General features: G+C 43.6%; 119 protein-coding genes, 1 pseudogene and 2 riboswitches (2 of these 122 running past the window's edge). Of the genes and pseudogenes, 35 read left to right on the forward strand and 85 right to left on the reverse strand.

Annotation, left to right across the window (positions count from 1 at the left end; translation table 11 throughout):
* The 3 genes from ABWW58_RS08915 to ABWW58_RS08925 form a co-directional block, all read right to left on the reverse strand.
* Nucleotides 1-472, reverse strand: the beginning of a protein-coding gene (locus ABWW58_RS08915; RefSeq protein WP_353868798.1) for an NERD domain-containing protein. The gene continues 614 nt to the left of window position 1, outside the view; only the first 472 of its 1,086 coding nucleotides appear in the window; the start codon lies at nucleotides 470-472; the stop codon falls past the left edge of the window.
* Nucleotides 473-1,122: 650 nt separating this feature from the next.
* Nucleotides 1,123-2,127 (reverse strand): hypothetical protein, encoded by a 1,005-nt coding sequence (locus ABWW58_RS08920; protein ID WP_353868799.1) that lies wholly within the window; start codon nucleotides 2,125-2,127, stop codon nucleotides 1,123-1,125.
* Nucleotides 2,128-2,475 carry a PadR family transcriptional regulator gene (locus ABWW58_RS08925; RefSeq protein WP_353868800.1) on the reverse strand — a complete coding sequence of 116 codons (348 nt, stop codon included), beginning with the start codon at nucleotides 2,473-2,475 and terminating at the stop codon, nucleotides 2,128-2,130.
* 176 nt (nucleotides 2,476-2,651) lie between these two features.
* Here ABWW58_RS08925 and ABWW58_RS08930 point away from each other — a divergent pair, with 176 nt between their 5' ends.
* The gene (locus ABWW58_RS08930) at nucleotides 2,652-3,587 is read left to right on the forward strand and encodes an aldo/keto reductase (protein ID WP_445783423.1); all 936 of its coding nucleotides are present in this window, start codon (nucleotides 2,652-2,654) and stop codon (nucleotides 3,585-3,587) included.
* Between the two features lie 130 nt (nucleotides 3,588-3,717).
* On the opposite strand, the gene ABWW58_RS08935 is transcribed toward ABWW58_RS08930, so the two are convergent.
* The 7 genes from ABWW58_RS08935 to pplA all read right to left on the reverse strand — a co-directional run bounded on the left by ABWW58_RS08935 (nucleotide 3,718) and on the right by pplA (nucleotide 10,841).
* The gene (locus ABWW58_RS08935; RefSeq protein WP_353868801.1) at nucleotides 3,718-5,007 is read right to left on the reverse strand and encodes a DedA family protein; all 1,290 of its coding nucleotides are present in this window, start codon (nucleotides 5,005-5,007) and stop codon (nucleotides 3,718-3,720) included.
* Nucleotides 5,008-5,265: 258 nt separating this feature from the next.
* Nucleotides 5,266-6,066: an energy-coupling factor transporter transmembrane component T family protein gene (locus tag ABWW58_RS08940; RefSeq protein WP_353868802.1), complete on the reverse strand. Its 801-nt coding sequence runs from the start codon at nucleotides 6,064-6,066 to the stop codon at nucleotides 5,266-5,268.
* Nucleotides 6,063-6,920: an energy-coupling factor transporter ATPase gene (locus ABWW58_RS08945; RefSeq protein WP_353868803.1), complete on the reverse strand. Its 858-nt coding sequence runs from the start codon at nucleotides 6,918-6,920 to the stop codon at nucleotides 6,063-6,065. Before ABWW58_RS08945 ends, ABWW58_RS08940 begins: the two co-directional genes overlap by 4 nt.
* A complete protein-coding gene (locus ABWW58_RS08950) occupies nucleotides 6,911-7,723 on the reverse strand; it encodes an energy-coupling factor transporter ATPase (RefSeq protein ID WP_353868804.1) in 813 nt (270 codons plus the stop codon). The genes ABWW58_RS08945 and ABWW58_RS08950 overlap by 10 nt, the downstream gene beginning before the upstream one ends.
* Nucleotides 7,724-7,739: 16 nt before the next feature.
* Nucleotides 7,740-8,678: a 1,4-dihydroxy-2-naphthoate polyprenyltransferase gene (gene menA / locus ABWW58_RS08955; RefSeq protein ID WP_353868805.1), complete on the reverse strand. Its 939-nt coding sequence runs from the start codon at nucleotides 8,676-8,678 to the stop codon at nucleotides 7,740-7,742.
* 106 nt (nucleotides 8,679-8,784) lie between these two features.
* A complete protein-coding gene (locus ABWW58_RS08960) occupies nucleotides 8,785-9,804 on the reverse strand; it encodes an FAD:protein FMN transferase (RefSeq protein WP_445783424.1) in 1,020 nt (339 codons plus the stop codon).
* Between the two features lie 131 nt (nucleotides 9,805-9,935).
* Entirely contained in the window at nucleotides 9,936-10,841 is a 906-nt protein-coding gene (pplA, locus tag ABWW58_RS08965; RefSeq protein ID WP_353868807.1) for an extracellular electron transfer flavoprotein PplA, read from the reverse strand.
* 261 nt (nucleotides 10,842-11,102) lie between these two features.
* Here pplA and ABWW58_RS08970 point away from each other — a divergent pair, with 261 nt between their 5' ends.
* From ABWW58_RS08970 to ABWW58_RS08990, 5 genes are all read left to right on the forward strand, one after another.
* Nucleotides 11,103-13,043 carry an FAD-dependent oxidoreductase gene (locus ABWW58_RS08970; RefSeq protein ID WP_353868808.1) on the forward strand — a complete coding sequence of 647 codons (1,941 nt, stop codon included), beginning with the start codon at nucleotides 11,103-11,105 and terminating at the stop codon, nucleotides 13,041-13,043.
* A 26-nt stretch (nucleotides 13,044-13,069) separates the two neighbouring features.
* Nucleotides 13,070-13,489, forward strand: coding sequence for a NusG domain II-containing protein (locus ABWW58_RS08975; RefSeq protein ID WP_353868809.1), 420 nt, complete (start codon nucleotides 13,070-13,072; stop codon nucleotides 13,487-13,489).
* A 24-nt stretch (nucleotides 13,490-13,513) separates the two neighbouring features.
* On the forward strand, nucleotides 13,514-14,047 hold the full coding sequence (locus ABWW58_RS08980; protein ID WP_353868810.1) for a Gx transporter family protein: 534 nt from the start codon (nucleotides 13,514-13,516) through the stop codon (nucleotides 14,045-14,047).
* 20 nt (nucleotides 14,048-14,067) lie between these two features.
* Nucleotides 14,068-15,048 carry a polyprenyl synthetase family protein gene (locus ABWW58_RS08985; protein ID WP_353868811.1) on the forward strand — a complete coding sequence of 327 codons (981 nt, stop codon included), beginning with the start codon at nucleotides 14,068-14,070 and terminating at the stop codon, nucleotides 15,046-15,048.
* 84 nt (nucleotides 15,049-15,132) lie between these two features.
* Nucleotides 15,133-15,651 carry an O-acetyl-ADP-ribose deacetylase gene (locus tag ABWW58_RS08990; protein WP_353868812.1) on the forward strand — a complete coding sequence of 173 codons (519 nt, stop codon included), beginning with the start codon at nucleotides 15,133-15,135 and terminating at the stop codon, nucleotides 15,649-15,651.
* Between the two features lie 338 nt (nucleotides 15,652-15,989).
* Here the strand turns inward: ABWW58_RS08990 and ABWW58_RS08995 are convergent, their stop codons facing one another.
* Both ABWW58_RS08995 and ABWW58_RS09000 read right to left on the reverse strand, forming a co-directional pair.
* Complete coding sequence (locus ABWW58_RS08995) at nucleotides 15,990-16,214, reverse strand: hypothetical protein (protein ID WP_353868813.1); 225 nt, start codon at nucleotides 16,212-16,214, stop codon at nucleotides 15,990-15,992.
* A gap of 121 nt (nucleotides 16,215-16,335) precedes the next feature.
* Nucleotides 16,336-16,809, reverse strand: coding sequence for a GNAT family N-acetyltransferase (locus ABWW58_RS09000; RefSeq protein WP_093670382.1), 474 nt, complete (start codon nucleotides 16,807-16,809; stop codon nucleotides 16,336-16,338).
* A gap of 175 nt (nucleotides 16,810-16,984) precedes the next feature.
* Between ABWW58_RS09000 and ABWW58_RS09005 the strand changes: the two genes are divergently transcribed.
* Nucleotides 16,985-17,389, forward strand: a complete 405-nt coding sequence (locus ABWW58_RS09005; protein WP_353868814.1) for a hypothetical protein — start codon at nucleotides 16,985-16,987, stop codon at nucleotides 17,387-17,389.
* Nucleotides 17,390-17,478: 89 nt separating this feature from the next.
* Here the strand turns inward: ABWW58_RS09005 and ABWW58_RS09010 are convergent, their stop codons facing one another.
* Complete coding sequence (locus ABWW58_RS09010) at nucleotides 17,479-18,690, reverse strand: MFS transporter (protein ID WP_353868815.1); 1,212 nt, start codon at nucleotides 18,688-18,690, stop codon at nucleotides 17,479-17,481.
* Nucleotides 18,691-18,821: 131 nt separating this feature from the next.
* Here ABWW58_RS09010 and ABWW58_RS09015 point away from each other — a divergent pair, with 131 nt between their 5' ends.
* Nucleotides 18,822-19,703 (forward strand): AraC family transcriptional regulator, encoded by an 882-nt coding sequence (locus ABWW58_RS09015; protein WP_353868816.1) that lies wholly within the window; start codon nucleotides 18,822-18,824, stop codon nucleotides 19,701-19,703.
* 76 nt (nucleotides 19,704-19,779) lie between these two features.
* Here ABWW58_RS09015 and ABWW58_RS09020 read toward each other — a convergent pair whose 3' ends face one another.
* From ABWW58_RS09020 to ABWW58_RS09035, 4 genes are all read right to left on the reverse strand, one after another.
* Nucleotides 19,780-20,523 carry a metallophosphoesterase family protein gene (locus ABWW58_RS09020; protein WP_353868817.1) on the reverse strand — a complete coding sequence of 248 codons (744 nt, stop codon included), beginning with the start codon at nucleotides 20,521-20,523 and terminating at the stop codon, nucleotides 19,780-19,782.
* A 42-nt stretch (nucleotides 20,524-20,565) separates the two neighbouring features.
* A complete protein-coding gene (locus ABWW58_RS09025) occupies nucleotides 20,566-21,333 on the reverse strand; it encodes an HAD family hydrolase (protein WP_353868818.1) in 768 nt (255 codons plus the stop codon).
* Nucleotides 21,334-21,360: 27 nt separating this feature from the next.
* Nucleotides 21,361-21,801 carry a GNAT family N-acetyltransferase gene (locus tag ABWW58_RS09030; RefSeq protein ID WP_353868819.1) on the reverse strand — a complete coding sequence of 147 codons (441 nt, stop codon included), beginning with the start codon at nucleotides 21,799-21,801 and terminating at the stop codon, nucleotides 21,361-21,363.
* Nucleotides 21,802-21,886: 85 nt separating this feature from the next.
* Nucleotides 21,887-23,149, reverse strand: coding sequence for an APC family permease (locus ABWW58_RS09035; RefSeq protein WP_353868820.1), 1,263 nt, complete (start codon nucleotides 23,147-23,149; stop codon nucleotides 21,887-21,889).
* 144 nt (nucleotides 23,150-23,293) lie between these two features.
* On the opposite strand from ABWW58_RS09035, the gene ABWW58_RS09040 reads away from it, so the two are divergent.
* Nucleotides 23,294-23,734 (forward strand): Lrp/AsnC family transcriptional regulator, encoded by a 441-nt coding sequence (locus ABWW58_RS09040; protein WP_353868821.1) that lies wholly within the window; start codon nucleotides 23,294-23,296, stop codon nucleotides 23,732-23,734.
* A gap of 21 nt (nucleotides 23,735-23,755) precedes the next feature.
* Here ABWW58_RS09040 and ABWW58_RS09045 read toward each other — a convergent pair whose 3' ends face one another.
* The 18 genes from ABWW58_RS09045 to ABWW58_RS09130 form a co-directional block, all read right to left on the reverse strand.
* The gene (locus ABWW58_RS09045) at nucleotides 23,756-24,667 is read right to left on the reverse strand and encodes an aminoglycoside phosphotransferase family protein (protein WP_353868822.1); all 912 of its coding nucleotides are present in this window, start codon (nucleotides 24,665-24,667) and stop codon (nucleotides 23,756-23,758) included.
* A gap of 45 nt (nucleotides 24,668-24,712) precedes the next feature.
* On the reverse strand, nucleotides 24,713-25,234 hold the full coding sequence (locus tag ABWW58_RS09050) for a GNAT family N-acetyltransferase (protein WP_353868823.1): 522 nt from the start codon (nucleotides 25,232-25,234) through the stop codon (nucleotides 24,713-24,715).
* A 211-nt stretch (nucleotides 25,235-25,445) separates the two neighbouring features.
* Complete coding sequence (locus ABWW58_RS09055; protein WP_353868824.1) at nucleotides 25,446-26,480, reverse strand: threonine aldolase family protein; 1,035 nt, start codon at nucleotides 26,478-26,480, stop codon at nucleotides 25,446-25,448.
* A 93-nt stretch (nucleotides 26,481-26,573) separates the two neighbouring features.
* Entirely contained in the window at nucleotides 26,574-27,050 is a 477-nt protein-coding gene (locus ABWW58_RS09060; RefSeq protein ID WP_353868825.1) for a flavin reductase family protein, read from the reverse strand.
* Nucleotides 27,051-27,416: 366 nt separating this feature from the next.
* Nucleotides 27,417-27,926, reverse strand: coding sequence for a GNAT family N-acetyltransferase (locus ABWW58_RS09065; RefSeq protein ID WP_353868826.1), 510 nt, complete (start codon nucleotides 27,924-27,926; stop codon nucleotides 27,417-27,419).
* Between the two features lie 146 nt (nucleotides 27,927-28,072).
* The gene (locus ABWW58_RS09070) at nucleotides 28,073-28,642 is read right to left on the reverse strand and encodes an aminotriazole resistance protein (protein WP_093670416.1); all 570 of its coding nucleotides are present in this window, start codon (nucleotides 28,640-28,642) and stop codon (nucleotides 28,073-28,075) included.
* Nucleotides 28,643-28,656: 14 nt separating this feature from the next.
* Nucleotides 28,657-29,436 (reverse strand): creatininase family protein, encoded by a 780-nt coding sequence (locus ABWW58_RS09075; RefSeq protein WP_353868827.1) that lies wholly within the window; start codon nucleotides 29,434-29,436, stop codon nucleotides 28,657-28,659.
* 75 nt (nucleotides 29,437-29,511) lie between these two features.
* Complete coding sequence (locus ABWW58_RS09080) at nucleotides 29,512-30,327, reverse strand: energy-coupling factor transporter transmembrane component T family protein (protein ID WP_353868828.1); 816 nt, start codon at nucleotides 30,325-30,327, stop codon at nucleotides 29,512-29,514.
* A complete protein-coding gene (locus ABWW58_RS09085) occupies nucleotides 30,320-31,993 on the reverse strand; it encodes an ABC transporter ATP-binding protein (protein ID WP_353868829.1) in 1,674 nt (557 codons plus the stop codon). The genes ABWW58_RS09080 and ABWW58_RS09085 overlap by 8 nt, the downstream gene beginning before the upstream one ends.
* Nucleotides 31,994-32,011: 18 nt before the next feature.
* Nucleotides 32,012-32,575, reverse strand: a complete 564-nt coding sequence (locus ABWW58_RS09090; RefSeq protein WP_353868830.1) for a phosphoribosyltransferase family protein — start codon at nucleotides 32,573-32,575, stop codon at nucleotides 32,012-32,014.
* Nucleotides 32,576-32,732: 157 nt separating this feature from the next.
* Nucleotides 32,733-32,835: riboswitch (purine riboswitch) on the reverse strand.
* Nucleotides 32,836-32,871: 36 nt separating this feature from the next.
* The gene (locus ABWW58_RS09095; protein WP_353868831.1) at nucleotides 32,872-33,309 is read right to left on the reverse strand and encodes a hypothetical protein; all 438 of its coding nucleotides are present in this window, start codon (nucleotides 33,307-33,309) and stop codon (nucleotides 32,872-32,874) included.
* 684 nt (nucleotides 33,310-33,993) lie between these two features.
* Nucleotides 33,994-34,173: a MarR family transcriptional regulator gene (locus ABWW58_RS09100; RefSeq protein WP_353868832.1), complete on the reverse strand. Its 180-nt coding sequence runs from the start codon at nucleotides 34,171-34,173 to the stop codon at nucleotides 33,994-33,996.
* Between the two features lie 51 nt (nucleotides 34,174-34,224).
* Nucleotides 34,225-34,779: a DUF1697 domain-containing protein gene (locus ABWW58_RS09105; protein WP_353868833.1), complete on the reverse strand. Its 555-nt coding sequence runs from the start codon at nucleotides 34,777-34,779 to the stop codon at nucleotides 34,225-34,227.
* Nucleotides 34,780-35,138: 359 nt separating this feature from the next.
* Nucleotides 35,139-35,675 (reverse strand): CDP-alcohol phosphatidyltransferase family protein, encoded by a 537-nt coding sequence (locus tag ABWW58_RS09110; protein ID WP_353868834.1) that lies wholly within the window; start codon nucleotides 35,673-35,675, stop codon nucleotides 35,139-35,141.
* Nucleotides 35,676-35,713: 38 nt separating this feature from the next.
* Nucleotides 35,714-36,142 (reverse strand): GNAT family N-acetyltransferase, encoded by a 429-nt coding sequence (locus ABWW58_RS09115; protein WP_353868835.1) that lies wholly within the window; start codon nucleotides 36,140-36,142, stop codon nucleotides 35,714-35,716.
* Nucleotides 36,139-37,185, reverse strand: coding sequence for a S66 family peptidase (locus ABWW58_RS09120; RefSeq protein ID WP_353868836.1), 1,047 nt, complete (start codon nucleotides 37,183-37,185; stop codon nucleotides 36,139-36,141). Before ABWW58_RS09120 ends, ABWW58_RS09115 begins: the two co-directional genes overlap by 4 nt.
* 19 nt (nucleotides 37,186-37,204) lie before the next feature.
* On the reverse strand, nucleotides 37,205-37,405 hold the full coding sequence (locus tag ABWW58_RS09125) for a hypothetical protein (RefSeq protein WP_353868837.1): 201 nt from the start codon (nucleotides 37,403-37,405) through the stop codon (nucleotides 37,205-37,207).
* 74 nt (nucleotides 37,406-37,479) lie between these two features.
* On the reverse strand, nucleotides 37,480-37,788 hold the full coding sequence (locus ABWW58_RS09130) for a GNAT family N-acetyltransferase (RefSeq protein ID WP_353868838.1): 309 nt from the start codon (nucleotides 37,786-37,788) through the stop codon (nucleotides 37,480-37,482).
* A gap of 376 nt (nucleotides 37,789-38,164) precedes the next feature.
* Between ABWW58_RS09130 and ABWW58_RS09135 the strand changes: the two genes are divergently transcribed.
* On the forward strand, nucleotides 38,165-39,289 hold the full coding sequence (locus ABWW58_RS09135) for a GGDEF domain-containing protein (protein ID WP_353868839.1): 1,125 nt from the start codon (nucleotides 38,165-38,167) through the stop codon (nucleotides 39,287-39,289).
* Nucleotides 39,290-39,348: 59 nt separating this feature from the next.
* Here the strand turns inward: ABWW58_RS09135 and ABWW58_RS09140 are convergent, their stop codons facing one another.
* From ABWW58_RS09140 to ABWW58_RS09150, 3 genes are all read right to left on the reverse strand, one after another.
* Nucleotides 39,349-40,134, reverse strand: coding sequence for an MBL fold metallo-hydrolase (locus ABWW58_RS09140; protein ID WP_353868840.1), 786 nt, complete (start codon nucleotides 40,132-40,134; stop codon nucleotides 39,349-39,351).
* A gap of 111 nt (nucleotides 40,135-40,245) precedes the next feature.
* The gene (locus tag ABWW58_RS09145) at nucleotides 40,246-40,746 is read right to left on the reverse strand and encodes a GNAT family N-acetyltransferase (RefSeq protein WP_353868841.1); all 501 of its coding nucleotides are present in this window, start codon (nucleotides 40,744-40,746) and stop codon (nucleotides 40,246-40,248) included.
* A 15-nt stretch (nucleotides 40,747-40,761) separates the two neighbouring features.
* Entirely contained in the window at nucleotides 40,762-41,424 is a 663-nt protein-coding gene (locus ABWW58_RS09150) for a Type 1 glutamine amidotransferase-like domain-containing protein (protein WP_353868842.1), read from the reverse strand.
* 184 nt (nucleotides 41,425-41,608) lie between these two features.
* Here ABWW58_RS09150 and ABWW58_RS09155 point away from each other — a divergent pair, with 184 nt between their 5' ends.
* A complete protein-coding gene (locus tag ABWW58_RS09155) occupies nucleotides 41,609-42,250 on the forward strand; it encodes a copper homeostasis protein CutC (RefSeq protein ID WP_353868843.1) in 642 nt (213 codons plus the stop codon).
* A 3-nt stretch (nucleotides 42,251-42,253) separates the two neighbouring features.
* Here the strand turns inward: ABWW58_RS09155 and ABWW58_RS09160 are convergent, their stop codons facing one another.
* A complete protein-coding gene (locus ABWW58_RS09160) occupies nucleotides 42,254-42,928 on the reverse strand; it encodes a dipeptidase (RefSeq protein WP_353868844.1) in 675 nt (224 codons plus the stop codon).
* A gap of 402 nt (nucleotides 42,929-43,330) precedes the next feature.
* On the opposite strand from ABWW58_RS09160, the gene ABWW58_RS09165 reads away from it, so the two are divergent.
* Both ABWW58_RS09165 and ABWW58_RS09170 read left to right on the forward strand, forming a co-directional pair.
* On the forward strand, nucleotides 43,331-44,689 hold the full coding sequence (locus ABWW58_RS09165; protein ID WP_353868845.1) for a ferredoxin reductase family protein: 1,359 nt from the start codon (nucleotides 43,331-43,333) through the stop codon (nucleotides 44,687-44,689).
* A 14-nt stretch (nucleotides 44,690-44,703) separates the two neighbouring features.
* Nucleotides 44,704-45,672 (forward strand): cytochrome b5 domain-containing protein, encoded by a 969-nt coding sequence (locus tag ABWW58_RS09170; RefSeq protein ID WP_353868846.1) that lies wholly within the window; start codon nucleotides 44,704-44,706, stop codon nucleotides 45,670-45,672.
* Nucleotides 45,673-45,807: 135 nt separating this feature from the next.
* Here the strand turns inward: ABWW58_RS09170 and ABWW58_RS09175 are convergent, their stop codons facing one another.
* Entirely contained in the window at nucleotides 45,808-47,355 is a 1,548-nt protein-coding gene (locus tag ABWW58_RS09175) for a C39 family peptidase (protein WP_353869077.1), read from the reverse strand.
* Nucleotides 47,356-47,807: 452 nt separating this feature from the next.
* Here ABWW58_RS09175 and ABWW58_RS09180 point away from each other — a divergent pair, with 452 nt between their 5' ends.
* The 3 genes from ABWW58_RS09180 (at nucleotide 47,808) to ABWW58_RS09190 (ending at nucleotide 49,956) form a co-directional block, all read left to right on the forward strand.
* A complete protein-coding gene (locus tag ABWW58_RS09180) occupies nucleotides 47,808-48,416 on the forward strand; it encodes a cupin domain-containing protein (RefSeq protein ID WP_353868847.1) in 609 nt (202 codons plus the stop codon).
* A 110-nt stretch (nucleotides 48,417-48,526) separates the two neighbouring features.
* Nucleotides 48,527-49,183 (forward strand): ABC transporter ATP-binding protein, encoded by a 657-nt coding sequence (locus ABWW58_RS09185; protein WP_353868848.1) that lies wholly within the window; start codon nucleotides 48,527-48,529, stop codon nucleotides 49,181-49,183.
* On the forward strand, nucleotides 49,180-49,956 hold the full coding sequence (locus tag ABWW58_RS09190) for an ABC transporter permease (protein WP_353868849.1): 777 nt from the start codon (nucleotides 49,180-49,182) through the stop codon (nucleotides 49,954-49,956). The genes ABWW58_RS09185 and ABWW58_RS09190 overlap by 4 nt, the downstream gene beginning before the upstream one ends.
* Before the next feature lie 39 nt (nucleotides 49,957-49,995).
* Here the strand turns inward: ABWW58_RS09190 and ABWW58_RS09195 are convergent, their stop codons facing one another.
* The 3 genes and pseudogenes from ABWW58_RS09195 to ABWW58_RS09205 all read right to left on the reverse strand — a co-directional run bounded on the left by ABWW58_RS09195 (nucleotide 49,996) and on the right by ABWW58_RS09205 (nucleotide 51,288).
* Complete coding sequence (locus ABWW58_RS09195) at nucleotides 49,996-50,574, reverse strand: VOC family protein (RefSeq protein ID WP_353869078.1); 579 nt, start codon at nucleotides 50,572-50,574, stop codon at nucleotides 49,996-49,998.
* Nucleotides 50,560-50,882 (reverse strand): annotated as a pseudogene (locus ABWW58_RS09200) (VOC family protein); the annotation flags it as partial. The gene ABWW58_RS09195 and the pseudogene ABWW58_RS09200, both read right to left, overlap by 15 nt.
* 19 nt (nucleotides 50,883-50,901) lie before the next feature.
* A complete protein-coding gene (locus ABWW58_RS09205) occupies nucleotides 50,902-51,288 on the reverse strand; it encodes an iron chaperone (protein ID WP_353868850.1) in 387 nt (128 codons plus the stop codon).
* Nucleotides 51,289-51,498: 210 nt separating this feature from the next.
* Between ABWW58_RS09205 and ABWW58_RS09210 the strand changes: the two genes are divergently transcribed.
* On the forward strand, nucleotides 51,499-51,786 hold the full coding sequence (locus tag ABWW58_RS09210; protein WP_353868851.1) for a hypothetical protein: 288 nt from the start codon (nucleotides 51,499-51,501) through the stop codon (nucleotides 51,784-51,786).
* Nucleotides 51,787-51,806: 20 nt separating this feature from the next.
* Entirely contained in the window at nucleotides 51,807-52,517 is a 711-nt protein-coding gene (locus ABWW58_RS09215) for an HD-GYP domain-containing protein (protein ID WP_353868852.1), read from the forward strand.
* 203 nt (nucleotides 52,518-52,720) lie between these two features.
* Here ABWW58_RS09215 and ABWW58_RS09220 read toward each other — a convergent pair whose 3' ends face one another.
* From ABWW58_RS09220 to ilvB, 12 genes are all read right to left on the reverse strand, one after another.
* Nucleotides 52,721-52,957, reverse strand: a complete 237-nt coding sequence (locus tag ABWW58_RS09220; RefSeq protein ID WP_353868853.1) for a transposase zinc-binding domain-containing protein — start codon at nucleotides 52,955-52,957, stop codon at nucleotides 52,721-52,723.
* A gap of 184 nt (nucleotides 52,958-53,141) precedes the next feature.
* Entirely contained in the window at nucleotides 53,142-53,723 is a 582-nt protein-coding gene (locus ABWW58_RS09225; RefSeq protein WP_353868854.1) for a GNAT family N-acetyltransferase, read from the reverse strand.
* Between the two features lie 606 nt (nucleotides 53,724-54,329).
* Entirely contained in the window at nucleotides 54,330-55,013 is a 684-nt protein-coding gene (gene pgmB, locus ABWW58_RS09230; protein WP_353868855.1) for a beta-phosphoglucomutase, read from the reverse strand.
* Nucleotides 55,014-55,030: 17 nt separating this feature from the next.
* Nucleotides 55,031-56,062, reverse strand: a complete 1,032-nt coding sequence (locus tag ABWW58_RS09235; protein WP_353868856.1) for an aldose epimerase family protein — start codon at nucleotides 56,060-56,062, stop codon at nucleotides 55,031-55,033.
* Between the two features lie 46 nt (nucleotides 56,063-56,108).
* Complete coding sequence (locus ABWW58_RS09240; protein WP_353868857.1) at nucleotides 56,109-58,379, reverse strand: glycoside hydrolase family 65 protein; 2,271 nt, start codon at nucleotides 58,377-58,379, stop codon at nucleotides 56,109-56,111.
* 111 nt (nucleotides 58,380-58,490) lie between these two features.
* Nucleotides 58,491-59,783 (reverse strand): SLC45 family MFS transporter, encoded by a 1,293-nt coding sequence (locus ABWW58_RS09245; RefSeq protein WP_445783428.1) that lies wholly within the window; start codon nucleotides 59,781-59,783, stop codon nucleotides 58,491-58,493.
* A 273-nt stretch (nucleotides 59,784-60,056) separates the two neighbouring features.
* Nucleotides 60,057-61,046, reverse strand: coding sequence for a LacI family DNA-binding transcriptional regulator (locus ABWW58_RS09250; protein ID WP_353868859.1), 990 nt, complete (start codon nucleotides 61,044-61,046; stop codon nucleotides 60,057-60,059).
* 411 nt (nucleotides 61,047-61,457) lie between these two features.
* Nucleotides 61,458-62,258 carry an ABC transporter ATP-binding protein gene (locus ABWW58_RS09255; RefSeq protein ID WP_353868860.1) on the reverse strand — a complete coding sequence of 267 codons (801 nt, stop codon included), beginning with the start codon at nucleotides 62,256-62,258 and terminating at the stop codon, nucleotides 61,458-61,460.
* 14 nt (nucleotides 62,259-62,272) lie between these two features.
* Nucleotides 62,273-63,277, reverse strand: coding sequence for a threonine ammonia-lyase (locus tag ABWW58_RS09260; protein ID WP_353868861.1), 1,005 nt, complete (start codon nucleotides 63,275-63,277; stop codon nucleotides 62,273-62,275).
* Between the two features lie 35 nt (nucleotides 63,278-63,312).
* Nucleotides 63,313-64,347, reverse strand: a complete 1,035-nt coding sequence (gene ilvC, locus ABWW58_RS09265; protein ID WP_353868862.1) for a ketol-acid reductoisomerase — start codon at nucleotides 64,345-64,347, stop codon at nucleotides 63,313-63,315.
* 53 nt (nucleotides 64,348-64,400) lie between these two features.
* Nucleotides 64,401-64,658, reverse strand: coding sequence for an ACT domain-containing protein (locus tag ABWW58_RS09270; RefSeq protein WP_353868863.1), 258 nt, complete (start codon nucleotides 64,656-64,658; stop codon nucleotides 64,401-64,403).
* A 4-nt stretch (nucleotides 64,659-64,662) separates the two neighbouring features.
* Complete coding sequence (ilvB, locus tag ABWW58_RS09275) at nucleotides 64,663-66,369, reverse strand: biosynthetic-type acetolactate synthase large subunit (RefSeq protein WP_353868864.1); 1,707 nt, start codon at nucleotides 66,367-66,369, stop codon at nucleotides 64,663-64,665.
* Nucleotides 66,370-66,922: 553 nt separating this feature from the next.
* On the opposite strand from ilvB, the gene ABWW58_RS09280 reads away from it, so the two are divergent.
* Nucleotides 66,923-67,477, forward strand: a complete 555-nt coding sequence (locus tag ABWW58_RS09280) for a hypothetical protein (protein ID WP_353868865.1) — start codon at nucleotides 66,923-66,925, stop codon at nucleotides 67,475-67,477.
* 23 nt (nucleotides 67,478-67,500) lie between these two features.
* On the opposite strand, the gene ABWW58_RS09285 is transcribed toward ABWW58_RS09280, so the two are convergent.
* The 6 genes from ABWW58_RS09285 to ABWW58_RS09310 form a co-directional block, all read right to left on the reverse strand.
* Nucleotides 67,501-68,811: a hypothetical protein gene (locus ABWW58_RS09285; protein WP_353868866.1), complete on the reverse strand. Its 1,311-nt coding sequence runs from the start codon at nucleotides 68,809-68,811 to the stop codon at nucleotides 67,501-67,503.
* 140 nt (nucleotides 68,812-68,951) lie between these two features.
* Complete coding sequence (locus tag ABWW58_RS09290) at nucleotides 68,952-70,781, reverse strand: DUF262 domain-containing protein (RefSeq protein ID WP_353868867.1); 1,830 nt, start codon at nucleotides 70,779-70,781, stop codon at nucleotides 68,952-68,954.
* Between the two features lie 332 nt (nucleotides 70,782-71,113).
* On the reverse strand, nucleotides 71,114-71,299 hold the full coding sequence (locus ABWW58_RS09295) for an amino acid transporter (protein ID WP_353868868.1): 186 nt from the start codon (nucleotides 71,297-71,299) through the stop codon (nucleotides 71,114-71,116).
* A gap of 28 nt (nucleotides 71,300-71,327) precedes the next feature.
* Nucleotides 71,328-71,603, reverse strand: a complete 276-nt coding sequence (locus ABWW58_RS09300) for a hypothetical protein (protein WP_353868869.1) — start codon at nucleotides 71,601-71,603, stop codon at nucleotides 71,328-71,330.
* A gap of 61 nt (nucleotides 71,604-71,664) precedes the next feature.
* Nucleotides 71,665-72,285, reverse strand: coding sequence for a C39 family peptidase (locus ABWW58_RS09305; RefSeq protein ID WP_353868870.1), 621 nt, complete (start codon nucleotides 72,283-72,285; stop codon nucleotides 71,665-71,667).
* 254 nt (nucleotides 72,286-72,539) lie between these two features.
* Nucleotides 72,540-72,947 carry an alpha-amylase family glycosyl hydrolase gene (locus ABWW58_RS09310; protein ID WP_353868871.1) on the reverse strand — a complete coding sequence of 136 codons (408 nt, stop codon included), beginning with the start codon at nucleotides 72,945-72,947 and terminating at the stop codon, nucleotides 72,540-72,542.
* On the opposite strand from ABWW58_RS09310, the gene ABWW58_RS09315 reads away from it, so the two are divergent.
* Complete coding sequence (locus tag ABWW58_RS09315; protein WP_353868872.1) at nucleotides 72,942-73,445, forward strand: substrate-binding domain-containing protein; 504 nt, start codon at nucleotides 72,942-72,944, stop codon at nucleotides 73,443-73,445. The genes ABWW58_RS09310 and ABWW58_RS09315 overlap by 6 nt on opposite strands.
* Before the next feature lie 165 nt (nucleotides 73,446-73,610).
* Here ABWW58_RS09315 and ABWW58_RS09320 read toward each other — a convergent pair whose 3' ends face one another.
* The 4 genes from ABWW58_RS09320 to ABWW58_RS09335 all read right to left on the reverse strand — a co-directional run bounded on the left by ABWW58_RS09320 (nucleotide 73,611) and on the right by ABWW58_RS09335 (nucleotide 76,281).
* Complete coding sequence (locus tag ABWW58_RS09320; RefSeq protein ID WP_353868873.1) at nucleotides 73,611-73,925, reverse strand: type II toxin-antitoxin system RelE/ParE family toxin; 315 nt, start codon at nucleotides 73,923-73,925, stop codon at nucleotides 73,611-73,613.
* On the reverse strand, nucleotides 73,922-74,185 hold the full coding sequence (locus tag ABWW58_RS09325) for a type II toxin-antitoxin system Phd/YefM family antitoxin (protein ID WP_353868874.1): 264 nt from the start codon (nucleotides 74,183-74,185) through the stop codon (nucleotides 73,922-73,924). Before ABWW58_RS09325 ends, ABWW58_RS09320 begins: the two co-directional genes overlap by 4 nt.
* Before the next feature lie 97 nt (nucleotides 74,186-74,282).
* On the reverse strand, nucleotides 74,283-74,579 hold the full coding sequence (locus tag ABWW58_RS09330; RefSeq protein ID WP_353868875.1) for an acylphosphatase: 297 nt from the start codon (nucleotides 74,577-74,579) through the stop codon (nucleotides 74,283-74,285).
* A gap of 106 nt (nucleotides 74,580-74,685) precedes the next feature.
* Nucleotides 74,686-76,281: an alpha-glucoside-specific PTS transporter subunit IIBC gene (locus ABWW58_RS09335; RefSeq protein WP_353868876.1), complete on the reverse strand. Its 1,596-nt coding sequence runs from the start codon at nucleotides 76,279-76,281 to the stop codon at nucleotides 74,686-74,688.
* Between the two features lie 614 nt (nucleotides 76,282-76,895).
* Between ABWW58_RS09335 and ABWW58_RS09340 the strand changes: the two genes are divergently transcribed.
* The 5 genes from ABWW58_RS09340 (at nucleotide 76,896) to ABWW58_RS09360 (ending at nucleotide 81,155) form a co-directional block, all read left to right on the forward strand.
* Nucleotides 76,896-78,254 (forward strand): 6-phospho-alpha-glucosidase, encoded by a 1,359-nt coding sequence (locus ABWW58_RS09340; RefSeq protein WP_353868877.1) that lies wholly within the window; start codon nucleotides 76,896-76,898, stop codon nucleotides 78,252-78,254.
* 186 nt (nucleotides 78,255-78,440) lie between these two features.
* On the forward strand, nucleotides 78,441-79,226 hold the full coding sequence (locus ABWW58_RS09345) for a MurR/RpiR family transcriptional regulator (protein WP_353868878.1): 786 nt from the start codon (nucleotides 78,441-78,443) through the stop codon (nucleotides 79,224-79,226).
* Nucleotides 79,223-79,720, forward strand: a complete 498-nt coding sequence (locus ABWW58_RS09350) for a hypothetical protein (protein WP_353868879.1) — start codon at nucleotides 79,223-79,225, stop codon at nucleotides 79,718-79,720. The genes ABWW58_RS09345 and ABWW58_RS09350 overlap by 4 nt, the downstream gene beginning before the upstream one ends.
* A 36-nt stretch (nucleotides 79,721-79,756) precedes the next feature.
* A complete protein-coding gene (locus ABWW58_RS09355) occupies nucleotides 79,757-80,260 on the forward strand; it encodes a PTS sugar transporter subunit IIA (RefSeq protein ID WP_353868880.1) in 504 nt (167 codons plus the stop codon).
* 40 nt (nucleotides 80,261-80,300) lie between these two features.
* Nucleotides 80,301-81,155: a Cof-type HAD-IIB family hydrolase gene (locus ABWW58_RS09360; protein ID WP_353868881.1), complete on the forward strand. Its 855-nt coding sequence runs from the start codon at nucleotides 80,301-80,303 to the stop codon at nucleotides 81,153-81,155.
* Nucleotides 81,156-81,946: 791 nt separating this feature from the next.
* On the opposite strand, the gene ABWW58_RS09365 is transcribed toward ABWW58_RS09360, so the two are convergent.
* Both ABWW58_RS09365 and ABWW58_RS09370 read right to left on the reverse strand, forming a co-directional pair.
* A complete protein-coding gene (locus tag ABWW58_RS09365) occupies nucleotides 81,947-82,987 on the reverse strand; it encodes a lactonase family protein (protein ID WP_353868882.1) in 1,041 nt (346 codons plus the stop codon).
* A gap of 237 nt (nucleotides 82,988-83,224) precedes the next feature.
* Complete coding sequence (locus tag ABWW58_RS09370) at nucleotides 83,225-84,499, reverse strand: hypothetical protein (RefSeq protein ID WP_353868883.1); 1,275 nt, start codon at nucleotides 84,497-84,499, stop codon at nucleotides 83,225-83,227.
* A gap of 204 nt (nucleotides 84,500-84,703) precedes the next feature.
* Here ABWW58_RS09370 and ABWW58_RS09375 point away from each other — a divergent pair, with 204 nt between their 5' ends.
* Complete coding sequence (locus ABWW58_RS09375; protein WP_353869079.1) at nucleotides 84,704-86,218, forward strand: AMP-binding protein; 1,515 nt, start codon at nucleotides 84,704-84,706, stop codon at nucleotides 86,216-86,218.
* Nucleotides 86,219-86,634: 416 nt separating this feature from the next.
* Here ABWW58_RS09375 and ABWW58_RS09380 read toward each other — a convergent pair whose 3' ends face one another.
* The 10 genes from ABWW58_RS09380 to ABWW58_RS09425 all read right to left on the reverse strand — a co-directional run bounded on the left by ABWW58_RS09380 (nucleotide 86,635) and on the right by ABWW58_RS09425 (nucleotide 97,511).
* Nucleotides 86,635-87,438 carry a CPBP family intramembrane glutamic endopeptidase gene (locus ABWW58_RS09380; protein ID WP_353868884.1) on the reverse strand — a complete coding sequence of 268 codons (804 nt, stop codon included), beginning with the start codon at nucleotides 87,436-87,438 and terminating at the stop codon, nucleotides 86,635-86,637.
* Nucleotides 87,439-87,445: 7 nt separating this feature from the next.
* On the reverse strand, nucleotides 87,446-87,523 hold the full coding sequence (locus tag ABWW58_RS09385) for a hypothetical protein (protein WP_353869080.1): 78 nt from the start codon (nucleotides 87,521-87,523) through the stop codon (nucleotides 87,446-87,448).
* Between the two features lie 193 nt (nucleotides 87,524-87,716).
* Complete coding sequence (locus ABWW58_RS09390; RefSeq protein ID WP_353868885.1) at nucleotides 87,717-88,148, reverse strand: universal stress protein; 432 nt, start codon at nucleotides 88,146-88,148, stop codon at nucleotides 87,717-87,719.
* Nucleotides 88,149-88,170: 22 nt separating this feature from the next.
* Nucleotides 88,171-89,544, reverse strand: a complete 1,374-nt coding sequence (locus ABWW58_RS09395; RefSeq protein ID WP_353868886.1) for an Nramp family divalent metal transporter — start codon at nucleotides 89,542-89,544, stop codon at nucleotides 88,171-88,173.
* Between the two features lie 1,167 nt (nucleotides 89,545-90,711).
* Nucleotides 90,712-91,956, reverse strand: coding sequence for an MFS transporter (locus tag ABWW58_RS09400; RefSeq protein WP_353868887.1), 1,245 nt, complete (start codon nucleotides 91,954-91,956; stop codon nucleotides 90,712-90,714).
* Between the two features lie 338 nt (nucleotides 91,957-92,294).
* The gene (locus tag ABWW58_RS09405) at nucleotides 92,295-93,356 is read right to left on the reverse strand and encodes a bifunctional transcriptional activator/DNA repair enzyme AdaA (RefSeq protein WP_445783429.1); all 1,062 of its coding nucleotides are present in this window, start codon (nucleotides 93,354-93,356) and stop codon (nucleotides 92,295-92,297) included.
* A gap of 216 nt (nucleotides 93,357-93,572) precedes the next feature.
* The gene (locus tag ABWW58_RS09410; RefSeq protein WP_353868889.1) at nucleotides 93,573-94,574 is read right to left on the reverse strand and encodes an NAD(P)/FAD-dependent oxidoreductase; all 1,002 of its coding nucleotides are present in this window, start codon (nucleotides 94,572-94,574) and stop codon (nucleotides 93,573-93,575) included.
* Nucleotides 94,575-94,638: 64 nt separating this feature from the next.
* The gene (locus ABWW58_RS09415) at nucleotides 94,639-95,655 is read right to left on the reverse strand and encodes an ABC transporter substrate-binding protein (protein ID WP_353868890.1); all 1,017 of its coding nucleotides are present in this window, start codon (nucleotides 95,653-95,655) and stop codon (nucleotides 94,639-94,641) included.
* 11 nt (nucleotides 95,656-95,666) lie between these two features.
* Entirely contained in the window at nucleotides 95,667-96,428 is a 762-nt protein-coding gene (locus ABWW58_RS09420; RefSeq protein WP_353868891.1) for an ABC transporter ATP-binding protein, read from the reverse strand.
* Nucleotides 96,429-96,431: 3 nt separating this feature from the next.
* Complete coding sequence (locus ABWW58_RS09425) at nucleotides 96,432-97,511, reverse strand: FecCD family ABC transporter permease (protein ID WP_353868892.1); 1,080 nt, start codon at nucleotides 97,509-97,511, stop codon at nucleotides 96,432-96,434.
* A 233-nt stretch (nucleotides 97,512-97,744) separates the two neighbouring features.
* Here ABWW58_RS09425 and ABWW58_RS09430 point away from each other — a divergent pair, with 233 nt between their 5' ends.
* Nucleotides 97,745-97,963 (forward strand): hypothetical protein, encoded by a 219-nt coding sequence (locus ABWW58_RS09430; RefSeq protein ID WP_353868893.1) that lies wholly within the window; start codon nucleotides 97,745-97,747, stop codon nucleotides 97,961-97,963.
* Between the two features lie 37 nt (nucleotides 97,964-98,000).
* Here the strand turns inward: ABWW58_RS09430 and ABWW58_RS09435 are convergent, their stop codons facing one another.
* On the reverse strand, nucleotides 98,001-98,561 hold the full coding sequence (locus ABWW58_RS09435; RefSeq protein WP_353868894.1) for a sugar O-acetyltransferase: 561 nt from the start codon (nucleotides 98,559-98,561) through the stop codon (nucleotides 98,001-98,003).
* A gap of 112 nt (nucleotides 98,562-98,673) precedes the next feature.
* Nucleotides 98,674-99,609, reverse strand: a complete 936-nt coding sequence (locus ABWW58_RS09440) for an L-lactate dehydrogenase (protein WP_353868895.1) — start codon at nucleotides 99,607-99,609, stop codon at nucleotides 98,674-98,676.
* A gap of 395 nt (nucleotides 99,610-100,004) precedes the next feature.
* On the opposite strand from ABWW58_RS09440, the gene ABWW58_RS09445 reads away from it, so the two are divergent.
* The 4 genes from ABWW58_RS09445 to ABWW58_RS09460 all read left to right on the forward strand — a co-directional run bounded on the left by ABWW58_RS09445 (nucleotide 100,005) and on the right by ABWW58_RS09460 (nucleotide 105,416).
* The gene (locus ABWW58_RS09445) at nucleotides 100,005-102,554 is read left to right on the forward strand and encodes an EAL domain-containing protein (protein ID WP_353868896.1); all 2,550 of its coding nucleotides are present in this window, start codon (nucleotides 100,005-100,007) and stop codon (nucleotides 102,552-102,554) included.
* Between the two features lie 229 nt (nucleotides 102,555-102,783).
* Nucleotides 102,784-103,521: a helix-turn-helix domain-containing protein gene (locus ABWW58_RS09450; RefSeq protein ID WP_353868897.1), complete on the forward strand. Its 738-nt coding sequence runs from the start codon at nucleotides 102,784-102,786 to the stop codon at nucleotides 103,519-103,521.
* Between the two features lies 1 nt (nucleotide 103,522).
* Nucleotides 103,523-103,951 carry a toxin-antitoxin system TumE family protein gene (locus ABWW58_RS09455; protein WP_353868898.1) on the forward strand — a complete coding sequence of 143 codons (429 nt, stop codon included), beginning with the start codon at nucleotides 103,523-103,525 and terminating at the stop codon, nucleotides 103,949-103,951.
* Nucleotides 103,952-104,231: 280 nt separating this feature from the next.
* Nucleotides 104,232-105,416 carry an RNA-guided endonuclease InsQ/TnpB family protein gene (locus ABWW58_RS09460; protein WP_353868899.1) on the forward strand — a complete coding sequence of 395 codons (1,185 nt, stop codon included), beginning with the start codon at nucleotides 104,232-104,234 and terminating at the stop codon, nucleotides 105,414-105,416.
* A 37-nt stretch (nucleotides 105,417-105,453) separates the two neighbouring features.
* Here ABWW58_RS09460 and ABWW58_RS09465 read toward each other — a convergent pair whose 3' ends face one another.
* The gene (locus ABWW58_RS09465; RefSeq protein ID WP_353868900.1) at nucleotides 105,454-106,695 is read right to left on the reverse strand and encodes an MFS transporter; all 1,242 of its coding nucleotides are present in this window, start codon (nucleotides 106,693-106,695) and stop codon (nucleotides 105,454-105,456) included.
* Nucleotides 106,696-106,821: 126 nt separating this feature from the next.
* Between ABWW58_RS09465 and ABWW58_RS09470 the strand changes: the two genes are divergently transcribed.
* From ABWW58_RS09470 to ABWW58_RS09485, 4 genes are all read left to right on the forward strand, one after another.
* Nucleotides 106,822-107,775 (forward strand): helix-turn-helix transcriptional regulator, encoded by a 954-nt coding sequence (locus ABWW58_RS09470; protein WP_353868901.1) that lies wholly within the window; start codon nucleotides 106,822-106,824, stop codon nucleotides 107,773-107,775.
* Nucleotides 107,776-108,049: 274 nt separating this feature from the next.
* Nucleotides 108,050-108,565 carry a glycosyl-4,4'-diaponeurosporenoate acyltransferase CrtO family protein gene (locus ABWW58_RS09475; protein WP_353868902.1) on the forward strand — a complete coding sequence of 172 codons (516 nt, stop codon included), beginning with the start codon at nucleotides 108,050-108,052 and terminating at the stop codon, nucleotides 108,563-108,565.
* A 15-nt stretch (nucleotides 108,566-108,580) separates the two neighbouring features.
* A complete protein-coding gene (locus tag ABWW58_RS09480) occupies nucleotides 108,581-109,720 on the forward strand; it encodes an MGDG synthase family glycosyltransferase (protein WP_353868903.1) in 1,140 nt (379 codons plus the stop codon).
* 54 nt (nucleotides 109,721-109,774) lie between these two features.
* Nucleotides 109,775-110,683, forward strand: coding sequence for a lysylphosphatidylglycerol synthase domain-containing protein (locus ABWW58_RS09485; protein ID WP_353868904.1), 909 nt, complete (start codon nucleotides 109,775-109,777; stop codon nucleotides 110,681-110,683).
* A gap of 47 nt (nucleotides 110,684-110,730) precedes the next feature.
* On the opposite strand, the gene ABWW58_RS09490 is transcribed toward ABWW58_RS09485, so the two are convergent.
* The 5 genes from ABWW58_RS09490 to ABWW58_RS09510 all read right to left on the reverse strand — a co-directional run.
* Nucleotides 110,731-110,898, reverse strand: coding sequence for a Fur-regulated basic protein FbpA (locus ABWW58_RS09490; protein WP_353868905.1), 168 nt, complete (start codon nucleotides 110,896-110,898; stop codon nucleotides 110,731-110,733).
* Nucleotides 110,899-111,067: 169 nt separating this feature from the next.
* Nucleotides 111,068-111,169, reverse strand: a riboswitch (SAM riboswitch).
* Between the two features lie 45 nt (nucleotides 111,170-111,214).
* Nucleotides 111,215-112,369, reverse strand: coding sequence for an amidohydrolase (locus ABWW58_RS09495; protein WP_353868906.1), 1,155 nt, complete (start codon nucleotides 112,367-112,369; stop codon nucleotides 111,215-111,217).
* A complete protein-coding gene (locus ABWW58_RS09500; RefSeq protein ID WP_353868907.1) occupies nucleotides 112,366-113,493 on the reverse strand; it encodes an iron-containing alcohol dehydrogenase family protein in 1,128 nt (375 codons plus the stop codon). Before ABWW58_RS09500 ends, ABWW58_RS09495 begins: the two co-directional genes overlap by 4 nt.
* Before the next feature lie 28 nt (nucleotides 113,494-113,521).
* Nucleotides 113,522-114,832, reverse strand: coding sequence for an O-acetylhomoserine aminocarboxypropyltransferase/cysteine synthase family protein (locus ABWW58_RS09505; RefSeq protein WP_353868908.1), 1,311 nt, complete (start codon nucleotides 114,830-114,832; stop codon nucleotides 113,522-113,524).
* Nucleotides 114,833-114,864: 32 nt separating this feature from the next.
* Nucleotides 114,865-115,343, reverse strand: the final stretch of a protein-coding gene (locus ABWW58_RS09510) for an Ldh family oxidoreductase (RefSeq protein WP_353868909.1). It continues 598 nt past the right edge of the window; only the last 479 of its 1,077 coding nucleotides appear in the window; its start codon lies beyond the right edge, outside the window; the stop codon is at nucleotides 114,865-114,867.

Below are 115,343 nucleotides of genomic sequence, written 5' to 3' on the forward strand. Positions count from 1 at the left end.
AATCTGAGAGGCATTGCTTCAGGTATTTCATATGTGACGCATTTTGCATGATTGGATTGTAAAAGTGGTTTTTAATACTCCTTCGTCCTGCGCGTAAGGACTGAGTCCATGTCCGCTGACTTTCAGTGCCGAAAATCCAGCCGCTGTAATTTTTCGATTCGAACACGTAAATTCCACTTTTGTGAATCAGCAGCACATCGAGTTCGGTGGTTTTGCCATCATCCTTAGGCAGGTAAACATTGAAGAGGAAGCGCCCTTGCCTTTCGATTGGACGCAGCTGTTTATAGGTCAAATATTCTCCATGGCTGCCAACAGATCGGAGGGTTTTCAGATAAGGGCGGTGTGTCATTCGGTAGTATTGTGTATTCTTATACCTTATATTTTGATAGGTATAAATGATGAAGAATGATGCGGCAATCACCGTTACAATTGCTAAGGTAATCAGTGCATAATACAGATACAATTGAGTCATTAGGTCACCTCTTGATCATTTGGATTATTCTTATTATTATAACTTACATATCTAATTAAGGGTAAAAAGTTTTGTGATAAAGGTTTTACTTTTCTTCTCATGTCCATACATAAAATGTATAATACGAGTAATGTCATCAGTGCTGCTAACACTGATGGCGTGTATGGCAACATCCGCATTGAGCGGACAGTAGTGCGTAAGTGAATTTATTACACTGAAAAATGATCCACTTCAGCCACTGGGATGGCATATAAGGCGGATCATTTTCTTTAAATGACAGTATTGCTATAAAAATGGACCCACATCCTCGTTTATGATGAGACCTACCTCACTTATTCATCCATTGTTCACTCTATTTGATAAAGTACGACATATTTCCCGAGAAATAAATTGCGATTTACACCGTGTATAATGATCACTAGGTTCATCAGATTCTTTTGGGTCGCCATTCTGGCCGCGGTAGTCTACATGATGTTTATAAATCACTTCGCTCAGCAGAGACCGCGTAATTTGAAAGCCGCATTGGGTATCGCTTTGAACGCGCTACTTTGGTTTCCGTATTGGCTGCTGTTTGTTCTGATCGCCTATCTAACCTTGCACTGAATTTTTGATCCGCTGCGTTAGGCTATTCACGAATTGTTTTTTCTTGTCTATTTTCGAAATCCCTTGTAGAACAGCTCGCAGGTGTCGATCAGATAACCGAGAGCGATGAGCAAGATTATTCTGCCGGTCACGGTCTCCCAGATCGTTTTTATTATCTGATAGTCATCGCCATTTCCAGATACAATTCCTGCATGGACCATATCGCTCAAAAAGTCCGGATTCCACAGTACCGGATTTGTAAAGATAGCTGCGATTATAGCGAAGGACACGACATTGATCACGAAAAGATAAGCAGCCAGTTTCTTAGTCCAGCATCTGGTCACCAGCTTCAGACACTCCTTCAGGATACCTATACTGACCAACGCAAAAACGAGTGGAAGCATTGCCCGAATTGTTTCATCATTGAAAATTGGAACCTGCGTGATGCGGCCGTCTGCCAAATGATAAATCCCAATCAGATGGGACGAATAAACGAATAGAACCATCAACAGAATCGAAAAAACAATGCCGATGATTGACTCGCTACGTTTGATTTCTTTCTTTGAGTCGGGAATATCCGGCAAACGCTTCGGACTCCAGTTCTTCTTTTTCCCCCCAGCACGGCCACTGTTATCTCGTTGTGAAAACTCATAGAGTGCAAAGATGATCGTGACGATCGCAAATCCATTCATTCCTGAAGAAACGCCGGAAATCAAAGCATCGACAAACGCTTTTAATAGATTGGTCGGAGAGACAACAATTTGAATGGCGAACGTGACGCCAACCGCTATTTCTATGACTGCGAGAACGATTTTGAGTACTGTCCAATAGGTGTCAAATACATCAGGACTGATTAAAAAACGATTATATCCTCGGTATTGTTCAGCGAGCTTATTTGGATCGCCAAGTTCTGTTAAAATCGCCTCAATGTCTTCCGATGTTGCCTCTCTCCCATAGGCACGCCGGTCAAGCATATCCTCAATCAGACTGCGCACCTCTTTTTCAATATCCGCTCTTTGCTTCAAGGGAATTCTTCTGATCAGCGCATAAATATAGCGATCAATTAGTCCCATTTACTGTCCCTCCTGATCTGTAAGCAAATTGTTCATGCTCTTAACCATCTTCCTCCATTCCTCACCTAAACGTACGTACACGTTCTCACCCGTTTTGCTGATTTGGTAATATTTACGAGGTCGCGATTCGCGCGTATCCCAGTGGCTCTCTAGAAGTCCTTGCTTTTCCAGCCTACGCAATAATGGATAAAGCGTATTCGCATCGACAGAAACACCTTTTTCTTCAAGTACCTTCACAAGGGAGTAACCATATTGCGGCTCAAAAAGCTGGCTCAGCGCGCTGAGCACGATTATGCCGCGTCTCAATTCCTGCGTCAAGCTTTCTATGAGTTCATTTTCTTCAGCCATTTCATCAACTCCACAGCATTAATATACTGTGTAACACACACTATTGTCAATTTAATTTATCATTCTATACACTTTAACTACTTAATTAAGCCTTTTTGCTTTAATTTTGTATGTGTACATTCTAATATTAATTACGAAAAGGCTTTCAACTATTGATACAGTGGAGGGATTTAGTCTTGAAACAAATCGCAATTGGACCTGAAAAGAAATTAGGGTCGGCAGTTGTTCAAGGATGTATGCGCATTTCGGACATGTCTGAGGAAGCGGTGGATCGGCTAATCAAAACCGATTTGGAAAATGGCGTTACCTTTTTTGATCACGCGGATGTCTATAGTGACGGTGCATGTGAGGCCCTGTTTGGTAAAGTGCTTGCGAAACAGCCCGGCTTGCGTGATAAAATCACGTTACAGACAAAATGCGGCATTGTGCGCGGCAATGGCGAACATAATAAGGCATTTGATTTTTCGAAGGAACATTTGCTTGAAACAGTCAACGCAAGCTTGACACGTTTGCAGACGGATCATGTGGATTATCTGCTGCTGCACCGTCCGGACGCTTTGGTTGAACCTGAAGAAGTGGCCGCTGCATTTGATCAGCTGCATTCCGAGGGCAAGGTGCTTCACTTTGGTGTCAGCAATCAGAATCCGTTCCAGATCGAACTTCTGAAAAAGTCAGTGCAGCAGCCCTTGGAAATCAATCAGCTCCAGCTCAGCGTCAAGTTCACCGGAATGATTGACGCAGGAATCAATGTAAACATGACCGTTGACGGTGCGTCTGATCGTGACGGCGGCATTCTTGACTATTGCCGTCTGAACGATGTAACGATTCAGGCGTGGTCGCCATTCCAATATGGATTTTTTGAAGGGGTTTTCCTAGATAACTCAAAGTTTCCTGAACTAAACAAGAAAATCGATGAAATTGCGGCGAAATACGAGGTCAGCAATAACGCAATTGCTGTCGCGTGGATCCTTCGTCATCCGGCTGAGATGCAGGTCATTCTCGGTACAACAAACGTGAACCGAATTGCTCAATCTGCTAAAGGTGCGGACGTTACGCTCACCCGTGAGGAATGGTACGCTATTTATCAGGCGGCGGGCAACAAACTGCCGTAATAAAATTTTGATGGCCGCGCATTGTGCCCGGCCTTTTTTTATTGGAACTTTTTCTTAAACAGATCAATCCACCTTCGAACGCTCATCACCCGCTTCACCTGTCACACTACGACTCAAATGAATGAATTCCTTAATGGTTTAATCCTTTCTTTATAAGTGACAGAAATCGGAATAGTTCAAGTGAAAGCATCAGACCACTCACCCAAACCGCTCCGAAAACATAGCCCGCCAGCAGATCACTCGGAGTAATACGGAAAATGCTGACTGCGCTGACGGAATAAGCCAGCAAGATGAAAAGGAGCACAACTAATTCGATCATGCTGATCAGATAATTCTTTTGATGGCGCACCAGCATCATCAAAAAATAGCCAATTATTATTAGAACCATCATCGATCGCTCATTCGGAAAATCCGCACTTGTATAGCTGCCGGTCAGCATAAAACGAAAGAGCCAGCGAACGCCGTTTGAAAAAAGAAAACCGCCGGTCAGAGTCAGACCAAGAAACAACAGCTCAAGCCATTTGTCTCTGTTATTAACAAGGATCGTACCGATTGTTAAAATGAGAATACTACTTAATGCAGTCCATGAAGACAAGGCTGATATATGCTGCATCGTGGACCATAACCGAGAATCGGCGACAAAGGAGATAACCACCCTTGAGATCTTATCGAACGGCGTGAATTCATTGCTAATGAAATTTTGAATCATTCCCACCATCAAAGTAATAAAAGAAATAAATGCGGCCAGAATTAAAAAAATAAATAATTTGATTTTCAAAAAGCTTCGATACCGCATAAAAGTCGCCTGAAAAAGCAGTAAAAGCGACTCCTTGATATACCTTCGATTCGCTTTGATCACTAGGTAACACAGCAAAACAATACCGAAGAAAACGCTGGCCAGTACCAGCCATTTTTTGATATCTCCTTGATAGTTATCCCACTGCGGACCCAATACATAACCGAGTGATAGAAATGTGCCTGTCCAGAGAAAGACGCCAATATAGGCAAAGAGGCAGAATGATCGAACTGGAAGGCGAATCACTCCGGAAATAATGCTTGCAATATGCCTGATACCGGGTACGAAGAAGGAGAAAACTAAAAGCACCTTTCCATAGTTCTTATACCATTTTGAAATTCGATCCATTTTCTCCGGTCCCATATGAATATAGCGACCGAACTTGCGAAAAAAAGGGACACCAAGCGTATAGCCGATCCAATAGGAGAGTGTCGCGCCTAGAATTCCACCGGACCCTGCCGATAACAAAGAAAGAATCAGATTCATCTTCCCATGAAAGGACAATATGCCGACATAACTCAAGAGGGCTTCATTGGGAATCGGAATACAAATCAATTCAAGCATTAACGCGCAAAAGAGTGTGAAGTAACTATATTCATTGAGTAACTGAATGATCTCATTCACGAGAACTACCTCCGCATAACGACAGCTGTCCGAAAGTTCTGGCCATATTTTCCGTCCGGTAGAAAACACGGGCAGCGTTCTTACCTCACTAAGATAGCGCACCAATGGTTCGAACACAACATTGATGTCTTGGGCCATTAAACTTTTAATCTGATCTTTCGTTAACGATGATCTTCCCTGCAAGCGAGGCTTTCGTTTACGTAGAACGAGAAATAGACCCATCCCTTGATAGGAATGGATAAGCAGAACATCTCCCGTTTAGTACGTAAGATTCAGTATTAGAAAAGCCGTCGTGAGAAGACACATCGTGAACAGACAGACTGTGTCCCCTTTCTTCCAAATCAACCGACGAAAGGAAGACCGCGGCAACTCGGAGCGATACCCGCGCACATCCATTACATTGGCCAGCTCCTCGCCGCGATTAAGCGAACTTGAGAAGAGCGGCAGAAAAATGGGCACCAACGCTTTCATCTGGCGAAAAAGCGAACCCTCGCCAAAAACCGCGCCTCGCGCTTTTTGCGCATCCATAATGCGCTGCGTCTCATCGAGCAGATTTGGGATAAAACGCAGCGCAATCGACAGCATCATTGACAATTCGTCGACCGGAACCCGCAAAATACGCAGCGGACGCATCAAAAAGGTCAAGCCATCTGTAAGTTCCATTGGTTTTGTTGTTAAAGTCACAGCCGTTGTGACGACTATAATCGTCACGAAACGTGAGAAGATAAACAGTGCGTTAGCCAGGCCATATTCTGAAATTTTTATTGGACCCCAGTTGAAATAGATGGTTCCGCCGGAGGTAAATAAAATCTGAAGAAACACGGTGAACAAGATCAGCCAAATTAATGGACGAACACCGCGAAAAAAGGCTCGAAAACCAATTCTCGTTGTACTCATGACGAAAAAGGTGAAGAGCCACAGCAAAATTAGACCCTGACTATTCTTTGCCAAAAAAGATATGAAAATGAAAGCAATTCCGGCGATCAATTTGGCACGTGGATCCAATCTGTGGATGAGTGAATCGCCCGGGAAATAGCGTCCGAGAATTAACTTGTTCATACGCGTCCCACCTCAATCAGCGCATCCGCAAGTTCATCTTCAGTCAGACAGACGCGTGGCAAGCGCGTACCCGAACGCGCCTCGAATTCCAGTTGGAAGTGTCTGGCATCCGGAACATCAAGCTGCCATCTTTCCAGGCGTTCCGTATCCTCGAATAAATTGCGCGCAGAATCGTGAAAAACAGCCCTTCCTTTTTCCATCACCACCACATCATCCGCATAGCGTGCCACGCTTTCCATATCGTGGGTGACCATAACAATGGTTAATCCATTCTGCTTGTTCCATTGCTTGAGAAGTGAGAGCAGCTCCTCTTTTCCAGTCGGATCTAAGCCGGCAGTTGGTTCATCTAAGACAAGCACCTCAGGCTCCAGGGCTAAGACACCGGCAATAGCGACTCTCCTTTTTTGACCACCTGACAATGAGAAGGGTGATCGATAAAGTATGGATTCATCCAGGCCGACTTGAGCGATCACTTTTTCGGCCAATGCATGTACGTTATGAGGATGCGCGCCGAAATTCAAGGGACCGAAGCTGATGTCTTGTTCCACGGTTTCAGCGAACAGCTGGGACTCAGGAAATTGAAACACCATCCCGACACGTTTCCGAACCGCTTTCAGTATCCGTTTGCTCGATTTGCCATCGATGGTGATGTCTCCAATTTCCGCTTGTCCTGACTGGGGGAGCAAAAGCCCGTTCAACACTTTTAGCAGGCTGGATTTACCTGCGCCGGTCGGACCAACCACTGCCGTAAATGTTCCGGGTTGCAAGGACATACTCACTTCCCGCAGTACCCGAGGGCTGCGCACCGGACCAATCTGATAGTCTGCCGTCACGTGATCCAATCTTAGTCGCATAGCCATTGAACCCATTCGCTTTCCGTCCGGTAAGATTCCGGCGCCCTGCGGCCTTTATTCAGCAGGAGACGCCGCAAACGCTCGCTGAAAGGTGCTGCGAGTTCCGTCTCTTCGCTGAAAATATGAGCAGGAGTATCGCTTCTTGCGACATGTCCTTGTTTCAAAACAAGGATTCGATCACTCGCTGCCGCCTCGTTCATATCATGCGTGATCGAGAGAATAGTCACGTCTCGTTCTGCCTTCAACCGCTTCAATGTCGCGAGCAGCTCGCGTCTGCTTCGCGGATCAAGCATGACAAAGGCTTCATCCAAAATCAGCAGATCAGGCCGCAATGCGAGCACGCCGGCGATCGCAACGCGCTGCTTCTGCCCGCCGGACAATTGCGTCGGATCGGCGGTCCGATAATCAAGCAGACCGACTGTCTCCAAAGCTTCTGTCACGCGCACCTGCATTTCATCGACAGGCATATTCAGATTCTCCAATCCAAACGCGACATCGTCCTGAACCGTCGCACCAATGAACTGATTGTCCGGATTTTGAAAAACAATACCAGCGTTACGCCGAATGGTCCACTTGGACTCTTCATCAAGCGCCACGCCGTTAATGTGTATTGTCCCTTTACTCGGCTGAATCAACCCGATCAACAGCGCTGCTAAAGTAGACTTGCCGGCGCCGTTGTTGCCAATGACTGACAGCCATTCACCTTTTTCCACCTTGAACGATACTGATGAAAGTGCATCTGTTTGTTCACGACGATCATATCTGAATGTTACATTTTCAACGTCAATCATCAGATCCTTCATTGGACTCAACCTCCCTTTACAGGAAAACAGCGATCATAAGCAATAACGCGAACGTTCCATTCACTAGAACCAAGTTCTTCACTGCAACAACGAATGTTTTCGATTTAACCTGCACCTGGTTGAATTGTTTGACCTGTTTGTACACAGGAATGATTGCGAGCAATGCAAGCAGCATAATCAACGGAAGGATTCCAAGAATAACAGCGGCAAGGATTGCGGCAAAGGTTGCAGCATAGAGACCATTAAACAGCCAAATCGCATACTTTTTGCCAATATAGTACGGTAAGGTAAACCGATGATTCTTGATGTCATCGTCAAGATCACATATATTATTTGCAAGCATGATATTCGCGATCGTAAAAATACAAGGGAATGAAACCAATATAATTTCGAAGAGCAGGAGAATATCCGCGTGAAGTGTAATTGTTCGCCCTTCCCATATAATATTCGCGATTCCCTGATTATACGCGTTAACATAGACGGTCAGAAACAAAATGCCGAACCCCATCGTGACTCCTGAAAAGATTTCACCAATCGGCATTCTGGAGAACGGAATCGGACCAAAGGAATACAAGATGCCAATGGCAAAGCATAGCATTCCAACCAGCAAAACAATGAGATCGGTTCGTACTACAAGTACCAAACCTAATGCTGTCGCTAAAACCAGAAGACTGATGATCGTGAAAATAACACGTCTTTCCGGAATGTTTGCCTGTCCGACAATATTCTCTTTTCTGCGGTATTCGTCATTGCTTGCCTTTCTGTAGTCCATATAATTATTAATCGCCGTCGCCGTCATATCGAAAAGCAGCATGGAACTAAAGAATATCAATGTATTGATTGGATTCAATTGATGGAAGCGATACGAAACAAACAGGCAGCCGACGAGAAAAGGAAAGAGACTGGCCAGTTTGGTTTGAATCTCAACAAGCTTAAGAAATGCGCGCAGAGACATCTTTTTCACTCCTTTGTTCTTCATCTACTCATTGTTATGGACGGCATCGCTTTTGCACTCGGGCTCACATTCCAGGTATAAATCATTTATTCAAACCCAACGTTCGTCATTTGACCAGACTAAATGTTTTATCTGTCAGCACGAATTTATTTTTCAGATTCGGTGTTACATAGACTTTCTTATCCCGTGTGACAAACACTGCTTTGATCCCCCACTTCTTGGCATACGCCAGTCCGCCTTTAACCCCTTCGGCAAACAGAACGGTAGAAAGTGCATCGCCATCGGTTGATGCATCCGTAATCACAGAAACGCCGGCAATGTCATTAGTAAACGGATAGCCTCCAGCAGGATTGAGCAGGTGATGATAAATTTTTCCATGGACTTTGATAAAACGTTCATAGATTCCTGATGTAACAATCGATTGATTGGATTCTTTAATTTCCCCGACAATTTCTCCACGCGGTGAATAAGGATTCTGAATCCCCACCGTCCACTTTTCTCCGGAAGCATTGTTTCCCATTACAAAAATATTACCGCCTAGATCCACAATTGCTGACTGAACATGATAGTTCTTAAGTACTGTGACTGCTTCATCAGTGATAAAACCCTTGGCAATCGCTCCGAGATCAAGGCGCATGCCTTTGTCCTTGAGAAAAATAGTTTGTTTTTGATCGTTCAGAATCATTCGTTTATAGCCAATCAGTGGAAGTACGTGATCAATTTCGCTTTGCGCCGGTTTACGGGCATCAGAAAAACCGATATGCCATAGTTTCGTCAATGGCCCGATGGTCAGATCGAAGCTCCCATGGGAACGCCGACTGTACTTTTTGCCAATCTTAACCATGCGATAGATGTCTTTAGAAACCTTTACCGGCTTAATTCCCGCTTGGTCATTCACCTCATCAATCTCAGACCGGTCATTTTTGTCCTCTACAGTTGTGGCATGCGCCAGTTCTTCAATTCGTTTGAACACCGGCTTAAGTACATGAGCCTTTCCCTTATCGTAAATCTTCACAGTCACAACCGTTCCCATTAGGAATTCCGTCCTGCTGTAGGGATTGCTGAGAAGCTCTACTTTTTTTGTTTGCGCCTTATTGCTGCATCCCGTCGCAATCAGCAAGGACATGATTAAAAAAAAACAATGCCTGTTTTCTTCATCGGTCTCATTCCTTCCACGTCACTCATAGTTAATTAGTGTAAAAGACTTTAGAGCTATTCTGCGCTCTAAAGTCTTTTATGGCAATAATGTAACCGTTCTTATTTTTCTTGGAATACAAGATTGTCAACTTCAATCGGCGCTTTGTCGCCTTTCTGAGCTGCGTTAATCAGCTGCGCCGCATAGACGCGGAACGAGTGGCTGGAGTGTGTCGCACCGGATACGACATCTACTTCTTCAGCGTTTTGTTTGTCGATCAAAGCTTTACTGAGCGCTGGAATATATTCTTTCGGACCCGTGCCGGATTTTGCTTTCATCGCTTTTTCGTAGCCGGCGTCATTCGTTTTCAGTTTGCCGTCTTTATTCTTGAAGTTATAATCAACTTTTGTAATCTTCCCATCCTTAACTGTCATGTTGATAAATGCTTTCCAACCCGTTGTCGCCAAGTTCTTTTCTGCTAATTTGTACACGCCGTCTTTTAATTTCGCCTGTGCGTCCACTTCAATTGGAGTCGTATCGCCTTTTTGTGCGGCTTGGATTAATTGCTGCGCATAGTTAATGAAGTGATCAGATGATTCCGTTGCACCGGAAACAACTTCTACCTGCTGTGCATCTTGGCTGGCAACAAGCGCTTTATTTAGTTGTGGAATGTATTCTTTAGGACCAACTCCGGATTTTGCTTTCATTGCTTTTTCGTAGCCTGCGTCCTCCGACTTCAGCTTTCCATCCTTATTGACATAATTGTAATCAGATTTCGTAATTTTACCATCTTTAACTGTAATCGCCATGGTCGCTTTCCAGCCGTGACTATCAAGCTCCTTTTCTTTCAATGAATAAGTGCCATCCTTTAAAGGTGCTCCTGCAATCAATTTGGATGTGGCAGGTTCACTCGATCCGGAAGCCTTTTTGTTTGTGTTTGATTTGGTAGCGTTTTCATTTGAGCCGCACGCAGCTAACATCATGATGATTAAAAGACCTAACGGCAACAGTAGTTTTTTAATACTCATAATCAACATTTACCCCCTTAATATGACAAATTGTGAATTTCATCACATTCCTTACTCACTTATAATACCATCACATTGGATAAATGGCTATATCATTTTTGTGAACGCTTTCAAGTTTTTTAAATGTTCGTCAAGTCTCAGTTGTAGACACATAGATATCCAGAGAGTAAAATTAATTTAGGCAATTGTTCTTTTTTTCACAAATCATTTCTCATCTTTATGATAGCGCTTTAATAATGTTTTGCGGAAGGGGAAGATAGTATGAGCAATAAGAGCATTATTGTTATTGGTGCCGGATACGCAGGCGTTCACGCGGCAAAAAAATTAGCTAAAAAGTTTAAGAAAGATACGTCGGTCACCATTACATTGATTGATCAGCATTCATACCATACAATGATGACCGAGCTTCATGAAGTCGCCGCACACCGTGTCGAGCCTGAAGCGATCAAATTTGACCTACGTAAACTATTTAAGCATTCAAAAGTCAACCTTGTTACCGACCACGTCACACAAGTTGATCATGAAAAAAAGACAGTCACAACAGAGCACGGCACGTACGCCTATGACTATTTGATTTTGGGCATGGGCGGCGAACCGAACGATTTTGGAACACCGGGTGTTCGTGAACACGGCTTTACACTGATGTCTTGGGAAGACGCGGTAAAGCTGCGTGAGCATATCGAACAGATCGTTCGTAAAGCAGCAACGGAACATGATGCAGAAAAACGCCGGGCAATGCTGAACTTCGCCATCTGCGGCTCCGGTTTTACTGGAGTCGAAATGATTGGCGAGCTGATTGAATGGAAAACTCGATTGGCAAAGATTAATAAACTCGATGAAAAGGATATTTCTTTGTATTTAGTGGAAGCGGTACCAACAATTTTAAATATGCTTGATCGAAAAGATGCCGGCAAAGCAGAAAAATACATGCGTAAAAAAGGCGTCCAAATCTTAACCAGTTCCCCGATAGTTGACGTAAAAGCAGACCGCATTATTCTGAAATCAGGCGAGGAAGTTCCAACACACACCCTTATTTGGACTGCCGGAGTAAAAGCGAATACGCAAGCAAGCAGTTTTGGCATGAAATCGGCGCTCGCAGGCCGCCTGACGGTCAACAAGTATATGGAAGCTGAGGGCTTTGATCATGTATACGTTGTCGGCGACCTCGCCTATTTTGAAGATGGCGGAAAACCGACTCCTCAGATTGTTGAAGCGGCCGAACAAACCGCAGGAACTGCAGTGAAAAACATCATTGCACATAGTACCGGTGGAGAAAAAGCGGCATTCAAGGGCAATTATCACGGCGTGATGGTGTCTATTGGCGCTCGATACGGAGTCGCTCATTTAGGAAGTCTGCACTTAAGCGGCTTCTTCGCTAATTTCATGAAGCACATGGTGAACCTGTACTACTTCTTTGGCATTCGCAGTGCGCATTATATGTTCCACTACATCATGCATGAATTTTTTCAAACGAACGATAAACGGAACATTTTCCGCAACCTGTCTACTCGGTACGGTAATGTCCTTTGGAGCCTTCCATTGCGCGTGTTTGTCGGCGGATTCTGGCTCGTCGAAGCGTTCGCAAAGCTATGGGGCGAGAGCACTTGGAACAAAGCAACATCAAGCTGGTCGAATGTGCATCTCTTGTTTAACGGACTGGGCAAGGACTCCTGGCTGACCGGATCAGCTGTGAAGATGCCATTTGAATGGCTGCAAACCGCGACGACAGGTGCAAGTCAGGCAGCCGGAAGCGGCGCGGGTGACACGGCAACTCAATGGGCAACACCGATTTTCAGTAAAATGCCGTTCTGGTTTGAATGGATCATGAAGCTCATGCTCCCGAACGCCGACATGGCGATATTCATGCAGCGAACCATGGTGTTTGTTGAACTCGCAATCGGGCTCGCTATTCTTGCCGGCCTATTTACTTGGATCAGCAGCGGCGCGAGCGCAGGATTTCTCGTTGTATTTACCTTGAGCGCAATGCTCGGATGGGATAAATTATGGGCACTCCCCGCTTCGATCGCTTTGATGAACGGATCAGGACGAAGCGTCGGGTTAGATTACTGGGTCGTTCCATTTCTTCAAAAGACACTCAGCCGCTGGTGGTACGGCAAGGAGCAGGCGATCTATAACGATGCTGAGGAAAACAGCAGTCCTGCGCTGACACGTGCATCGGAAAACAAAAATCTAAATCAATAAATCTTTTCAAAGAGGGGAACTAAGTGATGAGCAGCTACTTTAAAATGATCAAGCGCTGGGATATTATTATCGTGGCATTGCTTATTCTTATTTCTTTTCTTCCCTTTGCGATTTTCAGCGCTGTACAGGCGAAAACCACAACTAGTGATGTAAAAAGTCGGGTGGCAACCATCACTCTGGACAACAAACAAATCAGAAAAATAAAACTTACAGGCAACACACGTACCTTCCAATTCACCGTTCACAGCGGCGACGGTGACGAAAATGTGATTGAAGTTCGAAAGAATCAGATTCGAATTAAAAGCGCAAATTGTCCCGATCAAAACTGCGTTCTGGTTGGCTATATCTCCAAACCCGGAGAAACAATTGTCTGCCTGCCGCACCGTTTAGTTATTGAGGTTACGAGTGATACAGAGCCGCCTCAGGATATTATTGTAAGTTCATAAGACGGCAGAAGGATTTGATAGCGAATGACCAAGAATCAGCTGAATGCTTATATCGCGCTGCTTGCCGCTCAAGCGGTGATCATCAGCCTATTTGAAAACGCGATTCCCTTTCCTTTTGCCGTGGCTCCGGGCGCAAAGCTTGGGCTCGCTAATATAATCACGTGCATGGCGCTTTACACACTTTCAACAAAGGATACAGTTAAAGTGGTCACGATCCGTTTAATCCTCGCAACCTTGCTCGGCGGCACAATCTCAACATTTATGTACAGCGCTGCCGGCATTGTACTGAGCTTTATAGGAATGTGGCTGGTCAAAAAATTAGGCCCTGAGCGTGTCAGCCTTATTGGCGTGAGCGCAACCGGAGCCATTTTGCATAACGTCGGACAACTTATTGTCGCGAGCTGGGTCGCGCAAACGTGGTCGGTGCTTTTGTATCTGCCGGTACTCTCTTTTGCCGGAATTCTGGCTGGAATTGCTATCGGCATCGTGGCTAATTACTTGCTGAATCATGTAGAGAAATTGCAACATTATCGCTATTTGCGTGAAACAAATGAGTAGGTGCATGGGTGGTGACTATGATGGGTGTACACAGAATGTGGGACGCGTATCCGGGGCTTAAAGAAGAGCTTTCGGATGTTCTCCAATTAATCGACTCCTATATTCACGTGCGGGATGCGGAAATAGAGAACAGAATTAAGGAACTGATTCGATCGGGAGGCAAAATGCTTCGTCCGGCATATTTACTCTTATGCGCGCATATCGGACCGGATCCGGATCGGGACCGTCCGAAAGCGGTGGCCGCCGCGCTCGAATGCCTGCACATGGCAACGCTCGTCCATGATGACGTCATTGATAAGGCGGACGCGCGCCATGGACAAACGACGTTGCATAAGGATTATGGCAACAGGCTCGCTATTTACACAGGAGACTATCTGCTCACCTTGGCTTTTTCCATTCTCTCCAAGTATGCCGATTCCGCTCCTCGCGTTAATTTTCACGGATTTGAAGCAGATAAGATTCTGGCAGGCGAACTGGAACAATTGCATGGACACTATCAGGAAAAAGTCTCAGTTAAACGGTACCTCTCTCAGATTTCCGGGAAAACCGCGCAACTGTTCGCAATCAGCTGCTACTCCGGAGCACTAGCGAGCCGCGCTGATCAAAAAATTGTCGAACATGCGTGGCGAATGGGTCACTATATCGGCATGGCGTTCCAGATCGTCGATGATCTATTAGACTATCAAGGCACACGTGAGACTTTGGGAAAGCCGGTGATGAACGACGTCCGGCAAGGCATCTACACGCTCCCACTGATTTACGCGATCAAAGCCGACCCTAGTGCGCTCCGTCCACTTTTGAAAAAGCGTGACAATCTTAGCGACGGAGACTTAACAGCTATTTTTGACTGTATTCAGAAACACAACGGCATCTCGCAATCAGTCAATCTCGCACGTATGTACACACACAAAGCGCTCAAAGAACTGAGCTTACTGCCAGATGGCACGTACAAAACAACCCTTGAGAAACTAACAAGGTCGCTGCTCGATCGGAAAATGTAAAAGAAGTTACAACCTCCAGCGTTGTGAACAATGACTCGCATTCGCGTTATAATAGAGACATTGATCCGCACTGGAGGTTTTTTTATGGAAAAAATAATAATCACCCTTGGCGATATTACACAGGTGAATGTCGATGCCATAGTCAATGCTGCAAACACCTCCCTGCTTGGCGGCGGAGGCGTGGACGGTGCGATTCACCGTGCCGCGGGTCCTCAGCTTTTGGCTGAGTGCAGAACGCTGAACGGCTGCCGCACCGGTGAAGCAAAGATAACCAAAGGCTACCGTTTACCAGCCAAGTACGTCATCCATACGCCCGGCCCAATCTGGCAAGACGGCAATCATCACGAGCGGGAATTATTGCGCAACAGTTATATGAACAGCCTTAAACTTGCGGAGACATATAGATGCCGAACCGTGGCGTTCCCATCGATCAGCACAGGCGTCTACCATTTTCCACTTGACCAAGCAGCGCCACTTGCAATTCGAGCGATTCAAGATTTCTTACGAAGCGCCAAAGTCGTGAAGCAGGTTCAAATGGTGTGCTTTGACGACGGAACGAAACGCGCTTATGACCACGCATTATCCGAACTGAATGAGGCATGAGTGACCCTGTGTTCCAGCGACCCCCGTGTGTCTAGCGTTGAATTTTGACGCACTGCTCGATTAAAGTCTATTTAATTGGATAAGGCCAACGGCACCAACATCAATCTGAGGACGGCACTGTTGTCCTTTCATATGCCTCATCTGTATCGTTTTTCAATAAAGCATTTCACTGAGAAAACTGTTGCGGAGTTAAGACGAAGCGCGCGGTATAAATGCATGAGTAAACAAGACCAATGTTGCATTGTTCGAGCAAAAATATCAGCGTTCAGACTAAAGAATCAGCGTTCGGAGAAAAAAATCAGCGCTCAGAGAAAAAAATCAGCGTTTAGGCTAAAGTATCAGCGTTCAACTTTTCCTCTCTTGGGTTCGATTTTGATCGCGTTCGGTTCGACTTTCCGATGGTTCGGTTCAACCTCGGGTCTTGGGTTGAACTTCTCCTCTCTTGGGTTCGACTTTGATCGCGTTCGGTTCGACTTTCTGATGGTTCGGTTCAACTTCGGGTCTTCGGTTCGACTTCTCCTCTCTTGGGTTCGACTTTGATTGCGTTCGGTTCGACTTTTCACTTATTAGGTTCTCCGCATCTTCCGTCAGGAGAACGTATTTAGTTTTGTGTAAAGAACCATATTTTTCTCCATGAATCTTGTAGTCCGTACGTGTTCGCAATAATCTATTCGTACCTTATCATCAAGCCTTTTCCTCTGTTAACACCATTGAATAAAAGGGGTATACGCCACCATTTGTCTTGACCATCACCGTTTCTTCTATTTCAAATCCCGCACGTTCATAGACTTTCAGTGCCCTTTTGTTAAAGGTCGCAACAGCTAATGAAAAATGCGGTTTTTTAAATTTTTCCTGAGCAAAAGATAAGCCTGCGTTCAAGAACGCTTCACCCGCTCCTTTTCCTGTCAAATCCGGCCGCATCCCTAAACCGATCTCAACTGTCTCGATCTGTTCGTCAAAGCAAAAAAATCCGATCAGCCTATTCTGCTCGTCAAAGACAGAGTAATAGGCATCTTTTCTTGCTTCCGAATCCAATAGTTCTTCCAAATCCTCAGGATCATTTTCCATATTATAAAAATCGTAAGGCGCTTCATACGCCCATTTCGCGATGATGCGCGCATCATGATCGTTCATCAGTTTTATTTTATATTGATCCATTATGATTACCTCTTCCTGTTCCACCGATTGTTCCATCGTGATCAATACATGCTGCTTTTATTTTCATAAGCTTTCCCCCAGAAAATATAAAAAATGCCCAAACCATTAAGCTTTTTTTAAGAAAACTCTCTTAAACTAATTCTATTACAACGAAACAGTAAACGGAGGAATTTCTATGGATCGTGTCCTTAAAATTAATTATTGGATCGGCATTGTCGTCGCAATCGCACTGCTGCTGCAATCCGCATATGGCATTTATCATTTTGTTCACACGAAACAGCAGGCACAATCGATTCAAAAAAATTTTTCACAAAGTATGCCGAATTCCAGTAATGGGAATGCTTTTGGAAACGCACCATCTGGAACGAACGGTGAACCTCATTTCGGCAGTGGGGGTTCACGGGGCGGCGCTCGGCCATCAGGTGGAATGAGAGCACAATCCAACCCGCTGAGCCTCGCCGTTCACATACTCACTTTAATTCTATCGGTTTCCGCACTTGTAATGACCGGAATTCTCAGCAGAAACAACGCGAAAAAGAAGAAAGAATTGATCAGCAAAGAAAAATCAACTGAAGAATAATAACCACGAAAGCCCCCTGAAAGCTTTACTTTTCAGGGGGCTTTCGTATAAAGATAAAGGGTTAAACGAATGTTCCTCCGTTAACCTTGTTACGTTTCATTACTAGAAGAAAGCAGGCTCCGCTCGCTGGGCAACAACAATGATAGCAAGGCGGCCGCCAGCGGCAGCAACGAAAGAAAACCAAAAATGGCAGTGACACCGTAGAGATCAGACAACCAGCCGATCATCGTCGCACCGATTCCGCCGGCACCAATTCCAAAACCAACCATCAGCCCCGAAACCAGTCCGATATTTTTCGGAAACATCATTTGACCATATACAACCGTAACGGCAAACGATGAGAGGACGAAGAAACCGAAAAGAAATAGAACAATGACCGATAATACGCCATGAACATGAGGCAGCAGCCATGCAAAGGGAACCGTTACGGCCATGGAACTAAACAGCAGCCATTTACGGCTGATCCGGTCGGAAACACGGCCACCGATGAAAGTTCCGAGTGCACCGGCGCCAAGAAACAGGAAGGTTAACAGATCACCATATTTGAGCGCAATTCCCTGGTGAAGATAAAGAAAGGGTAAAAATCCGGCAACGCCGATCTGTGTCCAAGAACGCAGGATCACAACAGCTGTCAGCAAACACAGTCCGGCAACATGATTACGGCCTATAATTTTTTTCTGTCGCACTTTATTTTCTGCAAGACTGCGCCGGTACCACGGCATGACGGAGAGCACAAGTGTTAAGCCGGCAATTGCAGCCAATGCAAACCAGCCAAGTCCGTGCAGTCCAGTGGCAATCAGGAATACCGGAAGAAGGAGCGGTCCCACTGCCTGGCCGACATTGCCGCCGACCTGAATGATTGCCTGTGCGGTTCCTCTCGCGGTACCTGCCGCCATGTAAGCACCACGCATTGCTTCCGGATGAAAAATTCCCGAACCGATTCCCGATAATCCGACTAAAAGAAGGAGTACCCAATAGGCAGGGGCATAGCCTGAAGCCGTGAGACCAAATCCCGTCAGACAGATACCCACCGGCATAAACCACGTTTTCGGATTTCTATCGGTGATAATGCCGAATATAGGCTGCGCCACCGATGATGTCAGCATCGATACGAACAAAATAATACCGGCCTGAAAGTAGTTCAGATTAAAAGCTTCTTTGTATAAAGGCAAAAGTGCAGGTACAAGTCCGGTTGTCATTAAATCATTGATAAAATGGACACCACTGAGACTGAACAGTTCCCGCCTCGCTGCAAGCTTTGGTTTGACAGCCTGTTTCTCATTTTTTAATGCAAGATTCATTGCGTTAATCCTCCTTGCTGCAAAATCATTTACATTTTTTTCGAACACTCTTAGACTAACAAGTAACCGGCAATAAAGCATGCAATATCTTGCTCACCTTTAGCACGATTTTGACTGAAAGGGATTTCTCTATGAAAAATGAAACGAACTATTCACCGAAGCGAAATTCTGACCGGCATGCCTACTTAGATATAATTTTAAGAAAAGGAATGGGGTATGGTTGGAGATATCAAGAAAATTGGCATGAGGAAATGCAATTTTACTATGTGGTAAGCGGCCAAGGACGGATCCGCTGTGAATCGGACGTATTTGATTTACATACAGGTGAAACGCTTCTCATCAACTGTAATGAACTGCACGTGATCGAGAGCCTGTGCGAGCAATTAACCTTCTATTCCATTCGCATTGATCTGGCAGCCATGTTTCAAGATATGCCCGATTTGCGCCAGGCAGCCTACGTTGAACCGCTTATGCAACAGCGTATCGTATTCAATCGTTTTATTAATGAAAACGAACCGATTACACCATTATTGCGCCGGTTAATCCACGAGCATAGGGCTCGTCTTTCGGGATTCGAATTATCCATGAAGTCGGATATGCTTCAAATTTTGCTCATTTTAATCCGCAGTCACATTCAAAAAGTGTACACGAAGAAACGTCTTGGCTTGAAGCTGAACAATCTGAACCAATTAAAATCAGCCTTCTCCTATTTGAATGACCATTATGAAGAAGCCATTACCGTTCATCATCTGGCAGCACGCGCGCACATGAGCGAAGCCCATTTTTGCCGCACTTTTAAAAGATTATATGGACGATCCGCAATCGCCCATATGAATGAACTGCGTGTCAACAAAGCAGAAGAATTACTGCGAACTACACCGTTAACCATCACGGAAATCGCATTCTCGGTTGGCTTCAATGACGCGAACTATTTTAGTCGTGTATTCAAGAAGCTTCGTGGTCGATCACCACAGCAGACGCGTAGTTTAAAAGAAAGTGATGTTAAACGATAATGTTTGTTTATTGGTCATTCGGCGCCGGACTTTTCACGAATGAATCATAAGGCAGATGAAGTTGCGACAAAATTGCTTATTCCTTGAGCTGATTCCCATGAAACACCTTCAAAATAAACTGTCGATCCGGCACGTTCAGCTTTTCGTAAGACGCTAGGAACTGAGTATTATCATACACGGCTTTTCGTAAATCAACTTCTATTTTTTCTCGAGTCAATGTGACAATTGCATAACGCGCGTAAGGCTCAGCCGCACAACCTAATGAACCGGGATTCAAATAAATTGTCTTGTTACCCTCAAAATAATGAACCGGATGGTGGTGCCCAAAACAGATCAACTCCTGACGGTCATCAAAAAACAGTCGTTCCATATTCTCAAGTGTGGGCTGAACAATCGGGCTGAATGGATCTTCATAAAAGGTTGCGGACAGCTTTTCTTGCTCGATATGATAGTGCGTAAAAAGAATAGAATGCCCCATGAGCGTCGTGTCGATCACCCGTGGCAGTGAATCCAGCCGTGCAACAAAGGTTGGATCCAGCCGATCCGCTATCCATTGATGATGGTTGCGTGTATCTTCATGGCTTTTCGGATAAGGCCGTCCCTTAATCAGCGCGAGCACGCCCTCGTCATGATTGCCGGTAATCATCGATAGATCCTTCCGATTAAAAAGAGTATCAAGTACCTCACTCGAATCCGGTCCGATCGCAATCATATCTCCGAGGCAATAAATACGCGAGACATGCGCTTGATCAATTTCAGCAAGCGCGGCGTGTAAAGCCGGAGCGTTCCCGTGACTATCCGTGATGACCGCTATTTTCATCGATTTTATCCCCCAAAGAAAAAATGCTGATCCTAATGGCTGTTAAAGTACATGGGCTTCAAGCCATCGTGCAACTCCGTCATGTTCATTTTTCTCACAGACAAAGTCAGCCGCCTTCTTAACCTTCTCAATCCCGTTGGATACGGCCACGCCTACCCCGCATTTCCCTAGCATTTCAAGATCGTTATGATCATCACCAAATGCAGCGATGTTCGCAGCATTTACGTTTAACCGCTCGGCAACGAACGAAATACCGTTCATTTTCGTTACATCCCTGCGCATGATCTGATACCATTTTTCTCCACTGTTCGCATAAAAATTGAGATTGGGGTACTTTTTCATCAGTGGTTTCATTGCCGCAGTGTCTGTACATTCTACGGAAAGCTTAGGCGTATCGACGGTCAATTTTTTCTTAAAGTCTGTGTACACCGCGTTCCACTCAATATCCCAAGGCTCTCCTCTGTAATTTGTGTACAGACAGTCACCCGCTTCAATGCTGATACAAGTAACCGTTTCTAAAGAAATCAACTCTGATATCACTTTGTTTTTTAGTTCATTGGGAATGAGGCAATTGTAAATGCTCTGACGGTTGTTCACAATCGTCGCTCCGTTATTTGCAATAATATAATCGGGTTGTATTTTTTTCTGAAATAATCGAGTTGCCCGCTCAGGACGAGCCGTGGCAAAAGCAACCCTAATTCCTTTTTGCTGGCATTGATTCAAAACATGTGCCGTATGATCAGAAATCATTTCTTGATTGTTTAATAAGGTATGATCAAGATCGCTGACAATCAGTTTAATCGGTTCCATCCTCCACGATCCTCCTCTTCGCCGGAATTACCTTTTTTCCATGCGGACATGCGGAATGCCGTCAAGCATGAAAATTTCGGATGCCGGTTCAAAGCCGAAAGGAATATACAACGACTGAACATATTCTTGTGCCTCAATGGCAATCGGCATCCCCGCAAAACGTTTCTTAATTACACGCAGTACTTTGGCGACGAGCAAGTTGGCCAGGCCCTTGCCGCGGCAGTCTTCGCGGACAAGCACCCGACCAAACGATATTCCGTCATCCATCTCAAAAATACGGGCATAGGCGATGATTGATCCGTCCACGTCCGTCGTATAGACATGCAGACTGAATAAGTCGTAAGGATCGACTTCATGGTAAGGGCATTCCTGCTCAACCACAAAGACATCGACGCGCGCCCTCATAATCTCATAAACTTCTTTTCCACTAAGCTGATCGAATCTTTTTACCTTCCATAATTCGCTCATGATTGTTCACTCCAAAACTTAAATCTTATGTACCTTTTTTCAATAGTGTAGCATACGAGCAGCTCCATAGTGCAGTTTTACTCATTCATTTGTTCATCTCGTCTTTTTTAAAATGAAGAAATACCGCACCAACTACGGCTAATGCTATGGGATACACGATTGCCCCTCCACTGAACAAGAGGATGATAACCGTGATCACTAGTGAGATAAGCGCCATGAACCAGCCAATGGTCAGCGGTTTTAGTATTTTTAGAGCCGCTAGCATTGTGAAAATGTAGGACGTGATAAAAACGACGCTTGGGCCTTTCAAAAGAGTTCCCAAATCCGGAGCAATCGTTCCATAGAGAACTAAAACAAGAGCGAAAGCCCCTCCAAGTACAGCCAACACGCGTGCCGGCGTTTGATATTTAGGATGCAGATGCGCTAATTGAGCTGGAAAACTGCCAGCTCTTGCCTGTGCATACACCATTCGTGAAAAACCTGCGATGTTCGCATGAACCGTACTAAACGTAATGAACAGAGCTAATACCGTTGTGACAATGATTCCCGAATGTCCCCACCCTTTTGAAATAAGAAGACTAAGTGAGCTAATGCCTTTATTCGCGCCATAAGCCTGAGTGCCGACAGTCACAAAGGAAATGGACAGGTATATGATGGAAACGACGATTGCGCCGATTACCAAACTGATCGTTATGTCCCGCTCAGGTCGTTTAAATTCTTCTGCCAGCGGGGTAATCATTTCCCATCCGACAAACGAAAAAAAGATTACCACGGAAGCTGAGCCTACCGAGAACCAACCGTGTGGAACAAACGGCATAAACGAAGATGATTGGACATGGGGAAAAGCGACAATAACAGCAGTTACTAGCAAGGTGAAGATGACACAGATAACCGCTACGCTTACCTTTGCTGATAGATCAATTCCCCTTACATGCAAAAGCAAAGACGTGACCAAGATGAGCACGGCGATACTCACGGTCCCCCATCGACTTGTCGGTACAAGATTGTTGAGATAATAGGCACCTGTCAATGCTATCGTCGGCACGCCAACCGGTATAGATCCCAGCATAATCCAACTTAACATCGTGCTCGTTCTCGTTCCAAAGGCATGGCCGACATAGGCCGTAATCCCTCCGGCACTCGGAATTATTTTCGCAAGATCGGCGATGGTTAAAACGATCGGAAAAGCGAGTAAAGACATAATCGCCCAGGATAATAGCGAAGCAGGTCCGGCATTATTCGCTGTGATTGATGGCAGGACAAGTATCCCGCAGCCCAATACTGCGCCGATGGTTAGCGCGGTTCCCTGTACCCAAGTGATGGATCGTTTTAATGATTGTTTACTCAAAATGCTCTGCCCCCATGTTCTTTTTCACAATTATATATAGTGATACAAAAGAAACACATGGTATACTTTATTTAAAAATGACCTTTGTCAACAAAAATAAAGGAATTAACCTGTATTTATTTTAATAATTAAGGAGGAGATATTATGGATGAAATCGACTGGAGTATTCTTACACAATTACAGGAGAATTCGCGTCAAACAATGATCGAAATCGGCAGAAAAGTGGGGTTGACCTCTCCTTCCGTGACGGAACGCGTCAGGAGATTGGAGGACCAAGGTGTTATAAAAAAATACGGCGCTCTCGTTGCACCGGAAAAACTAAATAAACAGGTTACCGCTTTTATTTTAATGGAACCGAAAGATTGTATGAAATACGTTGCGTTCATAGCAAAGCAAACCGATGTTGTGGAATGCCATCGAATTGCGGGTATGTACAGCTACTTAACAAAAGTTGTTACCGAATCTGTTCATACCTTAGAGGGTCATATTAACGCCTGTCTCGAGTACGGTAAGCCAACAACGCTAATTGTTCTGTCTTCACCTGTAGAGCAGAAAGCCATTGTTCCACCACCCATCGAGAAGTAGGTTCGGCTAAGGAATAATTCGTTACATCCCATTCATGTACCATTTAGGAATAACAGTTCGGTAGTGATCATAGGCATCTAAGTTTTTATCTAGTTCCTTGATCATCACATTAATTTCATGCTGCCCATAGGAAATTGACCATGGAATTGAAGAAATCATGTTTGTTGCACTATATAAAGCCATGAGTTCGAAAAAGTGCGCGGGCACCACCCTGTCTTCAAAGTAGCCGTTAATTCTGCCCGATGCGAAGGCGCAACTAACACCGGCACACCAGGTAATCCGGTTGAATTCTTCCCAGGGATCGCCGTAGTCCAGCCGATCAAAATCAATGATCCCGATCTTTTTCCCTCCCGAGATCACCATATTGCCGCAATGGTAGTCTCCATGCTGAAAAGTCATGGGACGATCTTTGATGAGATACCGATGCGTTTCAATAAAATGAATGATGAGATCTGCGTGATCCACAACAATCCCACATGCTCGATAGTCAGCAAGCTTACGGTCGATCTTTTCTTGATAAAATTGGCTCCATGACTGCTGCTCAGCCGGTGCAGATATGGAGTGAATCTGTTTCAACAGTCGTCCCGCTTGATAGCCAAGCGCGTACTGTTCTTTAAAACTTAGTGCGGGCAGAACCTTTGCGGCTTCTTCACCATCAACCCAAGTCATGATGGTGTACACTTTTTTGCCGCTGTCACAAATGCCGAAATCGACTGGTCGGGACATCTTAATGTCGAGATGGTCGAGTTGTTTCATGGCTTCATATTCTTTTTTTCTTCTGACATAGTGAGTACTGTCTGACACACGAAGCAAGTATCTGCTTAGATTGCTTGATTCAAAAGCATATTTTTGATCATGTGACCAGCCGGCATCAATTAATTTCACGTTCTTCCACTGGTCAGATCCAGGAATACCGAGAAAACGTGTGCGCATCATAACACCTCCTCGCTCTATTGAATTGATTATTTCAAGCCTTGATCAATCAATCAGCAGGCCCATTTGGATCGAGTCATAGAATACATCCTCGATTAAGAAATCTCGTGTGATTATGCCTTCTTCTGAAAATCCAAATGACTTATACAGGTGCATCGCCCGTTGGTTATCTGCACGCACACGCAGATTAATCTTGCGGATGATCCCGGTTGCTTTGCTCCATTCGATCATCCGAGCAATAAGTGCCCTGCCAATTCCCTTGTTCCAGTAATCCTGACGGACACTGATGCCGAATTCGCCGGTGTGTGCCGTCCTCTTTTTCGTTCCGCCGAAAAAGTCGAGGGTTCCGGCGATTTGTCCGTTGTATACGGCGACCAGATACAGTGCGTTTTCTCGTTTTGCATAATCTTTGAGTGTCACTTCTTCTTTTTCTACAGTCAGATGCAGTTCTTCAGCAAAGCCAAAGGTTAGAAAATCGGATTCGCCTGCAATTTGGTTGAGGTAATCAATCACCGCCTCCGCATCCGAGTTTTTCGCTTCTCGAATAACTAGTTTATGGTCGCCCATTTCAGCATCTCCCCTTTTCCTTTCTCACTAATATTACATCAAATGTACAGTAAAAGGAGTGGACAGAAAAATAGTGACGCGGAACTGTGTGAACTGGCTGCTGCGCACCTTTCTTCAACTGTCCAGGAAGGGAATAAAAATGACTTCCTCATTACAGCTTTGATATTAAAGAGCCGGAGATCACTCCCCGGCTCTACAAAATGCTCATCTTCTATCTAGTTACTTTTTCTTTTAAGCTCGCAATAAATGCATCAACGGCTTCTTCTTTGGTTGCCCATGAAGTCACAAGGCGTGCAGCTGAATGATTTTCGTCAACTTTTTCCCAGTCAAAGAAATTAAACTGTTGGTGAAGTTCTTCAAGCAAATCGTTCGGCAGGATCGGAAAAATCTGATTAGAGACCGGCGGCGTTAAGAACGTGTAGCCGGCGGCTTGTATAGCATCGCTGATTTTCATCGCCATCGTATTAGCGTGTGCCGCGAGATCAATGAACAGGTTGTCCCGGAATAATTCAAGAAACTGAATACCAGTCAGCCGGCCCTTAGCAAGCATCGCACCTTTTTGCTTCATCAGATAGCGGAAATCGTCCTTCAACACATCATTGCAGATCACGAGCGCTTCGCCGAGCAGCGCGCCGTTTTTCGTGCCTCCGACATAGAACGCATCAACAAGCTTCGGCAGATCGCTTAGTTCCAGATCGTTCGCCTTCGAGGTGAGCGCTGATCCCAGTCGCGCGCCGTCTAAATAGAGATAGAGATTTTTACTCTTACAAAAAGTACTAATTGCCTTCAATTCACTTTTCGTATAAACCGCACCGTTCTCGGTCGTGTCGGATATGTACACCAGCTTCGGCTTCACCATATGTTCATCCGGATGAGCATCCAGCATCGATTGAATACCCGCCGGCGTCAACTTACCGTCTTTGCCTGAAGGCACCGCCAGCACCTTGTGACCAGTCGCTTCGATCGCCCCGGTTTCGTGAACATTGATATGTCCGGTTGCCGCAGCAATGGCCGCCTCATGAGGACGCAGAAATGCGGCGATGGCCGTCATATTTGTTTGCGTACCTCCAGTCAAAAAATGAATAGCGGCATTGTGGTCATTTATCTTTTTCTTAATCAACTCGGCCGCCTGCAGCGAATACTGATCTTCGCCATAGCCTTCTTCCTGAACGAGATTGGTCTCCACCAACGCGTTTAGAATTTGCGGATGCGCGCCTTCACTATAATCATTCTTAAAGCTGTACATTGCGCCTTCTCACCTCAGCTGTCTGATTTTTCAAATCTATGTGCATCTAATTGGACTATAGCACAGTCCGAAAGTAAGCGGAACCCATTTCCATTAACCGCCATAATAGAAACCGGTTTCTTTCATGGTCAACGGATCGCCAGTTTTATGCACACCCGCATTGATCACTTCACCGACATAAATAAAGTGATCACCAATTTCAAGTCGGTCAACAACGCTGCATTCAAAGAAGCTAAGCGCATCCTTAAAAATCGGGCAGCCGGTTTCCTCTGCGTAAAATTCATAACCCGCGAGTTTATCAGCTTCAACTTCAAGCGGTCGGAAAAATGCCGTTACCATATCCTTTTGTCCGCTTTCCAATACATTCACACTGAACACGCTGCTTGACGCGATTTGCTGCTGCGAACGCGTACCCGCTTTAACGGCCAGCGTCACGAGCGGCGGTTCGAAAGAAGTCTGTGTTAAAAAGTTGCCGGCAAACGCATTCACACCGCTTTCATCCTTAGTGCCTACCAGATACAATCCGTACGTAATGCCGCGTAGTGCTGCTTTTCTAGCTTTTTGGTCCATTCGATAGACTTCCCTTCCCTGTTTGTGTTCACATATTTGCCATATTTTCATTATAAAGCAATTTTATAAAAAAGCAGTTATCTATTGAACACGAGTAACAATTTGAATTTTAATCCAAACTGGCCAGATTCTCGGGACGTTTAATTCAGCAGAATCCTCTGAACTACTTATTTGAAAATATCCCGATTTTCTCTTGCATACATCTTGGTATTTGAAGGTAACAGAGAAAAAATGACTTTGTTTCAGAAGAGATTATGAAGCAGCTCAAAAAAAAGGAGCGAACTCTAAATTAGGTGTCACTCGCTTTTTTCTACGTATTTATTAATCAGCATTACCGGAATGAATGAATTAACGGGAAACCTTTCATTAACGACCGGCAAGATTACTTCTTCGTTCAACGAGGATCGTATCATGCCACGTCCCATCAGGCATATGTGCGATTCTCTCACGATAGCCAATTTCGCGAAACCCGCATTTTTTATGCAATGCGCGGCTGGCTTTATTTTCTGCAATGATTCCTGACTGAAGTGTCCAAAATCCTTGTTTCTCAGATGCCATGATCACCGCGTTCATCAAAGCAGTTCCTATGCCGTGCCCTTTGCCCTCCGGAAGGATGTAAATGCTCAACTCGGCAACGCCTTTATAGCAGCAGCGGCTGGACACTGGACTCAAAGCGATCCATCCAAAAAGCCGTCCATCTGCCTTTGCTGCAAATCGGCATGTTCCTAAATGAGCCTCGTTCCACTCCTCCCAGCTTGGGGCATCAGCTTGAAAGGTTGCTATTCCTGTTTTGATTCCTGCAATATAAACTGAACATACTTCTGCCCAATCTGAAGGCAACAGGGGCACAATCTGCACATCAATTATTTCTGCCAACTTCTCTATCTCCTTCCGCGCGTCCGGCCTTTTTTTATGAAATGCATTTCTCTATTAATCTATAAATGATAGAACCACAAATAATTTAAATCCAGATAATTAAAAACAAACCGCAAGCACTCGCCTGCGGTTTGTTTGCTTTAGTATTATACGCGTGGAATAATTGTCTGAATCCGTTTGAGACGCGGTGCGAGCAGGACAACCACAAACGGTGTCAGCGCGATCGGCACAACGTCCGCAATACCAATCCAAATTACGCAGTACCAGTAGCCAAGGCCAGTGAAGTATGAAAGCGAAAGGCTGGTCGCAAGGATCATTAAGCAGCCGAACAGAATCGACCAAAACAACGATTTCCAAATAAACGAAGTTTTGTTTACAAGCAATTCGTCAAGCGACTTTCTCCGTGTCATAACATATGCCGGAAGCGCGGCGCTGAGCGCTACGGTGATTCCATCGGCGATCAATGTATGCGGCGCGATGAAATAGCCGCCGAGCAGTGACCAAACCAATGTGCCGATGTAGCCGGCGAAAAATCCGGATACCGGGCCAAAAAGAAATCCAATAGCAGGAATAATAAACGCAAAAGTTCTGAAATGAACAGCACCCGGGATCAGCGGAATCGGACTGCCGTAAGCCCAAAGCACGCCGGTAAACACACCGAAGATGACAAAGAAAATAATGTTGACAAAGGTAAACTTGACGGTGAAGTTTTTCACTACGTAACGCCTCCTCAATAATTTGTTTTTGCAAAAGTAGATATGATATCATTAAGCTCTTTGACCGCGTAGTCAAACAGCCTTTTGCCTTTTTCAGCAGTAGCATAGGTCGGCGCGCCAATCACGCCGCTTTTGGTGACGTCTGCAGTTTTCCAGCCCGCATTGTACGGACCGAACAGCGTTACAAAGTCATTATCGCGCAACGCCTCAACCGGATCTTCGTCGACCGCGAGTTCCATATGCACCGTCTCCGGCGCCGCGTGCAGCATCAGTGAAGTTTCCAACTCGCACGCATGGAAAACGCCGTATTTTCCTGACTGCTTCAAGCCTTTTAGTCCCTTGTCCCAGAATGAGGTGAACCACCAATCGAAGACAAAGACGTCCATGCCGAAATCAATTCTCAGGTCGCGGCTGATCATGTTGAGCATGTCTGTATTGCCGCCATGACTGTTAAAAAGCACAAGCTTCTTAAATCCACTCTTGGCGATAGCACCGGCGATATCGTGCAGCACGGAATAATAAGTCTGCGTGCCATAAGTGATCGTTCCGGCGAAGCCCATGTGCTCATTGCTCTTGCCAACATTCAGCAGCGGAGCAAAGATCAGTGATCCTTCATCGAATTGTTGTGTCGCGATAAAATGGTCGATAAGCGAAGATAAGATTATAGCGTCGGTACCGACCGGCAGATGCGGGCCATGCTGTTCAGTTGCCGCCGTTGGCAGGAATACAATTGCCGAATCCTTATCAATGGCCGCGATTTCATCTCGAGTCAAGTTTTCCCATTTTGAAATCATTGCATAATCCTCCCGACTTTCTTCATAATTTTCAAACATTAGCAACATCAACGGGGATTAACTCAAGTTCCCCATCTAAATTTGAATATAATAGTTAAGCTGCAATATGATCGTCACCACTGTGGCAACAACCGTCACCGATGCGAAAAGCGCATCAGAGTAGCTTGCCTTAATCATTGTGTAGGATGTACGTTTGACTTTAAAATTCAATTTATAATAATGCATGGCAAGCGAGATGGAATGCCCTTTGCTCAGCACTCGGAACAACAGCGGCAAAGAAACAATCACATAGTTTTTCATTTTCGCAAATGCGCTGCATTTATCCACTTCAAGCCCGCGTGATTTCTGCGCTTCCATAATCGTCGCGAATTCCTGTACGATCATCGGGATGATCTGGAAAACGAGTCCGACACCAAAGGCAACGGCATACGGAACGCGCCAGGACTGGAGACCAAGAATAATCTGGCTGAAATTCGTTGTCAGAATCACAGTATAAAAGGCCGAAATCATCAAGAAAATGCGCAGGGCGTACACGGCGCCTTTATAGAAATCAAACCAATCTAAACTGAATACATAGTGATTACCAATTACCGAAAATGCTGCCCGGTAAATCGTCGGCCCCTCATTGATCGTGAATGCGCCGAGCACAAGCCACAGTAGAAAAATGAAAAGCAGCAGCACCTTGACTTTGTTCAGAAGCACAAGCATGTATTTGCCGATATGGCCAATGAGCCAGATCGCCAAAAAGACGAGAAAAAGGAATAGGAGCGCGACGCCGCTTTTCACAAAGGATGTCAGAACAGACATGATAATGAAAAAGACAAATTTCGTGCGCGGGTCGAGGCGATGCAGAAACGAATTTAATTCGACGTATTGTAAGAAATCACCCACGATCTGCACCTCCAATCTTCACCTGTTCGGCAATCGCATCGGTGAAGTCCTCCACGTTGCATGCCAGCGGCTTGATTCCAAGTTTCTTGGACAATTGGACCACCGGCGGCAAGTCAATGTGAATCTTCTCGAACAACGCTTCGTCACCCGCAAGCTGCTGCGCGCTGCCTTCTTTCAGCATTGACGCATGGTCGAGAACCAAAAGCTCGTCGGATAATTTAAAGACAAGCGGAATCTCATGACTGATCAGGATGACCGTCTTTCCTTTTTCCTTCAGATGCCTGATAATGCCTTCCAAATGATTTCTCAAATGCAAATCCATGCCTAAGGTCGGTTCGTCGAGAATGATCACTTCAGCACTTGAAAAGAGGACGGATAAAATGGTCAATAAGTGCTTCTTGCCCATGGAAAGGTTAACCGGAAGCTCATCTTTATCTGCTAACAAATCATATTTTTCAAGGACTGCGAGTGCTTCTTCTTCACTGAACGGAACACCTTGAGCGCGCGCGCAGAATGTCAATTCCCGGTAGACATTTTCTTCAAACAGCATGTGCTCCGGATGCTGAAACACCAGAATAACATCACGACTGATTTCAGCTACCGATTTACCCGCTGTTCCCGCACCTTGATACGTCACCTCACCCTCGGTTGGCTGGTAAAGACCGTTCAGATGCTTAACCAAAGTCGTCTTGCCGGAACCATTTTGGCCGAGTATGGAAATGATCTTTCCTTTCGAGAATCCGGCGTTGATGTTTTTCAACGCCTGAAATCCATCTTGGAAGTTCTTGCTGAGATGGGTTACCTTTAGAACTGCCTCAGAATGATTTTCCATCTTTTCCAATGCTGCAGCCGTTTCCGTCTGCTTCACCCGATCATGGAGCACTTCATAAGCGCCATCGAGTGAGGAAAAAGAGCTTAATCCACTCACTTTTTTCGAAAGTTCGCGATAGATCTCGACTTCTTGAGGAATGATCACCCCAAGCCGCTGCTGAACTTCAAACTGAGCGAAGAATTCATCCCTGTTCCCATCGAACACAACTTCGCCGCCATCGAGGCCAACGACATGGTCGACAATGTCTGAAAACCAATCCAAATTATTGTCAACAATGACCGTTGTCTGTCCGGAGGCTCTCAGTTGATTCAACACGGATTGGATCAACTGTTTGCCCTGAGGATCAAGCGAACTGACCGGCTCGTCCATGATCACCATATCCGGACGCATTGCGAGGACGGAGGCGATGCAAACCGCCTGCCTTTGTCCACCGGAAAGTGTTGACACCGCACGCTTCCTCAGATGCTGAATATGGAGCAAATCAAGGACATACTCGACACGTTCATGAATCTCCTGATTGCTGAGTCCCATGTTTTCCACACCGAATGCGAGTGCGTCTTCTACGCCATAGCCGAACAGCTGATTCTCCGGTGTCTGGCTGACCACCGAGATCACTAGATCATCCCCGGTCTGAAAAGAGCCTGTCAGTTCGCCTTTATTCATTAAGACCGGAATGACACCGCTAAGAATGCTGACGAGCGTGGACTTGCCGCATCCACTCGGTCCGACAATTGCGGTCACTTCAGCTTCTTTTATTTCCATATTAATATTTTTTAAGATTTGCGGCGTGTCTGCGCTATATTTATAGCCTATATTCTCAATTTTAAAGCTCAACGTTATAGTCTCCCTGCTTTATTGGATGGCATCGGACGAATCGATCGGGAACAACGGTAACTTTTCAAGATAAATGATATCATCACGCTTGATCGCATCTTCACCCTCGGCAAGAATCGCCGCTTTACCAACGAGCACGCCGCCTGCTCTTGTGATCAATTTTTCAAGTGCATGTACCGATTCGCCGGTACTGATCACATCGTCTACAATCAGAATGCGTTTGCCCTTAATCATTTCGCTCTCATCTTTTTCAATGCAAAGCAGCTGCTTTCTCTGGGTCGTAATCGAATAAACTTCAGTGGCAAACGGTTCGCTCATGTACGGCTTAATGCTTTTACGTGCAACAATATAGCGTTTCTTCCCGCACAGTCTTGCCAGTTCATGAATCAGCGGAATGCCTTTTGCTTCCGCTGTAATAAAATAATCCGCTTCCGGAATGCGCTCCTTCAATTCTGCGGCTGCGGCGGATACTAACTCCGTATCCCCCAAAATAACAAAGCTTGCAATCTTAATATTATCCGCGATCCGGACAACGGGAAGCTTTCGTTCGACTCCCGCAACCTTGAGCACAAATTCATCCATTTTCGGTTCACCTGATTTCCTTCAATAGTTATGGTTAGTCAAACAGTAAAAAAGCAGGGAACCGGTGTCCTCTGCCTTACGACGAGTTCCCAATGACCATGGCAAATAAAAGCGGTTCTGCGCATGGAAAATTCCAATAGCAGATGCCATACCCGGGTCACCGGAAAAAGAACACCATAGCGCAGGCAATTTACGGTTGCCGCGTAGAAACTTCCACACCTTATTTGCAGACTTATATGGTTTCACTTTTTTATGTAATTCGACTTATTTCAACATCTTTCTTAATAAAAATTATATCACTGTAATAATTTTTTGGCAACCGAATCATTATTCAAACTATTAGTTGATCTCGCCTGGATTTTGCGTAGATTTTCCCGTTCATGTACTCGGTGAGAGACGCTGCGAAACACATCGAAGAACGTTTGCATTGTCGTTGTATCACTCAGAGGGATACGAACGCATCGCTTACCATAGCTGACATTCACGAGCAGCCTTTTCAAGAGGAGCATCTGCGTTTCATCATTGGTATGAAAGTAAAAACAATCCTTTGTTGCTGAAAAAGTTATGTATTTGTGACGCCAGTAATACGTGGGCATCCGGCAAAAGGTTGTTTCTTCCCATTCCGGAAAATTGCAACGAATAAAAGACACCATCGCCCGCAACCACAATTTTTGATTCTTATTAAAACGGTTAAGATACTCTAAGTGATTCAAAAATTCACTAACCGTCTCCATCTGAAAATCACCATCCATAGTTTAATACAATTAGGATGGCGATTTAGGAGGAAAGTTATACGTATAAGAGCCTGTTCAAAAAGGAGGAGGCCAGGCAGAACGCCACGTCGCTTGTCATGCCTGACACTGGCTCGTCCTGAGCGTCGAAGATCAAGGAAGCGCAGTTTTGAGCTACCCGCGCGTATTTCTACAGGATGTAGTGACTTTCGCGTTATGCGTAGGACGCGCATGTAGTTAGCGAAAGATCCTTTGCTCCAACCGCGGTTTTGAATCATCAAACTTCTCTTAAACAAACAGTTCTATTTCTTAAATCATTTTGGTCCTTAATGAAGTAACGCGGCCGGAATAAAATAAGCGGAGATTTTCCGGTTATATACATCATGGCGCTTGTTTCCCAGGTACATAAGGGTAATTTTTCCGCTTATACACCGAAAAACCAGCCATTTTCACGCTTTTCGATTCGATAAGCGGAAATTCTCCGTCTATTTAAGCTATTTTTTCGTTCATTTTCTAATTAAGCGGAATTTCTCCCTCTATTTCAGATTTGGGCGCTTACCTGATCGCCCAACCAAATCTTATGACCTTATCATCGTACCAGCAAGCCAAAACGCTAAACGTTCTTAACTTGTAAAAAAATCGGAGCGAGTTGCGAACCACTTCCCCGGCACAAACCTGCTGTGAAAATTATTTCTTAATCTCCCAATAGCATCTTTTTGGTGAGACAATTTTCTCTTCTTTTTTTAACTTGGTCATCACTTTATTGACTTCTTTCTTATCTAATCCGGTCGATTCGGCCACTTTTCCCGCATTTGCAGGTTCATCAGCCTTTTCAAAAAAGGCGAGTACGGCATCATAGCTTTCCATTGCTTGAATCCCTCCGATTGTTTTCTTTTTTGATCATCAACTCTATTATAATCACTCGGATTGGCTTGAGAGCGCAAGGAGTTTGTCAATTGTTTTCCAATTTCGCGTTGTGCAATAAGTGCCCAATTTCTCAACGCGCAAGGCCAGCTTCGAATTGCGGATACTGTGATGAAAGAGAAGATAGACATTTCGGCCAACGATTTGATAGCGATCCGTACCGAAGTCGGATTCTGATAGAAGCATGACTTTTTCTGGGTCAGGAGCTGAATCGAGCATGGACACATAGAGGCACTCGCCCACCGCCGTTTCCTTTGCGCGCGCGATTTCGGCTTCAGCGAATGGGCAATTCCGAGCAATCCTATCCCATTCAACTTTGGACCTCATCATAACATGGATCGCAAGGCCGAATTTATGCTCAATAACCTCCTCCATCCGCGCAATCAGTTCACTTTCAACATCGTCTGATTCAAAAAGTATGTTCCCACTCTGAATATACGTGCGTACCTTTTGAAAGCCGGCAGTTTCTAGCACGTTTCGCAGCTCTGCCATTTTTATCTTGTTTTTCCCGCCGACATTAATGCCGCGCAATAGAGCGATATAGATCATACCTTGTCCTCTTTTCAATGATTTGCAGTCAACCAAATACAATATGATTCAGTTGGTCTAAACGATTACGAAACAAAAAAGGTCACAAACTTAACAAAAAGTTTGTGTTCCCTCTATTATGATGAAGGTATGCTCATTTTTTTGACTGTTCTGTTTTTTTTTTGAACGATTGAACCAAAAAACACCTGCAAGTGACGAGAATAGGTTAGCTAAGAATTCGAACATCGTACATTCCTCCTTCATGGGTACACCCAATCCAAAACGAACGACTTGTAACCGTTTTATTACATAGTAAAAGTCTATGCAGGTCATCCGATACTGTCAACTGATTGAGAGCTGTATTACTTTCAGCATAATCATTATCGTTCAACAAAAATACTGCGCCGATTCTCATTCAGCGTCGAACTGGTTAAATGAATGAGTGTTTCCTCAACCGCAGAGCATAGCGCGATCAGACAGACAATCCAGAAAAAGCCACCATGCTTGAACGTGAAATAAACGATCGGGGTGAGGACCAAAAGCGCTCCGGTCAATTTGTTCGACCATGTGTGCAAGCCAGCAAACGCATGATACTTGTACGCGGTGATTAGAAAGTTTCCGATTCGAATCATTGCGATAAGCACAATCCATGGGATAAGTGGCACGAGCAGTTCACCCGCCCAATAAAAGATCAGCACCATTAGAGTGAGGTACATCAGCATATCCGCGAATGAATCCAGCCGCGCGCCGAATCTGCTCTGATTGTTTGTTCTGCGAGCGATAAAACCATCAAGAAGATCACTAACCACCGCCGCACTATAAAGTCCAGCAAACACCCAACCATCTTTGTAAAAAAGAAGCATCAGAATCGTGAAAATGACACGGCTTACCGTGAGTATATTCGGCACATGCTTCATAATGATCTCTCCTCTTTCAAAATGAATACCTGAAAGAATTACAGCTTTTTCTTGTACCCTTTGATGTCTCGTGAAAAGCCATAGGTCTCGTAGAAACGGCAAGCATCACTGCGATCCGTTTCTGTCACAAGAATCATTTGCGTACACATTCTTACCCGGGCTTGTTTCTCCAATTCACCAAGCAGCTGTGCGCCGACACCCCTTCGTCGCATTGCCTGGTCAACAACCATGTTCTCAACAACAAGAAACGGCCGGCAATCACCGTACAGCTCTTCACAGACCACGCCCATCACTGATCCAACTAACCGATGATCCGCTAACGCACTCAGTAAAATATGCGTATTTTGATGGTTTATTTTCTCGAATTGAGCGCGCATTTTCGCAACATCCGACGGTTCATTCCAGAACTGTCGGTACAGAGCGGCAAGCTGCGGCAGATCATCCATGTTCATTTTTCTAATAATCACGAGTCCCCCTCAACACCCGATTCTAAAATGGCGAATCCGGGTTTATCGCAGCTTAGTTCCGCCATCGCACCATAAGGCAGGAGACATTTCGGCTCATTGTGGCCGAAGCTGGCATTACACAGGACAGGCAAATTTTCCTTGCCGAATTCCGCTAAAATCAAACGGATGACCGATTTATACTCCTCATAGAACGTGCCTTTGTACGGTTTACCGAAAATCAATCCGTTAATTCGATCGAAAATTCCCATCACGCCATAGCTTCTCAAACTGTCCTCAAGCAGCCAAACCGGAGGCATTTCTTCAGATGTTTCAAGAAAAAGTATGGCATCATCGAAGTCGCTTAATTCCGGAAAAAGTGAAGTGCCTTTGATCATGTCAATGACCTCCAGGCAGCCGCCGATCAGCCGTCCGGTCACTGTTTCTCTGCCCTGCAAGAGCTCATAGTCCGTATTTGCTTCAAATTTTCTCGCCACATTTTTGTTCTCGATTTTCCATTCAAGGCGCTGCGCCGTATATTTCTTGGACACCGGAACATCGCCAATTGGAGCACTACTGAAAAGTACTCTTCTCGCCCATTGTTCTGTGTACTCCGACATTTGAATGTTCTCGGCCAAATCATTGAGCAAGGACAGACCATAGAAGCTGGAAACACCCGCTTTCAGGCAGAAAAAATGAGTCACCGTACTATCCGAATAACCGGTCACGACTTTCGGATTGTTCCGAATCACGTCAAAATCAATATAAGGAAGAAGCCGAATACTGTCGCTGCCGCCGATACAAGAGATGATTCCTTTTATCGACGGATCAGCGAACGCTTGCATTAAATCCTCAGCTCGCTTTTCCGGATGCTTGTAAACATACTCCGTGCCTTTCAAAGTGTTTGGCATTTCAACGACCTTTAAACCGAAAACCTTCTCCAATCGTTCTTTCCCTTGAAGGTAGCGCCAATTAATTTCTTCGTCGCCTGCGCCGCCCCAAGAAGAGCTGACCGTCGCCACCGTATCACCAGGCTTGAGCATTGGTGGCTTGATTAGATTCAGCATACTCGTGATCTCCCTTCTATTAATTGTTTTCAATCACACGCGCAACATCATGTCCACAAGTCGCACATTTTCCTTTTAAGATAATACCGAAACGGTCTTGATCAATCACATAACCAACAATTTTGACTGCTTTGCCGCAATTCGTGCACCAGACATTGCGCTTCAACTGTTCTCTTGCTTCCTTCGGGATGGACAGCCATTTTTCATTTGCAGTAGCCATCGTTGTACCTCCTCAATTTTTATGTACCTCTAATTGCATGGATTACAGTTCTTTTCCCATCATGACCATATCGTCTAGCGAATGAAAGCCTCTACGTTGATAGAAACCTTCTGTTCCATCATTTCTCGCTGTAAATAAGATGATGTCCTTATTCCCTTTTCCTTTAAACGCTTCTCGCACGCATTGAGCAGGCTTGTCCCAACTCCAGTGTGGCGCAACTCTCGATCGACACAGAACTCCTTAATCGTGAACATCCCGCCATCGTAAAATTGTTCTTCACCACCCAAAATAAGACCGGACAGCTTGCCATTTTGATAGGCGACCAATCCGAACGAACCCTCGCAATGGATCATTTGATGAAGCCTTTTTCGCGCTGTTTCCACCGTCCATTCATCATTTCACGGTGGTGCATTGAACGCATCAACATAAAGACGCGCCATATCATCCAGATGTTCTGCCGTTAATTCATCATAGTTCATTGGCATTATCCCCTTTCACTTGTGACCATTTGTTCAATCTAATTTGCAACTAAAAAAAGTGACAAAACAGTATAAAAGTCGTGATTCGATACGTATGTCACAGAAAAAGCCACTTATTTAACGATACTATAGTAAAGATAAGCAACAAGCACAGTGAACGACTCTAATTGGCAAATATCGGTCACGGACTTTGCCTATCTATCTAGTTTAACCTGATTTTCTCCTAGAGAATCAGTATGTAACCACAACACACATCCAAGATTAAGGAGGAGCGTCATTATTGAAGCAATTGAAATATGAACATGCAATCAATTTCTCAAGATGGAGTCGTATTTCATACAAATATTTGTGGATCTGCCTGACTGCCATTTTCCTAACCGAATTAAGCATCTTTTTCGTGAAATTATTCATTACCGGCTTTTCCCAACATGAACTGCCTATAATTAATTATCTGCAAATCTATGTGATCAGACCGACAATCATTAATATTCTCGTTCTATGCGCCGCCTCTGTGTTGATTGAGTATTTCATCAAGAAAGCAAATCCAACAATGCAATCGCTCGTCCTGCTTATCGCGACCTTGACCATTTGTATTAATCTTGTCTTTGTGCATTATGTTGTCTGCACCATCTATGCTGTTTTCTGTATTCCTATTTTAATTTCACTTCTGTATATTGACAAGAAGCCGCTTTTATTTGCTACCGTCTCAAGTCTGCTCAGCTATCTGCATTTTTGTTTCTTTATTCTTCCGCTAAAGCCGGAAGCAGCGCGGGCGGATCAGGGCTTTATGGAAATCATAAGTATGGTTGCATTAATGAGTGTACTCTTCATACTCGCCCGTATTGTTCTCGCCTGTCTCTCATACCTGGTCGATCATATTATCTCGAAAAGCATCCAAGTCAAGCAGGATTCACTGACAAAGCTGCTGAATCACGCATCCTTTTATGAGCAATTGACTCTCTTCATCCAAAACCATCATCAAAAAAACGAGGGCTTTTCACTGATCATCTGGGATATCGATAACTTTAAATACCTCAATGATCAATTTGGGCACGTCATCGGCGACTATGCGCTCCTCTGTTTTGTTCATGCCTTAATGAACTGTATTGATAAGGATGACCAAGCCTTTCGGTACGGCGGAGAAGAATTCACCATTCTCACACATCGTAATGCTGCTGAAACCGAGCATTTAGCCCGGCAGATCCGTGCTGAATTTGAGGAAAGAAGTCTCGACTTATCATTGCCGGTAACACTGACGGTCAGCGCCGGCATCTGTGAATTCGACTCCGACTCTTTTTTAGGAACACATGAATTCTTTGCTGCCGCCGATAAAGCTTTATATCAGGCAAAACAGTCTCCCGGAAAAAATACATACTTTGTCTGGCATGCAGGTGTAGACGTTTGAACGCTCGATGAAGAAGGATGGTTTTGATGCGCAGTAGAGGTGGAGTGCAGTAACTTAAATTAGAATTGGACACTCAACCTTTTAAAGTGATGCGTACCGGCACCAAATCGAACCAAGTCATGATTAATTAGGTATTCAGCATCTTCCCCGGCTTCATACAAAATGGAAGAATCCAGTCCAAGTTCATTATGTCCGCCGAAGACCTTCGAAACTTCTTTTTCCAGACGAGCTACTTTCTTAAAAGATTTAACCAGGTCAGCGGGATTGGTTGAAGGGTAAAAGGCATAAATCGGTGTTTCCGTGTAAATTAAATCACCAGAGAAGAGGTAACCGGTTGACTCATCATAAAAACAGACATGACCAGGCGAGTGCCCAGGTGTATCAATGATCTTAATTTTTCGTTCACCAAGTTCAAAAATATCATTATCTTGAAACAGTCCGCTCGGCTTTCCTTTAAAGGGATAATAGGTTTCGGGATGTACTGATGGAGGGATCGGTTTTGTTATATCCTTAAAAACGCCACTACGAATTTGCTGAATTGATAAGCCCGGAATACCATTTTCTAACCAGCTTTTTTCTTTCTTATGTACAAAATGTTTTTTGAACGATCCATGGCCTCCAATATGATCCCAGTGAACATGAGTGGTCAACACGATGACCGGTAATTCAGTCAGTTGTTCGACTACATGGTGCAGATCACCAATGCCAATTCCTGTATCAATCAGCGCTGCCTGCTCACGACCAATTAAAAGATAGGAGTGAACACGCTCCCAATGCACGTATTCGCTGATTGCATACGTATGCGCATCAATCTTTTCAACTGTAAACCAGTCGCTATTTGACATACTATCGCTCCCCATTCTCATTAATGAGATTCTTATTTCGAAGCAGTGTCCGTCAATGATTTGTCAGAGGTATTGTAACCACTTTTACTATAAACGAGCTTATACCTATAGCTAATAAACATAACGTATTTCAGTCAGTTGTTTCCCGCCAATAGCCAATTGCTCCTTCGTTCCATCAAACGTAAAACCACATTTTTCATAAAATTTTCTCGCTCTTTTATTTTCTTCGAACACCCAAAGAGTGACGGATCGAAAAGATTGATCTTTTAATCGCTTGATTGCGTGATTCATTAGCTTTCTTCCATAACCCTTTTCCCAAACAGCAGCAATACAATAAATCGTGCTGATTTCCGCAACATCGCCAGACACCTCTTTATCTCGCGACTTACCGATTGATATCATGCCAACAGGCTGATCACTTAAATAGGCACTATAGAATTCATGCTGGCTGATGGGAATTACTTTTTTGAAGAAAGCTGCCCGCGCCTCAGGAGTTAGCTGATCAAGAACCATTTGCGGAACAATCCCCTGATACGCTTGTTTCCATGATGTCGCATGCACATACCCCAGATCATCAGAATGATTCAATGTGGCTTTTATGATTTCAAACAAGTAATCGCTCGCCTTTCATTCAAAATAATGAACCTTTCCTATCGTGGCTACTTTTCCATCGACAACGATCAACGCACCCTCATCCTCCATCGCATAAACCGGACGCCCGGTTTCCCTTATAGAACGGTTGATACAATCGAGCTGCACTTGTGTCGACTTAAAATGCACTTCAAGATCAAAAGAATGAATCAAACCGAGTCCTTTAAAGTATCCGAAAGATTCATAGTCTTCGTCAGGCGTAATATGGTAATCACTCATTTGAATCATTGCTCCGGCACTGAATCCCATAACGACACCACGATGTTGTTGAATTATTTTCTTTAAATCAAATTCGATGATCCGCTCCATCATTTTATCGGGTAATCCACCAGGAAAGTAGAGGATATCCGCTTCTTCTATTTTTTGCTTCGCTTCTGTCTTTGTATCGCTGAAATAGTTAACCCAACTGATTGACTGTTCATCGATCCCATAAGATAAAAACGGTTCAACAATTTGAGAATAATAGTATCCTTGGTCTTTTCCATAGGCCGCCTGCCATGATCTCTCTGAATCAATGAATTGCTCTTGAAACGAAAAGGGAATTACGGTCACTTTGTCATCTGGATGAATGTATTTTCTGAACGTGTCAAAACACCATGGGTCATTAATTTGAGAGTGGTTGAATAAAATATTGATCATTTCACATCACCCTTCCTTATAGGCAGTTTCGCTACTAAGGACCGGAACTTCGACATTAATCTCTCAGTAGCGTTTCTCCGAGTTTGACACAAAATCGAACCAATCGCTATCCACAATATCATTATTTTATATGAAACATGACGCTCTCATTCATGGTACTCTATAAAAGAACGAGGTGCATCTGGTGCTCATAAAAGAGTTTTGTGCAGAAAATTTCACGCAAATTCCGAATGCCATCGATCATGGCGCAAATCGAGTTGAACTTTGCGATAATCTGGCTGTTGGCGGAACCACCGTTAGTTATGGCGTGATGGCGCATTCCATTCAGTACTGCCACTCCCGAAAAGTACGGGTCATGGTGATGATTCGCCCACGCGGTGGGAACTTCACTTATTACGACGATGAAATCCGGATGATGTGCTCGGACATCGATCAGGCGCAGCAGTTGGGTGCCGACGGCGTTGTCTTCGGCTGCCTGACTGGGCAAAATCACCTGGACGAACCCGCCACGCGTACGTTGATCGAAGCTGCCGGTAATCTGGACAGTACGTTCCACATGGCTTTCGACCAACTAGATCATGATGCGCAGCTCAGCGCTATTGATTGGCTGGCTGACCATCGTGTAAAACGTATTCTGACCCACGGAGGATTAATAGGCGAATCAATTGAAGGACATTTTGATCATTTGCGGCAACTCATTCAGTATGCGGACAACCGATTGATCCTTTTGCCCGGCGGAGGCATCTCCACAGAAAATGTTTCTGAAGTAGCAGAAAAGCTATCAATTCAAGAAGTGCATGGTACCAAAGTCGTGCCGCTCGCCTAGCAATTATTTAAGAATTTTCTTATACAGGTTCAAGAAATTACCGCCAATAATCAAACCGATTTCATCGTCGCTGTATCTGCGGCGAATCAATTCTTCCGTAAAAAAATGACTGACGTCAATAATCATATTCAGCTTCTCCGCTTCTTTAACCAGTTGGACGCCGAACTCCGTCAAACCGCCTTGCCGACCCTCGTCCACAGCATGAAAATGACTTCCGTCGGCAGCAAAATTCCGCCTGCTCCAGGTCAAACCGACAAATCGAACGCCTAATTTATAAAAAATCTGTAAGAGTCCGAGATCGTTCGTTAATGGATCCACACCTTCAAGAGAAAGCAAGATTGCGAGTTTTTGATTGGCGCGTGCATCCAAAATGTCATCGTAGGTCGTACACAATTGGATTTTATCCGGAGATTCCTCAATCTCCGAGTAAAGCGCGCTCACCTGATCTAGAGCCATTTTCAGCCCCATTTCCGGCAAGTACTTACTCGAAATAAAAAGCGAGCAGACCAGTGCACTGACACCGCCCGCACGAAGGATCGGCAAAAATTCTGACTCAATCACTTTTCGATAACCAAGCTTCCGCCGCAAATCTACTTCCATCAAGAGATCAAAATGAGCATCAAGCGCAATGTACTGCTCATGCAGTCGTTTTGCATGGTCCTTCACAGATTCCGTCACACTTAATTCCTCCCCGCAAATCGTTCGTATGTTAGAAAAAAATCACCCTCAAATCTTGAGGATGAATTCGATTTGGATCATTATACCACGTAAGAATGCTGACTCTGAGTGAAGAAGGCCAACTTGTGAACTTCATGGGTGCTAAAGTACCGTGCTTCCGAAAACACCGTTTACGATTACGTCTTCAATGGTTGCCCACTCCATGAGCTGATGCTGATCAATCCTTTCATTATTATATTCTGTGCAACTTCTCATCTATCTTTAAAGATTTTTTCATTTAATAATTATTATAATTATTATTGTAATCTATCAAACCTTCTTTCTAAAGGCTTTAATGTTTGTTAGAAACGAAACAATATAATTAAAGCTCATTGCATTCTTCTGCACTGGAGGACAAAGGACATGTTAAAACTAATGAGAGCGATGATTTTGCTTATCTATTTTTTGAGCCCTCTCCCGGCAATTTGGATCGTCTATGCAGCGAATCCGCCGGCCTATCAAACACTAAGAGATTTATTACCTATGGTCCTTGGATCCATCGCCTACACATGGCTGCTGGCTGAGCTTGTCATCAGCGCTCGTCCCAAATTTATTGAACGATTCTTTGGGTTGAATCATTTCTACCAATTTCATGGTGCCGCCGCAATTGTGGCGATCACGCTCTCGATGCTCCACAAACAGCTCGAGGAGGCCATATGGTCCGGTTATCTGCATACGGTACGTCAATTTGGCGACCTGGCGCTCACACTATTCCTTGTTCTCGCTGGTCTCTCACTGATTTTCATGACCGGTTTCATTACTCGGCGAATTAGGATTCTCGGGTTTATTCGACATTGGCTTGAAAAAAAGCGTATTCTTGATTTTAAATATAATGTATGGATTCACAATGCTAACGTCGTCGCAATTATTTTAGTTTTCCTTCACGTTTTCCTATTCAGTGCCTTTTACCGGCAAAACTTCTGGATATGCGGCGTTTATACCGTTTATTTTTTAATCGCCTTTGGCTGCTATCTATACCATAAAATAATTAAAATCAAGCTTGCAAAACGCCAGCCCTATACTCTTGTACAGATCGCAACTGAGTCGCCAAGTATCCATACTCTTGTTTTCAAACGCGAACGGGGTTATGTACCTCCATATAAAGCAGGTCAGTTTGTTTTTATCCGAATGCTTGATGGCGGTATTTCAGAAGAAGAACACCCTTTTTCTATTACTTCCAATCCAAATGATCGGCGTTATCTGTCTGTCACGGTCAAATCAATTGGAGACTACACATCTTCGATTCCAAAATTATCTCCGGGAACGCACGCGACAATTGAGGGACCTTACGGGATACTTGGGAACAGCGCATACCGCACCAAATCTGATCTCGTGCTCATCGCTGGAGGAATTGGCATTACACCTATGCTCAGCATATTAAAAGACTTAAGCTATAGAAACAGAAAGCGGCGCGTTATTCTTTTTTGGAACGTTCCGAATAAAAGAGATCTGATATCCCAAAATTTATTTGCTTCTTTAACCGAACAAATGCCTAACTTCACATTTGTTCCTATTTTATCAAGAGAAGCAAATGATTATGGTGAAACCGGGCACCTGAATCGAGAAAAAATCATTCGTTATTTATCCGCCCATCACTATCGAATGAAACGTACACATTATATCATTTGCGGCCCTTCGAAAATGATGGATTCAGCTATTGAAACGTTACGTAGGCTGAATGTGCAAAAAAAGAAAATTCATTATGAAAATTTTTCGATGTAAAAGGAGCATTCCTAATGATGCTATTTAATAAAAAATATACAGTTTATATACTACTCACAGCCATGCTTTTATTAGCTGGCTGCGGAAATCTTGCCGCACAGCCACAGAACAAATCGGTGAACAAACCGCAATCAGGAAAACTCAGCTTAAATAAAAAGCATAAATTCACACTCACAGAATTAAGTAAATATAACGGGAGAAACGGACGTTCCGCCTACATCGCAGTTAAGGGAATGGTTTATGACGTGACCCACGCACCTGACTGGCATAACGGCAGTCACCATGGTGTTCAAGCCGGGCAGGATCTAACTGCGGCGATTGAGAGTGCGCCGCATGGGGCATCCGTTCTCGCGTCCGTTCCAATAGTTGGCTATTTGACGAAAGATAAGAACGCGGTGACAAAAACAAATAACAGCACAACGAATAGCAGTCAATCAAATTCCAGCAAGAATAATAGACGAACATTCACATTAGTTGAGCTGAAGAAATACAACGGACAAAATGGGCAGCCTGCTTATGTAGCCGTTAAAGGAAAAGTTTACGATGTAACCCACGCATCAGGCTGGCATAATGGGCGCCACCACGGTGTTCAAGCCGGGCAGGATCTAACTGCGGCGATTGAGAGCGCACCGCATGGGGCATCCGTTTTGTCCGCTGTCCCGGTCATTGGCTATCTGGCGAAAAATAAGAATGCTGTGATAAAGACAAATAACAGTACAAAGCAAAGCAGTCAATCAAATTCCAACCAGAGTAATAAGCGAACATTCACACTAGCCGAATTGAAAAAATATAATGGACAAAATGGGCAGCCTGCTTATGTAGCCGTTAAAGGAAAAGTTTACGATGTAACCCACGCATCAGGCTGGCATAATGGGCGCCACCACGGTGTTCAAGCCGGACAGGATCTAACTGCGGCGATTGAAAGTGCGCCGCATGGAACAACTGTGCTCTCTTCACTTACCCTTGTCGGTTATTTGAAATAATAATCTGCCCTTCATCTGAATCGAGACTTCTATGTTAGATCAAGTTGGGCTTGGGAAAAATAAATTATTGAAGAAAAACAAAACCCTCCTTTCTGAAAATGGGAGGGTTACGTACATTCGTGATGTACACCTGTTTTAATGACTATTATGTTTTTTGTTCAGTTCAATTTTAGCGACATAATTATTTCCTTCCGTGCCGAGCACATAAAAAGTCAGCGTCGCATGCTTTCCGTTTAGATCTGCTTCCAGCTTTTTAACATCGAGCGCAATGTTGCCGTCCGCTGTTTCATGCGTATAATAAAATTTCTTTTGCGCGTCTGTGTCGTATTTTTTTTCATTGGAAATGGTGTACGCGAGTGTACCCGATTTCTCGGTCAGCGGGCTGACATCCGCCGTGAAGCTCGTTGGAATATCGATTTTTTTCTTGCCGACATAAAGTGCGTATTCGTTTTCCTGTTTGGTTGGCATCAAAGACGCACGCACACGATTCGCTGCGGCATATCCTGCACCTTTTTCCTTGTCATGAACAATGTAAGCAACGCCGTTCGCCCATGCCTTTTGGAACTGATCGATCTTATATTTTCGAACAGCCGTATCATCGGATGGCGCGAATGAGTCGTTGACAATGACATAGTCCTGACCGTCAATCGTCTCAAATCCTCTGACAAGAATCAAATGACCAGGCGTTGTCCCGGGCGCGCTTTCCACATAAGGATAGCGTGTGTTGGTCGGATCATTTGTATATTTAACGCTGACTGCCGCCGGATATCCTTTGGCAATTTCCTTTTTCAACCCATCGATGTCGGTAAACACGGAATAGGATTTATAGCCATAGCTTCCGGCAAGCGCTGAGCTGAATGCCCAGTTGCCAAAGCCTTCGTAGTTATAATCATAATCACGATAAGCCGTTTCTTCGAGCAGTAGATTTTCTCCCATGCGATTCATCGCCATCGTAATCGTTGTCGGACTGCAGATCGAGCTTGCTATCTTAGGATCACGAATCATTTGCGAATAGGCAGGCGTTTCAATGTCTTTATTTAACGTGATGGTGCTCGGATGCTTGCTGGTCGAGTTCCAGCCCAGTTCGGTCGAAGCACCAAGCAGTCGAATGCTCGGTGCGACACGTGGATTGTCGCTGTGCAGGACCGCCTTAATCTGGAACTTGTCCGCCGTCTCGCCACGACTGCCGCGTACGGTAAATGTGTCAACATCCACATAAGCCGATGGATCGGACTTGTCCGAGACACTTGCCCGTCCAATGTTTGTGCCCCACTTGCCCCATGTGCGCCAAGTCGACCAGTCCTTCACTAACTGATCTTCGGCATTATAATGGCTGATCAGTGCGCGGACCTGGATCTCAACATAGGTGCCGGCAGGTGTATCGCTGTTCCACGAAGCAATCAGATACTCGAATGGATCCGTTGAAATTTCAGGAGATACGAATGTACCATCAGTCGCATATCTCCCCCGCGATTTTTTCAATGTGATTGCGCCGTCGCCCGGCCGTTGATGAATGATGACGTTCTGTCTTGTCCCCGCCGTAAAATTTTTCGCTGAACTGATGATGTACGTATGATCACTCTCTTTCTCGTAACCGGGTGCTTTAGCGTGCGCCGTATAGGACTGTGCAGGCGCACTCGCCAGCATGAAGGCAGCCACGAAAACCAAAGCCCCTCTAAGCATTTTTTTCAAGATGCTTCCTCCCAACCATTATTTGATAGATTCAAAAATAAAGCAATAGACAACCAACAATCTCTACCATAGCCCGTAAAAAAGAACGAGACTAGTGTCTCGTTCCCTATTTTCAGTAGATTTATATAATTCTAAACTTTTTAATAGAATCGGCATTGCATCACCTTTGTCACTCGGTTTATGTCTTCCTGGAGAGAATTATTAGGAATTTATTACCATGAAGAACGAGTGAGTTAACTAGAGCGTCGATTCGTACATTCGGAATGCACGTAGAGAGTGCCTGTTACGATGCCCCATGGAAGAGAGGTGCCCGCACGAATTCCATCAAGGGTCACCTAATAATTGTGGATCTTGCCCAAATGATTGAGCATCCCTCTGATCCGCACAATCTTTACATGCAGCGCATAAATTATTGCTATCAGCCTATGAAAGGATTGACCTAGATGTATCCTTATCAAACATGCTTTAGTCCTAATTTAAGAAATGCACCAAGAAACATCCTGTACAATGCTTGTCCCTACCCTTACTACGTAAACGGGCTGGGACTAACTACGTACTTTTCAAATCAGTATGTTCCTTTTCCTTATGGAGCGGGATATCAATCACGATCTGATGTATCACCGACTGCACTTAATCTGAAGGATTACGGACAGGAACCGTTTGTCGTTAATATTGAGCAGGCAGCGAAACAGAACACTGCTTATCGAAGAGCTTTATGGACGGGATCCCATTTGCAGCTTACCTTGATGAGTATCAATGTCGGCGAAGACATCGGTCTTGAAGTTCATCCTCACCTTGATCAGTTCATACGGATCGAAGATGGTCAAGGGCTTGTCGCAATGGGCGATCAACAAGATCAACTTAATTTTCAAAGACAAGTATACAAGGACTTTGCGTTCATTATTCCCGCTGGAAAATGGCACAACTTAATTAATACTGGTGATCGGCCAATCAAATTATATTCGATTTATGCACCGCCTCAGCATCCATATGGTACCGTGCAAGAAACAAAAGCCATTGCAGAAGCCGCAGGAAGATACATCAGCGACTAATTAGAGCATACCAGTCGAACATTGCATAAGCGCGCCGCATGAAAAAAGTTTAAAATGATAAGAGTGTTGACAAGCATTTATCTATTCTATAGAAACGGCGGTGCATCTCTGTGTCACTACTTGAATTTTCTCATGTGTTCTTCACCAACGACAATCAATCCATTCTTAGAGACATGTCTGTTAGCATTGATACGGGAGATTTTCTTTCGATTGTCGGTCCTTCGGGAAGTGGTAAAAGCACATTTCTCAAGCTTTGCTGCCATTTAATTAGTCCGACTGATGGAGTTATTTCATTTATGGGAAAGAATCTGAACGATTATAATCCGATGGAGTTAAGAATGCAGATTGCTTATTGCTTTCAAATGCCCTATTTATTTGGGGACCGAGTAAAAGAGAATCTTGAATTTCCTTTTGTGGTCAGAAATGTGTCCTTCGATCAAGAGAGAGTCGACGAACTCTTTTCCATCTTCCATATAGCAGGTGATTATTTACATAAAGAAGTGAAAAACCTTTCCGGAGGCGAAAAACAGCGGATTGCATTGATTCGCAGCCTGCTATTCAAGCCGGAAATTCTGCTTCTTGATGAAGTGACTTCTGCCCTAGATGCAGCAAATACCGAAATCGTTGAGCAGGCTGTAAAATCGCTCAATCAAAAGGGGACAACCATCCTGTGGATCACACATAACACGGAGCAAAGCAGGAAACATGCCAATAAGCTGCTCACTATTGAAAGTGGCGAGATTCGCACTTTGGAGGCGATCCAATGAACGGTTCAACAACCATCCATGTCACATCGCTGATGATCGCTTCATCACTGGTCTTTGTCACCCTTTTCTTCTCTTATTGGCAAAAGCTGAAGCTTGAAAAAGAAACCATCATTAGTGTGGTTCGTGCAGTCATCCAGCTCGTCGCAGTCGGATATGTCTTGAATTTTGTGTTCGGCTATAAAAACCCGGCATTTACAACCTTTTTGCTGCTGTTCATGACCTTTAATGCCTCCTACAATGCCGCGAAACGAGGACGAGCCATCAAAAGAGGTTTGTTGATCTCCTTTCTGTCTATCGCCGTCGGCACACTCCTGACGTTATTGATCCTGATTCTGTCCGGAATCATCCGATATGAACCGTATCAAATGATTCCGATCGGCGGCATGATCATCAGCAACTCGATGGTTGCGCTCGGGTTATGTTACAAACAAATGGCGTCCGATTTCAAAAACAAGCGAGAGGAAATTGAAACGAAGCTTGCGCTCGGCGCGGATACTCTTCTTTCATCCAAAGAAATCATCCGCGACTCGATAAAAACCGGGATGCTCCCGACCATTGATTCAGCAAAGACACTCGGCATTGTTTCACTTCCCGGAATGATGACCGGACTCATCCTTGCCGGAACATCACCGATGGAAGCAATCAAATACCAGATCATGGTTACCTTCATGCTGCTCTCGACAACAGCGATTTCTTCATTTATTTCCTGTTATCTGTCCTACCGTGGATTTTTTAATAACAGAAAACAGCTCGTTAATCGGCGTGAAAATTAAAAGCACGACACTTTTCCCATCGAAAAGTGTCGCGCTTTTTTACTGTATGTATGCTTGTTTCAAAGCAGCGATGTCTATTTTCTTCATTTGGAGCATCGCCTGCATCACGTTTTGCGATTTGACCAGATCGGAATCCTGCAGCAGTTCGCATAAAATGGTCGGGATGATTTGCCAGGATACACCGTATTGATCTTTAAGCCAGCCGCATTTCTGGACTGCGCCGCCCTCGGACAGCTTGTCCCACAAGGTGTCGACTTCTTCCTGAGTCTCGCAGTTTACAAAGAGAGAGATCGCTTCGTTGAAGGTAAACGCGTGATCCAATCCGCTGTCCATTGCCTTGAATTCCTGACCGGCAAGGTGAAACTGTGCATGCTGGACAGTTCCCGACATCTCCTCTGCGTCATGTCCATAACGCTCGATGTGCTCAATCGCCGAATTGTCGAAAAGGGAGATATAGTCATTCATTGCCAGTTCGGCTTTGCCATGCTGTTTGCCCACAAACATCAGCGACGGCGTGATTTTTTGCTTGCGATGTCCGAGATTAACTTGCCAAGACACGCCAAACTGATCTTGAATCCAACCGAATTTCTCGCTGAACAGATACGTGCCTAGCTCCATCAAGGCCGTTCCGCCTTCCGAGAGTTTCGCCCAATAGCTGTCCACTTCTTCGAGTGAATCACAATTCACGAAGAAAGAGATCGCAGGTGTGAAAGTGAAATGCGGACCGCCGTTCAACCTTCAAGTTGGAACGTCACGCTCATGACCTGCACCTTTTCTAAGGAATCCGGAGCTGCCTCACCATAGCGAGAAGTGTCTATGATCGTTGACTGGTTAAAAAGTGACGTGTAAAACTTCGCCGCCTTTTCTGCTTGATGATCAAACCATAGATAAGGCACTATTTTCTGCATGAAAATCCCTCCCGACATTATAATCGAAGCACGCGCCTCATTTCTTACGTTTTGCTTTGTTTTCCGCCTTCGTCATATTTTCATTAACCCGATAGGTAACGATACGGCGAATCAAATCGTAGGGAAGCGGCTCATCAATCGGAAATTGAATGGTTCCTTTTGAAGTTTTATAGCTCGTAACCTCACCTTGAAAAGCGGCTACCCCGCTCGCTCCTGGATAAAAGCCAATATGACTCGTGTATGCAGCAAAATGCACCAAATTTCCATGCAGTACGAAGGTTGGCATTTGATAGCTGATTTTCTCAGTTGCCTCCGGAGCGGCCTCGTGAATCACTTTTCTTAACGTTTGAAGCGTCTCCTGCACCGTGGCAGGAAACTGCGCAATGTATGCGTCGATCGTTTGCCAAGTTGTTTTCGTATCCATAGTTTGTCCTCCCTGAACGGTTATGTATTCTGTTCTTGTCATACCCGCATGAACACATAAGTATGCACTGGTGTTTTTAGGTAATCCATTTAATCTGCGTCCTCGTTAAGTCAGAACAATTTATGCAGTTTCCTGCTGTTTTTTTATTTCCTATTACGGAAAATTTGCTATATTATGAATAAACACTTCTCTCATATCTAAGAAAGGATCGTGCATGCCATTCTAAAAATAATTCACATCAAAGATAAGTTTCGTCATCAATCGATTATGATTATCGGCTATCTTCTATCATTCATAATTGCCGGCATAGTTTATTATACAGGCGGAACAGAGCGTGTTTTCACAAATTTTATGTACCTGCCTATCGCTATTGTTACCGCAACAAACGGCAAGAAAGCAGGCATCATTCATGCCGTATTCAGCGCCCTGCTCATTGGACCGTTCATGCCTTTGAATGAATCTCTGCATCTGAACCAGTCTCCTAAAACCGGGGCATAAGGTTAGTCCTATACATTTTTATGGCGCTCATTATCGGCGCATTCGCTGACTACCACAAGGCAGAATACCATCGAAATCTAAAAAAAGAACGAGCGCTTTGTGAAGCGCAAATGGCGACCATTTATTCACTTGTTAAATTACTGGAATCCAGAGATGCTAAATCCGTTTTTCATGTTGAACGCGTCTCATTGTTGTGCAAACTACTGTCAGAAAAGATGCAGCAGATAACAAGATACCAAAATAAAGTTAATGACGCATTTAGTGACAACCTTTATAAAACCGCTCCGCTGCATGACATTGGCAAGGTGGGGATCCCTGATCGCATTCTCTTGAAACCAGGTAAGCTGACGAATGATGAATTTGAAGTGATGAAGACTCACGCCGCGATTGGCGCGAATACACTATCCGAGGTTCATAATAAATATCCGGGAAATGACTTTTTAGAGTTCGGCATTGCCATCACTCGTTCCCATCATGAAAAATGGGACGGCAGCGGCTATCCAGACGGGCTGATCGGAGAAAAGATCCCGCTTGCCGCACGCATCGTTGCTCTCATTGATGTCTATGATGCCTTGCGATCTGAGCGCGTGTATAAATTGGCGTATTCACATGAAAAAGCCATTGAAATTATTAAGGAAAACCGAGGCAAACATTTCGATCCGGATCTAGTCGATGTTTTTGTTGCTCATGAGGATGAATTTAAAGCTGCTTTTGATCAATTTGGCAATTGAGCACTTGAAATAAATAACCGGAAATTTTCCGGTTATTTACATCATGGAGCTTGTTTCGTGGGTAAATAAGGGTAATTTTTCCGGTTATGCACTGCAAAAAGCTCCATTTCCACGTTTTTTGATTCGATAAGCGGAATTTCTCCGTCTATTTAAGCTATTTTTTCCTTCATTTTCTATTTAAGCGGAATCTTTCCGTCTATTTTTCAGATTCGACACCAGCCTGATCGCTCAATCATCCGTATATTTTTTCCGCATTTATGACAAAAGCAACTTTTGCAGGTAAAGCAGCCGAAGACGAGCATAGGGTTTTCTTCGCAGCCGAAGCATTCATACTTGGCATAGCCTAAATCACGCGTCTCGCATTTAATGGTTTTTTGAACCGTTTCCTTGATGTCTTTTCGATAGCGGAAACAAGTCGGAATGGAATTCCCAAAATCCATCAAAATGTTCTTTAAGAATACGCTTGATGACCCTACTGCTTCGTTTCGCCATATCCTGCTCCTTCAAAAGGTCTATAAATAGTTTCACGGCGTTATCCACAAGTCGAATTTTTATAATTTCCTAGACAAAAATAAAACGCATCCTAAGTCATGCGATTCAAGGAATGTCTACCAATTTCGGCTTTTAATAACTCATATACACGAGCGCGTTGATCCCGCTTTGCTTGCTATGCTTCTGTGGCACGCGCATCAGTTCCCGAAAGCCAAGCTTCCTATAAAGGCGAACAGCGGGTGTGTTGGTATCGGCAACCTCAAGCACATAGGAGTGGTACGATTCGACGTCTAAAATATGCCGAATGATTGCCGAGGCAACTCCTTTGCCGCGATGCCCCTCCGCAGTAGCGACAAACTCCACCGAGCCGCGGCCGGACTCGATCGGGAACGGGTACGGATGATTTTCAAATTCTTTTTTAAGCACCATTCCAGCAATTGTCCCCCTGATTATCCCCATGTGGCGGATGAGCTCCCGCGTCTTCAGGCGCACGCAAGGCGATTTTCCATCCGTGCAGGCGGTAATTCCCGCAATCTCACCGTCAAAAACGGCTACATAGAATTTTTCGAGCAGAAACATATGGGCAAAGGCTTGCGACAGTTTCTTCGGATCCTTGGAAAAGTACTGCAGCCATTGCATGAAACCGCCGACAAAAACATCACTGATCTGATTTCGAACAGACTCACCAAGTTCGTTCGCTTTTTTGACTTCCATGCTCGTTCCTCCGCTTAGTTAAGTTTCATTCCGAATTATCCCTTCACTGCTTACAATTTGGCTGTGTAGCCCTCTTTTTCCGCATGACCAAGCAAATATAAAAAAGCCGGACTCGTACGATTGGTATTTTTGTATGATGAGCAGTCACACCGTAATCCTCTGCCCGTTTTGTAATCATCAGTGCACCTTGGCCTTGCGTCTTTTTGCTTTCGCCATTAGTAAGCTCAATAATTGCATCCGTTTCAAGTATGCGTGAATTTCACCTCGCATAAAATTCGGATAACATAGGAAAAATTTTGATCATTAGATCGGTTTGAGAGATCCGATATGCTGGGCTTGCCGATTCTGGAGGTTCAAAGCAGCCCTAGGCACTGATTCATCTCGGTAATGAATTGCCGAGTTTTCTCAGGCTGGTCTCCTATATAAAAAATGTAAATAACTCTTTTATCGTTTACGTAGAAAAAACGAAAAAGTCTATTTCTTTGCACAGTTAGAAAAAGAACTGAAGCTGGATTTTATTTCCCAACTTCAGGAGTTCCGTTCATAAGCCCTTAATTTTAGATTTCTTGTTCCTTTTGACCAAATCTCTCACAGATGGCTCTGATTCTATTTGACCTTGACATTCAATTCGGATTCGATGCGCTTAAGTGTCAGTTCTTTCGTACTTGCCAAGTTGATATCGGCTGCGTGTAGTTCATCAGCATCACCAATGCCGATGGACGTTTCTCCAGCATCATTAATTGCTTGAATGCCTGCAGCGGCATCCTCAATGCCAATACATTCTTCAGGACGCAGATTCAGTTGTTCGGCACCGCGAATGAAAATTTCAGGGTTCGGCTTGCCCTTTTTTAAAGTAGTCGGATCGACGACCTCCGCAAAAAATCTGACCAGATTCAATTTTTTAAGAATAATTGGTGCATTTTTTGAGGCAGATGCCAAACAAATCTTATAATGATGAGCATCCAAATCTTCTAAGAAAGGTGTGATTTCTGGCAAAACATCCTCTTCGGTCATTCCTTTAATAAGTGTCAAATAATAGTCGTTTTTCTTAGTTGTGAGTTGATTTTTTTCACTCTCATTAAATGCATGTTCCTTATTGCCCGCCTTCAAAATCATCATCAATGAATCCATGCGACCGATCCCTTTCAGTCCATTTTCAAGGGATTTTGTCCAAGTCACACCGAGTTCATCAGCGAGCTCATGCCATGCTTTGCTGTGATACTTCGACGTATCAGCAATCACGCCGTCCAAATCAAATATAAATCCTTTAATCTTGCTAAAGTCTGCCAATTGAAGGACTCCTCTCTTTATTTAATAGTCTCATATTGGTAATGCACGGTATAGCGCTTCATTTGATTCGCTTTTAAGATGATATTGCCAAAATTCTGATGATGAATAGCGTCCGGAAGCGTCTGTGCTTCAATTGCCAGTCCATTATAGGGCAGGCTTGCTTCCGGATTACTGATCGCGTTAGGATTAGCTGTAAACATAACCACACCATTTCGATCAGACGTGACGGTTACTTGTCGTTGTGAATAACGATCGCGAAACACGACAGCAGGATGCTCATGATCGTACAGTTTAAATGCATCATCAAATTGATTTGCACTTGATTCCTGCTCTAACTTAGCTAAGGAAGATTTCAACAGCATAGGTTTAGAAAAATCAAATGCGGTCCCTCGGTTTTCAAGCAGCCTGCCGGTCGGAATCTTCTGATCATCGACTTCCACATGCTGCCGACTATTAATCTGAAGTTCATGATCCATAATGGTTGTCTGTGCATCACTTAAATTGAAATACACATGCGTCATCGGATTAAAGAGGGTATCTGCGTCGCTTTTTCCGCAAAATTCAATGGTGACCTTGTTCTGATTGTCCAAAGTATAAGCAATTCTTGCATCCATTGTTCCTGGAAAACCGTCATCTTGAGAACTGATCCTTCGTGTAAAGATAACCTTTACTGCACCTTTGTCCTGCTCCAAAACGGCATCCCAAAGATAGTTGAAAAACCCATTGCTCCCTCCGTGAATTAGATTTGTCCCCTCATTTGCCGGAACTTGATAATTCACCCCGGCAATGGAGAACTTCCCATCCTTAATACGTCCTCCTACTCGGCCAATTGAATGGCCTACATGGAAGGGGTTTGTCACGTAGGTGTGTAGATCATCAAATGCCAAAATAAGATTATGCCGATGGCCATCACGACCTGGAACCATAAATCCTCGCCAAGTAGCTCCGTAAGACATGCAAACAACCTGAACATGACGGTCATTTTCCAATGTGTATTGCTTGACCGGCCTGTCATTGATTGAGCCAATGGTCTTTTGTAAAATGTTCATGAACTACCCCCTCCCAGTACATTGCAAGGATTTGATCTTCTCCTGATTATGCTGATACTATTTTGAATTCAAGTTGAGTTGGCTGCCCATATACATAAACAGTGAGCGTTTGCCCCGTTACTAATGTCAGTTTCGTTCCCTCAGAACTAACATGTACCTGAATAATCCGACCGCGAAAATTGATTCGGAATTGATAGGCGTTCCAACTCTTTGGCAGGAACGGTGCAAAGTGCAAGCGATCCTCACGAACACGCATTCCCGCGAAGCCTTGGACAATGGCAAGCCAGCTCCCCGTCATAGAGGTAATGTGCAGGCCGTCCCCGGTATCGTTGTTGTAATTATCAAGATCGAGTCGCGAGGTGCGCTCATACATTTCAAGAGCCTTATCTTCCTCATGCAGATCGGCAGCGAGTATTGAATGGATTGACGCCGATAAGCTGGATTCGTGAACCGTTAATGGTTCATAGAAATCAAAATTGGCTCTCTTCTGTTCCGGTGTAAAGTCATCAATAAAGTCCCAAATTCCTTGAAGCACGTCGCCTTGTTTGATGTAGCACGAACGTAATATTTTATCCCATGACCAATGCTGGTTAATCGGCAATTGATCAGCTGGAAGGTCACGGACCGGGATTAACGCTTTATCGAGGAAGCCATCATCTTGAACAAAAATGCCAAGCTGCTTATCTTCAGGCAGATACATTTTATCGATGATTTCCTGCCACTGATTTTTTTCCGTTTGCGACACATTTAATTGAGCCGCTTGTTCAGGCGAAACTTCCTTCAGAATTTCAAGTGTGTATTTCAACGTCCACTTCGCGAGATAGTTGGTATACCAGTTGTTGTTCACATTATTTTGATATTCATCGGGACCGGTCACGCCATGCAGCATGTATTTATCGTTACGTTTTGAATAGTGCACCCGGTCTGCCCAGAAACGTGAAATTTCAGTTAAAACCTTGCTACCTTCATGCAACACGTAAGTTTTGTCACCTGTGTAACGCGTGTAATTATAAATACCAAAAGCAATATCGCCGTTTCGATGAATTTCTTCAAAAGTGATTTCCCATTCGTTATGGCATTCAATTCCGTTGAAGGTTACCATTGGGAACAACGCACCATTTAAGCCTTGCTGCTCGGCATTGATAAACGCGCCATCCAGTTGTTTGTAGCGGTACATGAGCAGGTTGCGCGTGACTGAAGCATCGGCCACACCCAAGTACATTGGAACAGCGAACGCCTCTGTATCCCAATACGTCGCGCCGCCATACTTTTCACCGGTAAAACCTTTAGGTCCGATGTTCAGGCGATCATCCTCCCCATAGTATGTGGAGAACAATTGAAACAGGTTGAACCGAATTCCCTGCTGTGCCGCATCGTCACCATCAATCACAACATCGGATTTCTCCCAGCGGCGCGCCCATACATTCTCATGAGCCGTTTGCAAATCTGTCAATGATGTATCAGCGACTTGAGCAGTCAGTTCATGCATCGCTTTAACTAAATTTGATTGGTCTTCAAAATCCCGTGACGTAAGGACAACAACACGCTTCTCAAAATATGCTGTATCTTGAGGTATAAGTTTTTTGTTGAACTGATTTTGAACCGCCATGTCTAGAGCATCCATTTTTTCAGGATTCAGATCCGTCTTGTTAACCATTTCATGACCAACGGTGAAACGCGGCGTCCCAAACGCATTCTCTTTTGTCCTTGTAAGGACCGTACCGCTCGTTTCACCTTGTGATTGATCGACAATTTCCCAGAATCGCTCGTCATAGTTTGCATCCTCATTCTTCACATCGGCATCAATTTGTGTGTTTACGGTCAAGGTGACATCCGTTGATCCGACATTATTAAATTGATATGCATCCACAAATAATTCCTTCTGAGCAGCACTGACGAAGCGGCTGATCGTTACTTTTAATTGGGCGCTGCCTTTTTCGACTATAAATTGACGATTGAGAATGGCGTGCTTCATGTCCAGACTCAGACTGAACTCATGAATCGAATCAACAGCTAAATCGATGGGTTCACCGTTGATCAGTATATTTGTCTTTATAAAATTCACGGCATTGATCACTTTACCGAAATACTTCGGATAGCCGTTCTTCCACCAGCCGACACGTGTCTTATCAGGAAACCAAACGCCTCCGATATAAATTCCAGGCAATGTGTCTCCACTATAGTTTTCCTCAAAAAATCCTCGCATGCCCATGTATCCGTTTCCAATACTGGTCATACTTTCTTGTAGTCTTTTATTCTCTCGATCTAGTTGATGACTAGTGACTTCCCAAGGATGAATTTCAAATATACGTTGCATGGCTAATACCCCACCTTTATTCGCTAGTATGAATGCAAACTTCATTATCAGATTAAATGCAACCGGTTGCATTGTCAAGAAAAAAATCCATCTAAATCATATCGCTATAACTTAATCAGCATAGGTTTCCTTTATAATTGAAACAGAAAACGCACCAATGACGAGCATGATACCTGAAAATAAAATCATCGCAGGCATGGATGATCCTAAGATCGGGAAGACGACAAAACTGATACAAGAAGCAACGATTTGCGGCAGACAAATGCTCCCATTAAATAGTCCAAGATACGTCCCCATATTTTTACCGGACAAGGCGTTCGTGAGAATCGTGAATGGGAAGGTCATCATCGCTGCCCAGGAAATACCTATTAAGGTGAAGGACGCGACCAACATCCACTGATCGTGAATGAAAAATACCGAGCCAAATCCAAGACCGCCAAGAGCAATACTTAGTGCATAAAATAATTTACGTTGATTATTTGAAATACGTGACAAAACAAGCGACCATAACACAGCTGCAAATGAATAGATTGCCGATAAGATTCCAAACCAGTTTCCTGCACTCTGATAAGCAGCACTCGATGCATCAACGGTATGCCAAACATTTTTGGCTACAGCTCCTGCACCATATGTCCACAAATACTGGAAGCCCATCCAACAAAAGAATTGCACGAGTGTAACCGTCCAGAACGCCTTTGGTGCATGCACAAGCAATTGAAACATACTTGACTTTTCATTAGCTGTTTCTTTTGAAATGTTGTGATACGTATTATATTCATCCGGTGAATATTCCTTAACTTTGAAAAGTGTAACCAAGCTGCAAATAATCAAAATGATTGCGCCTACATAAAACGAGATCACAACTGATTGCGGTACTACCCCTTTCGGTGCGCTATTCGATACGCCTAGTGTTGTTAAGACAAATGGGAAAATGCAGGCCAATACAGCACCACTATTTGAGAGAAAACTTTGAATGGAGTAAGCAAAGCCTTTTTGTTCTTCATTCACCATATCGCCAACGATCATTTTAAACGGCTGCATCGCAACGTTTGATGATAAATCCATAAATAAAATCGTTACAGCACCGAATGTAAGCGCCGTCAAAGAACCGAAACCAAAACCAAAGCTTCCGGAATTCGGCAACAGGCACATAACAATTACTGCAACCAGCGCGCCAATCAACAAATAAGGAAGACGACGTCCAAGTCTAGGCATCCACGTACGGTCGGAAAAATAACCGACCAATGGCTGGACAACCATACCTGCGAGAGGGGGCAGGATAAAGAAGAATCCGAGTCTGGTAGGATCTGCACCAATGGTTTGAAAAATTCGTCCCATATTGGAACTTTGCAAAGAAAAAGCCATCTGTACACCTAAGAATCCAAAGCTGATCATCCAAATCATACTGATTGGAAGATTCGGTAGAAGATGTGTTGCACTGTTGCTATTTTTATTTTGATAATTTTGTTCAACGACATGTTTCGATAGCTCAAGCATGATAAGTCCTCCCCTATTCAAATGAATTTAAAGCGTTTTCTTCAATGTATTTATTATGCAATAGTTTGCTTATTTTCGCAACCGTTTGCATTGATTATTTTTTTATTTTTCAAACGGTTACACAAACAATACCAAAAAAAGAGCTATTCATTCGAATAACTCCCAAATCTGTTCACGTTTTCAATATCCGTTTCGTTTAATGATTTTGTAAGGAATGATCATTTTTTCATAGGACTCATTTGATTCTTGATCCAGTTGCCTCATTAGCAATTGAGCAGCCGCAATTCCGAGTCGTTTCGGATATATCTGCACCGAGCTGATCTTCGGCTCAGCAAATTCAGCAAATAAAGAATCATTAAATCCCATCAATTCAATAGAGCGTTGCGATGCCACGCGTTGTAGCGACTTTTGCACTTGAAAGGCTAAAATGTCATCACTCGCCAAAATAGCAGTCAATTCCGGACACCGTTGAAGAAATTCTGCCAGTATTTCATCAATACTTTTCATGTCCACTTTCAACTCATATCCATCAAGATTCCTGCGACGTAACGCTTCTTGAAAGCCAAGGAGCCGATCAGTCTGAACCAATTGGTACCTGCTCGTGTACATATAGGCGATGTGATGATGTCCTTTACTGATTAAATACTCAGCAGCATCTAATCCCGCGCTGACATTATCGTTGTCTACATAGGGAATACTGTTTGCGTCACTATACGGTTTTCCGATGATTACGTACTTTACTTTTTTCTGCTGCAAGTATTTTCGTATTGGATCATCTTTTACAGAATACAACAAAATGAATTGCTGAATCCTACTGTTCTCGATCATCACTTTGATATTTTGCATCAGTTCTTTGTCCGTACTCCCCGAGGCTATGGTCAAAAAGAAATGCCTCAGCGTCAGTTCCTGGTTGATTCCTTCAATCAGCTCTATGTAGATGGGATTTTGATATAAATGATTCTTATCGACAGGGAAAACAATTCCAACTGAATTATTTTCATTTGTTGCTAAATTATGTGCGGAAAAATTAGGTATGTAGTCCATCTCTTTTGCAATCCGTTGCAACTTTTCTCTCGTTGTCAAACTTATGAGCGGACTATTACGAAGTGCACGCGAAGCCGTCGATGCGGATACACCTGCGCGTTTCGCCACATCACGAATGGTTACCATCCGAGCAACTCCTCCACCTTTATTTTTTTTCATTATAACATGTATGAATCCACCCCATACGCATTCATCAACTGCTCAATAAGGTTTCTTCCGAAAGATATTCCTCTTTCAGCATTTCAAAAATCTTTGTATCAAAATGTTTGTTATTATAGCAGATCACTTCACGTCGAATCACTTCATCATAACACAGCAAAAACAGCGGCAAGATGCCTTATCGGGGCATGTTTAACTCGTTTTTATCTTGAGCTTACATTCATGTTAATTCTCAAAAAATACAATGCCCCAAAGCAAATAGATTTTGTTGCAAAAAAACAAAAAAAGCTCTCCCAACTTCTCTTATCTGTTAATTGACAGGAGAGAAGCAGAAAAGCAAAGATTTATTATTGGAGTTTAAAAGAATGAAAAACAGAATTAAAATCTTGATTCCATAGCCGCATTTTCATTCAGCGCAACGGAAAGCCGTCTGCCTCGCCGCTGCACTGAAACGCGGTGATCATAGAATGCTGTCATGATTTCAGGCGTCATGACCTCGCCTGTAAGTCCGGATTTAAAGACGGTACCGGCTTTGAGCAAGAGTGTGTGTTCAAAGCACGGCAGCAGTTCTTCGACATGGTGCGTCACAAAAATCATAGACGGCGTCTCCGACGAATTTGCCAGTTCGGCAATCATCGACAACATCTGTTCTCTTGCGAACAGATCGAGCCCATTACATGGTTCATCCAGAATCAGCAGCTCTGGATCCGCCATTAACGCGCGGGCGATCAGCACTCGCTGCTTTTCGCCTTGTGACAAAAGTCCGAACGCTCGATTTTCGAATGATCCACAACCAAGTTTATTTAATAAGGCGTGTGCCTTTTCACGCTCGGCGGGCGACGTTTGCTCGTATAAACCAATTGAGGCAAACTTGCCGCTGAGCACAATCGCTTCCGGACGTTCGCCCGGTCTGAATTTCTCAGAGAGGGCTGAGCTGACCCATCCGATTTTCTTGCGCAATTCGCGCAGATCGCAGGTCCCGAATGGCCGATTCAATACAGAAAGTTCACCGCTCGTCGGCCAGAAATAGCCGTTGATCATTTTCAGCAAGGTCGTTTTCCCTGAACCGTTTAGCCCGACAAGCGACCAGTGTTCACCTGTGCGGACTTGCCAGTCCACGTTCTTGAGAACCGTGTGATCCGAACGCACCCAACTGATCTTTTGAGCATCAATGATCATACAGGTTCCACCTTTCAGAGATTGCAGACATTATTACTCACGCCAGAAGCCATTTGTTTGAGCCGTGCCAGCTCTTCCGTATCCGCGTTGCCGCCACTGACAATCAAACCGACGTGCTTTCCTTGCACAGGTATCGTTCCAGAAAGCACTGCTCCAAGCGCGGCAGCACCGGCACCTTCGACAAGCATCTTGCTGCGTTCGAGCATCAGAAGCATTGCCTGGGCAATTTCCGAATCCGTAACGGTTACCAGATCATCAAGATAATGTCTCAAAACAGGAACGGTACGCTCGCCTGGTTTATCGACGAGAATCCCTTCGGCTATACCTGGCGATTCATGGTTTGCCTGTTTCTTATCATGATGAAAAAGATTATACGCCGCTGGTGCATGATCCGATTGAACGCCGATAACACGTATGCTAGGCTTGACACTTTTTAAATAGCAGACCGTTCCGGCAGCAAGTCCCCCACCGCCTATTGGTACAAATACCGTGTCAAGCTCCGGACATTGAGCGAACATCTCTGCCGCGACTGTTCCCTGCCCGGCAATCACCTGGTTGTCGTCGAAGGCATGGACAAAAACAGATTGATTGGTCCGGCATTCGGTAAGCGCTGCTTCATAGGCTTCCTGATAGGATGCGCCGGTAAGCACAACCTCAGCGCCATAGGTAGCAGTCGCTTGGATTTTCGCCTGCGGGGTGCGCTCCGGCATAAAGATTTTTGCCAATGCACCACGTTTTGATGCTGCATAAGCAATCCCTTGGGCATGGTTGCCCGCAGATGCGGTCACAATACCGCGATTCAGTTCTTTTACTGGTAAATGAGCAATTTTATTAAACGCCCCACGGAGCTTAAATGATCCGGTCCGCTGCATATTCTCCAATTTCAAATGCAGATGTGCTCCACTGATTCGGTTCAAAGTTGCCGACTCAAGCATCGGTGTCCGATGAACAACAGGCGTTAATGTTTCGCGCGCCTCCGCGATATCCGCTGCTGACACATAATCCCCAATGGTCTTCACCCCTTCATCTGTTGCAATCAGATTGTACGAACGGTTTATTGTGCAACATTAGCCGTGATATCTTCGCTGTCCTGCTTGCCTTCTTTAACAAACGGCATCAGTTTGCGTAGCTCACGTCCAACGCGTTCGAGCTCCGAGTTGTTTTCTTTCTGCTGAAGAGCGTTGAACATCGGTCGGCCGACTTTGTTTTCAAGCACCCAATCGCGAGCAAATTTGCCAGATTGGATATTTTCCAGGACTTTTTTCATACGGGCTTTTACACTATCATCGATGACATAGCGACCGACGGTGAAATCGCCGAATTTGGAGGTGTCGGAGCAGGAATAGCGCATGCCGGTCAGACCGTTTTCATAGATCAGATCAGTGAGCATTTTCATCTCGTGACAGGTTTCAAAATAGGCATTTTCCGGTTGATAGCCTGCTTCAACGAGTGTCTCGAATGCAGCCTCGATCAAGTGAGTCAGACCGCCCATCAGCACCGCTTGTTCACCAAAAAGATCCGTCTCTGTTTCTTCCTTGAATGTGGTCTTCAGGACACCGGCACGAGCCGCGCCGAGACCTTTTGCCCAGGCAAGTGCGAGTTCCTCTGCTTCGCCGGACGGGTTCTGTTCAACAGCGTAGAAAGCCGGAACGCCGCCTCCGTTCAGATATTCACGGCGGCAGAAGTGGCCAGGACCTTTTGGAGCGACCATGAATACATCGACGTCTTTCGGCGGAAGGATCTGCGTGAAATGGATATTGAAACCATGCGAAAAGGCTAGTGCATTCCCTGGTTCAAGCCCTTCCTGAACTTCACTGTAATAGACCTCCGGCTGACGTTCGTCGGGGAGAAGCATCATCACTACATCGGCCGCAGCAGCAGCCTCCTTGACACTTTTTACTGGAAAGCCGTCTCGCTGAGCCTTGTCCCAAGACTTGCCCGGCCTCACGCCGACCGTGACTGAAAAACCGCTGTCGCGCAGATTCTGAGCCTGCGAGTGTCCTTGGGAACCGTAACCGAGAACTGCTATTTTCTTTCCACGCAATACATTTTCATTGATATCTTTGTCATAGTAAACTTTCGCTGTCATTTTCGTATCCCCTATCTATTTTTAATTTATTGCCAATAATGAAATATTTTTAACTAAACGTGTTCAGCCGCGTATCCATTTTCGCCGGATAGGGCGACTGAATACACATCAACCAATTTTTCTGCTTGCCTGACAAAACGATTCAGCTGACGCTCGCAATCCGCAGCCAGTGTCATCGCCATCTGAAACCGATCCCCTTCTCGCTCTGCGTGCAAATCAGCAACCGATAAATTACCGCGTGCAAGCAGCATGGTCACCCGCGTAAGCACATCAGGACTCGCAGCGGTTTCAACCATTACCGTCCGTTTCATTGACTCACACCCCTGTCATTTCCATAAGGCCTTTGCCGGGAGGAACCATCGGCGCAACGTTTTCCATTTGCTTGACAGCGCAGTCAACAAGCACCGGTGTATCGGTCGCAAGTACTGATTTAATCGTCGCAGCTGCACCTGATGGATCAGTCAGCCGATGAGCCGAAATTCCATAGCTTTCCGCAAGTCGGACAAAATCGGGCTGCACTTCCGGAATTGATTCGGCATAGCGTTCTCCATAAAAAGCTTCCTGCCACTGCCGAACCATGCCCAGCGTATGATTGTTCAGGATAAAAATCTTAACCGGAAGCTTGCGTTCTGCAATAACCGCAAGTTCTTGAAGCGTCATTTGAAAGCCACCGTCGCCTATAATCGCCACAACCTTTTTCTGCGGACAAGCAATCTGAGCGCCAATGGCAGCCGGAAGGCCGAAGCCCATGGTTCCCAGTCCGCCCGAGCTGACAAAGCGGTTTGGCTGTTCGAAATGATAATACTGAGCCGTCCACATTTGGTGCTGCCCGACATCGGTGGCTACAACAGCGTCAGGACCGGCAAAGCGGCAAATCTGTTCAATGACGTATTGCGGCAGCAATTCCCGGCTTGCCAGCACATGATCATAGCGAAGCGGATGCGCATCGGCGTAGCCGTTTAGTTGATTCATCCAGTCGAGATGATCCGGCATTGGCTCGTTCAAAGCGTGCAGCAATTGATCAAGGACCGCCCCAGCATCACCAACCAAACCATAGTCGGTGTGCACCACTTTTCCAATTTCTGAAACATCAATATCGACGTGCGCCACTTCAGCATTCGGCGCAAACTTTTCAAGATTCCCGGTCAGTCGGTCATCAAAGCGTGAACCGATATTCAGCAGCAGATCGCATTCGGAAAGTGCCATATTAGCAGCAAACGTTCCGTGCATTCCACCCATTCCAAGAAATAGCGGGTGCGATGCGGGCATACTTCCGAGGCCTAGAAATGTCGTAACCACCGGCAAATGACATGTTTCAGCAAATACCCGCAATTTTCTCGCTGCATGAGCATGAAGCACACCTGCTCCGGAAAGCAGCACCGGCCGTTCAGCCTTCTTCAACGCTTGAACGAGTTGATTCACCACACGGGCATCTGCCTTGTTCGGCACACAATAGCCGGGAAGCTGGAAATCACGAACCAGATCCGGCGTATTTTCCAACTGTCCCGCGCAAATGTCCTTCGGCAAATCGACCAAAACCGGACCAGGACGTCCACTTGTCGCCAAGAAAAATGCTTTTGCAACCACCTCAGGAAGCTCGCTCGCATTGTGGACGCGGAAATTGTGCTTAGTTACCGATCCGGTAATTCCGATAACATCCGCCTCCTGAAACGCATCGGTATTAATCGCCTGAAGCGTCACCTGTCCGGTAAAAACAACAAGCGGCAGTGAATCGATCAGCGCATCCATCAATCCTGTGACAAGATTCGTCGCACCAGGACCGCTTGTTGCAAGGACCACACCCGGTTTTCCCGAAACCCGGGCATAGCCTTCGGCAGCGTGCACTGCCCCCTGCTCATGCCGGGCAAGCACATGGCGCATGTGGTGGCGATAAACCGCATCATAGAGCGGCAATACCGCGCCTCCCGGATAACCAAAAAGCACTTCTGTTCCCGATTGTCTGATCAATCGAATCAGTAAATCTGCACCAGTTTCTGTGCGTTGTTCTGTTCTTTCGGTCACTTAAGGTTCCTCCTCTCTTTTTCTGTATAAGCCTTTGTCTCTGAGGCACTTCATCCTTCTCTGTGTTTTTCTGCCTCAAACCCTCGAAACCCGTCTCAGATTTTTCATATCTGCAAGCGGAAATTTTTGGGTTGGCACAAATGTTAATCACTTTAAAAAATTCAGTCAACCCCTCTTTTTGTATTTTTCTCGCCGCTTTTTAAGCGCTCTTATGGAAGAAAATAACTTAAAAAAATTTTTTGAGCAGTAAGCAAACTTGTTGCAATTAGCGCAATCAGTAATTTGTGCAAATTTATTATTGACACCGATTTCCAGCAGTGCTATAGTTGCGTTACTAAAAAATTCGACAATTCAGGTAAGGAGCAATTTGCTATGAATCGCCCATTACAACGCATGGTTAAAGCCATTATTATTATTAGCTAGGGTCCTGGCATCCGTTGACAACTTAACGAATGCATGGACCCAGATTCGCGTTGAATGGGTTCAGGCAAAGCCGCCCATTCATAATCGAATGGGCGGCTTTTTATTGTGATTAAAACAAGGAGGATTTTCTATGAACAACCAATTCTGTACGAAACCAAACGTTCACATGTATCTCACATGGCTGTTGGTCAGTTTGTTTCATAGCGTTTTTTTCGGAAGTAGCTATGTTACATATGGTTCTTTGAAAAAGACAAGTGGGCCAAAAACACGGGCTTCGTTTCTATCTGTTCGGTCTGCGCTTCTTCGTTTTCTAATCGCAGCACGACTTAGACTTGTTCCCAGCAAGCAATCAAACTGTTCATGCTCTGTTTCTCATGACGGATTTTCAACTTTGAGATTTAGATCTATCCTCCCGGCAAGCACAAGCGCGCCGCATCAATTCAAAGCAGGGCGAAAAAACCAGACAGCATCGCACCCGGCCATTCATCCTCTGATTAAAATTTTTCACATATGCATTACAAACATCAAAAGCACTATTCATCAACAGTTAGTCATTAAAGAAATCGGTATTACTCGTCGATTAAAAATGATGGTTGGTTTTCACTTGATTGATCGTTCAGATTTTTGTTCGAGAAATATAAAATCAAAGAAAGCGGCGGCGGATCAAGAACCTATTGGGGCTTAAATCAAAGACCGGTGCTATATCGCTTAAAAGATGATTCCGCTTCCACCCTCAGCAATAACAGTATGTTTAACATCCAATGTGTAGTTTTCCTTATTGAACGTGTGAACATATCGATTCAGTGTCACTTGGCCAATATCATTGATCGTGTAAAAAATCACAACAGGGTTTCCTTTACTGTTGTAATAAAAATTAGGCTCAATGATGTCAGGAATAGGTTCATTCATATCCCAATCATAATCATTTTCCAATACCTCTGAATCCTCATTCAATGGCAAGATTTGATCTCTTCCCCAGGAAACACCATGCCATAAAGCACCGAATTCATGCAACTCATGATAAACTACTGACGCTTGGATATAAGATAATGGCGTCTGGTCACCTTCAATGGCACTCATAAAGTCCGACAAAGCAATATTAGGCCTAGGGGATGATATAAAGTCATCAACATGATCACAACTTTCCGGATCCGGCAATTCTTTATCTATTGGAATGGCCCACACAATTCCGTTCCCATTGCCACCTGCTAAAAACTGATAGGCTCTTAACTTATAACCATCCCTAATCCGCAAATTTGAAAAGCTTTTAACTAGTATCTCTGGATTGTCTAATGATTTCTGCCACCCATCATTTAACAACTCATGCAAATAATTGGTTCCTTTGGATTCTGTATTTACAAGCAAATTAGGTTTAGTCGCATAAACAGTGAACCGCTGCACACGAAATTCTTGATTATAGATGTTAACTAGATCCTCAAGCATTAATGGCCTTTTAGTTGGTATCAGTGGACAAGGATGATAATAGTCATCACGATATACATGCTTCTTTCCAAAGGATCGAATCCCAGATTCACGAATACGTTCTAACCACGCATCTTTTATTTGCTTACCCAAATGATTAAATTTATCTACGCCCCAACCAAGCAATATCCAAGGATGCTTTCTTAATTCACTCGACGCAACTAAAGATTCCGTTAGTTTGTATTCACCAGTTGCAACAGCATCCTTTAATTGTTTCATTGCATTCTGGGATTTGGTATTTTTCAATGTGAACAAATTATAGATGTACAGCCTACCGGAAATTGGCTGTTCGCTATTAATTTTTTCGAGGAATTTGATTAATTGTTCCATCGTAGGATCAATATTGATACTTCCGCTTGCAACTCCAGATCGCTCAAGTTTCCTCATTAACTTTACATCCAATGATGCTGATCCTGGATTCAATAGCAGACAGGCACCTAACGATTGATCAGAATCCCCCCATTGAATGAATGCGGAAGTTCGATAAATGTTGATTCCTCTCATTTCAAATGTGCCATGCGCTTTGAGTTGAAACATCATAATAACCCTTTCATTTAAAATTTGTAAATTGTTATCCTCATATTTCCCTTGCAGACAGAGATGATATCATCGGTTCCCAACTTGGATGTTATCTTCTTGTATTAACTTCACAGAATTTTCAGCCACATTGAATTAATTTAAATTTCTTTTATTTTCCACACTTCTTTTGATAATTGGATCAAAAGCGCTTGTCTTTCCTCAATAGTGTTTGCGTTCCAAGCATTAAATGCTTTTAGAAACAGATTGATTCGATTTATGGAACTATTATTGCCGACAACCACAAGTCCGGTAATGCTGCTTGTCAGATAATGCTTGCTTTTTTTATATTCAGCGCATTTTTTATTAAAGAAATCATTGCTAGCTACAATGTTGATTGGTTTCTCCAATAGGGTTAAATTTCCGAGCATGTTTTTGTATTCATCATAGTTCTTGTCAGGATTGTTCATGACGAATTCGTCTTTTAATTGAGTAGTTGGCGTGTTGGGCAGTATATGTTCAATTTCAAGAGATACGTAGTCATCAAGAGCCCCTGGTGTTTTTAATCCTTTATAAGCCATATCGACGAATTGTGTCAGCTTGGCAAGCAAGTAACGGGTACGATAGCGTTGCATGGAATACAATGTATACCTCTTTAGATCATCCGCAAGTTCAACCGATTTTGCGGCAACATTTTTGGTAAAGTGATCATTCAGAAACTGATTGTATTGCTTGGTCTGCTCACTCGGATCCGTTATGCTGCAAATCTCTCTGAGTTCATCCGCCCACAAAGAAAAATTGCGTTCCAATTCTTTTGTTGAGGTCTTTGTAAAAATGTAGTAGAAAAGGAAACTCTCAAGCTGCTCGACAAAATGATCAAATAATGATTTGGGAAGATTGCTCCCTGCAAGGAGCAAGACGTAGTGCAGACTAAATGCACCACCGCATAACTTTCTCAGATGATTCATCTGTAGATTGTATTGTCCGTCATTTCCACGTCCTTTTATATAGTCAATATATCGACTGACATTGAGAATCAAATGATTTACAAATTCAAAAGGCCTTTTTTGATAGTTACATAAAGCAGCATTAGACTTATTGGCAAACCAATCATAAATTTCATCTTCACGAACAACATAGTCGTTCCGGTTATTCTTAATCTTGTAATTTGCCATAAGAAAATAACGGAGAAAACGCAGTGGTTTCTCTCCATTCTTCTCCAACGGCCCAGTAACCTTTTTCCACATGTCCTTCAACTTGTTAAAGTCGCCTTTCTGAACTTGTGCGAACAACAAATTTTTCAATAAGTCCATTGGATTCAAGCCTATACCGCGCTCATTGATGGTCTCAAAAATTTTCAGTGCACTACTAATATCCGTCGAAATTTGGATGAAAATCACATTATTAGACAGATAACCCCAGTATTTTTTTAGCAAGCCTTTCTCTTTATAATTATCATTCAGATATCGGTAAACAATATCATAGGCGTTTAATAGATTTTCCAGAGAGCCGAAAGATTGAATTCCAGCTGCATAAACTTCATTTTTAGTCGTAACAGGATCAGAATTAATCTCCACCAATTTGCCCATCAGTTCACTTGCATTTTCATAACGTGGATCTAATTTTAAGGTTGAAATTGTGTCTCCTTCAATATTGGTATAACTTGTAGAAATTAATTCGCTGATCGTCTGGTACTGGGGAGCTCCCTGAAACAGATGTCTCAAAGCACATAAAATGATAAAGAATGTAGTTAAGCGTTGTTGCCCATCAATGACTTCATAATGATTCTTCACATCTGTTGGGGAAACGAGAATCGTTCCAATAAAATATTCTTTACCAGAACCACTGGTCATCTCATCGTCAATATCATCAAGGAGCTGCTGAACTTCCCGGTCGGTCCAGACATATTCACGTTGATAATCCGGCACAACATAAAAACATGCTCTAAAAGCTTCATCAATACTGTATTTATAATTTTCGAGCTTAGCCATCGAGTTTCTCCTTCTATGAATGTTAGTTGCTACGCAAAAATAATTTGTTGATCATTGCTTTGGAATACTTCTTTGTATGGATAGAAATTTAATATAGAAGGGATTATGTTGATCGTTATCATGATGCCTGATTATGCGAGGTATTTGATCATAAAAACACATGCCAATTATACCAAAAATTAACCGTTTTATTACTCTAAAATGGTAATTTGTAAGATTTTCCTTGAAAATGATGCCTTTTGTTCAACGTATGCCTAACAAACAAATCACTTCCATATCAGAAAGTGATTTGCTCATTACTAATAATATTGGTAAATTCTTATGAACAACTACTAATTAATTAATATGCTCAGAACGATGATCAGTAATGTACTCACGACAACACAGGTGATCAGCACATAGCCAATAATCCGAATCGGTTTCGGGAGTGTTTTCATTTCAATTTTTTCTGGTCTGCCGGTTGTCTTGTCAAAATGATCGATGACATCGTTGAAGGGCTTCTTCTCTTTTTCGAGCATTGTTCATCCGCACAGCATCAATAGTATCTCAGCTAAATAGCTGCTTTTGAAAAAAAGCTTTCCTAGTATGAATCGTATAAAGCAAAACCAGAATTGACCATATCATATTGCCAATGAAGGGCTGTTGATGGTGCGCTGACGTTAGTGCCAAACTTATTGTGCCAAAGAGAAACGAATAGCTGATCATTGCCCAGAAGCCCCATTTTCTAAGCTTCATATATCCATAGATCATGACCAGTGTGGCAAGAGCAAGCGCTACTCTGAATGGATATTCTTTCCCCTGAGGGCTTAATGCACACAGCATGATAAATTTTTCCTTCATTAATATTTAATAAAGCTTTCTAGGATGATCGCCGAATTTTTATTCAACTCACCACCAACGCTCTACGTCCCATCGCATCATAGATCTTGATGAACTTGTTCTTCTTCACCTTCACATTTTTTCCACTCAGTTCGGTGGATTCGCAGTCATTGAAGTAGACGTAGTCACTGTCTACGCCGGTGACAACGATGCAGTGCAGCGGTCTTGGGGCGAAGACCTCTTTGCCTGCCGGTGTATGCCAGTATCTAAGGATTGGCATTTCATGAGAAATGGTGAACCAGACAAGGACAGGCTTTCCGTTTGACACATAATCCTGGATGACGCTGAAGTCTTGGCCATATAGAGCGATCCCGCCGCTCCGGTATTGGTCGAGCACTCGTTTTAATGGATTGGGATTAATCGTAATGCCATCACCGCGAGGATCGCCGACAAAACCGTCTTCTGGATCGCCCCATGTTTTAATTGAGCCGTCTTCATTGCTTGTCATCGGTGTTGTGTCGAGGGGCATTTGGTCAACAATCGTTTGCTTGTCGATGTTTATGCCGTAGTAGTGGAGCGCCATCGTTAAGGCGACGCCTTCACATCCGGTAGGCAGCTCCGGCCTTTGTTTGATCAGGGGTACATCTAATCGTTTTGTTGTGTCTGACTGTTCATTTGCGGTCAAATCGCTCACATCCTCAAGTCGTTTTTTCGTTGCTGTATGTATTGGATTTTGATCTGTTTTTTTTATGATTTCCATAAATATTATAACAGACGCACCCTATTTGCGAGGAGCACGCTGAAATATCTAACGCCTTGCCTCATATAGTTTTTCCTTTTAAAAAAACTCCATTGCCAAAATCCAGAACGAAGGTAGAGAAAAAACGTTCCATCATTTCAGCATAGGAGCTTAGTTGATGTCTTTTTTTACGATTGCATTCAAGACAACAGATAGACGATTGCCTCATAAGGCTTTATCTGTAACTCATCATGCAGATCTGTTTTCCGATCATAGTTATTGATCAAAAGCTTCCCACTATAGTGTTTGAGATCCTCCGATAAACGATAGGTCTTTTCGTGATCCGAGAAGTTCGTCACAACAAGAAGTGTTTCTTTTTGACCAACTCTTCGAAATGCAAAAATCTGTTCATCTTCCTGGGCATCTAATTGATACTCGCCATTCGTAATAATGTCATATTTTTGACATAGTTCAATGAGCTTCTGATAATAGTAGAATACCGAGTCTTTTCTTTGAACCGTTTCCGCAACATTTATCTTTTGATAATTTGGATTAATCGTGAGCCATGGTTCCCCGTCACTGGTAAAATGGCGGCCAAGATTTTGCATGAGAAAGGCGCTAAATCTTTGCTCGTTGTTTCGCGGTTATCAGACCACGTGAAAGAGAGCTACGGACAACGAAAAATAGGTTTTATTGATTATTGTGAGGAACATAACCTTAATTACAAGGTCTTTGATGTTAACTGTTCAGATGTAAAATATACAAACTTGCTTCGAAACTATCTAAAAGAACAATTTGGTGAGCATACACGTACGGACATCGACGGTATTTTTGCTGTCTCTGAGCAGTATGCCGGGATTTGCTGCTTCGAATTACGCTCCCTTGGACGATTAATACCCGAACAAGTACAGATTATTGGTTTTGACGGCAGCAGACCTTATCCAACACAACCAATCATAATTTCTTCACTGAGACAACCTGTAGAAGAGCTCGCCCAATCCAGTATCAACATGTTAAATGCATTGAACAGCGGCATCAGCCCGGATAAGATTCAAAATATTATCCTACCCGTTAAATTTATCCAGGGAATAACAACTAAGCAGTGATTATTGGATGAACGATTTTGCACATTTTTTAGAGAATTAAGCCCAAAGCTTTAAGTTGATCTGCGTCTCGAAGTTGTGGCGAGAAAGGAAGGAAAAACAATTTTAATTGATGAATAGCTTTCTTATGATGCACTGCGCTGAGAGGATCAAAAAAGTCACAAAAACCTATATCAAATGCTCCCAGTTTCGCTTGCTGTAAAGGATTCGGATAATCGAAACTACGCGATCCTCTTCATGAATAAGATAAAAGACAAGGTAATGATCAACGACTATTCTTCGAATTCCCCGAGAAGCTAAATACTGATCAGTCACACAAGGATAACGAGTCGGCATTTCAGATAAACTCATCACGGTTCTTTTGATTTTGGCAACGAGCTTTTGAGCCGTTTCCGGTTCTTGTAATTCCTTTGCGATATATCTTGAAATTTCCTGCAGATCATTCACTGCCGATATACTCATTATTAAATTATAGGTACTCATTCAGTCAGGCCGTCCTCAATTCGCTTAAACGCTTCATCAGCAGGTATGGCTTCATCATTTTTTAGAGACTCTTCGCCTTTGGCTAATAAATTGTAAAGCTCAAACTTTCCAACCAGCTGTTCATAGGTATCAATACTCATAACCGCCAGATCTCCCTTGCCATTCTTCGTAAGATAAACAGGCTCAGAGTACTCATGACAAAACTGCGAAATTTCATTGTACTTATTTCGCAAATCAGAACTTGGTCGTATCTCAGGCATCATCCACACCTCCAGATTTTATTATATGCATATTTTATCGTTTTATCGATATCTAATCAAGTGAACCATTTATGATAACAATTCATTTAGCATGGCATTAGACAGTTGCTTTTTCATCAAACGCAGTGTAGTTCTGAGGCGCGCACATGTGAATTTCAATGTCTTCAACTCGAGCAAGAAAGGTCCCACGTCTGATCTTTCGAATGAATGAATCCACTTGCTGAGCTGTCCCTTCAGCTGCTATTTCCACTCGCCCATCGTCTCTGTTTCTGATCCATCCTTTTATGTAATGCTGAGCTGCGATTTGTTTGATAAAGTACCGAAAACCTACGCCTTGAACGCGACCGGAAACTATCAAATGTACACTTTTCATGGCATCATTTTCTTTAACCATTTTTGTTGTCCCCCTTTCATTTTTCAAATCAAAACACCTTACCCATGAATCACGGCAAGGTGTTTGACAAGAATAATGGATCTGTCTCGAATTGATTATTTTTTCCTTATTGAATACCCTTTTTTATGAGTTTCTCAAATTCTTCGCGAACCTGAGGAACCGACAAACCGACAATAACCTGGAATGCTTTGCCATGGCGGACAACACCGTGAGCACCGCCTGCTTTGAACGCTCCATCAGGCTGAACGATGCTATCATCCTTGACAGTGATCCGAAGTCGTGTTGCGCAGTTTGTGACATCTTGAATGTTGTCGTAGCCGCCAAGCGCATCGAGATAAACAGCGGCCGATTCCGTAAATTGATTGCCTGCTGCTCCATTTTTCCCGCCTGCTACTTTATTTTTGTAATCCGCTTTGGTATACAGTTGAGTCTCTTCCTCATCAGCTTCACGTCCAGGAGTCGCAAAGTTGAATTTCAGAATTAAGAAACGGAACAAGAAGAAATAGATGGCAATAAAAATTATTCCGATAATCCATTGAGCTACATAGGTCATCCAATGATTCGCAAACAGTGGAATCCAGTTCTTGGTCGCCATATCAATGATGCCGCTATCCATACTGCCGACAACACCGAAAAAGTACATCGTCGCGTCCATGAGACCGCAAAGCAGTGCGTGAACCACAAACAACACTGGAGCTGCAAACAGGAACGTGAATTCAAAAGGCTCCGTGATTCCTGCCGCAACGGCTGTCAGAACAGCTGGAATGAGCAGTGCGAGTAGCTTTTTTCTTTTCTCAGGTTTCGCTGTTACGTAGAATGCAGCGGCAATGCCAATAGGCGGCCAAATTTTATCGTTACCAAACAAAGCAAAGCCGCCTGCTGGGAACAGCTGTTTTAACGATTTCGTTGATTCAGAGAAACTCTGCATATTGGCAAGCCAGCTCTTAATAATTCCATCTGGAGTCACTGCCGGCCCATACATGAAAGGAAGATAGATAAAATGATGAAGTCCGGTCGGGATCAGTACACGTTCAAGAAAGCTGTAAATGAACACTCCGATAACTCCCGATGAAGCCATGAAAACCTGCAGTGATGAAATTCCTTGTTGCACCATCGGCCAAAGCCAGCAAGCTAAAAAGGCAACGGGAAGCATGGTGAAAAAGCCAAGAATAACAACAAATGCGGATCCTTGGAAGACCCCAAGCCATTCTGGTAGTTTCGTATTAAAGTACTTGTTGTGCAGCCAGACAACAATCGCCGAAAGCACGATTGCACCGAGAACGCTTGTATCCAGCGTCTTAATTCCGGCAATTAACTTTAAGCCTGTTCCCTGCACCTGGGTCGGATCAACATTGAAATTGACGCCGAATGTTTTGCCCCAGAATCCTAGGATCGTATTCACATAATAATTAAAAGTAAGATAAACGATAACGGACTCCATTGCCGCCCGTCCATTGGCTTCTTTTGCGAGACCAATAGGCAAACCAACAACAAACAGTAATTCCATTTGATTAAATACTGTCCACCCACCATTCTGAATAATCATCCAGAACTTATACCAAAAGGTGCTCGTATCCGCGATACCGCCGACAATCAATGGATTCGTCAACATGATTGATATTGCTAGCATTAATCCTGAAAAAGCAAACAATAATACAGGTGTAAACATTGCTCCGCCAAAACGTTGAATCTTTTGCATCATCTGAACCGCCTCCTGTTTAATATCTGATAGGACCCATTTGAACGACATGTAATTCAAATTCCAATTATGAAAACGCTTACGTGATAATTTTAAGTTAAATAAACACGTTTACAATACATTTGTGATAAAGCGGGAATAAGTCACCATTAAAGAGAAAGGTTTCAACTGTTGGGAATTGTCACAGGCTTTCACATGTAAATTATGGAAAAATAAAGTAAATCGTATGCATCAATACTAAGGCTGTTCGTTTTGTTGCGGAGCCTCTGCTTACATTATTACTACACTTTCTTCATTGTTTTCATTGAATCCTTTCAAGTGACGAGATTATCAAATCACTAATCCATTTTGTTTTCAAAAGCCCTGAAAACAGGGCTCCCGTTTTGACAGATTTTTAGAAATCATGTTCAGGCGCACAACTCTTTATCCATTGCAAGAATCTATCCAGATTAGCCTTTGAGAAAATTCCCAAGAAACGTGACTTTACCCAATGAAGAAAACGCTTTCCCTATTACTCTTGAAACTATTGTAACCGTTTAGAAAATGAGTAACATGAGGGATGTAGACGAAAATGAACCAAAAAAATCAATCAGAAACTTAAAATGGAGGGATTCATAATGAAGAAGTTTTCCATTGTAATTGCCGGCGGCGGAAGTACCTATACCCCAGGCATTGTCATGACACTACTCAAACACCTGGACCGTTTCCCGATCCGTCAATTAAAGCTTTACGATAATGACGGCGAACGTCAGAAAGTCATTGGCGACGCATGCGAAGTCATCCTTAGAGAAAAAGCACCGGAAATCAAGTTCGTTGCAACGACCGATCCAGAAGAGGGTTTCACTGATGTTGACTTTGTTATGGCTCAGATTCGTGTCGGAAAATATGCAATGCGTGATAAAGATGAAAAGATTCCATTGAAATACGGCGTTATTGGTCAAGAAACCTGTGGCCCCGGCGGTATCGCTTACGGCCTCCGTTCCATCGGCGGTGTGCTGGAAATCGCTGATTATATGGAGAAATATTCACCGAATGCCTGGATGCTCAACTATTCAAACCCAGCCTCAATCGTTGCCGAAGCAACTCGTCGTCTGAGACCGAATTCGAAAATTCTCAACATCTGCGATATGCCGGTCGGTATTCAAGAACGAATGGCTCAGGTTGTCGGCCTTAAATACTACAACGATCTGGAAGTTCGCTATTTCGGACTGAATCACTTCGGCTGGTGGACATCTGTTCGTGACAAACAAGGAAACGATTTGATGCCGAAGATTCGCGAGTACGTAGCGGAACACGGCTATCTGCTTCCTCATGAGCAAGGCACTGAGGCCAGCTGGGAAGCCACCTTTGGTATGGCGAAGAATACCTTTGCTCTTGATCCGGAGCGTTTCCCAAATACCTACTTACAATACTATCTGTACACGAAATACGAAGCGGAACACATGGATCCACATCATACACGTACAGATGAAGTTCGCGCTGGTCGTGAGAAATTCGTATTCAGTGAATGCCGAAGAATCGCGGCGTCACAATCAATTGAAGGCTTGAAATTCGAACCGGACGATCATTCGAACTACATCGTTGATCTCTCCCGCGCGATCGCGTACAACACACACGAACGCATGCTGGTTATCGTTGAGAATAATGGTGCTGTCTCCAATTTCGAACCGACAGCTATGGTCGAAGTCCCATGTGTTGTCGGAGCAAATGGTCCGGAACGATTGGCTATGGGCACAATCCCGCGTTTCCAAAAAGGTTTATTGGAACAGCAAGTGGCTGTTGAAAAACTAGCGGTTGATGCGTGGGTTGAACACTCTTACTTAAAACTATGGCAGGCACTGACCTTGTCGCATACGGTTCCGGATGCAGCGGTAGCTAAGAAAATCCTTGATGACTTAGTTGAAGCAAATAAAGAATTCTGGCCGGAATTGAAAAAAGACGAAAAAGTGAACGCATTGGAACTTAGTTTAAACTGATCACTCATTGCCAATTGCCTAATACCCTGCTATGCTTTTTAGTAGCAGGGTATTGGAGTATCAGGGCTTCTCACGTTTTCCCTTTCTGAAAACGTTCACAACTGAATGCCTGCTCCCACAAACCTTGCTCATTAATCGAAACTTAACTTGAAAAAGTTATGGTTTCAAGGAGACAGGATTATCCTAATGAAGCTTGAGATGCTGATTAATAAAAATTACGACCAACTGAATGAAACCGATTTATCCACTCTGCATTACATCATTGACCATAAAAAAGAATGTGCGGAGCAAAGCATTACAGAATTGGCTAAAAGCTGCAAAATTTCAAAGTCATCCATTCTGCGCACTGCTCAGAAACTCGGCTTTTCCGGGTTCAGTGAATTTAAATATTCACTGAAGAACGACCTGGAACCCGAACTGGAACAGAGCATGGACTATATCCAGCAGACCTTAACAGACATTCGCAAGACGATGGATTTATTTAATAAAACTGATCTTGCGCCGATTTATGATAAAATCAATTCGGCAAAGAATATATTCGCTTACGGAACAGGCTGGGCACAGCGTAATGCAATCAATGACTTGGAACGTAATTTTCTTAATAGCGGTAAGATGATTCATAATCTTGCGGCAAAACGGGAACTTGAGATGATTATTCCCTACCTCAGTGAAGAGGACCTCTTGATTGTCGTTTCGTTGAGTGGCGATATATCAGATATACTTGATAATATTCGTTTTCTCAGTATGAAAAATGTTCCCATTCTCTCAATAACCAACACTCGTTTTGAGCGTAACGAGTTAGCTAATCTTGTACCTTACAATCTCTATTTCCTTGCCAAAGAATATCCGATCCATAAGACAATGCATGTCTCGGAGGATCCGACAGCTTTGGCTGCGTTATCCGTTCTGTGCGAAGCATTCTTTTTTGGCTATGTTAAACAAATTTCAGAAAAGGAAGGCGGTAGACAATGAAACATAGAATCCGAAGCCTGCTTATGATTCAGATATCTTTTAAAAAACTATACGGATATCTGACTGCTTTCACGCTGATTCTCCCGTTCCTTTATGTGGCCTATCTTGTTTTGACCATGATACGGGAAAAAACCGATTTTCATACACTGCTGCTCTCTCATCCGCTTTATTCGGTAATGTTCATGGCAGTCATGCTGAACTTGTTTTGGGGCTATCTTCTGTTTCAATTATCTCGTGACCTTGACAGCACGGAAGGAAGAAATTTTAGTTACGTAATTTTAGTTCTACTGTCCATCTGTCAACTTTTAGCAGGCAACATTGTAACCGCTATCATGTCTGCTTTCGTTATAATGCATTCAGACGCACAGCTGAAAGACAGCTTTTCGATTCGCAATTTGCTGCACTATCGCTTGTTTACGGCAATGGCAGCAGGACTAGTTCTTCTCTCATTGCTGTGCAGCTTTGCATTGACAAGACTGACTTTCTTTAGTTGAAAACGAGTTAACAAAAAATTGAAAGAGGCGATTGATATGTTCGGCAAACTATTTCAAAAACAAACACTGAAAGAAGAAAAGGTTTATGCACCAATATCAGGTAAATCTCTAATGGTCACGGATGTTCCTGATCCGGTCTTCTCTGAAAAAATGATGGGTGAAGGAATGGCGATCACACCGGATATTCGGACACATACCATCGTTGCTCCCGTCGACGGTGAAGTGATTCAACTCGCGTCGACCAAGCACGCATTCGGCATCCGCTCGAAATTAGGCGAAGAGGTTCTTGTCCATATTGGGCTGGATACCGTAGAGCTCAAGGGCGAGGGCTTTGAAAATCTCGTTAAAGTCGGAGACAAGGTCAAAGCGGGTCAACCAGTGATGAAGGTGGATTTTGATTACATCAGTGAAAAAGGAAAAGGAATCGTTGTCCCGATCGTGATCACGAACACTGCGGAAGATAAATTTTCTTTTGCATGGTCAGAATTGACCCAAGTCAAAGCCGGGGAATCCGTACTCTTTACATCGACACTCAAGTGAAAGCAACCGGCCACAATTAAAGTAATGAGGAGTGTTGCTTGTGAAACTGGTCGCCATTGATCTGGACGGAACACTATTAAACAAAGATCATAGAATCAGTGCCGAAAACATGCATGCGCTATCGGCAGCTTCAGAACACCATATTGTAGCAATTGCAACAGGGCGCGCAATCATGGATGTTCGGGCACTACTTAGGAATAAAGTGCGGCTGCCCGTGATCGCTTCGAACGGGGCGACCATTTTTGATCGCAGTGGTCAGCTTCTGAGTGAGGAGCCGATCCCTCAATACGCCGCTGAAAAACTGATTGCCTATGCGGAACACCATCATCTCTACTATGAGGCAACAGTGGAAAATGATCTGCTCGCACCACCGGACGGCAAGCTGATTCTCCAGAAAGAACTTGAACAATCAGAAGCGTATCTGACAACAGAAACGGCGCAAAAAGCTTGGGCGCGAGCAGAAGTCCAGTTTAATCAGGCAGGTTGGAAACCGCAATCAAAGATAAGTATGCTTATTCACCGCGGTTGTCCTGTTTACAAACTACTCATTTTTTCCTTTGATAAACATGTTCTTGCTGATTTCAAAGAGCATTTCGCTGATCGAACGGATAGTTCTTGCACCAACTCGGTTGGGTATACAGTGGAGTTCAACTCAAATAAAGCCGACAAGGGCAAAGCAATCCGCCAGTTAGCGAAACATTACGGTGTCAACCCGAAAGATACCATTGTCATCGGCGACAGCACAAACGATCTTCCCATGTTTCGCACGGCCGCAACACGGGTTGCTATGGGAAATGCCATTCCTTCGATTAAAGAAATCAGCTCCTATGTCACGCTCGACTGCAATTACAATGGCGTCGCATACAGCCTGAAAAATCAGCTGGCATTGTTTTAATTCCATGAAAAAAACAAAATGGCCACTCGCTGATTCAGTGAGTGGCTTTTTCAATTGCGTTCTTTGTCCATTCACTTTGCCCCATACCTTCTAACGGCAATAACCGGGCAAAAAACGCCCGGTCCTTACTTCCACAGGATGTGATAACTTTCGCGTTGCTTGCAGGACGTATGCGTAGTTAGCGAAAGTTCCATTTCCAGTTCCATTACCTTAGCGAAAGCTCCCTTACACTTAGCGAAAGTTTCTTACAATACGAAAGTTCCTTTGCTCCAAATACCGTTTTTAATCATCATCAACCTTGTCTTGAACAGACATTTCTGTTTCACACTGGTAGGAAAGTATAAGAAAACATTTAAAGGAAACGAGTGTAAGCGGTCCGAAAAAACGCCGCGTCCTGCAGCTCACCGAACACTAGGCCGTCCATGGCCGTCGCAACTAAGTCTCCGCCTTCGCCAGGGGCTTGGCGAAGCCAAGTTTTCTAATAAATCATTTGGATCCTTAAGTAAGTAACATGGCCGGAATAAAATAAGCGGAGATTTTCCGGTTATATGCATCATGGTGCTTGTTTCACCGGGAAATAAGGGTAATTTTTCCGCTTATTCACAGAAAAAGGCTCCATTTTCATGTTTTTCGATTCGATAAGCGGAATTTCTCCGTCTATTTAAGCAATTTTTTCATGCAATTTCTAATTAAGCGGAATTTTTCCGCTTAATTATCAGATTGGGCGCTTACCTGATCGCCCAACCGAATTTTAGATCTCATTCCTACACACACTCAGCAATGATTTAATTCTATTTAAGAAATTTAACACAAACCGGATTCGGAACAGATAATGAACTCCTGAGATTCGTTAATAAACCCGTTTCCTTATTCCGCTTAAAGAGAACAAGATTGTTCGAGTTTTGATTGGCGACAATCACAAAATTTCCTGATGGATCCAATTCAAAATCTCTTGGCCATTCACCGCCTGATGGACAAAATCCTACCGGTTTCAATGTGCCTCCTTCTTCACGCACTTGATAACTACCAATGCTGTCATGACCGCGATTGGACACATAAATAAATCGACCATCCGCTGAAATTTTGATCGCGCCTCCTTGATTATGATCTTGATTGTTGTCCGGTAAGGAACTGACAGTTTGCACGCGAGTAAAGCTTCCTCTTTCAGGATCAAACTGAAGCACAATGATTTCTGAACTTAACTCAGACAATACGTAAGCGAACCGTGCATTCGGATGAAAAACAAGATGTCTCGGTCCGGTTCCGGGAGCAAATATACAAATACTGCGCTGCTGGAATTGTTCATTTTGCAAATCATAAGTGATCAGTTGATCTGTTCCAAGGTCTACAGTTACGACAGAACGCTGATCCGGGGTGAAGTCAGCAAAATGAACATGCGCGTGCTCTTGACGCTCCGGATTTGCACCGTGCCCTTCGTGATGAACGGTTGTAATCTCAGTCAACTCATTGTCTTTTTCTGTATTCCATCGATAAGCGGCAGCCGCGCCTTTATGATAATTTGCTGCCACTAGAATCGTATCGTCGTTGTTCGTATTGAGATAACATGGAGGAGCACCCTCTGTGAGATCCTGAGTTATTTTCTTCAGCGTCCCGTCCTGAGAAAGAGCAAAAGAACAGACACCGCCCTTATTTCCTTCTTTGACCACTGAATATAAACGTGTCTGATCTTTGTTGATCGCTAGATAAGTGGGATTGTCTAAATGTGCGGCAACCTCCAAACTGCTCAACTGCTCCTTGTTCTCATCAAGTGAAAAAGAGTAAATACCTATGCTTTCTCCATTCGTATAAGTACCTATATAACCAAGTCCCATGTGCCATCCTCCTGCTCTTTTTTAAAGATTATATGGTGAGCTATCTTTCCCCACATACTGTTTCACTTCTACCATCTGTGTAGAAAACCTAAAAGATTAGGCTTGTGTATACTTTTATGTTACACGGTATTTTATCAGGCACAATGCTACGTGATCATTCCGGGAAAACGTTTCCAATAATGAATTTGTTATCAGCTATTGGGAATTTTTCCAAAGAATTACCTTGTTCAGCAAAAATTAATCAAACAACTTATCTAAAGCTACCACTTCTCCACTGGATGCATTCACACCATAGTCACAGTCTAATTTTCCGCATAGTATATATTGATTTTGTTTAAAATCATAGACATAATAAGGCTTTAATTCGAGAAACGGTTTAATTTTCGCGTATGCTTCTTCCTTTGTCACCGTTATTTTCCCAGTTGTTTGAAACTGATCAATCGAATCCAAAAAAGGTTTGTTATCAACAAAATTGCATAGGTGAAGGGTGTTGCAATCAATCATAAGGGTGAGTTTTCTTTGTAATAAAAGTCGATTTTTATGAACAGGCCTTACTACGGCAAGGATGTACCCTTTATCACGGTACAACGCTTTTAATGTCCATTTTCCTGATTCGTCCGGATATTCTCGGCTTAAGAACGCTTTAACCGCATCAATGCACATCTTCTGTTCCGATTTTTTGATTGGTAACGAATCCGGATTCGGCTCACGTGAGAACGCCTGCTCAATTGTTGTTTCATCGGTCCAGTGAATCACTTTTCTTTTGCGGTGTTTGCCCAGAGGCTTGTCCCAATAAATCGTCTTATCTACCAGGTTAAATGGTCGTTCATTCATGTCACTTATAATGCCCTCATAGCCAATGGTCGTCATGCAGTTATTCGTGACATAAATCTCGTCAATAGCATAGACAGGAACGCGTTCTTCTTGATCAAATAGAGGAATTTCGGTAAAAATCAAGCGTTCTTCCGCCAAATGCTCAATCTTATCGAGTGTCAGCGAGTACGTATCTTTTTTAACTTGCTTTTCAGTCGGTGCATGTACATAAGCTGAAAACATCGTTAAATTCCCTTGCGGATCGCATTTAATCTCAACCCAGCCCGAGGGAAAAAGTGCAACTCCGTCCACACATTCGCTAAAGGACAACTCGTTCGTTTCATCTTTTTTCTGTTGAAATTGCTTTCTGTAGACGAGTCCTGTCTCCTTTTCCACCCATTTGATCATATCCTGTTTCTCGTCAAATTTGACCCCACTGGCAAAGGAACGATTGTTGACAAAAATGACGCTTTTCACTTTCTCCGTATTCACGTCAATCTCAATCACTGCTGTTCCATCCGGATTTTCATCCTCTGCATGTGCCGGACCTTGGTTTGGAAACCATTCCATAGATAGTGTGTATTCCGTATCATTAAAGATGTTAACCTTCCGAAATAGTTGATAACGATCCAAATAATAGTTCTGCAATCCGAATTTGGCGCACGTTAAGTCAATGATTTTCTTTAGTCTTGTATCCATTCCTACCAGTTCCTCCTAATTTTACATTCGCTTCTTCCATTCATTGTTCCTCCATGCGGAAATGAACAGATAGACAAGCACATTAGTTTTAAGATAGTAGTAGATATGTCCATAATAAGGGTAAGGGCAGCGTTTTGAAACATTCTGCCTTGCTTTTCGTAACGATTAATGTGATAAACTGAAACTGAATGCTTTTACATGGGAGTGAACGTTTTGACGTTACAAATACCTGAGGATGTGAACTTATTTGATGAGATGGTCAAACAGGCGAAGGCACATCCGAAGAAAGTAGTTATTGAGGATACAAGCAGTTCATACACCTACAAGAAGTTCTTAATTGCGGTTACTATCATGAGCAAGAAGCTGGAGCAAACAATCGGAAATGATCAGAGAGTCGGTCTCTATCTGCCTAATGTGGTCGGTCAGGTCATTGTGCTCTTCGGTCTGTTTAAAAACGAACAAACGCCTTGCCTTTTAAACTTTACGATGGGCGCGACGAACATCATCGACTGTATTGAAACTGCTTCACTCGGAACAGTGATTACATCACGAGAATTTGTTAAAAAGGCAGATCTCGGTTTCGTTGTTGAAGAAATGGAGAAGCAGGTTAAAGTAATCTATCTTGAGGATCTGGCGAGCGGGATTACTACCTTTAATAAAATTGCCGGTCTGATCGAAACAAGGACATCTGGATTAAAGAAAAAGGCGCCCGGCGAAGTGATCCTATTCACTTCCGGTACGGAGTCAAAACCAAAAGGTGTTGTGCTGACTCATCGCAACATTTTTGCGAATATTAAGCAGACCTTTGCACATATCGAAGTCAGAGAAACGGATCGTATTTTCAATCCGCTGCCGCTCTTCCATTCATTCGGCATGACGGTTGGTTCCATTTTACCGCTTGTCACGAATGTAAAAGCGTATCTTTACCCGTCTCCGCTCCGCTACAAGGAGATTCCAAAGGCAATTGAAAAAGATAAAAGTACGCTTTTTGTCGCCACAAACACCTTTTTTGAGAACTACGCCAAATTTGCGACGAAGGAACAGTTCCAGACGCTGCGCATTGTCGTTGCCGGTGCAGAGAAATTGCAAAATGACGTTAGGAAAACCTACCAGGATAAATTTGGGATCACCATCTTAGAAGGTTACGGAGCAACGGAAACCTCGCCAATTATCTCTCTGAATACGCATGAGCGTTATAAGGCGGGCACAGTTGGTCCGTTAATCCCCCTGATGGAAGCGAAAATCGCTAAGGTCGAAGGGGTTAACGAAGGCGGAAACCTGATGCTCAAAGGCCCGAATGTGATGAAAGGTTATCTCATTCATGGACAAGGGTTTGTTCCTTGCGGCGAATGGTACAATACCGGAGATATTGCCGAGATTGATAAGGATGGATTTATTCACATCATTGGCCGATTAAAACGGTTCGCAAAAATTGCCGGCGAGATGATCTCTCTGAATAAGGTTGAAGAATTAGCCTTGGAATGCTTTGGTGAGTCTAATTTCTATGCTGTATGTATTCCCGACAAGCGAAAAGGGGAACAAATCATCATGTTCACAACAAAGCCCAAGGTTTCGTCGCGAGATCTCAAGAAGTTTATCAAAGGTAAGAAAATGTCGATGCTCTACATGCCGGTCAGCATTGAAACGATCAATGAAATCCCACTCCTAGGAAGCGGAAAACCAAACTACTGGAAGTTGGAGAAACTGGCAAAAAAGTAACTATAATAAAGCGATTAATTAAACCGCCCTTCAAAATGATCGTTCGCTCTAGGGCTATAATCCTTGGGCTACCCGGCCAGCGTCTTAATGCGCTGGTCTTCATTTTGTTCAGGCTATATTGCCTTTGTCACTTTGCTATCGACAACCTCTAAAGAAAACTTGCCGATTGGCAAGCCTTGGCGCAGACAGAGGTTTAGTTGCACTTACACTAAATTCCTCTAAATTTTTATACTTTCTTATTTGTGTAAAAAGAGGGCAGGGCCACACCAAAAAGCTAACGACTACCCTTGATGTAGCGGAACCGGTTTTACCGTAAAATAAAGTAACCCGGGAATGGGACAAGATTTTATTCTTCCCCTTTGTCAGCGGAGCACTGGCTGGATAGGCATTGAACTAAGGCGTAATGAAGAAAGTGCTTATACTATTCGCCTGCTCTTTTTGTCGTATATCACAACGGTTACAATTGAACCAAGAACCATCACAGCATTTGCGACAATGGTTCCCGCCCAAGTCATCGTCATGGTGCCAAAGATGGGGGATGCCGCATTGAACATGGTGTGGAATAATACGCACATAAACACGCGGCCTTTTCCGGATATTTTGTAGACTGCCCCGTAGAAAAACCGAAATGCAATGACTTGAACGGCAAACATCCAAAAGTTAATGAGTCCCGCGCAGTGATTCGTCCCCGGAATGAAGAAGAGCGGGATATGCCATAAAACCCAAATGATTCCAACAGAAACAGCAGATAAAACAAAGCCATATTTTTTGTTAAGCTCAGGCTGCAATATGTACATCCAACCGGCTTCCTCCAAGCCACCGATAATAAGATTACCAGGTAGGGCAAGGAAGAACGTATAAAATGGAAGCACCATTTCCGTGCGACCTGAAACTGCAAGATGTATCAAAAAGTACAGCGCAAGCCCTGCAACAACGAACAAATAGAGAGATATGTTATTTTTGGCGTAGAAAACAGTTTTCAACCATTCCTTAAAACCTGCTATTTTGTTATTTTTCTTCAGAACGATACATGAAGCAATAGCGGGCGACAAAATATAGATTGCAAAAGGAATGCTCATTACAGGGTGCTGTAACGATTCTTGAATTGTAGCGTGAACCGAAAATCCGAATTGCCCAAGAGCAATCAAAGCACCTGACGCAATATAGGCTATGCAAAATGTCAGCATCGTAAATTGCACGATGATTTTTTTGTCTGTCACGATTTCTTCATCTCACATCTGTATTCCACATTCTGTCGTGGTATCCATTTTTCTTTAAATGTCCTGCCTTCTCGCCCAAGCCCATAAAAGAACCTGTTCAGATTCTTTTTCTACGCATTTTATCTTTAATAGTACGCCTTACACCATCTACAGTAAATATTTTATATAAGATTGAGAACAGAAAAAATCCAGGAATAAAATCTTCCTGAATCTTAATCATAATCTATAATAATCCTGCTCTATTACATAAACAGCTCGATACTCACTTTACCCGAACATCAGCGAACCACAAGGACTGAAATAGGGGAATATTTTGCCATATATGCTGCCTGGCTGCCAAAATGTTTGGCAATACCTTTTTTGTCTTCAGAACCGACAACTAATAAATCGGCGTCTGTGTGAGGAATGATATCTTTTACGATTAGTTCACCTGGCACGCCTTCGGCTACAATAGCATCAACCTTCTCTACGCCAAAATCCAATGCAACCTTTTTATAAACCTGAACATGCGCTTCCAGATCCTCACGCTTGCCGTGAATAAAATCCTTATTCAGCGCTTGATAGACATTCATATCCCCTTTTTCTAATATGGATACAATGGTCAGCTTCAGTTTATCTCTCTTTGCACGATTCAACGCATATCTGAATGCTAACTGTGCATCTGCCGAATCATCAACGCCCACTAATATATGAGAAAAATCTTCCTTCATCAATTATTCCTCCATTCAGTCATCACAAGGATGTAATGAATTGCCAAACAATTTGCAAGTTAAGATATGTGAGCACAATGGTACATAACCAAGCGACAATCGTTACCCACAGTTTATTTACAAAACGTTCGCCCATGATTTTCTTGGAACTGGTAAAAAGGGTCAGTGGAATCATGGATATCGGCAAGGCAATTGACAAGAATACCTGCGAATTCACGAGCAAGTTATCCATTGCGCTTTCTTCACCATGATAAATAATCGTGCATGCTAAAACAGGAATAACGGAGATCAGACGTGTGATCAAACGACGCGCCCACAAAGGCATTGTCATGTGAATAAATCCTTCCATGACAATCTGCCCGGTCAGTGTACCTGTAATCGTCGAGTTCTGCCCGGAAGCAAGAAGTGCGACGGCAAATAGTATGCTTAAAATAGGACTGGCTACCGCACCGGCCAGCTTATTGTCCTGCAATGCGTTAAAAAGAGAAGTAAACGTGCCAAGACCTTCACCATGTCCGAAGAACAGGGCGGCACCTAATATAAGCAGCAAACAATTGATAATAAACGCACCGGACAGTTGAATATTAGAATCCCAAGTTGCGAACTTGACCGCTGTGGCAACTTCTTTTTCATTGCTATGATCAATCTTGCGCGATTGTGCAATGGATGAATGCAGATAAAGATTGTGCGGCATGACCGTCGCGCCGACAATGCCGAGAGCCATCGTTAATTGTCCGGTATGCAAAATTTCAGGTTTCGGAACAAATCCGGAAAACATAGCCGCAATATTAGGGTTAGAAATAGCTACTTCATAGAGGAAAACGAGCAAAATGACTGCAATTAAAGTGATAACAATGGCTTCAATTTTTCTAAAGCCCAACTTAGTCAACAAGAGCAGCAGCAGAACATCAAGAACGGTCAACGAAACACCGACCACAAGCGGGATGTGGAACAATAATTGAAGCGCGATGGCACCACCGATTACTTCAGCAATATCGGTTGCACATATGGCCGCCTCAGTTGTAATCCAAAGTACGACTCCTAAGACTTTTCCTGAATGAGCACGTGTTGCCTGAGCTAAATCCATTTGCGCTACAATGCCCAGTTTTGCAGACATGTACTGAAGCAGCATCGCGATCAAACTTGAAATAAGGATGACGGAAATTAATAGATAGCCATATTGCGCACCGCCGCCAATCGAAGTCACCCAGTTTCCAGGATCCATATAACCGACTGCAACAAGCGCTCCCGGGCCTGAAAAAGCGGCTAAATTTCGCCAAAAGGTTCCGTCTTTTGGTACTTGAACCGTACTGTTAATTTCTTCGAGACTTGGTCCGTTTGCATACTCAAGTAATTTACGACGCTGGGGTTGTTTAACATCTTCCAAATCAGACATACTTCCACACCTCTCGATTCAACTATTTTTTCCAATCTGAAAACTTGATGGATCAATCCGATCTTCCCCGGCACCGACATTGAAATTCAGAATCAATTGATTCACTTCGTGCCGTCCTTGCAACAAGAAATCATGGTCACAGCAAAAACCAAGTGATATCGATTATTATCATGACCATAATTTCTTCTTCGATTGAGAAGTGATCCATAATGACGTTCTTCCAAATCTAACTGTCTGCTGTGAAAGATCAATTAATCGTCACATTCCCATTTTCTCATTACCAATCTCCTTTCATTGACGAATTATTGTTTCCTTTAGTTAACTTTAATTCCCTAACACAATATACCTCTGTTTTCGTTCGTTAACAACCCCATTAAATAATTTTTTTGATTTTTTTCATCTGCTGAAAAAAATTATTTTATTTGATCCAACTGATGAGGTTTCTCTGTAAGAAAAACCGGGCGGCTCGATCCTTACTTCCGCAGGATGCGGTGACTTTCGCGTTGCATACAAGTCATATGCGTACTTAGCGAAAGTTCCTTACATACGAAAGCCCCTTTGTTCCAAATACCGTTTTGAATCATCAACCTTGTGCGTGAACATACATTTCTAGTTCACACTGGTAGGAAAGTATAAGAAAACATTTAAAGGAAACGAGTGTAAGCGGTCCGAAAAAACGCCGCGTCCTGCGGCTCACCGGACACTAGGCCGTCCATGGCCGTCGCAACTAAGTCTTCGCCTTCGCCAGAGGCTTGGCCGAGCCAAGTTTTCTTAATTCAGTATCGCGGCCAGAATAAAATAAGCGGAGATTTTCCGGTTATTTGCATCATGACGCTTGTTTCACAGGTAAATAAGGGTAATTTTTTCGCTTATTCACAGAAAAATCCTCCATTTTCACGTTTTTCGATTCGATAAGCGGAATTTCTCCGTCTATTTAAGCTATTTTCTTGTTTATTTTCGAATTAGGCGGAATTTTTCCGTTTATTTCTCAGATCGGACGCTTACCTGATCGCCCAGCCCAACCGAACCTTATGACCTTATCGTCATACCGACAAGGCAAAACGATAAACTTTCTTAACCTGCAAAAGAAAAGCCCCCTGAAGTTGATTAATTCAACTTCAGGGGGTCCGTTCAAGCGCTTCATTCATTTTTGTTTAGAAATTATTTTTAATTTTGTGTAACCGGTTTGCCCGCTTCGAGCAATACTTTGTTTCTTCCCATGAACAGGGCCAGAACAAACATGACCGCACCAGTTCCAAGGAGCAGCCATTCGATTCGGATGAGATCCGCAATCGGCCCAAAGACCAGCATCCCCAATGGCATCATCGATGTTGAAATCATCCCCATCACCCCGAAAACACGGCCCAAATAATCCTCTTCGACTTTCTCCTGCAGCAGTACGGTCGTCGGTGTATTTAAGATTGGCATGGCCACACCGAACAGGGCCATAAAGGTGAGATAGATCCAGAAGTTGTAAACGAACGCTCCCAGTGCGAACGTACAGAATCCCATCAGCAGGGCTGAAAAGGTCATTGTCTTCATTCTATTTTGAAATCCGCCCCAGGATGCAATGATCCCGCCCCCGGCCATCATGCCGACGGAAAACGCGATCTCAACCGCTGTCAAGCGCCAAACATCACTGCCGAATGTACGTGTGACCTGCAGCGGAGTCAGGAAGGCTGCCGGTGCCATCAAGACAAAGAAGACAGCAAAGTACAGGAAGAAGACCTTCAGAAATCCGTGGTTATTAACATAGCGCAATCCTTCCCTAAAGTCGTTGAAGTAGCTCGTCGTCTGCTTCTTCAATGCTTTTTCATGTACAGATACTTTGACAAAGGTGAGCATTGTTGTGATTGCAAGGGCAGCAGTAACGACATCGATAAAAAAGATGATTTCGATAGACGCCATGGTCAGCAGAGCGGCACTGACAATTGGCGAGACGAACATGATCACCGCCTGGATGCTGCCGTTCGTACCGTTCACCTTCGTCAATTTATCCTTGGGCACAATTTGCGGCAGAATTGCGCCGACTGCCGGTGTCTGGATCCCCGTTCCAAAGGCGCGAATCGCCGCCATAAGAAAGAGCAGCCAAATCGAGTCAAATCCGGCTAAAAAGAAAATGGCTAGAATGAGTGTTGCCGTGGCGACTAACCCATCTGACAACATAATGATGTTCTTTCTGTTAAATCGATCTGCCCAAACCCCCGCGACGGGAGACAACAGAAAAGTCGGAATAAACCCGCAAATGATGTATACCGTCATCATCAACCCGGATCCCGTTCGCAGCGTGACATACCACATCATCGCGTATTGAACCAATGACGATCCAAAGAGCGATATCGTCTGACTGCTCAAAAAGAGGATAATATTCTTTAACCAATGCTCCTTTAGAGGAGAATTTATTGTATTCACGGTAAATCACTCATTTCTCTTCTAATTTTTACTACAGCCATGCACTGTTTACGCGCGAATCGCCTGATTCAGGCATCAAAAAAGAGGGGAGCACTCTCCCCTCTTTTTCATCACCTTTATGATAAGGTTCCCTGAAAACAGACAGACCAATCCCACTACTCTGAGCACAGTCAGAGCTCTCAAACGTATTTAATTAGCGAATGAAAGAAGTGATTCTTAATCTCATGTATGCTGTCAAAGGGAGAACCTCCAATTTTTTTACCAACAAATTAAGTTTAACAAAGGAAGTGAGATGCGACAATAAATAAGTATGATTACCTTTTGAATACGCGCCTGACCTATTTAAGCAAGCATTGTGCTGCGGTCTTTTCATGAGTCAGCAGCCACTTCTTCCTTTCAACTCCACCGCCGTATCCGCCAAGAGTACCATCCGACTGAATCACTCGATGACATGGAACAATGATGGCGAGTTGATTGGCACCATTCGCATTTCCAATTGCGCGAACTGCCTTCGGATTGCCGATTAATCCAGCTATATCTTTGTACGTTGCGGTCTCACCCGTCCTAATAGTCATTAATTGTTTCCAAACACTTTTCTGAAAATCGGAACCCAGAAGCATAATTGGTGTTTTAAATACGGTTAAACCTTTATCAAAATAGTGATTGAGCTCACTTTCAATTTGATTTGATCGATCAGTCATCCCTGGTATTATAGAGGCATTTAGTCGATTTCTTAAACGTTCAATTTCTCTCTCCAATCCCCGTCTATCGGCAAATTCGAGTAAATAGAGAAAATTTTCGTCAACAATACTCACCATGGGACCTAAAGGCGTATCAATCCAACTTGCATAGAGCGTTATTATCTTTTTAGACATATTCGGTGTTCTGCCCATAATTTTAGAAAAAGCATCATGAAATCCGCTTGAAGACGTATAGCCCAAATCAATTTGTGTATTAATGATTTTTTCTCCCGTGCGTATTGATTTCATCGCGATCCCCATTCTTCTTGCTCTGGCATATTGTACAAAGGTCATGTTGTAGTTCTTCTTGAACTGTCTTCGAGCTGTTGCAGCATGGATGCCCAGTTCGTTAAAATCAGAATCCTTCCATCTCTTTTCAGGATTTTCTTCAACGAGCGCAACCATTTTTTGAACGAGCGGTGATTGTCCCTGAGGAAATGATAAGGGATTGCATCGCTTACATGGGCGGAAACCTGCTAAAAGTGCTTCCTCTGCCGTCTCATAAAACAAGCAATTTTCATAGTTCGGCTTTCTTGCGGGGCAAGTTGCATGACAGAATACCCCGGTTGTTTTAATGGCGGCAAAAAAAATGCCATCAAAGGTTGAATCTCGATTAACCAGAGCTTGATAGTATTTTCTTTTCTTCGACTCATCGCTAATCACCGCCAAGCACCTCGTTTCGATTTAAAAAAGTTACTGGTGTTATCATTAGTTAAATTATAGCGGCAATCTCATTATGGGGCATACGAAAAATGAACATCTATTTGTTCAAAGACTATCTTAACTACTGCAAATGAGCACAAGCCTACGGGAATTCCATAGCGTAAAAAAAGAGCTGCCTCAAAGTCAAAATGACTGATCAGACAGCTCTTGCATTTAGTCTAGTTGCTTATGCCATCGTTCATGATGGGTGCTGACCATCGCCTGAGACGGTGCCTCGGGATCCAAGTCATGTTTGATACTGTTCACGGCAATCGGTCCTTCAACAAAGCCGGCGGCGATTAAGTAAACCTTTTGCGCGTATGATGCGGCATTACCGATCGCGAAAATGCCTTTAATTGTGGACTCCATTCGTGAATCAACGACAATACCGTTATTCTCCAGAGACAGTCCCCATCGCTCAATTCCTCCAAGTCCATATTGGAAGCCATGATTCACAATAAGCGCGTCAGCCCGGATCTTCTCTGCTTTATTCGCAGAGCGCACTATAACAGATTCCAGCTTCTCTGAACCTGACAGCGCGACAATCTCGGAATCAAGCAATACATCAACTGAATGGCTCTTCAGCCGTTCAACCTGATGCTCGAGCGCACGAGTAAATTGCTCACCCCTGTAGACAACGGTTACTTTCCTACAAATCGGCGCAAGTTCCGCCGCCCAGTCGAGTGCTCCGTCACCGCCGCCGGAGATGACCACATCCTTACCGGAAAACTGTTGCAAGTGGCGCACGGCATAAAAGAGGCCTCTACCTTCAAATCGCTCAGCCCCTTCAAGCTGCAGCTTATTGACCTCAAAGGTTCCGCACCCAACTGCTAGGATGATTTTGCGTGTATGATGCACATCACCATTCGTGCTGATCAGGTTAAACGAGCCGTCCTCTCGTTTCTCCATGCGGTCGATGACCTGATTGGTTACAATCTTCGGCTGGAATGTTTCCGCTTGACGAGTTAACTGCTCAACTAACGCCTCACCTGTAATGGTGACTACACCGCCAACATCGTAGATCGTTTTTTCCGGATAAAAATGAGTAATGACGCCGCCTAAATCATTTTTCGCTTCGATGATTTTCGTCTTCAAAGCACGCATACCACTGTAGAAAGCTGTGTAGAGGCCGGCAGGCCCTCCGCCGATGATGGTCACATCATATAAATCGCTCATTAGTACACTCCTTTACTGAAAAATCTCTTGAACGCCTGCCTCAATCACCCGTGCCCTGATTCACTTATTTATACAAATCAGGGTACATTTCTTTCGCGAGTGTATCCAAACCATCAAGCGTGTTGTAGCTGTAGCTGAACAGATAATTGTAGTCCATGCTATATATTTTTTTATTTTTGATCGCCTTCATACTGGACAACTTCGGGTTTGAGTAAAGAGCCTTTTTCATCTTGCTTCCGTCCGCTCCCCAATCCAGAACAATCAGCACATCCGGGTCGGTTTTCACCAGCGTTTCAACGCTGACATTGCCATTTACATTTTGGAAGACATTACTCAGTTTGACCATCTTGAATGCGTTATTGAAGAATGTCTCACCATAGGCAGAATAGACGTAAACCTCTTTTGGATCAGACATATGCAGATAGGCAAAAGTTTGCGGCTTTTTTATTTTGGATAATTGTGCATTAATCTTTTTCTGATGAGCCTTCAGTTTATTGGAAAATGCCTTGGCTTTATCTTGGACATTAAAAATTTTCCCGAGATTATCAATATCTTCGTAAATGTCATTATACGTACCCCCGCGGATCGAGGACTTAAGTGCATACGTACCGACGCCCATAGAGTTCAGCGAATCGACTGTTCCAACACCCCAGTCTGCATTGTCAAACAAATCGCCGCGGCTGACAATAATGTCCGGATTGGTTCCGATCGCCACTTCTTTACCAACATAGGAACTGCCAAGTTTCTTCAATGAATTATACTGTTTCTCAACCGATGTATCCGCAGCGCCAAAGTTGCCGCCAACCCCGACAATCCTGTCTTTCAAGCCAAGATGAAGAAGCAGTTCTGCCACGGTTCGTGTGGTCGCCATCACACGCTTCGGTTCCTTCTTCACTACTTGATCCTTCTTCTTCCAATCTTTTCCGCCTTCTGCCTTCGTATAGTTATGAATAGTCAGCGGATAGTGCGATTTGCTGCTCTTTGCAGCCTTGTCCGATCCGTCATTTGTTGCTGAATTCCCACAGCCGGCAAGCAGCAAGAGCGCTGTCAAGCCGCAGGCAAGTAATTTTTTCATTTTCATGATGATCCTCCTCAAATTCCGTAGGCAAAGCCTAATCGTTTAGTTACTGGATTTATATAAGTCTGGCATTTGATTTGATAGAGTGCTTCAACAGTTTCAGGCGTCAGTACTTCTTCCGGCTTCCCGTGCGCATATATTTTCCCGTCTTTAACCGCGTACAGGTAATCGCAGTACATCACCGCCAACTCTAAATCATGAAGCGCTGCTAGTACGCTGATTCCGAGCTGCTTCACGCAGGATAGAATTTCAAACTGATAGCGAATGTCCAGATGATTCGTTGGTTCATCAAGAATCATCAACTGCGGCTGCTGGACAATGGTGCGCGCAAGAATAACCCGTTGCTTCTCACCGCCGGACAGCGACAGGTAGCTGCGCGTTCGATAGTCTTGCAATCGCGTCCGTCTCAATGCTTCTTCGACAATCTCATAATCATCCGCTTGATCCGATTCCAGCAATTTCTTGTGCGGTGTACGCCCAAGTAGCACCATTTGTTCAACAGTTAAATCAAAGCTCATTTCATTAAACTGTCCGACAACACCCAGATGCTGCGACACCTTTTTCTCCGAGCTCTTTAAGACATTAAGATCGCCTAAAAAAACGCTTCCGCTTTGAGGTGTCAGACTTTTATAGATGCTTTTAAGCAGTGTCGATTTCCCACAGCCGTTCGGCCCGATCAGCCCGACAAACTGCTTGTTCTTCACAAAGACAGAAGCATTTTTGATGATTTCCTTTTTTCCCATTCGTACATGCAGTTCTTTTGCGGCAAGTTCCATTCCTCAGCCTCCAAAGTTATAGCCTTTTTTCACAATCATATAGATGAAGAGTGGTGAACCGATCACCGAGGTGATGATCCCGATCGGAAGGTCAACATTGGGAACCAGCGTCCGGGACAAGATGTCTGCCCAGATGAGAAAGAGACCGCCTAAGAGCAGCGTCGCCGGCATCAAACGTTTATGGTCCGCGCCGAAGAGCCCGCGGCAAATGTGCGGAACAATGAGTCCGACAAAGCCAATTGTTCCGGAATAAGCGACCATTGTTCCCGTGATCAACGCTGCGAGCACCATGTAAAGCTTACGAAATGCGCTTAGATTAATCCCAAGCGTCACCGCTGATTCATCACCGAGCAGCATCGTGTTCAGAACGCGATGTTGGAAGAGAAAAATGCCACACCCAAGCAGCACGACGATTGTTAAAATCGGCACCTTGTCCCAGCTTGACGGAGCAAGACTTCCCATTGACCAGAAGGCGACCTGCTGAACACCCTCCGCGTTGTTGGCAAAGTAGATGACCAGACTTGAGAGCGAGCTGCAAAAAGCGCCAACGACAACTCCCGAGAGTACAAGCTTCACCGAGGTCGCCTTTCCGCCAATGCTCGAGAGTAAAAGCACAGCGGCAGATGTGATAACCGCGCCAACAAATGCACCAAAAGCGACCCCGAAGTTAGCGAAAAACGCGCTGGATCCAAACCCAACCAGAATCGCGATGGTCGCTCCAAGTGAAGCTCCGGAAGAGATACCGATAATGTATGGATCCGCAAGCGGATTCTGCACAACAGCCTGCATTACGGTCCCGCATAGAGAAAGGCCCATACCGATCAGCAAAGCAAAAATCACGCGCGGCATTCGGATCTGATAGATGATGTTGAAATAGGATTCGTTTCCGACCGCATCCGGAGAACCCAAACTGCCATTTGTAAGCACGTGCAGTAAGATATTCATCGATTGCCCGAATGGAATATGTACTTGTCCGATTGATACGGAATATACTGCTGAAATGGCAATCAAAAAGAGTAGGAACAATATAATCGGATAGTAAAAATAGCCGATTCGATCACTCCTAACTCTGTGCTTGACCAAAGAAATCACCTCTCCACAATTCAAGTGATAATGATTATCATTATCTATTATGATTTTAAGCCATAATGTACCAAAAAACAAGACTTTTTTGTGATTATCGTCACACTAAAAAAGCTTTACTAAGGACTGGACGTGATTAAACGACGCCTTCCCCTCATTCAGCTTTCAAAAAAATAAAGCAAAAAAAAGAACTCGTTCAACTTTGACTTTGAGCGAGTTCTGGTGCACTAATTTTGATTTCATTAAAAAAAGGTATATCGTGTGACGATGTTTTCTGCAGATTTATCGAGCGTTTTGACACTTTTATCGAGCGTTTCCAATGGTTTATCGAGCGTTTTGACACTTTTATCGAGCGTTTCCAATGGTTTATCGAGCGCTTTGATACTTTTATCGAGCGTTTCCAATGGTTTATCGAGCGCCTTGGTACTTTTATCGAGCGTTTTACGCGTTGATCAATTTTGTCAAAACTCCATGAATGAAGCAGTCCTTTTACTCCTCTATTCTCTTCAAAACTCTTGCCGGATTTCCGGCGACACACACATTGTCCGGCACATCCTTGGTGACGACTGAACCTGATCCGATGACGACATTATTGCCGATCGTAACCCCAGGATTAATCACGGCCCGCCCGCCGATCCAAACATTGTCGCCAATTGTTACCGGCTTCCCAAATTCCACACCCGATGTACGCAGTTTCGCATTAAGCGGGTGCGCCGCAGTATAAATATGAACACCCGGAGCACACATGCAGTTATCTCCAATGCGAATCTCGCAAATATCTAAAAAGACACAATCAAAATTCGCATAAAAATGGTCGCCTACGTGGATGTTGTAGCCATAATCGCAATGAAACGTTGGCTCAATGTATAACTTATCTCCGGTTGACCCGAAGAGCTGTTTTAATAATCCCCTTCTCTTATCTCGCTCTGTTTCGAGCGTTTCATTATATAATCCTGTCAGCCTCCGCGCATTCAAGCGATCGCTTATTAATATCGAATCCGACGCGTCATACAGCTCTCCATTAATCATTTTTTCTTTTTCGGTTGTCATTAATTGGACTCCTTATTTTTGAATTTCATAGAAAATCGGTGGCCGAAGTCCAAGTAAATATCGGATTTCAACCACCGAGCCTATTACAAATAGCCTAGTTTTGCATCATTAATTAGTTAGGTTGTTTATCAAACGCTTGGAATTTTTCCTTAATTGTATCCGCAGAGTGTTTGAATTTTGCTTCCTCTTCAGCAGTTAACGGCAGAGTGATGACTTCTTCTACTCCGTCCCTACCGATGATTGCCGGCTGACCCACATAGGTGCCGTACTTTTCGTTATAGCAGGAGCAAATGTATGCCGCCTTGGCATCCGAAAGAACTGCCTGACTGAGCTTGACAGCACAAGTAGAAATCGCCCAACTTGTATAACCCTTGCCGGAATATACTTCCCAGCCGCCGCGGCGAGCTGCTTCTTCAAGATCATCCAGATTCAGGTTTCGCTCTTTCGCGAGCTCAGTGATGTCTAGCCCGTTCACGCGAACGGTTGACCATGCGCTGAATTGAGATTCTCCGTGTTCACCATAAACATAACCAGAAACATTTTTCGGATCACATTCAAATTGATCCGAAACCACTTTCTGCATCCGAGCCGTGTCAAGGAATGTGCCCGTAGCAAAAACTTGCTGCCGGCTGAGTCCGGTATTTTCCTGGAAATACTGCGTAATCGCATCACATGGGTTCATCGTATCGATAGCAACGCCGTGGAAACCGGACGCTTTAACCTTAGGCGCAATATCTTGCACAATATTTTTCGTGTATTTGAATTCAGCCCAACGGTTACCGGCTGCATCCTTTTCCGCATACGCAAGAATATTGCCGGCAGTAATGAACAAGATGTCCGTATCGGCAAGCTCGCTGTAATCATTGATTTTAATGATTGTTCGGGTTTCAATCCGTCCTTGCATGTCCTGTAAATCAAGCTGTTCTGCGCGTGCAAGTCCTTCGTTCGTGTCGATTAAAATCAGTTCATCGGCAATCCCCTTGGATACAAGCTGGAATGCAACCGCCGCACCAACGTGTCCAAGACCAATAATCGCATATTTTCTCATCTATCTATCTCCACCCTCATAATGAATTTGACTATGTACATCCAATTCTATCTTAGCACAATGAGCGTTTACTGAATCAACTGTATTTTAAATAGTTTGTGATTTTTCAGGAACACTTTTTGAAAATCATCAAACACAATAACGAAGTGATGCTAAGTTGCGCAGTGATCTCTTTGAATTTTGTTTCAATTTTTCTAATTGTTAAAGTTGATGAATCCGCACTGAAAATGCTAAATCTATACAGATGTTAAAACAGCAACTAGTGCACCAGTTAGGCACACATATGCTTAAAATCATATAGTCAAAGTCATACAAATGTACTATTATTTATATCACAAAGATACCTTTGAGCACCTGGATTGTTTGTCCCAGTTTGAACCACGGAGGCATAAATAATGTTTGATAACAGACGTAATAACAATGCAGATCTCTCAATAGACCACGCGATTGAATATCCTGATCTATTTTTCCGATCCTTATTTAATAGCAATCCGGACATAGGGTTTTATATGGATATTAATGGGGTGATTGCTTTACCAAACAAACGTTTTTCGGAATGTCTTGACTACACAAATGATGAGATCATTTTAAATAAATTTGATAAATTCATGCCGGACAAGGAAGTTATACATTATAAAGAAGCGTTTAAGAAGGTTCTGATTGGTGAAAACCAGTACATTAATACTGTCCTTATACACAAAAACGGGACTAAAATCGAATGTCAATTAACCCTCATGCCGGCACGATCACAAGAACAGATTATTGGCGCATTTGGGCTTGTCCAAGATCTAACAAATAAAAACCTATTAAAAAAATCCTTAGTCGAATCTGAACTGAAGTTCAAAAGCTTAGCCGATGAAGCATCGTTTGGCATTTTTATTTATCAAGGCAATAAGTTGATCTATGGAAACCCTAACTTTTATGCCTCTGTTGGACCCGATCTTATGAAACGTACATGTCTCCTAAATCACCTGCATCCTGATGATCAATCAGCCATACAATTGATCATAGAAAAATTAACGGTTGGCGAAGTTGGGGAAGATGTATCCTTTCGAACAATTAAAGAGGACGGCACGCATTATTATGAATGTCATGTAAAAAAAATCATGTATCAAAATCAAGCAACCATTGTGGGTTCCGTTCAAGATGTCACGAAATATAAAAAAGCACATTTACTATCAAAATTTCTTGCTGATCATGATGAATTAACCGGACTTCCAAACAGCAGATTTTTCCGTGAAAAATTAGACCAGCAGATTGTCGTCAGTAAAACTTTGAATCAAAAATTAGCCGTGATGTATGTGGATTTGGATCAATTTAAATACATTAATGATACATTGGGACATCCAACCGGCGATGAATTACTGAAACAGTTCGCTAATAAGCTAAAAAAAATTCTTGATCATCATCAGTTTGTTGCTCGAATCGGCGCAGACGAATTTCTTGTTCTCTGCCCAAATGTTTTTCATCACACGGTCACCAAACATGCTGAGAAAATCCTCAATGCGTTTAGGGCTCCCTTCATCGTTAAAAATTACCGATTGCCGATTTCGTTCAGTATCGGTATCAGTATCTTTCCGGACGATGGTGAAGATGCAACGACCTTGATAAAACATGCTGATTCTGCGCTTCATCGAACGAAAGAAAACAAACACAATAAATATCAGATTTACACACATACGATGGATATCATCGGTTACAAACGGTTTAATTTAGCATCGGATTTACAAAATTCGCTGGAATTGAATCAATTTGAATTATATTATCAACCTAAAGTAGACATCGCCACCCTGCATATTATAGGTGCTGAAGCATTGATTCGATGGAATCATCCGGAATGGGGATTAGTATCGCCAACAGAATTTATTCCTTTAGCGGAAAAGTTTGGTATGATGCGTAAAATCGATCGATGGATTGAAAAGACTGCTTGTCTCCAAAACAAGGCCTGGCAAGATGAAAAATTGCCTTTGATTCCGATCTCGATCAATCTGTCCGCAACCCGTTTTTTGGATCATGATCTGACTGCTAATCTCTTGGACGTACTTGGACAGACTCATTTGGACCCGAAATACTTAGAGGTCGAAATCGTTGAAACAGCTCTCCTTGAGAATGAGAAAACTGTTTTTACGATTCTCGATAGTCTCAGGCAGAATGGGATTGGAATCAATCTGGATGACTTCGGAACCGGCTATTCATCACTTTCCTACCTCAAGCGGTTCAAAGGCCGAATCAATACGTTAAAAATTGATAAGTCATTTATTGACGCGTTAGGTGACATCGACGATGAAAGTTCTAAGTACATTATCAAATCAATCATTGAACTCGCGCATCATTTAAAAATGAAGGTGGTAGCTGAAGGAGTGGAAACTCAAGAACAGCTGCAGCTGTTACAGGATTTTCACTGCAATGTCATACAAGGCTACCTTTTCTCCAAACCTGTTCCAGCTGATACGTTCACGGAGCTATTACGAAAGGAAGAAGTGGAAGCTCCTGTTGTACCAGTCTCGAGAAATAGTAAGGCCAACGAAAACCGAAGAAAATATATCAGAGTGGATCTTGATTATTCTCTAAGTGCCACGATAACCCTTGATCAATTTCATGGGCAACGCGTTAAATTGGGCAACACGCGCATCCTTATTGAAAATATTGGTTTAGGCGGCTTGTGCTTTCTCTCTGACTTACGTTTTAGCATTGATTCAGCTCTGATCTTAAAGATTGAAACAACCATTTCAGGAAAAAGTTTGACACTTTTGGGGTCAGTCGTTTGGACCAAAGAGCTAAAATCTGAGGTATTTCAGTATGGTTTTAAGTTTAACCTTGATGAGAATGAACGCATGATTCTTTCTCAATTGCTGAATAAGTTTGCATTGCTTCTTAACGAGAATCCGTTGCCGCCGGATTGTGATTTTGTGACAACGGATAAATACAGCGTATTCGCAAAGTGAACTGTATCCGATCCATCTGCATACTGAAAAGCGGATACGCCTTCCTCCAGCACCAGCAAGTCTGTATCCAATGTACACTTGATGAGCAGCCTCACCCGTTCTGTATTTAACGATCAGCTAATGCATCATTATATAAATAGTGAATAGTCTATTTACAAAATGGTTAAAGTGTAAATAGACTTTATTGAATTATTTTCAAATACGGATCATAATGGAGGTAAAGGGAGGCATGAATATGTCAACTGCTGTCTACGAAAAATCGAAGGAGTCCATCAGCATCGCATTTGATCGCAGTGATGCAGAATTAATTGAAAAAGAAATCGTTTCGATCATCAATTTATTTGCAACAACTATTCCTAATATTTTTCCGGATTCCGTTCGCTTTGTTGGAGTGAGAGAGCCCGTATACAAAGCCATGAGTAGCATTCAAATTAAAAAAGAACTGATTACAGCACTAGATATACTTAATAGTTGCAGAAATTTTTCAGAGGTGAAATTAGCTTTTCAGAAACTATTTCTCCAAACAACGGTTGAAGGCTATATTGACTTCGACTATCAAGATTCCGAGTTATTGTCTGTCGAAGATGCGGCTTCTGAACTGAATTGCAGCAGACAGTCTATTTATAACTACATTAAAAAAGGAATGGAATATAAAAAAAGCAATAATGTAAGAAAAGTTGCCAAATCAACGATCGACTTGTGGAAAGATCCGGGAACCGCGTTTGAATTGCAATGGATGGTTCAGGAGGATAAGAAAAGAAGACAGGGTACCCGTGAGAAATATAAAGCTGTTCAAGATGAGATCAATATTTTTGAATTGGACTATGGAGATACGTTTGAGAACCTTTATGGTGATCTTTCTAACGATGAAATTGACAGTCTTAACGAAGCCGTCGATGTGTACGATTGGCATGAACTAATCGAAGAAAAGAAAGAACTGTTGAAACATATAAAAAGGTCAAAGTAAGATGCCTGATTCTAGTAAATACAGTATTCTCTTTAAGAACTATTCCAATCTATTTCGTCAGCCTCCACTATTGCAAGATATCGATAACACCGATCCGGATTCTGTCCGAGTAAAAATCACTTTGTATTTCAATCCTTGTTTTTACGGAAATACGCAATTAAGGGTAAGAGAATGGTATGATTCCCATGATGAATTGCGCCAATACAGGTATTGTTGGGAAGTCAGTACCAGACCCGCTGGAAATATAAGTTCATGGGAAAATGAACATGATCATGGTGGACTGAAAACAAATCCGCATCACCATCATTATGTTCCTGGGAACAGACATCCCGTCCAAAACAATTACAGTATTCATGATTTGGATCATGCACTTTCTGTAATAAAGGATTTTATTGTCAGTGGAAATCCGTATGACGGTAAAGAGATCTAAGAACATTTATCTCATGATGAATGATCAAAACCGAATCCTCTTTATTCATTTTTTAAGAATTTCTCCAATCCAATAAAAAGTGGAGCAAGAGCCATTAGAATAAAAATAAATATGAGAAACAAACAGTTGACTAAATCATCGGCAAATATTAACTAATGTGGTACATTGCATACACCTTATAAAGGAAGTGCCTATACCCTTTTATCGGATATATGGACGACGCAAGTACAAGAAGAAAATAGAAAATGATAAAAATCTTCACTAATGGAGCTGAAGGAAGGTGATCAAAACACATAAAATCAAAATATACCCTAACACAACAATGAAGCGTCACATTGACAAGTTGTTCAACTACCATAGATATTGTTGGAACTTGGCTCTTGAAACATGGAACACTCTGTATGAATTACATTTATTTGACAAAGAAAATAATAAAAAGCCTAATGAGTACGCTGTGCGAAATGAATTAGTCGCACACAAAGAAGATTGGCAGTTTGGATTATCCGCCAGAGTCTTGCAACAATCCGTAGCATCATTAAGCAAGGCTTGGAAGAACTTTTTTAATCCACAAATGCCTCACCATGATCGGCCGAAATTCAAGTCAAAGAAGTTAAGCAAGAAATCATTTACTACGGATCGAGCGAAGATTAAGAACGGCAAATTAATACTTGATAAGCCTAGAGACAGGAATGTCACCTGGTATGGTATTAAGATGGCAGAATCACCACGATTCGAAGGACAAATAAAGAAGGCTACAGTTGTCAAAGAACCAGATGGGTTATACGCATGTCTCAGTATCGACACGAACGACAATGAGTTAAGTGAAGGTAAAGATGTTGCAGGCGTTGACGTAAATATAGGACACTTTAACTATAACGATGGCAAAACGATCAGTACTTTACCTGATCATTTAATTAAATTATATGAACGTATAACGCATTATCAAAGACTTCTCGCTCGAAAAAGAGTTTCGAATCCGAATCAGTTCAGAAGTACTAACTATCGTAAAGTGAGAACCAAACTTAAACGATCGTACCAAAGAATTGCTCAGATTCAAGAAGATCTTTTAAAGAAGTTTGTCCATCAATTAAGCGCGGATTTCCACACGATCTGTATTGAAGACTTGGATGTCAATCGGATGAAGATGAATAAGCGTCTAGCGAAGAACATTCACCGTTCCATGTTTCGTAAATTTAGAGATATGATTCACTACAAAAGTGAATGGAAAGGTAATCGCTTCATTGTGGCAGATCGTTATTACCCAAGCACACAAAGATGTTCGCATTGCGGTCATGTTAAAACAGGATCAGATAAAATGACATTGCAAGGCGACACCATCTATCACGAGCATCATACGTATCGTTGTTATGAATGCGGAACTGTGATGAATCGTGATGAAAACGCAGTAAACAATTTGATTCACTATGCAGTAGGGCTTACTACTGAGGGTGCACAATCCACCTAAGAGGGTTCGAGAGTTGGTCCATGTGATAAGGTGTCCCTCACCCATTCAGAATACCAATGATGACAGGACTGACTAAAATGGAAGATACACAAATAGATGATGTGTATCTGATTGAATACATTATAGAAAGCAGAAGCAATCTTTCATCCTGATGCATGCCAAGTCCAATCCCAGTGACCATCGGACCAATGATCGCGTCCATTTGCCATGCTGTATTGATTACGCTGTTATATCTTCCCTTCGCCTGCATGGGTGCAAGCTCATTCGCTAACGCAGGAACCGTTGAAAAAAGCAGCGTTTCGCCAACTGCCGTTACGGATAGCGCGCTAATCAAAGCCAGTGACGCTGCTTTCGAATGGGCAAATCCGGAAATAAAAATCATCGAGTATCCAGCGGCAAAAATGAAAACGGACGCGGCAAGGACTCTGGTCCTTCGTTTATTCTTCATTATTTTCAAAACAATAACTTGTCCCAACACGATGACGATACTGTTGGCCAGAAATGCCTGACCAACAATGTTCGTCGATGCTCGCGCCTGAACAGTGACCCATTGCGGAAACAACGTACTGGTTATTCCGGTCATTACTGTGCCAATGACAAAGTATCCAAATGAAAGCAACAGTAACGCTTGATCATGTCCAGTCATCGTACGAAGAGAAAAATATCGCATATCAAATTTGTATCGTGTGCGCAATTGTTTATGATTTTCCTCTATTTGCCCATAAGCGAATAAAGTAAAAAGGACATAAGTCGCAGCATCACAAAAAAACATCATTTGAAAAATGATTAGATGATGTGTTTGAAATAAAAGACCACTAAACGCAGAGCCCAAACCAAGCCCCATATTTTGCAAGGCAAAAGCGACCCCAAAAATACTGGCTCTCTGTGTTTTCTTAACTAAATTGGCAAGAACAACCGATAGCGCATTCCAAGCCGCCGCTGCCCCAGCGCCTGATAGTACTGCTGCAAGAAACGCCCATTCTAAGCGAGACGCGCCAGCATAAGCTATCCGCCCCAATGCGCTCATGATTAAAGCAGAAAGAAAAGCGCGTTTTTCACCAAACCGATCAATCAGGAGTCCTGAAATCGGTATGGCGACCGCACCGGCAAAACCGCTCGTCCCAATGACCAATCCTGACAGAGAAAGTGAAAATGCTCTCAGCTGATGCAGATAAAGAATGAGAAAAGGATCGGTCAGCCCGGTTCCAAACAAAGATATCGTATACCCGAATAAAATCCACCATGTCCTTTTTTTTAATGAGGAAAAGATACGATCCATTTTTACGAGACACCTGACTTTCAATGCATTCTTATTTAAACCACTCCTTTAGATTAATGATTAAGCTTGACATCCTTTGTCATATATCGATGATATACTGAAAAAAAAGGGAGGGGCAAGGTCATCGTGCGTGCGGATCGATTATTATCTATTCTTTTCACGTTACAAAGCAAAAAAGTGATATCGGCAAAATGTCTCGCGGAAAAGCTTGAAGTCTCTGAGCGAACCATTTACCGAGATATTGACGCATTAAACTTTGCCGGTGTCCCTATCTATGCGATTCGTGGTTCTCATGGGGGCTTTGCTTTGGATGAACATTTTCGTATCGATATTTCAGGTATGAGTTTGCCTGAATTAAAGAGTTTGCTAATTAATCGTTCGGCGGAGCTTCTCAAAGATTTGGGCATCTCGACACAACCTGTGACTGTGAAAAAAATAATACAGAATCTGCCTGAATCCTATAAAAGTGAAACCAATCAATTTCTACGGCGCATCTATTTGGATTCCGGAGTCTGGTTTGGCAATCATAAATCCATTGCCGCATTGCCAACCATTGAACAAGCGTTGGAGCGCAATTTGCAGATTCAAATCAACTATCAAAAGGAAAACGGAGAACTAATTTTTCGAGAAGTTGCCCCTTATGGTCTTGTCGCTAAAACGAGCGTTTGGTATTTAATTGCAGAGCATGACAATACGCTGAGAGTTTATCGTACATCTCGGATCACAGAGCTTAACGTGACCCATACGCCATTCACTTTTCCAGAGCAATTCTCTATTTCTTCATTCTGGTCAACCTGGTGCCGTGAATTTGAAAACTCACGTCCCCGTTATCCAGTGCTGCTTCGCACTCATCCAGATGGTTTCCATGAACTCTCAAAGAATGGATATACCTTAGAAATACAAGATCATGAACCAAATGAAGAATGGCTGATCATTAACATCCAGTTTGAAACCTTTGACCAAGCACTGCGAGAGGTACTCGCTCTCGGCTCAAAAGCAGAGGTGGTTCAACCTGAAAGACTGAAAATAAAAGTCATTGAATCAGCGCAAAAAATAGTTAACCTATATGGCAAACAATGAGGTAAGCCGTTATTGAAAAAGGTAATTCATTGGTGTGAGCTGAGGGAAAATCGAGATTGTCACGAAATCTGAAAAGCCGTATTTTTTAATTATTTCTTTCGTTTTTTTTTCACACTCTGCTTTTCTCTAGGATTTAGCGTTATTATTAATTTAGATTTTGTATTTTCTCTCGACCAAGATAACATTCACATCATTTCTATGCTGGGGTTGGTCAGACGTCCTACTTCAGACCACATATAAAGGTAACCTGATTTACAAAAGAGAGATGATCCTTATGAAATTACTTGCATTGATCAATAATATACTTGTTTTCGTGATCATCTCAATAATTAATACGGTTATTTCGATTAAACTCCCAATTGCTATCTTTCACCATGACAGCTGGTTATTTAAGGTGAGAGCTTGGGAAAAAGACGGATATTTCTATCAGCATTGGTTTAGCGTGAAAAGATGGAAGAATAGTTTGCCGGAACTCAGTGATTTTCTGTCCTTCCTTTTTTCAAAGAAACAAATGAAACAATACAGCACCGAGTATTTATGCAGATTCGCTTTGGAGACATGCCGTGCCGAATTGGTCCATTGGTGCATCATCATCAGTTCGCTTCTTTTTACAAAATGGAATCATACCGGCATTTCACTTTTCATTTTTGGTTTTGCTGTACTCTGCAATCTTCCATATATTATTATCCAACGGTATAATCGTCCAAGAATTTTAAGTATTCTCGCCAATAAAAAGATGACGATTAGAGGGAATAGGTTGAATTTGGATGTGCTCCATAAAGATATCTAGAGGAGAGTTTTTTCTGTGAATAGGATTCTGTTTCTTTCATCCGAGTACACGGGGAACGGTCATAAAAGTATTACTGAAGCATTGAGCAAGCAGTTACTGCTCTTATATCCTGATAGTCAATTTACTGTAATTGATGGATTCGGTCTCGGCAGCTGGGTTCTGCGCTCTTCCAGTCACAATTATGACTCGTTTGCAGTGAAGTTCCCTGCGCTTTGGGGGCTTTTCTATCAATTAAGTAATCCGTTTAAACCAGTTGTCAATCGGTTTGTTGCTCGAAGCATCAAAAAGTCTCTATTAAAGCAGATCGATTCCTTTCATCCGGATATAATCGTATCCGTTCATAATCTTTTCGTTGGTTCGGTTTTAGACATCTTGGATCAGTCACATTTGGATATCCCGTTTATCTCACTGATTGCGGATCTGGACAACGTTACAAGCCTTTGGGCAGATAAACGCGCAACGTATATTATATGCCCATCAAATGAGGCACAGCAAAAGATGCTCAGGGTAGGTATGGCGCATGAGCAATTATTTTTAACCGGATTCCCCGTACGCGACACATTCTGTGACCGCAGTCTTCCCGAACCGCACTGCCACGCGTCAAAAGAAGTTGTTTCAATCCTTCTGATTAGCGGGAGTCAGGGATCGACTCAGGTTCTGAAAATCGCAAAAACATTGCTTAACAATGATAAAATTCACCTATCAATTATTGCCGGACATAACAAAGCATTAATTCAATTGATGGAGAATGCTTTTTCTCCTTACATTGGGAAGCGCGTTACAATCTATGGATTTATTACGGAAATAAAGGCGCGTATGATGGAAGCTGATCTTCTGATCACTCGGGCAAGCCCAAATGTATTAATGGAGGCGGTCAACCTATGTAAACCGGTCATCATCACCGGCGCTCTGGGAGGCCAAGAAGCGAAGAATCCTCAGTTTGTCGTAAAACACAAGTTAGGTCTTTATTGCACGAACCTAAACCGTCTGAACGACATGGTTTCTGAATTACTGGTCAATAACGGCGAGAAGCTCCTGCAAATCGCACAAAGCCAGTATCGATTCAGAAAACCTGAATCTGCGCGCGAGATTGCTGAGCTGATCATACAAACAGCTGGGGAAACTAATGCATCTAAAGATCTGCCAACCGCTTGAAAATTCTTTTTTTAACGACTGAAGTCCAAAAAAACGTGCAGCAGGAGCATCTGAATGGCCACAAAAATGAAGTTCAAGCTACTATTGGGAATAATCATTACTCTTTTAGTCGTCTACTATTCATTCAAAACACTGGGTGGCCTGGATCTAAACACTGTATTCAATTCGAAAATTAATTGGTTCTTAGTCTTTGGTTCGGTTGTCCTTAATATCTATTCAAACTATATTCGAAGCCTTGGGTACACATTAGGCATTGACCCGAATATCAACCGTCTGAGAGCTCTGCAAATCGTTGGTATCGGGCATGCGGCAAATATGATTTTGCCTCTTCATATCGGTGACGGATTACGCTTCGCTTTTTTTCCGGACGACTACACTGCGCTGCGTCGGACGAAGTTAATTATGGCACCAGCGATCGCTGACTCGATTGCGATTATCGTCATCTCACTTCTCGCCGTACCTTTTTCTGGATTTAAAGATACCAAGATCTTAACTATCCTGTGGATTCTTTTCTTTTCATGTATTGTCCTCATCGTGTTGCTGTTGATTGTTATTTATTTTGTGCCGCGATTGCGCAGCTATTATTTAACGATTGGTATGCTGAAGATGATGCTTTGGGTTCTTCTTTCATATATCCTCCTTCTTTTTTCCATGTGGATGGGACTGATCGCGTTCGGCTTCAACTGGGTGACATCTCTTCGTATGTCGCTCGCCGTTTTTGCCACAACAAACCTCGTTGGCTTTATACCTGCCTCGCCCGGTTCTGTTGGTCTCTTTGAATACGGAGTCATTATCGGCCTTGCCGGACTAGGCATTCAGCAGAGCGCGGCGCTTCCGGCAGGGTTACTGCTTCATTTCACACAGTATGCTGCATTGCTTCCATTGGGCGTCGTTCTTTCTATTCTGGCCTTTTATGGAAAATATGGAAAAGTGATCAAAAGAAAGTTGCACCAGAAAATGTAAATGGCTGTTGGATTGATGGGTCATTTCTGTGTTATCGTTGAATCCTCCTACATAGTGGAATGCAGGTTCCGTACGTGCTTATATTCATGTTCCAACTCGGATAGCGGTAATTGAAAAAGATGCTTTCCATTTATTTTATATACTTCATGAGCAATCAGCTGTTCGATTAACCGTTCCTGTCTGTTTTCAATGGATTTTTTTTGAACGCTGCCCATGGTGCGACATCTCCTTAATAGATTTTATTGCTTAACCTTTATTGGTGTTTAAGCTTCTCAGCAAATTCCTGATACCTTCCCTGAGTCACTTTGTCCTTGCCGCAAAAAATAAAAACCTGCTTTCTCATCAATAAGAAGAGGAAACAGGTTTTTCATGGTTACTGACCTCAACTCATCTTCAAGCATTACTACTTTTGGAATTAGCACCGTGTCGTAACGACCGGTTGCTGAGGCTTCGCAGGGCCAATCCCTCCACCTCTCTAGATAAGCATGACTAGGACTATTCTTTTATTAGTATGTCACTGATTTCTGCAGATCAATGAACGTTCGAATCCTTTAATGCCCTCAGTACGGCAACGGCAGAACGACAATAGAGCTCCGCGGCAATGCGGATTCCTTCAGGATCAACATGGAACGCAGGGTGATGCCAATCTTCCGGTCCGTTCGATCCTACGAATGCAAACACGCCGGGTACCTCACGTTGGAAACAAGAAAAATCATCTCCGGCCACCGATACTTCCGGTGTCACCACCTGCACTTCGTTTTCATTTGCTGCGCGAACAATCCGCGTTATTTTTTCATCATTAAATACGGATGGCGTTCCTTGGCCCCATTCAACAGCAATCTGCACGTTGCAGGCCTTCTGGAGCCCATCGGCGATTGCGGCAAAACGATCAATGATCAAATCTCGGTCCTGATCATAAAAGGTGCGTACCGTGCCGAGCAGTTCAACCTCTCCAGGCAACACATTCCACACGTCGCCACCGTGAATACTGGTAATACTCACAACCGCTTCATGCTTGGGCGAAATGTTTCGACTGACGATCGTTTGCGCTGTCTGAACGAATGACGCGGCAGCCACAATCGGATCGCGGGTCCGTTCGGGAATTGCCGCATGTCCGCCGACTCCATGAAGCGTGATTTTAAATTTGTCGCAAGCCGCCATAAGTGGTCCGGGCTTGATACCGATCGTTCCAACCGGCAAATCGGGTTTGTTGTGAATGCCGATCACTGTGTCCAGTCCTTTGAGTTGACCGTCTTTGACCACTTTGAGTCCCCCATGGCCGGTTTCTTCGGCAGGTTGAAAGATCAGACGGACAGTGCCTGGAAGATTTTCCTGATTTTGTTTTAACAAAGCGGCGGCCCAGAGTAAAGCGGTCGTATGAAAATCGTGACCGCAAGCATGCATCACGCCTTCATTTCGTGATTTATAGGGCAAGTCGGTTTGTTCATGAATCGGCAATGCGTCGATATCCGCGCGAAGTCCTACAGCAGGTCCGTTCGGGTCACCTGAGATCTCGGCAAAAACGCCGGTTGGCAAGCTGGTCTCTCGCAACGTAATCGATTGTTCCTGCAGCCAGCCTCTGATTTTTGCCGTTGTCTCATATTCATGCAGCGACAGTTCCGGGTGTTGGTGCAGTTCTTTGAAAATGGATTGGTAAGCTGTTTCATCAGTGACAAATCTGCTCATACTTGCTGTTCATCTGCCTTGTAGCCATATTTTCCGATTGCCTGCCCTTCACTGTCGCTTTCTGTTACCAACGTTTCCACTTGATTCAATGCATTCAGAATAAACGCCTCATCAAAGGTTTTAAAGACAAAACGAAAGCCGAGCTCCGTTTGACACTCTCTGGCGAGAATTTCTTTAGCCTTCTCTGCATCCTGAAGTCTGAATTGGCTCAGCGAATAACTCAGGCCGACTCGCTTGTAAAAGGGCAGCAGCCTCCGTACTTCAGCATCCTGACCCAAAGTGACAAGCAGTACAAGTAAACCATACGCAACCTTTATTCCATGTTGATAACGGCTCGTCTCCGGAATCTTGCTCATCGCATTATGAACAGCGTGGGCGCCGGAAGCGCGTCCGTAATCGCGTGCAAAGCTGCCTACTGTTCCGGAAAGACCGACAATCACATCAGATACAATACGGAAGGCGGGACTGAGCTGATGGCGTTCCAGACTTGCCACCGCTTCCTCTGAATACTGAAGCAGCAGCTTTTTCGTTTGCAGCGCCGCGCTGAGTCCAAGTGTTACAAAGGGATCGATTTGCTGAGACGCATCCTTCGGTATTGCTTCCGCCTCATACCATTTCGCTAATGTATCTCCAATGCCGGCAACATAATAGTCTTTCGGCGAATCAATTAATAAAGATAGATCAACGAGCACCGCGTAGGCGGATTCTTGAAAATGATCGCGTCCAATATGTTCATGCTGCTGATTATAGATGATAGCAAGCGGCGTATACGCGGAACAGGTGCCAAGAACCGTTGGAATGCAGATATACTGTGCGCGCAGCCGGTGATTGACGCCTTTGGCGGTATCTAATACACGTCCGCCACCGATCCCGATAACTAAATCCGCCTGACCGATCTCACGCGTCAGACGATCCATATCCTCATGACTCGACGTTCCATCATAACGGTAAACCGGCCACTTGACTTCTTTTTTATAGACCTTTTGAAAAGCCGCAAATGATTTTTCACCCGTGACAATATGAACAGATGAAAAGGGCGAAACAAGTTCATCGAGTTTGCTGATGGCATCCTCTGTACACAAATACTGACTCGGCCCGCCCCTGACAATTTTGCCTAAATCCATAATCTTTTCCCCCAAATTCTATAGTTGCCTACTCAAATGCCTTGTTCAACGCCTGATCCAGATCACCGATCAGGTCATCCGCATCTTCCAAACCGATCGAAAGGCGGATCAATGTATTGGTGAGTCCGCTTTTTTGACGATTGGCGGAAGGAATCTCGCGATGCGTCGTGCGACCCGGATTAACGATCAACGAACGCGCATCGCCGACATTCGGCAAGTAACTGAAGATTTTCACTGAATCTAAGATTTTCTTTGTCTGAGCTTCGGTTCCGTCGATGTCAAAAGCAAAGATCGCACCAACGCCACGTGGAAAATAGCGGTTCACCAGTTCATGCTGCGGATGATCCGGCAGTCCAGAATAGTGCACCGATGTGACGTGCGGATGACCTTCCAGAAATCGGGCAATCTTCACCGCACTGGCTACTTGCTTTGCCAAGCGTTCGGACAGTGTTTCAATACCTAACAGAACAAAATAAGCTTCAAAAGGACTCAGAACAGCACCGAACAAACGAAGGTATTTGACTCGGATTCGCGCAGCAAAGGCCTTTGTTCCAAAGGCCTCGACAAAACTTCGCTCAACTCCTTCTCCTTCGTTTCCCAGGACGAATTCTTTTTCCTCAAATTGCTTGAACTTGCCGTTTCCATAATCAAATTTACCCGCATCGACAATTAATCCTGAAACCACTTCTCCATGTCCGCTGATTCCTTTTGTCGATGAGTAGACAACGATATCTGCGCCATAGCGGATCGGGTTAAAGAGATATGGTGTCGGAAACGTGTTGTCGATGACTAGAGGAATACCGTTTTCGTGGGCCAGTTTGGCTAACGCTTCAACATCGGTCACCTCTGTGTCCGGATTCGTGACACTTTCCACAAAAATGGCTTTGGTATCGTCTTTTATTGCTGCCGCCACTTGAGCGTGATCGTTAATGTCGTCGATAAAGTCAAAATGAACCCCAAATTTGGGAAACAGCGTTCGAAATTCATCAAAGCTTGATCCGTATATATTAGAGGCGGAAATTATTCTGCCGCCGCCTTCAGCCAAATTAAGCAATGTATAAGAAACAGCTGCCATACCGGATCCGACTGCGACCGCCTCTGAAGCGCCATCCAAATCTGCGATTCTTTGTTCAAGCACAGCAGTTGTCGGATTACCGACTCTCGTATAGCTGAAGCCTTTTTCTTTGAAATTGACCAATCGCTCTGCTCGCTCCGAGTCGCCGAAACCAAAAGCAACCGTTTGATAGATTGGAACTTGCGACGCATAATTATGTTGTTTGGGATCATAGCCCGCATGAATTTTTAATGTGTCAAATCTTTTTTCTGACTCCTCTGCCATCAAAATTCCCCATTTCTGATCCAAAAAATAAATTATAGATACGACTGATAAGGAACATGCAATCGCTCTGATAGTGCTGCCATTTCATTCAGCGTTTCAGGATCAATTGGAATCCCATTTTTTAGGCGGTCATCAAACGCAGCTGCCTCTTTGTCGCCATGTGTGTAGATTTTCTTCCCGAGTTCATGAGGAAGTGATCGAATCCGTTCGAGCATAGTGGATAATGCCTCTGCAATCGCATTCGGATCACCAAACAAACCAAGATCGACGGCCATAAAAAAATGACTGATCCCTTTCACTTTGCCGCTGCCGAGATCGGCGGAAAGATGCCCTTGTGAGAGGATCGCAGTTAAAATTTCAACAATCAATCCATTTCCGAAGCCTTTATAGCCGCCATTTTCTTCCCCTTGGCCTCCTACAGGGAGTATGCCTCCGACTTTTGGGGAATTCGACAAATATTTTCTCAAAATGTTCGCGTCTCTGCTGATCTCGTTACATTCATCAACCGCCC

This window comes from Sporolactobacillus caesalpiniae, assembly GCF_040513385.1.
Lineage (GTDB): Bacteria > Bacillota > Bacilli > Bacillales > Sporolactobacillaceae > Sporolactobacillus.

Bases quoted from the DNA above. Each gene is read 5' to 3' on its own strand.
- ABWW58_RS09450 (WP_353868897.1), top strand. From the start codon at position 102,784: ATGAATATGTCAACTGCTGTCTACGAAAAATCGAAGGAGTCCATCAGC.
- ABWW58_RS09465 (WP_353868900.1), bottom strand. From the start codon at position 106,695: ATGGATCGTATCTTTTCCTCATTAAAAAAAAGGACATGGTGGATTTTA.
- ABWW58_RS09025 (WP_353868818.1), bottom strand. From the start codon at position 21,333: ATGGAACCGATTAAACTGATTGTCAGCGATCTTGATCATACCTTATTA.
- ABWW58_RS09205 (WP_353868850.1), bottom strand. From the start codon at position 51,288: ATGGATACGAAAACAACTTGGCAAACGATCGACGCATACATTGCGCAG.
- ABWW58_RS08990 (WP_353868812.1), top strand. From the start codon at position 15,133: ATGGAAAAAATAATAATCACCCTTGGCGATATTACACAGGTGAATGTC.
- ABWW58_RS09295 (WP_353868868.1), bottom strand. From the start codon at position 71,299: ATGCTCGAAAAAGAGAAGAAGCCCTTCAACGATGTCATCGATCATTTT.
- ABWW58_RS09225 (WP_353868854.1), bottom strand. From the start codon at position 53,723: ATGGAAGTCAAAAAAGCGAACGAACTTGGTGAGTCTGTTCGAAATCAG.
- ABWW58_RS09270 (WP_353868863.1), bottom strand. From the start codon at position 64,658: ATGAAACGGACGGTAATGGTTGAAACCGCTGCGAGTCCTGATGTGCTT.
- ABWW58_RS09445 (WP_353868896.1), top strand. From the start codon at position 100,005: ATGTTTGATAACAGACGTAATAACAATGCAGATCTCTCAATAGACCAC.
- ABWW58_RS09500 (WP_353868907.1), bottom strand. From the start codon at position 113,493: ATGGATTTAGGCAAAATTGTCAGGGGCGGGCCGAGTCAGTATTTGTGT.
- ABWW58_RS09060 (WP_353868825.1), bottom strand. From the start codon at position 27,050: ATGGACCAAAAAGCTAGAAAAGCAGCACTACGCGGCATTACGTACGGA.
- ABWW58_RS09330 (WP_353868875.1), bottom strand. From the start codon at position 74,579: ATGGTTAAAGAAAATGATGCCATGAAAAGTGTACATTTGATAGTTTCC.
- ABWW58_RS09195 (WP_353869078.1), bottom strand. From the start codon at position 50,574: ATGGAGCTAGGCACGTATCTGTTCAGCGAGAAATTCGGTTGGATTCAA.
- ABWW58_RS09215 (WP_353868852.1), top strand. From the start codon at position 51,807: ATGGCGCTCATTATCGGCGCATTCGCTGACTACCACAAGGCAGAATAC.
- ABWW58_RS09355 (WP_353868880.1), top strand. From the start codon at position 79,757: ATGTTCGGCAAACTATTTCAAAAACAAACACTGAAAGAAGAAAAGGTT.
- ABWW58_RS09285 (WP_353868866.1), bottom strand. From the start codon at position 68,811: ATGTTTCAACTCAAAGCGCATGGCACATTTGAAATGAGAGGAATCAAC.
- ABWW58_RS09120 (WP_353868836.1), bottom strand. From the start codon at position 37,185: ATGCTGAATCTAATCAAGCCACCAATGCTCAAGCCTGGTGATACGGTG.
- ABWW58_RS09420 (WP_353868891.1), bottom strand. From the start codon at position 96,428: ATGGAACTTGCCGCAAAAGAACTGCATGTACGAATGGGAAAAAAGGAA.
- ABWW58_RS09345 (WP_353868878.1), top strand. From the start codon at position 78,441: ATGAAGCTTGAGATGCTGATTAATAAAAATTACGACCAACTGAATGAA.
- ABWW58_RS09350 (WP_353868879.1), top strand. From the start codon at position 79,223: ATGAAACATAGAATCCGAAGCCTGCTTATGATTCAGATATCTTTTAAA.
- menA (WP_353868805.1), bottom strand. From the start codon at position 8,678: ATGTCTCTGCGCGCATTTCTTAAGCTTGTTGAGATTCAAACCAAACTG.
- ilvC (WP_353868862.1), bottom strand. From the start codon at position 64,347: ATGACAGCGAAAGTTTACTATGACAAAGATATCAATGAAAATGTATTG.
- ABWW58_RS09320 (WP_353868873.1), bottom strand. From the start codon at position 73,925: ATGAGTACCTATAATTTAATAATGAGTATATCGGCAGTGAATGATCTG.
- ABWW58_RS09180 (WP_353868847.1), top strand. From the start codon at position 47,808: ATGTATCCTTATCAAACATGCTTTAGTCCTAATTTAAGAAATGCACCA.
- ABWW58_RS09340 (WP_353868877.1), top strand. From the start codon at position 76,896: ATGAAGAAGTTTTCCATTGTAATTGCCGGCGGCGGAAGTACCTATACC.
- ABWW58_RS09175 (WP_353869077.1), bottom strand. From the start codon at position 47,355: ATGCTTAGAGGGGCTTTGGTTTTCGTGGCTGCCTTCATGCTGGCGAGT.
- ABWW58_RS08985 (WP_353868811.1), top strand. From the start codon at position 14,068: ATGGGTGTACACAGAATGTGGGACGCGTATCCGGGGCTTAAAGAAGAG.
- ABWW58_RS09030 (WP_353868819.1), bottom strand. From the start codon at position 21,801: ATGAGCGAATTATGGAAGGTAAAAAGATTCGATCAGCTTAGTGGAAAA.
- ABWW58_RS09000 (WP_093670382.1), bottom strand. From the start codon at position 16,809: ATGGATCAATATAAAATAAAACTGATGAACGATCATGATGCGCGCATC.
- ABWW58_RS09055 (WP_353868824.1), bottom strand. From the start codon at position 26,480: ATGTACAGCTTTAAGAATGATTATAGTGAAGGCGCGCATCCGCAAATT.
- ABWW58_RS09245 (WP_445783428.1), bottom strand. From the start codon at position 59,783: ATGATTTGGATGATCAGCTTTGGATTCTTAGGTGTACAGATGGCTTTT.
- ABWW58_RS08980 (WP_353868810.1), top strand. From the start codon at position 13,514: ATGACCAAGAATCAGCTGAATGCTTATATCGCGCTGCTTGCCGCTCAA.
- ABWW58_RS08925 (WP_353868800.1), bottom strand. From the start codon at position 2,475: ATGGCTGAAGAAAATGAACTCATAGAAAGCTTGACGCAGGAATTGAGA.
- ABWW58_RS09325 (WP_353868874.1), bottom strand. From the start codon at position 74,185: ATGCCTGAGATACGACCAAGTTCTGATTTGCGAAATAAGTACAATGAA.
- ABWW58_RS09365 (WP_353868882.1), bottom strand. From the start codon at position 82,987: ATGGGACTTGGTTATATAGGTACTTATACGAATGGAGAAAGCATAGGT.
- ABWW58_RS09505 (WP_353868908.1), bottom strand. From the start codon at position 114,832: ATGGCAGAGGAGTCAGAAAAAAGATTTGACACATTAAAAATTCATGCG.
- ABWW58_RS09015 (WP_353868816.1), top strand. From the start codon at position 18,822: ATGAAAAATGAAACGAACTATTCACCGAAGCGAAATTCTGACCGGCAT.
- ABWW58_RS09310 (WP_353868871.1), bottom strand. From the start codon at position 72,947: ATGCAAAATCTTGGCCGCCATTTTACCAGTGACGGGGAACCATGGCTC.
- ABWW58_RS09455 (WP_353868898.1), top strand. From the start codon at position 103,523: ATGCCTGATTCTAGTAAATACAGTATTCTCTTTAAGAACTATTCCAAT.
- ABWW58_RS09250 (WP_353868859.1), bottom strand. From the start codon at position 61,046: ATGGTAACCATTCGTGATGTGGCGAAACGCGCAGGTGTATCCGCATCG.
- ABWW58_RS09335 (WP_353868876.1), bottom strand. From the start codon at position 76,281: ATGATGCAAAAGATTCAACGTTTTGGCGGAGCAATGTTTACACCTGTA.
- ABWW58_RS09005 (WP_353868814.1), top strand. From the start codon at position 16,985: ATGGATCGTGTCCTTAAAATTAATTATTGGATCGGCATTGTCGTCGCA.
- ABWW58_RS08920 (WP_353868799.1), bottom strand. From the start codon at position 2,127: ATGGGACTAATTGATCGCTATATTTATGCGCTGATCAGAAGAATTCCC.
- ABWW58_RS09105 (WP_353868833.1), bottom strand. From the start codon at position 34,779: ATGATCTATATCGCTCTATTGCGCGGCATTAATGTCGGCGGGAAAAAC.
- ABWW58_RS09235 (WP_353868856.1), bottom strand. From the start codon at position 56,062: ATGAACATTTTACAAAAGACCATTGGCTCAATCAATGACAGGCCGGTC.
- ABWW58_RS09475 (WP_353868902.1), top strand. From the start codon at position 108,050: ATGAAATTACTTGCATTGATCAATAATATACTTGTTTTCGTGATCATC.
- ABWW58_RS08940 (WP_353868802.1), bottom strand. From the start codon at position 6,066: ATGAACAAGTTAATTCTCGGACGCTATTTCCCGGGCGATTCACTCATC.
- ABWW58_RS09020 (WP_353868817.1), bottom strand. From the start codon at position 20,523: ATGAAAATAGCGGTCATCACGGATAGTCACGGGAACGCTCCGGCTTTA.
- ABWW58_RS09485 (WP_353868904.1), top strand. From the start codon at position 109,775: ATGGCCACAAAAATGAAGTTCAAGCTACTATTGGGAATAATCATTACT.
- ABWW58_RS09385 (WP_353869080.1), bottom strand. From the start codon at position 87,523: ATGGGCTTGGGCGAGAAGGCAGGACATTTAAAGAAAAATGGATACCAC.
- ABWW58_RS09280 (WP_353868865.1), top strand. From the start codon at position 66,923: ATGAACAACCAATTCTGTACGAAACCAAACGTTCACATGTATCTCACA.
- ABWW58_RS09390 (WP_353868885.1), bottom strand. From the start codon at position 88,148: ATGAAGGAAGATTTTTCTCATATATTAGTGGGCGTTGATGATTCGGCA.
- ABWW58_RS09410 (WP_353868889.1), bottom strand. From the start codon at position 94,574: ATGAGCGATTTATATGATGTGACCATCATCGGCGGAGGGCCTGCCGGC.
- ABWW58_RS09125 (WP_353868837.1), bottom strand. From the start codon at position 37,405: ATGGCTACTGCAAATGAAAAATGGCTGTCCATCCCGAAGGAAGCAAGA.
- ABWW58_RS09100 (WP_353868832.1), bottom strand. From the start codon at position 34,173: ATGGAAAGCTATGATGCCGTACTCGCCTTTTTTGAAAAGGCTGATGAA.
- ABWW58_RS09240 (WP_353868857.1), bottom strand. From the start codon at position 58,379: ATGCAACGTATATTTGAAATTCATCCTTGGGAAGTCACTAGTCATCAA.
- ABWW58_RS09190 (WP_353868849.1), top strand. From the start codon at position 49,180: ATGAACGGTTCAACAACCATCCATGTCACATCGCTGATGATCGCTTCA.
- ABWW58_RS09045 (WP_353868822.1), bottom strand. From the start codon at position 24,667: ATGCGCACACGTTTTCTCGGTATTCCTGGATCTGACCAGTGGAAGAAC.
- ABWW58_RS09170 (WP_353868846.1), top strand. From the start codon at position 44,704: ATGATGCTATTTAATAAAAAATATACAGTTTATATACTACTCACAGCC.
- ABWW58_RS09165 (WP_353868845.1), top strand. From the start codon at position 43,331: ATGTTAAAACTAATGAGAGCGATGATTTTGCTTATCTATTTTTTGAGC.
- ABWW58_RS09440 (WP_353868895.1), bottom strand. From the start codon at position 99,609: ATGAGAAAATATGCGATTATTGGTCTTGGACACGTTGGTGCGGCGGTT.
- ABWW58_RS08975 (WP_353868809.1), top strand. From the start codon at position 13,070: ATGAGCAGCTACTTTAAAATGATCAAGCGCTGGGATATTATTATCGTG.
- ABWW58_RS09095 (WP_353868831.1), bottom strand. From the start codon at position 33,309: ATGGAGACGGTTAGTGAATTTTTGAATCACTTAGAGTATCTTAACCGT.
- ABWW58_RS09415 (WP_353868890.1), bottom strand. From the start codon at position 95,655: ATGAAAATGAAAAAATTACTTGCCTGCGGCTTGACAGCGCTCTTGCTG.
- ABWW58_RS09495 (WP_353868906.1), bottom strand. From the start codon at position 112,369: ATGAGCAGATTTGTCACTGATGAAACAGCTTACCAATCCATTTTCAAA.
- ABWW58_RS09220 (WP_353868853.1), bottom strand. From the start codon at position 52,957: ATGGATTTTGGGAATTCCATTCCGACTTGTTTCCGCTATCGAAAAGAC.
- ABWW58_RS09435 (WP_353868894.1), bottom strand. From the start codon at position 98,561: ATGACAACCGAAAAAGAAAAAATGATTAATGGAGAGCTGTATGACGCG.
- ABWW58_RS09090 (WP_353868830.1), bottom strand. From the start codon at position 32,575: ATGGATGAATTTGTGCTCAAGGTTGCGGGAGTCGAACGAAAGCTTCCC.
- ABWW58_RS09255 (WP_353868860.1), bottom strand. From the start codon at position 62,258: ATGATCATTGATGCTCAAAAGATCAGTTGGGTGCGTTCGGATCACACG.
- ABWW58_RS09490 (WP_353868905.1), bottom strand. From the start codon at position 110,898: ATGGGCAGCGTTCAAAAAAAATCCATTGAAAACAGACAGGAACGGTTA.
- ABWW58_RS09150 (WP_353868842.1), bottom strand. From the start codon at position 41,424: ATGATCAATATTTTATTCAACCACTCTCAAATTAATGACCCATGGTGT.
- ABWW58_RS09110 (WP_353868834.1), bottom strand. From the start codon at position 35,675: ATGAAGCATGTGCCGAATATACTCACGGTAAGCCGTGTCATTTTCACG.
- pplA (WP_353868807.1), bottom strand. From the start codon at position 10,841: ATGAGTATTAAAAAACTACTGTTGCCGTTAGGTCTTTTAATCATCATG.
- ABWW58_RS09050 (WP_353868823.1), bottom strand. From the start codon at position 25,234: ATGGGCGACCATAAACTAGTTATTCGAGAAGCGAAAAACTCGGATGCG.
- ABWW58_RS09395 (WP_353868886.1), bottom strand. From the start codon at position 89,544: ATGTCTGATTTGGAAGATGTTAAACAACCCCAGCGTCGTAAATTACTT.
- ABWW58_RS09370 (WP_353868883.1), bottom strand. From the start codon at position 84,499: ATGGATACAAGACTAAAGAAAATCATTGACTTAACGTGCGCCAAATTC.
- ABWW58_RS08970 (WP_353868808.1), top strand. From the start codon at position 11,103: ATGAGCAATAAGAGCATTATTGTTATTGGTGCCGGATACGCAGGCGTT.
- ABWW58_RS08960 (WP_445783424.1), bottom strand. From the start codon at position 9,804: ATGTCCTTGCTGATTGCGACGGGATGCAGCAATAAGGCGCAAACAAAA.
- ABWW58_RS09140 (WP_353868840.1), bottom strand. From the start codon at position 40,134: ATGTCAAATAGCGACTGGTTTACAGTTGAAAAGATTGATGCGCATACG.
- ABWW58_RS08945 (WP_353868803.1), bottom strand. From the start codon at position 6,920: ATGCGACTAAGATTGGATCACGTGACGGCAGACTATCAGATTGGTCCG.
- ABWW58_RS09290 (WP_353868867.1), bottom strand. From the start codon at position 70,781: ATGGCTAAGCTCGAAAATTATAAATACAGTATTGATGAAGCTTTTAGA.
- ABWW58_RS08950 (WP_353868804.1), bottom strand. From the start codon at position 7,723: ATGAAGGATCTGATGATTGACGTTGAAAATGTAACATTCAGATATGAT.
- ABWW58_RS09300 (WP_353868869.1), bottom strand. From the start codon at position 71,603: ATGCTGTGTGCATTAAGCCCTCAGGGGAAAGAATATCCATTCAGAGTA.
- ABWW58_RS09040 (WP_353868821.1), top strand. From the start codon at position 23,294: ATGGATGAAATCGACTGGAGTATTCTTACACAATTACAGGAGAATTCG.
- ABWW58_RS09075 (WP_353868827.1), bottom strand. From the start codon at position 29,436: ATGATTTCAAAATGGGAAAACTTGACTCGAGATGAAATCGCGGCCATT.
- ABWW58_RS09010 (WP_353868815.1), bottom strand. From the start codon at position 18,690: ATGAATCTTGCATTAAAAAATGAGAAACAGGCTGTCAAACCAAAGCTT.